Source organism: Rhodococcus sp. LMD (genome assembly GCF_056108245.1).
In genome coordinates this window covers 57,672-173,014 of sequence record NZ_CM148557.1, presented here as the reverse complement: position 1 = coordinate 173,014, position 115,343 = coordinate 57,672, and the positions used below count along the sequence as shown (strand labels likewise).

The following is a 115,343-nucleotide window of genomic DNA, read 5'->3' as shown; positions in this document are numbered from 1 at the left end:
AGCGAGCCCTGCAGATACTCCGCGCTCACTACCCGAGCAGTCGCTCTATGATCAAGCGCCTCGCCCACAACATGCGCGGCGTCGCCCCCGAGGTGATCGTCCTCGATGACGGCAGAGTAGTTTCCGGGACAGATATCAGCGACGAGCAATAGCCCGCCGAAGATCCGAGGTGCAGTTGCACCCTCAAGCGGGATTCCTGGTCCGCTCGGCGAATCAGGGTCGCTCTTGCCGAGCGAGCTGGGGAGCGACGACGAAAGTCCAACCCGAGTCAATGTTCCAGTGCCACCGTCGGTTGAACTTCCCGATGAGCCACAAGTCCGTGAACCCAGAGGGCAGGTTGGGAAGTCTCGTGGGCATCACGTCGTATTCGAGTGGTGTCGCGAACTGCCGGTACTCGATGAACCCCGAATTCGGTACGGACTCTGGAGCGCCATCGAGGTGAAGGCACACGCCATGATAGGGAAGATCCGGACGGGACGTGACTTTCCTACGGATACCGACAGGGCCTTTTCGTTGCTGGACAGGAACGCCTCAACCACTTCGAGCGTGCTGTCGGGATTCGTGACTCCCGTGGTGTGCCACATGAAATCGATGGCTACTCGCGTAGTCCGCTGTCCCGCAGGAATCTGCAGTACTTGGATGAGTCCGGCGATGGCAGCGAGCTCCTGCTCAAGCTCTGCCATGCTGGCGTCAGATCCATTTCGGGCGAGAGTTTTTAGTCCCCGTTCCTCCATCTTGCGGAGCAGCGGAGTCAAGCGCTCCTCCAAGCCACGGAAGACCACACCAAATTCGCACATCACCGCCCAGCTCTCAGAGAGGGAGGAAGTGTCGAATCCTTTGAACCGCTTAGTGTACTGGTGATAGGAACTCCGAAAGTCGGAGTTGGTGATCGACCCAACCTCCAGGACGCCGATGAGCTGATGGGACTCACTGGCGGTCTCGGACCTGCCGAAGACCTGGTAGTCGACCATTCCATTCTCACTACCGTCATCGTGCGGTGCCAGCCTCACGGGCGAGTTGTGCTCGATGATGCTACGAGCGAGCAGCTCAACCCGTGATTCTTTCTTTTGCGCACGCCCTTTGCGAGGCACCACCATGTCCTTTCTGTCGTCGACTGAGAGCCACTGGTAAGCCGACGGCAACGGCGGACGTGCTCCCGGGCTCCTGTTGTTCGGGCGTTGACGTTACCGGGGCTCGACCTGGCATCCCCGTCACGGCGCGGACCCAGCCCGCCGAGAACGCCCGGCCCCATTCTTGTGTCGGATACCGGCGTTACAGTGCGCGCTGTGCAGGTCACCAGCAAGTGGATCACCGACATCGAGATCGAACGGTCCAAACAGCGCACCCGCGGCAATGCCCAGCGCACCCGTCGGCACCACTTCGTGCCCCAGATGTATCTGAAGCGCTGGAGCGACGAACACGAGCTGGTGCGGTTCACCGACACCGTGACGGGCGCCGGCGATATTGGCCTTCCGGAGGCGATTGCCAACAAGGAGTTCTTCTATCGGATCGTCGGCGAGGACATCGATCCCGACGAGCATCCGGACCTGTGGTTCGAAACCCACATGGGTCGTATCGAGGACAAGGCCGCTGGGTGGTTGCGTGCTCTTGATCGGCTCCCCGACGGCCGCGTGAAGGATCCGAACCTGCTGCACAACCTGGCGGTGTTCATCGCGCTGCAGAGTCAGCGCACGCCGCGCAGTCGCGCCTTCGAACTCGGCCTCGATGCTGCCCTTCAACGGTTCGACGCCCGGACTGTGATCGACGACCGGCTGGCGCTTCCCTTGATCTGTCGAACACTCGGGATTCCCTACAGTCCACAACAGCATGCCGAGATCGTCGAACAGATCCTTGCTCGCCCGGACTTCAGTTCCGATCCCACCGCGAAGGCGATCGACAACAGCATCAAAGTCTGGCGCAACCACATAGTCCCGATGTTCGCCTTTCGGCGCCGCTGGTGGCTGGTGAGCTCGCAGATCGCGCTGATCACCTGTGATGAGCCGGTCGTTCCGGTTCAGGTACCCGAGTGGCCCCGTACTCGGGTCGCCCGGTTCGATTCTCCGCTCCTGCTGTATCCGATCGGTCCCCATCGTCTTCTTGTCGGAACTCTGACCGATCAGGTCTTGACCGCACCGTTCGCTCTCACCGCGACCGAAGCCGAGGCCGTCAACGTCGAGATCGCGGCGCACTGCCTACGGTTCGTGTACGAACATCCTGGTGGCGACATTGGCGCTCACCTCTCGCTCCCGCCGATGCCGGAGTTCGGGCCGGCACAGGCTGCCACCTTCTGGGAAGCCATGAGTCCGCCGACGCGGTGGAGCGACGCGGCGAACCCACCATCGTGGCCCCTCCAACGCTGGACTACCTGACCTGCAACGCCGACAGCAGGAATCCGAGTAGCCTTCGCCCATTCGATTCACCCGGCGCCCCGTGCTCACCGAGCTTCGAAGACGGCGTCACCGCGCTCGTTCTGGCGAACGCCGCGAAAGAATCGGCCACCACCGGCAAACGGTCACCATCGGCAAGGCCCGACACGACGATTGTGTCCGAGGGCCCTGAGATTCCCCTTCTTTTGATCAGCGGGGATCTCAGGGCACCGGACACGCGTTCGCAGGCGTCACGCGATAATCATCGTCTGTCGAACTTAGCCAAGTGAGCTACAGCTGCTCGAACCCCTGAAGGGTGAGGGTGTCAACGAGCTGCGCGCCTTCATCGGCCACGTAGTGATAGACCAGCTCAGCACGGCACGTGCCGCTCACCCGCACGTTGTCCGTGTCCCAGTCAGGATCGATCACGCGCCACGGAACGTCATGGGGAACGGTGGGAAGCTCTGCCTTCAGAACGCATGCTTCCCATCTGACGTCGGCGTTGACTTGTGCCTCGCCGATGGTGGTACCGCCTTCGAACTCTTCATGTTCATCGACGAACAGAGTGTCCAAGTCATGGGTGACGGCCACGATATCGATCGGTCCCTGGGTGATCGCAGGGATGTCTACCTCGAATGCGCCTCCACTGCCTGCATCGACGTCGAGTTCTCGGTCGAGCAACTGCTCGTCACCGGCGATACTGCTGCTCACCAACTCTTCGATGCTTGAGAACATCCAATCGGCCGCCTCAGCGGCCTTCGTGGCCTCGTGCTCGGCAGTAACGATCTTCTCAGCCTCGCGGTACGTCAGGTCCGGGTGCGCGGCAAGGTATGCGCGAACAGCCTTCTTGCGAGCAGAATCCTTTGTCATATTGGTCCTCCAACCACTGTTCAACGCGCGCAGCAGCCCGCATCCACTGCACGCGGAAGTGCGTTGGATGATGGATTTCGCAGATCCTGTGGACCTTGCCCTCAGACGTCGTGTGCGATGCGGGCGCACGTGACTCGGGTGAAGCCATGCGAGACGGCTCAAGATCAAAGTTAGCAGACGTCAGCAGTCCTTGCAAACTCGCGCGAGGTGTCCGTAAGGATTCCCGGTGCTTAAGGTAGGCGCGCTCGATCTCTCGACAGAAGGGCGTCGGGCGCCCTGGAATAGGTGCACTACAGTCCGGTTCAGCGGATCGGGGGGCCGCTACTCCTCAAGCCTCGGCTCGGGAGCTCGCTAGGGTTCTCGGCCCGGACCCGGTGACCTGGTGGGTCACCGGGTTCGAGGAGTGGTGGCTCCTCCCCTCAGTGCCGGGTCGACCTCGGCCGGAAGGACGAGGAATTCGGCCATGCGCTGGCTTTCGATGATGCTGCCGATGCCGCTGTCCCCGGCGGTGGCCGGGTAGACAGGATCCGGCGTGGATGTGTTGCGGGCGAGGTCGTGGACGGAGCATGGGTGGCCGGACGTGGCGGCGGCGATGGCGTGGAGATCGACGCCGTGGTCGATGATCGGGCCGATCGGCAGCGGATCGGTGGTGTCGGTGATCGCTTGGTCGAGCACGTCGCGCATCAGGCGGGTGTCGCCGGTCTGCATGTATTCGAAGCGGCCCCAGACGAACTGCTCACGTAGGTCCCCGACCAGGGGATTCGACCGCAGTTCGGCCTCGTCCACGGTTGTGAACCGGTCGGTGTCGAGGGTGTAGCCGGCCTCGGCGGACAGCTGTCGGAAGAAGGCGAACTGGGTTCGGGTGTTGCCTTCGCGGAAGGGGTGCACGTAGTTGATGCGCAGCCACACCGTGGTCAGCTCGTCGAGGAAGGCATCGCGGCCTCGGCCGCGCAGGTTGTCCTTGGCGGCGATGCGGTCGAGGACGGCGGTCGCGGCCTCCGGTACTTCGCGGGCGGTGAAGTAGGCGTGCCGGGTTTCGGTGACGCGGTCTTGGCCGGCGCGGATGGCGGCGACGTCCGGCCCCATCTTGACCATCGGCCAGTCCCGCGGTGCGGTGCGCAACTGCCCGGCCCAGGGGTAGATGTCCTGGAACAGGTGGTGGTGGATGCGCTGGAAGTGCGGCAGATCGAACCGGCCGGGGATGGGATGGTCGGCCAGTTCCTGCATTCGCGAGTAGCTGGCGACGCCTTCGACGCGGTGTACGACCTCGGCGTCCAGGATGCCGTGGGGCCACCGCGGTGATTGCAGGAGCAGGTTCTTCATGACGGCGCGGCTGGTGTCGGGCATCCCGTCGCGGTGCCAGGCGATCGTCTCGGGGATGAAGTAGTCCAGCCACTCTCGGGAGTATCGCGGGGCCATGTCAGTCGATCTCGTAGCCGGCCTCACGAGCGATGATCCTGGTGACGTCATCGACGGTCTTGGTGCCCCGGATCAGGTCGACCAGCAGCTCTTTGTCACCGTCGCTCATCTCGCGGCCTTCGATCGCCATGATCGGTTCCATCGCGGCAAGGGCGGCGCGGGCTTCGGCTTCGGTCTTGCGTGGTGTCACGGATTCCCCTGGTCGGTGGTGGCGGTGGGGCAGAACCGCAGATCGGTCCAGCCCCACCGGTGGTGTCGAGCCTAAAGGCGCGGTCAGACGGCTCGGCCGTCTTCGTATCCGCCGTCATATCCGGCCTCGTACTGCGGCGGCGGGTCGGTGTGCCGCTGTTGCCGCACTGCGGGGCTGTGCGGGTCGGGATGGCGCAGCGGTCGCACATCACCTGCGGCCCGCAACCCTTGGGCGAGGGTCTCGTCGAGTTCGAAGGCGTCCGCGGCGTCGGCGCCGACCGTCTCGGTCGGCTCCACGATCACGTCACCGTCGAGTTCGATCACGGCCTCGGTGGGTTCGACCCCCGCGTCGACCGGCTCCGTCGCTGTGGGGGCGGCGGCGTTGTCGCGGCGTTCGATGCTGGTCTGGTGGATCACCTCGCGGGGGATCTGCCGGTCGGCGGCGAACGTGTCGACCATTCGGCTGCCGATGCTGAAGGCTTCGCCTCGTGTGTTGACCGCGTCGCGGTCGATACCGCCCTCGCCGTCCCAGGCTTCGAGGTGCCATTGCCTCTCGTCCCAGGACACCTGGGCCCCGGGTCGGCCGGTGCCGGTGTCGAAGCCGTACTGCCAGACCGCTTCGGTCTCGTCGACCGCCACCCACGGCTGGGCCTTGCGATTCGCGTCGCGCTGCTCGGCGCCGTCGAGCCATTCCTGCCGGGCGGCGGCCATGCGCGCCGGCACCGAGGCGATGAGGTCGGACTTGCTCATGCCGCGGTGTTCGGCCCACGCATCGGTGGGGTTCAGGTCGAGGGTCCACTGCGGGTACTGCCCGTCGGCGGCCCGGCGCTCGCGTTCTTCGCGGGTTAGGCGTAGTGCGTCGGGGGAGTTCTCGCGGGCGTTCACCTCCAGGCGCAGCTCTTCGGCCCGCAGTTTCGCGGCGTCGAGTTTGTCTGTCTCGGTGAAGGCGAGTTCCGGTTCGGCCTCGGCGTCGGCGAGTCGGCTTCGGTTGTGTTCGATCCTCGCTTCGATGACGGGCACCTGCCGGGTGGCCTTCTCGGCGAGATTGCGGAGGGTGGTCAGCATCCCCTGCGCCCCACTGGCTTTCTCGACCGCGTTGAGGAACCGGTCGCGTTCGTACCAGGCGATCTCCTCGCCGACACAGATGTAGAACTGGCCCAGGACCTGGGTGTAGCCGAGTTCGAGGGGCACACCGTTAATGGCCCCGAACACCACCTCGTCGTTGGTGCGGGTCACCTCGTCCTCGAGCCGGATCAACGTCCCTCGCAGCGCGTCGGCCAGATCGGCGGTCTCCGAGTCGGGGATCGCGGCGTGGGGGAAGTGCCAGATCTTCTTGGCGCGGTCGTCGATGCCCGTCCACGCGGCGAGCTTGTCGACCATCGCCCGGACTTCGGGCAGCCGGTTCTCGTCGGTGGTGATGGACTTGCTCAAGGCACGGATCGCGGCGCTGCGGGCGGCGTTGGCGTTGAGGACGGCGTCGCGGCGGGCTTCGAGGTCGGCGACCTGCTGGTCGGCCTCGACCTGCTCGACGAAGACCGGATCGCCGGTGGCGGCGGCCTTGCTCTGCGCCCACGAGACCGTCAGATCCCCGCCGAGGTCTTCCATCGTGGGGGGCACGTCCGCCTTGCGGATCATGGCGACGAAGTTCGATTTACGCGCCACGTACTGGTACATCATCGCATCAAAGGAGCGGCGGGCGACCATGTTGACCACGCGGACGCTCTCGTGGACGTTGCCCTGGCGGATGATGCGGCCGAGGCGTTGTTCCATGTCGGCGGCGGTCCACGCCGGGTCGAGGTTGATCATCTGCTTGAGCGCCCGCTGGACGTTCAGGCCGGTGCCGCCCTTCTTGGTGGAGGTGAGCAGCACCCGGATCCGCCCGTCCGCACACGCTTCGACCAGCCTCGCTTTGGCCTTGGGGCCCTCGTAGTCGTGCATGAACGCGATTTCGTCGGGTTTCATGCCCCGAGCGACCAGGGCGTCGCGCAGCTCGGTGTAGAGATTGCGTGCCCGGGGGCCGGCTCCGGCCTTGGGGGTGCCGCGGTCGCAGAACACCAGCTGGAACACCCCGGTCATCTCGGGGCCGTACTTATCCGCCGGGATGCGCAGGTCGGCGTGGTCGGTGTGGACCTGCCAGATCAGCTCGGCGGCGTGCTCGATGCGGCTGTGCTCCGGCTCGGGAGGGGCGAGGTTCGCCAGCGAGGGGTGCATCGTGAGGTTGCGCCCGTCGGTGGCGATCTTGAGGCTGTTGTCCAGGTCCATCCGATCGCCGCGGATCGTGCTCATGCGCACATCCAGGTCGGCCATCGCGTCGAGGGCGTCTTGGCCCATGTCGAACTCCACGATCTGCGGCGTGCCGCCGTCGAGGACGGGCAGGCGCACCGGGATCTGATCGGCGGTCACCACGTCCCGGAACTGGTCGAACATCGCCACCAGCTGCGGCACGTTGGCGTATTCGGCCATGCGAGTCTTCATCTGGATGCGGGTGGCGGTGGCGTTCATCTCCGCCACCGACACCGGCTTGGCGAAGGTGCCCGCCCAGTTGTCGATGCGCCCGAGACCGGCCTCGTGCAGCAGGTCCGGGCGCAGATACTTCATCATCACCCAGATCTCCGACAGCGAGTTGGTGATCGGGGTGCCGGTGGCGAACGCGATCGCCTTGGCCGGCGCGTGCGGCATCCCCTGCTCGGCGTTGCGCACGCGGGCCTGCTCCCGCAGATACTTGGCTTTCATCTCCAGGTCGGTGGCGCGCTGGGAGCCGGTCGGCACCGACAGGTCGGCGCTGTTGGACGGGCGGGTGAGGTTCTTGTAGTCGTGCGCCTCGTCGATGAACAAGAAATCGCAGCCCGATTGCTCGAAGGTCAGCCCGTCGTCGGTGGCCTTGGCGTCGATGATCTTCTCGATGCGCCCTTCGGCGGCCTTGATCGCGTTCTCGATCTGCTTGACCGTGAACTCCGCGCCCTGGGTGTTGGCGGCGTCGAGAGCCTGCTGTAGTTCGGCGATTTCGCTGTCGAGGTACTCGATCTGCGCTTCGCGGCGCATGGCGATCTTGCCGAACACCGACTGCGGCACGATCACCAGATCCCAGTCCCCGACGGCGCTCTGCCCGACGAAGCGCTGCCGGTCCTCGCGCCCGTCGAGTTCGGCGGCGACGAGGATGTTCGCGTTCGGGTAGGCATCGCGGGCCTCGACCGCCCACTGCCCGAGCAGGTGGTTCGGCACCACGATCCACGGCTGGCGTACCTGCCCGAGGCGTCTGGCTTCCATGCACGAGGCGGTGATCGTCAAGGTCTTGCCGGCCCCGACCACGTGGTCGAGCAGGATCGTCTCGTCGTGCAGGAACCGCTGCACCGCGGCGGCCTGATAGTCGTAGGGCGTGTACTTCGGGTTCAGGCCGGGGAAGGTCCTGCTGCGTCCGTCGTGGACCGGTTTGACGAACGAGTTGTAGCGCTCGTTGAAGGTGGCGGCCAGGCGCAGATAACGGTCGCCGTCCTCCCACAGCCACTTCTCGAACCGCTCGGCCAGCGCACCAGCGGAGGCGTGGGCCTGTTCGGTGAGCCTGACGTGGAACCGCGGCTTGGGGGAGCGCTCGAGCTCGTCGGCGGTCTTGGTGACCTGGATGGGTTTGTTGTTGGCGAGCAGCTCGAACATCTTCACGCCAGGGAGCCGGCCGGTGCCGTACTTGTCGGGATAGCCGCTGGAGAACTCGTGGCGGCTTTTCTGGTCGGTGGAGATCTCCCAGCTGCCGCTGATCTCGTCGTGTTCGACGGTGAGCCGGTCCGGGCGCAGCCCGAACTCCTGGACCAGGAACGCCCGGTAGTCCTCGATCGGCACCCAGGTCGCGCCGATGCGCACCCCGATGTCGGCGGGGTCCACATCCGCCGGCACCACCGATTCCAGGGCCTGCACCAGCGGGGCGTAGCGGGGATCGGTGGCAGCTTTGACCTGGGCGAGGGTGAGTTTGTCGCGGACCTGCCCGGACAACGCGACGGTGGCCAGCTCCCACTGCCCGTCGGCGTGCAGGGACGGATAGATCCGGCCCTGGGCCTGGTCGAGGGCGTCCTCGACGGACAGGTTCAGCAGCTCGGCGACCCGGTGCGGGGCGATGTGCCCGAGTTCGTCGAAGCAGATCGCCAACGCCTCGTCGAGGTCGGCGGCGCCGGTGGCCTTGTCCTTGAACGGGGTGGTGTCCTCGGTGAAGATCGCCGTCTTGGTCGCCACCGCCTCGCTGCCGTCGAAGCGCGACTGGAAGTTCTCGATCGCCAGCACCATGCCCAGGCGTGGATCACGAGCGATCGCGCCCTGCAGATGCGCGGAATACCGCCGCGGCTGCGGCTGCTCGGCCGCCTTCTCGCGCAGCTCCTCGAGCACCTCGGCGGGAATCGACCCGGTGTACGGTCCGGCCTCCTTCGGATCCAGCCCGTCGGCGATCGCTTCCTCGCGGCCGGTCTTGATCCGCCACTCGGTGATCGCCTTGTCCAGGCGAGCGGCGATCTTCTCGTCCGACAGCGGGGTCGGGTCGGTGAGCTTGAACCGGTTCAGCGGCCCCCACCGGCGCACATAACCGTCGTAGAGCGAGTTCAGCCGGCCCCGGATCACGTCACGGTCGGCGACGGTATGCGTGCGGGAGCGGCTGGCCTCGGACAGCTCCATGACCGTCTCACCGAGAGCGATGAGCACCTTCCACTGCCGCGCCAGGTCCTTGCCGCGGCAGCCGACCTCGGCCCAGCCGCGGCCGAGGGTGAACTGCTCGAAGCGATTCTCGGTCTCGTGGAATCGCATCGCACCGGGCAGCACCTCGTTGGAGTCGAGGTCGGCTCCGGTGCGCAGCCCCGGCGTGGTGAACGCTTCTACCTGCACCGGATCGGGGGCCGGGGCGGTGAACCCGAGACCGCGGGCGACGGCCCGGTCGATGAGCGGATCGAGCTGGGTGCGCAGCTGCTCGGCCAGGGCGGCGCCGGTGTGCGCGGTGACCCGCAGCGAGCCCCCGGCATACATGCCACCCCCGACGGTGAGGGTGCCCAGCACCCGCTCCGGGTACTTCGCGAAGTAGGGGTTGATCCAGGTCCGCGTGGTCTCGCCGGTCTTGGCGTCGATCGCGGCGACCTGCACGGCGGGCTGTGCCCATTCGAGGGTGTCCTCGGTAAGGGTGGCTCCGTCCTCGCGGCGGCGGAAGACCAGCACGTCGGTGACCACGTCGGTGCCGGCCTGCCGGTCGAACGCGCCGGTGGGCAGACGCACCGCACCGATCAGATCACCCTTCGCGGTGATCGCGGCGCGTTGTTCGGGGCGTTTGGCGTCCGAGGTGAACATGCTCGTCACCACGGCGACGTAGCCCCCGGGGGCGGTCAGGGCGAGGGATTTGGCGATGAAGTGGTTGTGGATCGCCAGACCGCCAGGGTTGTGGATCGGATCGACGGGCGCGAACTTGCCGAACGGGACGTTGCCGATCGCCCCGGTGAAGGTGCCGGCGGGGGCGAAGTTGCGTTCGAAGCCGTGGTTGCGGATCTGCTGCGAGGGATACAGGTAGTGCGCGATCTTCGCGCTGATCGGCTCGATCTCGACGCCGACCATGCGCACCGATGCCGGGGCGGTGCCGACGAAATGACCGGCCCCGCAGCCCGGTTCGAGCACCAGGGCGCCGTCGGGCAGTCCGGCCCGCGCCGCCGCCCGCCACAGTTCGGCGACGATCGCCGGGTCGGTGTAGTGGGCGTTCAGGGTGGTCGCACGGGCCTGCGCGAACCCCTTGTCCCCGAGCAGATCGAGCAGTTCGACGTGCTCGTCGCCCCACTGCGCGAGGATCTTCGCGCGGTTGTCGAAGACCTCCGGGACCGCTCCCCAACCGGACCACTGCGCCAGCACCGCCTGCTCGTCGGCGGTGGCCGGTCGCTGCTGCTCGTCGAGCCGACGCACCAGACGCAAAGCGGCGATGTTCGCCCGCACCCGGGCCTTCGCCCCGGACGGGACCAACACGTCGGTGCCGAGAGTGAAGTCCCGCGCCTCGACGGTCGGCGGGGCCGGACGCACCACCGCAGCCGCGGCCGCGGAGTCGGTGTCCGGGTGCGCCTGAACACCACCGATCTGCGGGGCGGGTTCGCCGGTCTCGGCGACAGCCCCCGGCCGCTCGACCGCGGCCGCAGCGGTGGTCTCGCGTTGCGGCTGCTCAACCGTGGTCTGCGACTCGGCGGAAGCATCGGCAGCGGCGTACTGGGCGGCGGTGGCCGGGGAGAGGTAGACGTATCCGCCGGATTCCTTCCGTGCCTTGACCAGACCACCGCCCCGCCACAGAGGGCTGGTCAGCGGCTCGCCGTACTCGGTGTTAGGAACGACCAACTCGTCCGCGGCCGCAACCGGTTCGGTCTGCGCCGCCTCTTCGGCCGGCTCGGCGGCAGCCTCCGGCTCCGGTGCCGTCTCAGGTTCCGGTTCGGGCGCGGGCGTCGGTGTGGCGGTCGGCCCGATGTGGCCGACCGCCAGAGGATCGGTGAGCACCCACGAGGGCGCGGCACCGTCGATGCCGGCCGGGGGAGGGTCCGACGGCTCGGAGGGAGCCGATTCGACCTCTTCGAAGATCACCGCGCCTGTGTCCTCGACCGCAGGCGCTACGACTCGGGGGGACGGCGGCGGGACCTCCTCGATCGTCGCCGGTTGCTCGGCCTCGGCGGTCGGTGTGCTCTGCTCGTCCACCTCGACCGACGTGGTCTCGGCGTCGGCTTCCACCTCCGCGGCGGCTTCGGCGAGCGGTTCCGGCTCGACCTGGCTTTCGGCAGCGAGAACGGCGCGGGCGTCGGCGATCGCGTCCCGCATCGTCAGCGCGGGGCGGGGCTCGCCGTCGACGTAGGTGATGTGGTCGCTGCTGTTCGGTGCCCACCCGGAGCGGATCGTGACGTGCCGGCCGTCGGGATCACCGACGACCACATCTCCGGCCCCGGCGAAGGTCAGGTCGGTGGGGGTGAGGCTGTAGAGGTCCTCGCCTGCGGCCCGAATCTCGCGCAGAACCTTCGGGTCCACATCGTGACCGAGGGTCCACTCCAGATCGACCCCGAGGGATTCGAGCAGCTCGACCTCGGCCGGGACATCACTGCGCAGCTGCTCGATGATCCCGCGGCGCACGTCCTCGAGGAGCGAATGGGCGGCCACGAAGCTGCCGGACTCGTCGTACTTCCACAGCAGATCCGACCGGGCCGCAGCGTGATGGAACTCGTTGTTCCGAGCGTAGGCGATCGCCCTGGTCACCACGGTGGCGCGGGCCTGGGCGTAGGGCCGGTAAATGCGTTCGATCCACTCCGGGATCGGCTTGGCGCGGGCTTCGAGCAGCGCACCGATCGCCACCCGCGGATTGTGGCCGGCGGTGATGGACGAGCTGCCGCCGTCGAGGGTGTATGCCCACCCGTGAATCGAGTAGTGCTGCACCCTCGATTCCACGTAGTCCCGCAAGCGCAGCTGACGGAATTCGCCGGTAGCGACGAACCCGGCGGACACATCCGATGCCTGGGGTTGCGGCAGGTTCGGGATGATGTTTCCGCGCAGCTCGGCAGCCAGACGCTCGGGGGGAATGCCGGCGGTGGCGGCGATCAGATCGGGGCGTTCCTCGGCCATGACCGCGAACGCGGTCTCGATACCGAACTCGATCAGATCAGTGCGGGTCCACATCGGCAGCCCCGCCCACGACCCGACCAACGGGTCCCGGCGCAGCTGCAGGGTCATCCACGCCGTCCACTCCCCGGCTGTGCCCTGGTCCCAGGTCAGCTCGGGTCCGTGGAGGCGGTCCCATTCGGCATACGCCCGCTCGTACAGCTCGGCCGGCAACCGGTGATGCTCGAGCAGCACCTTCGCTGCGGCCTGCCGCAGCGGTGAGCCGTCGCGGGCGGCTTCGGCGATCAAGGACTTGGCGTCGTCGCGGGCGACGGCGGGCAGGTAGTCCGGGCGCCGGCCCTCAACGCGTGCGATGAGCCTCGGATCGACGGCGACCTCGGCGACCAAGGCGCTGCGTTCCTCGGCGGTGGCCTCACGGCGTCCCTGCTCGACACCGACGAACCACTGGCTGCGGATCTCGTCGCGGGCCTTGCGGCCGCGCACCGCCCTGATCGCAGCGGCGACCTCGGGATCGACGTCCGGCTGCGGCAGGGTCAGCGGGTCTTCCCGATCGTAGGCAGCCCGACCCCGCGCCCACCACTGCTCGACCTCGACCGTGGCGGCCCGGTCGATGCCGTCCTGCACCGCTTCGACGTGCTCGCTGCGCTGGGCGGGGGTCTCCAGCTCGGCCGGCTCCTGCGCGTCGAGGACGGCGTGGGTGGTGTCGAGGAAGTCCTCCTCGATCGCGCGGTCCTCGCTGGCGCGGGCGTCGACGATCGTGTCGACGGTTTCGGCGGCGACCGGATGCTGCACCGGCTCACCGGTGCGGGCATGCCAGTACGCCTCGGCGGCACGGTGCCCGAGTTCGCCCCAGCGTTTCGGATCCGCCAGGATCGACCGGCACACCACGAACATCTCGTCCGTGAGCGAGGACCGATCGGCCATCAGATCGGCCAGGGCGACCTGGGCCTTGACCTTGAAATGCCCATCCGCCCACGAGAAGAACTGCGCCGGTGTGTTGACCTCGGGGTTCGCGGCGGCATCGGCCTCGGCGTCCGGCTCGGCCAGGGTCTCGAGCAGGCGTCGTTCGACCTCGGCCACCGGATCGATCACCGGCTGCGGGGTCTCGGCCTGCGGTTTCTCGGTCTGGGGCGGTTCGGGTGCCGGGGGAGTGTCCGGTGCGGCCGGTTCGGTCGGTGTCTCGGCCGGGAGGAACATCGGCCCCGTGGGGCGGTCGGTGAACTGGGCCTGCGGGAGGTTGCCGGCCAGCAGCGAGGCGATCAGGTCGTGGGCCTGACCTTTGGTGATGCCGTCTTCGACGACGAATGGCACGTTCGTCTCGGCAGCGAGACGTTCGAGGGTCCGCAACTGCCTGGCTGTGGCGGGGTGCTCGCGCCAGGCCGGCTGCGCGGCCGCGACGTCGCGGACGGTCTGCTTGGGGACACTTTCCGGGTCGATCCCGAGAGCGTGCAGCTCGCTGCGCAGCTGGTTCTCCCGGCCACGCAGCTCCCGCCACTGCCCACGGAGCCGTTCGAGGTGCTCGATCAGCGCAGCGACTCGCTGACCGTTGATGTCGACGCCACGGCCCAGTCCGCGTTCGTGCGCGGTCGCCAGAGCTTTTTTGGCCTCGGCCAGACGATCGCTGAGCTTTTCGCCCTGCGTTTCCAGCTCGACAAGCTGGTCGCGGACTTGCGCCCACTGCGCCTGGATCAGAACGGCAGATCCGGGTCCTGCGGCGGGTTGCGCCGCATTTCGTCCTCGATCAGTGCCGCCAGCTCGTCCGTCAGTGGATCGCGGGAGGTCATCGGCACCGGCTGGTTGTCCTCGATCCGCTGCGCGATCAGGGACTTCGCCAACGCCCGGAACCATCCCGGCTTGTCCAGCCACACCCGCTCGACGACCCGCACCGCCGTCGGGTTCGGCCGAACGTTCCGCGTCCGCCACCGATCGGGGTCCTGCGCTGTCCGAGCTGCCCCCCAACGTTCCTCGATCCGCTGATCGAGCCCCGCCTCGAACTCCTCCCGCGCTTCCCGAATCTCGGGCGTCACCTGCGGATACAGCTCGCCCTCCAGCACCATCTCCCGCGCTGCCCGCCAGGCTGTTTCCTTGGTCTGCACCGCGGCCCGGTACGTCGCGTCCGGGGTGGTCGGCGTTGCCTGCTCGAACTGCTCGGCCGCGTCCTCGGTCATCTGCTGCAGGCGCAGCGCTTCCCGGTCGATCCGCTCCTGCTCGGTCGCCGGATCGATCCCCAGCCACTCGACCAGAATCCGCCGGGTCTCGGCCGCGATCGTCAGGTCGATCCCCTCGACCTGCGTGGTGAAATCCTCGCTCTGCGGTGCCATTGTGCCCTCCCTGATCCTCTGTACCGAACGTGTCCTGGTTGGCGTTCTCGTCCGCCACGCGACCTCCTCGACTGCGCCCGACCCTGGGCGGAGTTCCCCCGAATCCGGGAACGTTTCAAGATCGACTCTACCCGATCACTGCCCTCAAAATGCGTCCTGAACTGCGATTACCTACCGTTCCACTACCCGGTACGCGATGGCCGCGGGGCGGCCGCAGCGACCGCCACCACGACGATCAGCGGAAGAACAAGAAGCCCTCCGACGCCGGCTGCCACCGCCCGAACCGGGCGGCCGTAACGGCGATACGACCTGTGCGCACAGAAGAGCGCGGCCAGGATTCCGAGCACATTGAAGATGAGCAGCACAACCATGCGATCCCCTACCTCGATAGGCGCGACAGGCACATCCGCCGTCTCGTCGTCCAGCTGTGCCTACACCAGGGGGCCGACAGCGCCGCGGTCCGCACACGTCCGCAGGCCGGCACAACCCGGACCCCGATGCGGGGGCGGCTTTTATCGGCGCCCCTGCCCGTACCGGGGTCCGCGGAGACGGTGACCGGCGGTACGGCGATCTATCAGGAATACGTCGCATGGTGCGCTGAACCGACCCTCCCCGTACATCACTCCAAAGTGATATCATAGTAGTGTGATACGTTGAGGCGCGATGACATGGGACGTGGACCTCGAATACATCGAAGACTGGCTGATCGACTTGGATCAGGACTCTTACGAGCAGGTCGTGGCCGCGATCGAACTGCTCGCAGAGCGAGGTCCGCAGCTCGGCCGGCCCCTGGTCGACACCGTCAAGGCGTCCCGTCACAAGAACCTGAAGGAACTGCGGCCGGGATCCAGTGGCCGCTCGGAGTTGCGCGTGCTGTTCGCGTTCGACCCGCAGCGCAAGGCGATCTTTCTGGTGGCCGGCGACAAGGCCGGGAAATGGGACAAGTGGTACCGGGTGAATATCCCCCGTGCCGACGATCGCTTCGACGATCACCTGAACCGACTCGAAGGGAAGTGAGATCGATGGGTATCAACCTCGAAGACCTGCTCGCCAAGCGCCCGGTGCGACGGAACTCTGTCGAGGCGCACAAGGCACGGATGCTCGACCAGGTCCGCGCCTACCGACTCAAAGAGTTGCGCAAGGCCCAGCACCTGACCCAGAAGCAGGTGGCCGAGCGGCTGGAGGTGGGGCAGAACCGGGTCTCGACCATCGAGCGCGGTGAGCTCGACCGTATCCAGCTCGACACCCTGCGCCGTTACGTCGATGCGGTCGGCGGCACGCTGCGCATCGAAGTCGAACTCGGCGACGACCGATTCCAGATCGCGTAGCACCGGAGAGCCGGGAAAGGTGTTCCTGCCTTCCCCCGGAGGGGGAGCGATCGTTTGGCGTCCTCTCCCCGTCGCAGGCAACGGCGCACAGCGATCCGTATCCGGTCCGGCGCACCCGGAGGGTGCACGCACAAACCCGCGCAGCAGCAGTGGACCGGTGGGTGAGCCGGCCCCGTGGCCGGTGGGGGCGCGTCGGGTGGTGGCGGCGGCGATCACCTCCCATGAGTCGAGTGGCCCGTAGCCGGTCGAGACCGGCAGCCCCCGCCGGTTCGAGACGCTGTTCGACACGACGACCCACCACCAGGTCGCCGATCCGATCGCCGAGCCACTGCGCCAGCGGCTCGACGAGGTGGCCTTCGGCCACGTCACCGACGAGCCGATGGACGTCGACCTGCTCCGCAAGTTCCTCGCCGGATCATGATCGACCCGATGCCTGAATCGTCCCGGGTTTGATGCACACCTTCTTTCTTGGGAAGGTGAACCTTATGCCGAATGTCTATCCAGCCGAGGTACGGGAGAAGGCCGTGCGCCTGGTCCTCGAGCACCGTGGTGACTACGCCTCGGAGTACGAGGCGATCCGCACAATCGCCGAACGGATGTCACTGAAGACGGAGACCGTACGGGTGTGGGTCCGCAAGGCCGAAGCGGCGGGTGACGGCACCCATGCCGCGTCGGCGTCCGAGGCGGAGATCGAACTGCGGGCATTGCGCCGGAAGAACGCCGAGCTCGAAAAGACCATCGAAATACTCAAAGCCGCAACATCTTTCTTCGCGCGGGAGTGCGACCCGCCACGCAAGTGATCTGCCGATTCATCGCCGAACACCGCGATCAGTTCGGGGTCGTACCGATCTGCCGCGTGCTCACCGAGCACGGGTGCACGATCGCCCCGAGAACCTTCTACGCCTGGCTGGCGCGCCCGCTGTCGAAGCGCGCCTTGTGGGACGCCACCATCACCGCGGTGCTGGCCTCGTACTACGTCGAGCGGGACGAGTACGGCAGACGCAAACCGGAGTCGTTGTACGGCTCGCTGAAGATGTGGGCCCACCTGCGGCGTCAGGGCATCGAGGTGGCCCGCTGCACCGTGGAGCGGCTGATGCGCGTGGGCGGGTGGCGCGGCGCCACCCGGGCGAAGAGGGTCCGCACCACGATCGCGGAGCCGTCGGCGCCGCGGCCACCGGACCTGGTCGACCGGAACTTCCGGGTCGACCGGCCCGATGCGCTCTATGTCGCCGACTTCACGTACGTGCGGATGGTGCCCTGCTTCGCGTACACCGCGTTCGTGATCGATGCGTTCGCCGGCACGATCGTCGGTTGGGAGGTGTCGACGTCGAAGGAAACCGCGTTCGTAGAGCGGGCGGTGAATCAGGCCTGCATGCTGCGGTCGATGCAAGGCAATCCGTTGCGCGAGAGGACTATTCACCACTCGGATGCGGGCTCTCAATATACGGCTCTGCGCTTCGGGGAAACCCTGTTCCTGCAAGGACTTCGGCCGTCGATCGGGTCGGTAGGTGACGCCTACGACAACGCCCTCGCGGAGACGACGATCGGGCTCTACAAGGCCGAGTGCGTCGCCGATGATTCCCCGTTCCGCAAGGGGCCGCTGCGCACCATCGGTGACGTCGAGGAGGCCACCTCGGCGTGGGTGCATTGGTATAACACCGGCCGGCTCATGCATCGTCTCGGGCGGATCCCACCGGCCGAGTACGAAGCCAAGTACTACGCTGAACACGGTGCCGATCAACCGGTCGCACACAAATGACAGTGTGTGCATGAGACCCGGGATGGTTCAATCCCCAGATCCCACGCCACCTGCCGTCGTGGAACTCCGTCCGCGACCAGTCGTCGGATCAACGCCCAATCCTCCACTGAGATCACCCCTCCAATCTGTCCGGGTGGCCTCGTTTTCGAGCGTCGTTATGGCCTCATTTTCGAGCGTCGCCGACAGACCGTTTGTCGATCGCGGCGTTTACCGCACGGCTCTCGTGTCGAGAGACGAAGTAGGGCGGTATGACCTGCGCATTGTCGAAAACCCGTCCCGGGGCGGGCGTCCGGTACCAGCGCGGGGCCAGGTCGAAAATCAACTCCAGCTTCAGCTGTGCTACGGCGTTCTTCCCCCTCAGTATCGAGCCGTTCTGGTGGGGGCAAGGACACGATGAGCATCGGTACCAGCGCGATGCGCCGTGCCCCGTCGCGAGCTCACGATGTCGACGGTGCGGGCAGCACCTATAGTCCTTCGCCATGGGTGGACTAGTGGTTGGCGCTGTACCCGAGAGTATTCGGTTCTCCGAAGGAGCCGGAACTCGGCTCGGCGTACTCGGTCCCCGGAGGCCGCCGTACGGGAGCAGCGCGGCCGTTCCGCGCTCAAGGCGCCACCCACACACTTCTCATGTTGGTGAATTCCCGGATTCCGGCTGCACCGAGTTCGCGACCGTACCCGCTACGCTTGATCCCGCCGAACGGAACCCGCGGATCCGAAGACACTAGGCTGTTGACGAACAGGCAGCCTGATTCGATTCGACTACCAACCTCGAGCGCGTGCTCGACGTCGCGGCTCCATACGCTTGCCGCCAGGCCGTACTCGGTATCGTTGGCAACAGCGATGGCCTCCTCGTCGTCGTGGACTCGGAGGAGCGCGGCGACAGGGCCGAAGGTCTCCTCGGCGACGACTGGCATGTCTCGGGAGACGTTCGTAATGACGGTAGGTGCGAAGTAGTGTCCGTCGCCGTCGATCCGTTCGCCGCCGCACAGGACCGTGGCGCCCTGACGGACCGATTCACGTACTTGACGTTCGATCTGGTCGACGATGTCCGCGCGTGCCAGGGGACCGATATCGGTTTCTGGGGCAGTCGGATCTCCCACCCTCATGCATTCGACAGCCTCGACGAACAGCTGCTCGAATCGATCAGCAACGTCACGGTGAACGATGATTCGTTTGGCGGCGATGCAGGTCTGTCCGGCGCATAGCAGACGAGATTTGGCGGCGTGTGCTGCCGCGGTCTCGAGGTCGGCGTCGGCCAACACAACCAACGGGTCGGAGCCTCCGAGTTCGAGGACGCTCTTCTTCAGGGCCCGACCTGCAGCGGCAGCGACGTGTGTGCCTGCGCGTGTCGAGCCGGTCAATGTCACCGCGGCCACCCGTGGATCGCGGATCAGGCGGTCCACAGTGTCGGGCACGTCATCTTCCGCGATCACGAGGGTTCGCAGCAGGCCCGCCGGAAGTCCGGCGTCGGTGAGCACCCGTTCGATTGCCAGCGCCGTGCCTGTGACGTTGGGTGCATGCTTGAGCAGAACGGTGTTGCCCGCCAGGATCGCGGGCACGGCGAATCGGAACACTTGCCACATCGGGAAGTTCCAAGGCATGACGGCAAGGATGACGCCCAGGGGCTCGTAGACGAGTTGGCTCGACTGTGCGGGCGTGGTGAGGGTCTCGGACGCGAGATAGCCCGGGCCGTCCTGCGCGTACTGCCGGCAGTTCCATGCGCACTTGTCGATTTCGGCGCGTGCTTCCGGAAGGGGCTTGCCCATCTCTCGGGTGATCAGTAGCGCCAGTTCGTCTCGGCGAGCGAGCAGAATGTCGGATACCGTTGCGAGCCGGTGAGCGCGTTCTTCGACGGGGACGGTGCGCCATGCCCCGGTGGCTACATTCGTCTCGACAAGAGACTGTTCGATGTCGTCGGCGGTGAATACCGGGTAGTTCTCCAGGACTTGACCGGTCGCCGGGTTGACGGTGGTGAGCATGCGTAGTTCGGTGGAAGCCACGTTGTTCCTTGGATTGTGTCGTCGAGGGAGGGCTGGGTGTTTCGCCGCCGTCATTCGATGAGGTCCGTAGCGCCGTCCGGGCGGTAGCGTGATCCCCGTTCCACGACGCGCATCAGCAGATCCTCCTCGATGTCGTCGGCGATCTGGACGACTCGTGGCTGCTGGCCGGTGTAGCCGAGTAGGTCACGGACCTCGCTGTTGGTGTAGTAGCCGCCCGCGACTATCAGACAGATCGCCTGGTAGACATCCGGGTCCGACCGTCGCAGCTTCTCGACGATCGCCGCTGGGTCGTCGGCGGATGTCGTCGACCATGCTCGGAGCAGGTGGGGCGTCAGGTCGGGCCGCGCATTGAGAACGAGGTCGAGCTGACCATCCGCCACGCCGGCGGTGCTCGCCGCCGGCATCGGACCGGAGGCGGGAATCAGGTGGTCGGCGATGGTACTGAGCCATCGGCGGCAGCTCTCGGGGACGACGGTAGTGCCGGCGTCGGGCTGGTCGGTCACATGCATCAGGACTCCTGGGGCGGCCACCGGGATCACGCGGGGACCTGCTGGTGGCGGCGGTGTGCGATCAGGTGCTCGGTGGAGCGCAACGCCAGCGCCACAATTGTGCTTGTCGGGTTCACACCACCGGAGGTGACGAAGACACTGCCGTCGACGATATAGAGGTTGGGAACATCGTGGCACCGTCCGTACTGATCGACGACCGATGTCCGAGGATCGTTCCCCATCCTGGCCGTGCCCAACAGATGCCATCCCGAGTAGCGCATCAGCGATTCCGTGGCAATGTCGTAAGCGCCAGCGGTCTCGAGCGACTCGGTCGCGCGTGCGATATGGAAGTCGAGCAGTCGCCGTGAGTTGTCGCTGACACGGTAGGTGATCTTGGGTGCCGGGATGCCCGACGAATCCGTCAAGTCTGGATCGATCTCCACAGTGTTGGCCTCGTCGGGGAGGTCTTCGCCGAAGATGCCCCAGCTGATCGTTCTGCCGAGATGGCGCCGGACGTGGTCGTGGTGAGCTTCTCCCCAGACGTCTGTCCCGGCTCGGGTCGGCAAGGCCGCGTTGAGGGGGCCTCCGGTCGGTGCCAGGCTCCACTTCGCGCCTCGGACGAAGTCGCGGTCGGGATCGGTCTCGTAGAATTCGTAGCTGGCGATTTTGGCGCCGACGTGTCCCTGCCAGCTGGTCATGTCGTCGTCGAAGTAGCCCATCACGTTGGCGAATGGGTGGACCATGAGACGTCGGCCGACCAGGCCACTCGAGTTGGCAAGTCCGTCCGGATGTTCCGGCGACGTGGAGTTGAGCAGGATGCGCGGGGTTCCGATTGCGTTCCCGGCGAGGATGACCACGTCGGCGTGAACAACATCCCAGGTGCCGTCGGGCCGTACGAACTCGGCACCGGTCGCCAGCCCCTGAGGAGAGACGAGCACACGAGAGACCCGCGCATCTGTCAGAAGTCGCGCACCTCGCGCGACTGCGGTCGGCCAGTGGGTGAGATCCGTGGATGCCTTTGCACCTTCCGGGCAGCCCTGCATGCACGCGCCGAACTGAACACAGGGTCGGCGACCGCCGTACGGGGCGGACAGAACGGCCTGCGCGGCCGGCCACCAGTGCCAGCCGAGTGTGTCGTGCGCACGGGCCATCCGACGCCCAATGGCGCCGATCGGAAGCGGAGGCAACGGTGGGTCCGCTCCATCCGGGTACGCCGGATCTCCACCCACCCCCGACACGCCGAAGGCTGAGTCGGTGCGTTCATAGAAGGGCTGCAGGTCGGCGTAGCGCAGCGGCCAGTCGTCTGCGACACCATCCAGCGAGCGCACCCGGAAGTCCGACGGCAGAAGCCGAGGCCAGTCACCGGCATACAGGGTCATACTTCCCCCGACGCCAGCGTACATCAGCGGTGCGACAGCAGATTCTGCATCGTTGATGGGGTAGTCCACGCGCTTGTCACGAATATTGGGGCTACCCGACCACTGCTTTCGCGCTTCGAGTTCGTAGGTTGTCCGTTGAGCCGGATACTCGGTTCTGTCCGGCCAGGTTCCCTGCTCGAGGCACAGCACATCGAAGCCTGCTGCCGCGAGCGCACCCGCGGCAACTCCTCCCGATGCCCCAGCACCGACTATCAGGACATCAGCCTGTTCCATCGTGGTCCTCTCTGTCCAAGCACTTTGGCAAGCGCTTTCCGAGAGCGTACAGAGGATTACCTGATTGTGGCAAGCGTCACCGTGGGAGCCGCAACCGGGAGACGAACCGCGTGGGGACTCCCGGGGAAGCTGGCCGAGACGCTGAAGTCGCCGAGGTTCGGCTGTGTATCGGGCTCCGCGGGTCCTGCATACCCCCCGGAGTGGATTGTCGCAGGTGAGAGGCTGGATGTTCAGCATGATCCAGTCACTGGAGTCGCATCGGGTCCACACGAGGCCCTGGAGCGGAATGGTGCATTCACTAAGACTCCGGCCCGTTGACGCACGTCACACCGCGGCGTAGCGTGACGCTTATGGCAAGCGCTTTCCGCGCGCTGCCTCACCCTCCCCCTTCCTTGAATCTGCTGTGCACGTAGTTGCGCACGAAGAGGAGTGACCTGCTGTGAAGCCAGCACCGAAGTATCAGGCCGCGATGACGCTCTATCGACTCGGCGACCGTGGAATCTGGGAGCACCGTCTGTTCGGCGTGCTCCGACAACACTACCGCGACTCCGAATTGTCTGGCCTTCGTGAAGATCTGATCGGTATGAGTACCGTCGGATGGCTCGACACCCTCGAACAGTTGGAGCATCGAGGTCAAATCCTGCGATGCTACCGCCTGGCGGCTTCTGCCCGGCCCTTGATTGAGTACCAGCTGAATCTGGAGACGTACCTTCCGAGCGACCTTTCGTTGGCCGGAACTTCGATCGGGAGCGGGTTGCGATGACACACACCTCTACTGTGCACAGCGCGGACCTCGCCGAACGTTCGAGGCTTGCCGATGGCAAGAAGACACGGATGGGAATGATCTATGCCGTCCTCGCTGCCCCGGCCCTGGGCTTGGCGTTCGGCTTGTTGTCCTCGATCGTTACGGCAGAGCCGTTCAATCTGGAAGAACCAACGGGAGCCTTCGCGCTGGTGGCAGTGCTGCAAGTTCCGTTCGGAGTTCTTGCCATTGCCGTATTCCTAGCCGTGAGCGGCACCTGGAGGGACGCAGTTCGTGTTCTCGGCCATCGGGTCAGCTGGTGGAATCTGTTCGTCGCGGTGGGTGGATTCGTCGGTGACCTGTGCTTCGCCGCGGCTGCGGGCCTGATCGGTGGTGCACTCGCCGGCGCGATCGGCGGCCTTGCAGGCGTGGTGGGTGCCGTCATCGGGGCGGCTTTGTATCGTGAGCGCATTCTGCGGCCAACCACCCTTGTCGGTCTGGCAGCACTGGCGATCGGCATCTGGCTCGCTGTCTCCGGCGGCAGCCTCAACGCCCCGACGCAGGGAATTTACTTCGTGGTCGGACTCCTCATCATCGTCATCGCCGTCTTGACGTGGGGGTTCGAGAGCTTTGCTATCTCCGCCGGTACGGATCTCATGCCAGCCGAGGGGTTCCTCTGGTGGCGGGCGTTCCTGGAACTCCTCATCGCCAACGCTCTGCTCTTCCTACTGTTTCCGACTGGACGGCATGTCGCGTATTTGGTCTGGAGCGATCCTCGGCTCGTGGCAATCGGAGCGGTCATCGGCTTCGGCTGGGCAATATGGATGATCATGGGGTTCTATATCGGGATTTCCTATGCGGGCGCGGTACGCGGCGGCGTCCTCACCAACACTCTCGCCTTCTTCTTCATTGCCTTCTTCTCGCTGACTGTATACGGCGCGCCGTTCAGCCTGATCGTCATCGTCGGATCGATCGCCACGGTGATCGGAGCGCTGCTCATCGTCACCGAACCGAAGTCCTATATCGCGCGACAGCGCAATTGACCCGTTGCCCACCAATGAAACTAGGTGAAATCTCCGTGCATGCCTTCCACGCCACACTCGACGCTACGGACGCGGCTCTGGCAGATGCGTATCTCGCCCGGGCGCGGGTATCGAAGCTTCGGCGATTGTCTGCTCTGATCGTGTTGTGCACCTTGCTCATCGGCATCCTCGTAACGATCTTCATCAACGACTGGTATGCCCAGTCCGGGGGAGGGGGAGCCGGCTGGGTCTTCGTGGGCATAGCCGTGGCGGTGTGTGCAGTCGGCGGCGTCCTGATCGACATCGTTTATCGAAGGGAACTCTGAAAATGGAAACTCAACACGTGGAATCGACATCGACGCTGCCTTTGCTCAATGCCCGGTCCTGGGCACTCGGGTTCTTCGTCGTGGCTATCGTCCTTGCGGTTGTCGCCTCGCAGTTTCTGATCGACTTCATCGCAAGCGCCCACTGATGCGAGCCGCAGAGGAATCTGATCGACACCGAGCAGGGCGACACCGCGATCACCCGAGCCTCAGCGACACCACCGCGCGCCCCACCGTCGGCGTCGTTCGGGAAACGGGCGACGGCGAGCGGCGGGTCGCGCTGGTGCCGATGATCGTGCCGTCGTTGCTCGAGAAGGGGCTCGACGTGGTCGTCGAGGCCGGGGCCGGGCTCGGTGCCCTGATCCCGGACGAGGCCTACGCCGAGGCCGGGGCGCGGATCGGGGACGGGTGGTCGGCGGACGTGGTGCTCAAGGTGGCGCCGCCGTCGGACGCGGAGGTCGCGCGGATGCGGTCGGGGCAGACCCTGATCGGGTTCCTCGCCCCCCGTAACGCCGAGAACCAGATCGGGGCGCTCACCGCGGCCGGGGTGCAGGCGTTCGCCGTCGAGTCGATCCCGCGGATCTCCCGCGCGCAGGTGATGGATGCGCTGTCGTCGCAGGCGAACGTCGCCGGGTACAAGGCGGTGCTGGTCGCCGCGTCGGAGTCCACCCGGTTCTTCCCGATGCTCACCACCGCGGCGGGCACGGTCAAGCCGGCGACGGTGCTGGTGCTCGGTGTCGGGGTGGCCGGGCTGCAGGCGCTGGCCACGGCCAAGCGCCTGGGTGGGCGCACCACCGGGTACGACGTGCGTCCGGAGGTGGCCGACCAGGTCCGCTCGGTCGGGGCGCAGTGGCTCGATCTCGGGATCGACGCGGCCGGGGAGGGCGGGTACGCCCGCGAGCTCACCGAGGACGAACGCGCGCAGCAGCAGGCGGCGCTCGAGGAGGCCATCAAGGGCTTCGACGTGGTGATCACCACCGCGCTGGTGCCGGGCCGGCCCGCGCCGCGGCTGGTGACCGCCGCCGCCGTGGAGGGCATGAAGCCCGGTTCGGTGGTGGTGGATCTGGCCGGGGAGACCGGCGGCAACTGCGAGCTGACCGAGCCGGGGCAGACGGTGGTCAAGCATGCGGTGACGATCTGCTCGCCGCTGAACCTGCCCGCGACCATGCCCGAGCACGCCTCGCAGCTGTATTCGAAGAACGTCGTGGCCCTGCTCGAGCTGATGCTCGACGAGGACGGCGGGCTCGCGCCGGACTTCTCGGACGAGATCCTCGCCGGCGCGTGCGTCACCCGAACCACCGCTCCTACCCACTCATTCACCCCCTCTCTCCCGTCAGGAACGCCACGGTGAACACTCTGATCGACAAACTCTTCACCACCCCGATGTCGTGGCTGCTGGCGGTGCCGATCGTGCTTGCCGACCGGCTGCTGACCCCGGACCTGCCCGAGCTGCCGGACTGGGATCATTTGTGCCGCAACGGATCGGGGTGCTGACCATGTACACGGAATTGTTGGCGAACATCGCGATCCTGGTGCTGGCCGGGTTCGTGGGCTTCGCCGTGATCTCCAAGGTGCCCAACACGCTGCACACCCCGCTGATGTCGGGCACCAACGCCATCCACGGCATCGTGGTGCTCGGTGCGCTGGTGGTCTTCGGGCATCTGCCCGCCGGCGCGCCGTGGAGCATCAAGGTCATCCTGTTCGTGGCGCTGGTGTTCGGCACGCTCAACGTCGTCGGCGGCTTCGTCGTCACCGACCGCATGCTGGGCATGTTCAAACCCAAGAAGCCAGTGACACCGCAGACCGCGCCTGCGGTGGCGGAGAAGGGAGCCGACGCGAAATGAGCTACCTCGTCTCCGTCCTGTACATCGTCGCGTTCGCGATGTTCATCTACGGTCTGATGGGCCTGACCGGCCCGAAGACCGCGGTGCGCGGCAACTACATCGCCGCCGCCGGCATGGCCGTCGCGGTGATCGCGGTGCTGATCGACATCCGCGAGACCGGCAACTGGCTCTGGATCGTCGCCGGCCTGGCCGTCGGTGTGGTGCTCGGTGTGCCGCCGGCGCTGCGCACCAAGATGACCGCGATGCCGCAGCTGGTGGCGCTGTTCAACGGTGTCGGTGGCGGCACCGTCGCGTTGATCGCCTGGGCCGAGTTCCTCGACTCGAACGGGTTCACCACCCTCGCCGAGGAGCCCACGGTGCACGTGGTGGTCGGCTCGCTGTTCGCCGCGATCGTCGGCTCGGTCTCGTTCTGGGGTTCGCTGGTGGCGTTCGCCAAGCTGCAGGAGCTGCTGAACAAGAACCTCGAACGCCGCCTCGTCGGCGCGGCCAAGGCCTTCCAGCTGGCCAACATCGTGCTCGCGCTGGCCTCGATCGCGATCGCCGTGTACATCGGTCTCGCGGCCGACCCCGCGGGCGAGCCCACCTCCGCGGTGTGGATCGTCGGGCTGCTGGTCGTGGCCGGGCTGATGGGCCTGTTCGTGGTGCTGCCGATCGGCGGCGCCGACATGCCGGTGGTGATCTCGCTGCTCAACGCCCTGACCGGTCTGTCCGCGGCGGCCGCGGGTCTGGCGCTGAACAACCAGGCGATGATCGTCGCCGGCATGATCGTCGGCGCGTCGGGTTCGATCCTGACCAACCTGATGGCCAAGGCGATGAACCGGTCGATCCCGGCGATCGTGTTCGGCTCGTTCGGCGGCGACGGCGGCGCCGGCGCCGGCCCGGCCGGGGCGGGCGGCACCGTCAAGGCCACCTCCGCCTCGGACGCGGCGATCCAGATGGCCTACGCCAACCAGGTCATCGTGGTGCCCGGCTACGGCCTGGCCGTGGCGCAGGCGCAGCACGCGGTCAAGGAGATGGCGGCAATGCTCGAGGACAAGGGGGTGGAGGTCAAGTACGCCATCCACCCGGTCGCCGGCCGGATGCCCGGGCACATGAACGTCCTGCTCGCCGAGGCCGAGGTGCCCTACGAGGCGCTCAAGGAGATGGACGACATCAACGGCGAGTTCTCCCGCACCGACGTCACCATCGTCATCGGTGCCAACGACGTCACCAACCCCGCCGCCCGGCAGGACTCGTCCAGCCCGATCTACGGCATGCCCATCCTCAACGTCGACCAGTCCAAGTCGGTGATCGTGCTCAAACGCTCGATGTCCTCCGGCTACGCCGGCATCGACAACCCGCTGTTCACCGCCGACCAGACCTCCATGCTGTTCGGCGACGCGAAGAAGATGGTCTCCGAGGTCACCGAGGAACTCAAAGCGCTGTAGTTACTACAACCCGAAGGTCAGTGGGCGAGGTGCGAGGGAGTGTTTCCTCGCTCACTGATCACCTCCCTGAAATGCGTGGTCGCTGCGCTTCGGGTTGTCGGGGAGCATGCCTGTCGGTGACGCGCGGTGTTCGCTCGGACTCGGTAGCAATTCTCGACCGTAGGCACGCCCTAGACGAGTCGACTGCTGTCCCGAAGAATGACCTGGCCGGCTATCGTTTCCCGGCAGTTCTCCGAGTCAGGCCCTGTCGCCAACGCCAGCTGTACGACTCGCTCACCGATCTCCACCAGCGGTAACGCCACAGTGGACAGGCTGGGCACGTGATCGCGCAACGTCGGGATGTCGTCGAAGCCCGCAATGCAGATATCCCGGGGAACTTCGATCCCGCTCTCGCGCCATGCCGCGATCGCCCCGATCGCCATCACATCGTTGACGGCGAACACACACACCGGAGCGTATGCCTGTCCGGGTTGGATCCCCAGTCCGGCGGCCAGGATCCTGGCGGCCGAGAATCCGCCGTCTCGGGTGAAATCTCCCGCCACCTCGAGCACAGGTGTGATGCCATGTCCACCGAGTGCGTCGACGAATCCGTTCCGCCGATCCGCTGCCGTGCGAACATTTGCCGGCCCACCGATGACGGCGAATCGTCGGTGTCCTTGCTGCACCAATGATTCCGCCAACTGTGCCGAAGCCCGGTAATTCTCGGGCTCCACGGCGCAGCCGAAGGCAAGGGGCTGGCCGATCACGACGATGCGGCCACCGTTGGCGCGGTAGCGTTGGAACTCTGCCTCGAGTTCACGGTCCAGACTTCCACTCTGTCGCGACCCGGCAAGAATGATCGCGTCCGCCCGATGCGCGATGAAGGTGCTCACCGATTCCCGCTCGACGTCGAAGTCGCGGTCGGTACTTGCCAGCAACACCTGTCTGCCGGCGGCGCGAGCTGCGATCTGGACCCCACGCATGATCGAGGAGAAGTAGGGGTCGGCGATGTCGTGCACGATCAGCCCCAGTAAGCCGGTCGAAGCCCGTGCCAGGGCCTGCGCCTGGGCATTCGGGACGTACCCCAACTCGCGCGCGGCGGTCCGAACTCGTTCTGCGACTTCTTCCCCGGGAATCCTGGTGGATCCGTTGAGCACGCGGGAGGCGGTTGCCGGCGAGACCCCGGCTCGAACAGCTACATCCTGCAGTCGCACTGCACCCATCGTCGTACCTCTGTTCCGCGGGCATTGTTGCCCCCACTAACTGTCTTGACTGAAGACTACTGACAGCTTAGCCTGGAAAGCGCATTCCAGATTTCGGGCAATGATCCCCTCGGCGGACCTCCCAGCACTTATCCGCCCAGTCAAGACTCTGAACGCTCCTTCGCAGGCGTTTGCAGCCATCACAGAATAGGCCCATCCCATGACCACACCTTCTCCCCGCACAACTCTGCGTATCGCCATGAACGGCGTCACCGGACGAATGGGTTACCGACAGCATCTCGTGCGGTCGATCCTGCCCCTGCGTGATTCCGGGCTGACTCTCGACGACGGCACACGCGTCGATGTCGAGCCAGTCCTGATCGGCCGCAATGCCGACAAGCTGGCCGAACTGTCCGCGTTGCACGACATCGAACGGTGGACCACCGATTTCGCATCGGTCCTTGCCGATCCCACGATCGATGTCTATTTCGATGCCCAAGTGACCTCCCGACGCTGTGCAGCCCTCACTTCGGCTATGAAGGCGGGCAAGCACATCTACACCGAGAAGCCGACTGCGGAGACGTTGACCGAAGCCGTCGAACTCGCGCGCATTGCCGAGAATGCCGGGGTGAACGCCGGCGTAGTGCACGACAAGCTGTATCTTCCCGGGTTGGTGAAGTTGCGGCGCCTGGTCGACGAAGGATTCTTCGGCCGTATCCTCTCTCTGCGCGGCGAGTTCGGATACTGGGTGTTCGAGGGCGACCTTCAGCCGGGTCAGCGCCCGAGCTGGAACTACCGGTCTGCAGACGGCGGCGGCATCACTGTCGATATGTTCTGTCATTGGAACTATGTACTGGAAGGGATTCTCGGGAGGGTGGAGTCCGTCATGGCGAAGGCCGTGACCCATGTGCCCACCCGCTGGGACGAATCGGGCCAGCCGTACGACGCGACCGCAGACGACGCAGCGTACGCCATCTTCGAGATGGAAGACGGTGTGATCGCCCAGATCAATTCCTCCTGGACGGTGCGGGTATACCGCGACGAGTTGGTCGAGTTCCAGGTCGATGGAACGCACGGATCCGCCGTGGCTGGCTTGAACAAGTGTGTCGCTCAGCAGCGCGCACACACTCCGAAGCCGGTGTGGAACCCGGATCTGCCCGTCACCGAGTCGTTCCGTGACCAGTGGCTGGAGGTACCTGCCAACGCCGACCTCGACAACGGGTTCAAGTTGCAGTGGGAGGAGTACCTCCGTGACGTCGTGGCTGGCCGGCGCCACCGCTTCGGCCTGCTGTCCGCGGCTCGGGGGGTCCAGCTCGCTGAACTCGGTCTGCAGAGCTCCGCGGAGGGCCGTCGGCTCGAGGTTCCGGAGATCACGCTGTGACCGTTTCGACGACGCGGGTGTCGGTCACCCTGCCGCGGTCCGGACGACTCGAGAACTACGAGCTCGGCGAGCCCGGTCTCTGGCGTAAACCGTCGGCGCCCCTGACCTCGCGTGTCGCCTACGCCGCCGCCCATGTCGTTCCTCGTGCGCTTGCCCCCAACGTCCCCGGTGCCCCTGCCGACCTCGACTGGGACACCACCCTGGCCTACCGGCACGAGTTGTGGTCCTACGGTCTAGGCGTAGCAGACGCGATGGACACCGCCCAACGGGGCATGGGGCTGGACTGGGCCGCCACCGCCGAGTTGATCCGGCGCAGTAGCGCAGAAGCAGCCGCAGTGGGCGGCAGTATCGCCTGCGGCGCCGGCACCGACCAACTGGATCCCACGGATCTCGCGCATCTGCCGACCGGCAAACACGGTCTTGCAGTTGTCCTCGACGCCTATCGAGAACAAATCGACGTCGTACGTTCCGCGGGCGCGAAGGTCATCCTCATGGCCTCACGGGCTCTGGCGCAAGTCGCGACCTCGTCCGAGGACTACCTCGCCGTATACCGGACGCTGCTCTCGGAGATCGACCAGCCGGTGATTCTGCACTGGCTCGGCACGATGTTCGACCCGGCACTGCAGGGATATTGGGGCAGCGAGGAGATTCCAGCCGCAACCGAGGTCTTTACCGCTCTCATCGAAAGTCACAGCGAGAAGATCGACGGTGTCAAGGTGTCCCTGCTCGACGCGGCGCACGAAGTTTCACTGCGTCGCGCACTTCCAGCCGGAGTGCGCCTCTACACCGGTGACGACTTCAACTACCCGGAACTGATCCTCGGTGACGGCGAAGGCTATTCCGACGCCCTGCTCGGGGTGTTCGCCGGAATCTATCCGGCAGCCTCGAGTGCCTTGCAGGAACTCGACGCCGGAAACAAGGACCGCGCCCGACAGCTCTTGGACTCGACCCGCGAACTCGGCCGGCATATCTTCACGGCGCCCACCTACTTCTACAAGACCGGCATCGCTTTCCTGTCCTGGCTCAACGGCAAACAGCCCGGATTCGCCATGGTAGGGGGGCTGACAAGCGGCCGCTCGGTAGAGCACCTGACCGAACTCTTCGTCCTCGCCGACAAGGCCGGTCTGCTGAGCGACCCCCCCATCGCCGCGCATCGTATGCGCCTCTATCTCGAACTCAACGGAATCACATCATGACCACCACTGCACTGCGGGACGCCGTAACCGAATCGGCCAACCCCTACGCCAACCTTTCGCTGAACACCATGACGACGAAGTCGTGGACCTTGCGCGAGGCGGTCGACGCAGCAGCCGCTGCCGGACTCGGCGCCGTCGGACTCTGGCGAGATCGTGTCCAAGAAGTCGGCGTCACGACGGCAGCAAGGATTGTGCGCGATGCCGGAATTCGCGTATCCAGCCTGTGTCGAGGCGGGTTTCTGACCGACCTCGGTGATCCCACCGCAGCGCTGGACTCGAACCGGCGAGCGATCGACGAGGCCGCCGAACTCGGTACCCGCGAGCTCGTGATCGTCGCCGGTGGAATCCCCGACCGAGACCTGACCGGTGCTCGGCGACGACTCGAAGATCGTCTTGCCGAGCTCGTGCCCTACGCACGCGAGCGGAGTGTGCGCATGGCACTCGAGCCACTGCACCCGATGTACTGCGCCGATCGGGCGGTGATCTCCACGCTCGGTCAAGCATTGACCCTGGCGGAGCCGCACCCGGCCGAGACCGTCGGCGTCGTCGTCGACACCTTCCACATCTGGTGGGATCCACAGGCAGGCGCAGGCATCGCGCGCGCCGGTGAACAAGACAGAATCAGTTCGTATCAGGTGTGCGATTGGCTCGTACCGATGAGAGCAGATCCGTTGCTCACGCGCGGCATGATGGGAGACGGCGTCATCGACTTCCAGGCCCTGAGCGCCAGTGTCCGCAGCGCCGGCTACCGGGGAGATGTGGAAGTCGAGATCTTCAACGAGAGCATCTGGTCGACCGATGGACACCAGGTCGTCGAGATGATGAAGGCCCGCTATCTCGACCTCGTGCGACCGGCGCTGTTGAGGTGACGAACATGAAGGTCGTCTTCGCCCCGGATTCGTTCAAGGGGTCACTCGGCTCCGTCGAAGTTGCCGCAGCCCTCGCCGCGGGGTGGCGTTCGGTACGCGAAGGCGACGACCTCCACCTGGTCCCGCAAGCAGACGGCGGCGAGGGCACTCTCGAGGTAATCGCCGCGTCGTTGCCGGACCTCCAGTGGAATGTGACGGAGAACGTCACCGGTCCGGACGGTCGAACGGTGTGCGCACGATGGTTGATGAACGCAGACCATCACGCCTTCGTCGAACTCGCACAGTCGTCAGGCATCGCCCACATGGGGCGATTGGATCCATTCGGAGCAACCAGCCGAGGCCTCGGTGAGGTGATCAACGACGCTCTGCGCCGTGGTGCGCACTCACTCACAGTCGCCCTGGGCGGCGCCGCCTCGACCGACGGAGGCAGCGGAGTGCTCCGTGCGCTCGGCCTCGAGATCCGTGATTCCAAGCACCGACCGGTCCGAGAGGGGCTCGCGGGGCTTCTCGACCTTGCGTTCGTCGACCGATCTGCATTACCCCACCTGCCCTCCGGTGGTATCGAGATCCTCACCGACACAAGGGCTGTTCTCTACGGCGCCAACGGTGCCGCGTACGTATTCGGCCCGCAGAAGGGGGCGCGATCGACGGATCTCGAATTGATGGATCAGGGCCTGCGCCGGTGGGCTACCGCACTCGACGAAGCCGGGTTTGCCGACGCAGCACAAGTCCCAGGGACGGGTGCCGCCGGCGGAGTCGGGTTCGGGCTTGCGGCTTGGGGTGCGCGCATCGCACCCGGTGCGGAGCGTATTTCGGAATTGACCGGTCTGCGCAGCACGGTCGCTACCGCCGACCTGGTTGTCACGGGCGAAGGACGGCTCGATCCCACGTCTCTTACTGGAAAACTCGTGGGGCATGTTTTGGAGCTCTGCTCGACGGCTGACGTACCTACGCGACTCGTCGTGGGACAGATCGCCCCAGGGATGAACCACTCGGCGCTGTCCTTATCTACTCTGTCGGGTTCGTCAGCTGCTGCGATGCTCGACGCCGAGCGCTGGTTGTTCGTCGCGGGAGCTGCTCTCGCCGCGGAATTCTGACCTCAACCTCGATCCGACGACCACGGACGGGATCGCCATACCCCGTACTGCTCCGGCGTCCTCGTTGGTGTGCGACCTCATGCGTCTCGTTCGGGTCGGGAACGGATGTGCCGGGGCGAGTGTTCGATCGGACCAGAAGGCGCGGGGGTCTGTGCTGGCACAGAGGGGCGTGGGGGGCTGTCGGGGGGCGATCTTTCCGGGAACGGATGCTCGACTTGATGATATTCAACGCTGGTGCCGATGTTCCAGACGAAAAGTCGGCCAGTCAAACTGTTGTGGAAGAAGAAGGTTGAGTGCTTCACTGCCGTCGCCGGCAGATGTGGTGGCCGACCTCATCTGTTGACGGCTCGCCCAGGAAACACCACCGCGGCCCGGTGTCAAACCAGCGGGCGTGCGTCCGGAGTGGGCGAGGTGTCGTGCCCTCCGTGGGGGGCACGGACAGATCCCGAACCCCTGCCTCGGGCTGTCAGAGCCCTGCTCGTCGATACCCTCGGACGCTGCGACGAGCAGGGCTCTTCACATCGGGGATCGGCAGCCAGGTGAGGGTGTCCTCGTTGTGGGGACCTGCCAGTGCCGTATGAGGCTATCTTTGCCCTGTCGACGATCTCGCGTAAACGCTCGTCCTCGGCAGGTTTGTTGCGCCAGGTGATGTAGCGACGGATCATCGACGCCTGCTCGCGGCAGCTGGGGTAGTCGGTGCCGTCGAGCGCGAAGTACCGCAGCGCGGTGACTGCGCCTCGATCCGGTTCAACCACGAACTGTTGGTCGGGATATAGGCGACCTCTCGGCGATCTTCGGCACAGCCATGCCCTGGGCCGAGAGTAGGACCACGTCGCCCGTCGCCAGGTCACCACCGACCGGTGCCGCAGCGGATGATCCGCACCAGCCAACCGGCTGCCCTCGTCGTCGACCTCTCGCACTCGTACTCGTTCTACCACCCGATCAGCGTGTCACATCATGACGAGGTGAAGGTTCACTGACGCGGCACTAGTGTACTGCGTCAGAAATTGCACTAGTTAGTTTATAGTTTGTTCTTATGTCGCATCGTGGGCCTTCGGCTGTCGAGATCACATTGTCCGCGGCGGAACGTGCCGAGCTGACGCACAGAGCCGAGTCTGCGGACCGGCGGCAGGCCGAGCGGGCGCGCATCGTGTTAGCCTGCGCCGAAGGTGCGTCGAACGCCGGTGCTGCACGCGATCTCGGTGTCGCGGTGGCGACGGTGGCGAAATGGCGGCGGAAGTTCGCCGCCGACCGGCTCGACGGGCTGGCCGATGCCGGGCGCAGCGGGCGCCCGAAGGCAGAACTGGTGTTGAGCGAGGACGAGCGCGCGCAGCTGACCTCGTGGGCACGGAGGGCGAAAACCGCTCAGTACCTTGCGATGCGGGCCAAGATCGTGCTGCGCTGCGCCGAAGGTGGGACGAACAAACAGGCCGCCGCCGATCTCGGTGTCGACGAGTCGACCGTGGATCGGTGGCGGCAGCGGTTCCTCACCGGCCGGCTCGGCGGGCTGGTCGACGAGCCTCGGCCGGGCCGACCGCCGTCGATCCTGCTCGACCAGGTCGAAGACGTGATCATCGCGACCTTGGAGTCGACGCCCGGCAAGGACACCCACTGGTCGCGGGCGTCGATGGCGGAGCGCACCGGACTGTCGAAATCGACCATCGGCCGGATCTGGCGCAAGTTCGACCTCAAACCGCATCTGCAGGACTCGTTCAAACTGTCCACCGACCCGTTGTTCGTGGAGAAGGTCGTCGATGTTGTTGGTTTGTACCACAATCCGCCAGAGAAGGCGGTCGTGCTCTGCGTCGACGAAAAGTCCCAGATCCAGGCCCTCGACCGGTCGCAACCGATCCTTCCGATCATGCCCGGCACTCCGCAGCGCCGCACCCACGACTATCTCCGTCACGGCATCACCAGCCTGTTCGCGGCGTTCGACATCGCCGACGGCACCGTCATCAGTGCACTGCACCGCCGTCACCGCGCCATCGAGTTCCGCAAGTTCCTGATCACCATCGACAAGGCTGTACCCCGCGACCTCGACGTGCACCTGGTGTGCGACAACTATGCCACCCACAACACTCCCGAGATCAAGACCTGGCTGGCCCGGCACCCGCGCTTCCACGTCCACTTCACGCCGACCGGCTTGAGCTGGATGAATCAGGTCGAGCGCTGGTTCGGTCTGCTCACCGACAAACTCATCCGCCGCGGCGTCCACACCTCGGTCGAAGCCCTCGAGAAGGACATCACCGCATGGATCGACGAGTGGAACGACAATCCGCGCCCCTTCCGCTGGACCAAGACCGCCGACGAGATCCTCAAGTCTCTCGCCGACTACCTGGCCACGATCAACCCGACCATCACAACAACAGATCAGTAAATAACCTGTTCAATTTATGACGCAGTACACTAGTCACTTGGCGGTGTTGTGCCTGATCTTCGGCGGCGCGCACCTCAAGAATCTCGCCGCCTGGCCAAGCCCGAACTGGCGCAGGCCGTGGTGCGGCTCGATGACGCCGAGCGTGTACGCCCATACTGGCTTCACTGCGACCGTCTTCACTGCTGTCCGATGCGAGAGCGAGTGCGGCGCGCTTCAGAGCGCTGTGAGAACACGGGGATCTAATGACGAGCGAGCTGTTCCCCGAGGTCAGTGAGACGCGCTCATGCCGTGGTCCGCGGAGCCGCCGACCCGGCCGACTGCGGCGGACAATGGCTACGACTACCCCGTCCACCGCCGGTGACTGCGCGCCCGAGGCATCGTCCCGGATCGCGCGCCGAGGCATCGACACCAGTGAGCGCCTGGGTCGGCGCCCGGTGCAAGATCGAAGGCACTCTGGTGTGGCTGACCGGCTACCACCGACTGACGATCCGCTACGAACGCCACGGCGAGCCCTTCGTCGGCTTCCTACAACTCGCCGCCGCATTGACGTGCCGGAACAAGCTCGCCAAATAGGGGGTGATGTCCTGCAAAGGGCGAAAGCCCTGCTTCGATAATCCCTCGATCATCGAAGCAGGGCTCCGGCAGCCCGAATGCAGGGGGGTGTCGGGATCTGCCCGTGCCCGCACACAGAAGGCACGCCGCCTCGCCCAGGCTGCACGCACACCGCTGGCCCGACATACTGCCTGCGGCGGATGCTTGTGGAACGAGCCATCGACAGGTATGGCCGTCCTCCCCGGCGACCACATCCACTGTCGACATTGAAATAACACTCAATTTTGCTTTATTACACCAGCATTCAATTCAATCTTTGCCCTGCTGGATCACCTACATGGCAACCGGCCGCTGGTCACCGATGTAGACATACGCCCACAGCGACTGTTGCACCCGCACAACCGGAGCGCCCATAGGAATGGCCTGTGCGAAGAGCCTCATGAAGCAGGTGATGCCTGCGGCAGCGCGAATGCTCTCGCCGTGAACACCTCGCGATCGTCGATCGACGCCTACATCATGTACCGCGCCACAACCCACACCCCTACATGAGACACGCTCTCAGTGCTGCAACGACACTCTCGTTGCAGCACTATGGGATAAATATTCAGTGAACGGCAGCTGCCTAGGTTCTGGACCGGGCTGCCAGGCGGCGTAGTTCAGGCAAGTCCGGTGCCAGCATGTGGTCGAGCAGTACGATCGGCACCGCTAGCTGTATGAGGCCATGACGTTGGTGACACCGGTCCGGAGTTTGCTCGCGGGCGGCCGGTTACCGACGGCAGTATGCGGGCGATGATAGTTGTAGTGCACATTCCACACGTGTAGCGCCTGGGCGCGTTGCCGTTCACTGGCCCAGACGCGGGCGTAGAGGAACTCCTCCGAAAGGATCCGGTTGTAGCGCTCGACCTTCCCGTTGTGACGGGGCGTGTACGGGGTGATCCGCTGGTGCCGGCCACCGTGCAGGACTTTCGCGAAGTCCTTCGCCCGGTAGCAGGACCCGTTGTCGGTGACGACCCGGTGGATGTGCACGATTCCGTGGGCGGCGAAGAACACCCGTGCGCGGTGCATGAACCCGATTGCCGTGGCGGCTTTCTCGTCGTTCAGCGCCTCGGTATAGGCAAGGCGGGAGAATCCGTCGACCGCCGAATGCAGATAGACGTAGCCGGCGCGGGCACCGGCGGTTTTGGCGCGCTCGACCTTCTTCGCCTGGTTGCTGCCACGACCGTGGACCCGCCAACCCCCGCCGTCGGGGATACGGCCGACTTTCTTGATGTCGACGTGCACCATATGGCCGGGCCAGCGGGCGATGATTCGGCGTGGTTCCCGGTTGTTCTCGCCGTTCGGGTCGAGGAACTTGCGCCGGTTCAGGCCGAGGTGAGCGAGGTGTCGGCTGACGGTGCGCACCGAGATGGTGATGCCGTCGGCGCCCAGTTCGTGGGCGATGCGGGCTGCGGACCATTTGCGGGTCCGGCGCAGTGTCTCGATCCGCGTTACGGTCTCGGCCGGTGTTGCGGTGGGCTGGTGGTGCGGCACGCTGGGGCGGTCGAGCAGACCGAGTTCGCCGTGTTCGCGGTAGCGGGCCATCCATTTGCTGGCGCAGGCTCGGGAGATCCCCATCTCGGCGGCAACGTGGGAGAGCGGGCGGGTCTGGCAGCGCTCGACGAGACGGCGGCGACCTTCGACGGACAGCGGGGCGTTACGGTGGAGCACGGACGGGTTCTTTCGTTCGGCGGATGAGTTGGTGGTACTTCCCATCCTGCCGTCGGAGGACCCGTCCGCCTTCTTCAACCCCTCGAGCTGGTGTCTACAACGTCATGACCCGCAACAGCCAGCCACGACATCGGGGTAATGAAGAGTTTGTCGATCACGGTGTTCAATGCAAAGCTCCTATCTGGCTGCAAAGACGAGGGTATGTCCGGATGACGCACGCACCGTCGACGGTTCCAATTGGGATGTCCGATATCAACTGCGGGGAGCTGACTATCCGGTGTGAAAGTGTCCGATTCCCGAAAGGCAAACTCTACAACTGCGTGCATTTCCGGAGGCCGTGCGATTGGGCGCCGACCCCTGGGTCGCTCGGGTGGGATGTCGAGACCAGCGAACGCCGGTCTTTTCTCATCTGAAGGGCGGACGCATTCTGGCGTGATTGGCTCTCAACTATCAGCGCCTGTTGATCCCTGCAAGCGCCACGCCAAACGCCTCGACAGCATGACGACTTGACCGCCCTTCTGTCATTCCGAAATGCTCGGTCCGTACGAGACGTCCCCTCTGAGGCCACGTCCACCCGGAGATTCCGGTTTCCCACGGCAATGCACGCACTGCCGTCAGCGGCAGACTGCTCATCGTCGAGCGGCACCGCGCCGGCTGTCCTCAATCCCATATCGCCAAAGCCATGAGCATCTCCCGAAAATGCGTCCGCAAGTGGATCGACCGATACGCCACCGAAGGTGAACCCAGACTGCGTGTTCGGTCGTCTCGACCGCGCACCAGCCCGCAACGAACCAACCGGGACGTCAAGCACCGCATCATCGAGCTGCGCCGCCGACAACGCCGCGGCCCGGACTGGATCGCCGCCGAACTCGGCGTTACTGCTCGCACCGTCTCGAGAATGCTCGCTCGCCACGGGGTTCCCCGCTTGTGCACCCTCGACCCGATCTCCGGTGAGACGATCCGTTCGTCGAAGGCCCCCGCCGTACGGTACGAGCGTGACCGGCCAGCAAGTTGGTGCACATGGATGTCTATAAGATCAGCCGCATACCGGACGGAGGTGATGGCGCGCTCACGGACGCAACGCCGCCTCGATTACGCGTGACCGCTCCACCCTGATCGGGTTCGACTACGTCCACTCCTTGGTCGACGACCATTCGCGACTTGCCTACTCGGGAGATCCTGCCCGACGAAAAGGGCCCCACCTGCGCTGCATTCCTGCAACGAGCCGTAGATTACTTCGCCGCTTACGGCATCGACTGAATCAAACGGTGATGATCGACAACGCCTGAGCCTACCGCTGGTCACTGCGCCAGGTCTGTGTCGAGCACGGCATCCGGCAGAAGTTCATTCGTCCGGATAGCTCCCGGCAGAACGGAAGGGTCGAACTACTGAACCGCACCTTGCAAATCGAATGGGCGTACCGGCAGGTGTTCACCAACAACACCGACGTGCTACCGCACTTGCACCATAGGTCGAGTACTACAACGACTCGACGTCGTCACACCGCACTCGGAGGTCTCCCACCGATCAGTCGGCTGGCACCAACCTGATGGCCGGGTGCATCTAGTGCCGGTCGTCACAGTCCGCCGCGTGCTACGAGCTGGGACGCGATGACGCCCTTCTGGATCTCGTTGGTGCCCTCGCCGACGATCATCAGCGGCGCGTCGCGGAAGTAGCGTTCGACGTCGTACTCGGTGGAGTAGCCGTAGCCGCCGTGGATACGCACCGCATTCAACGCGATCTCCATCGCGACCTCCGAGCAGTACAGCTTCGCCATGCCGGCTTCCATGTCGCAGCGCTCACCGCTGTCGTACTTCTCCGCCGCGTACCGCGTCAGCTGTCGAGCCGCGGTGAGCTTGGTGGCCATCTCCGCCAGGTAGTTGCCGATCGACTGGTGCTTCCAGATTGGCCGGCCGAAGCTCTCCCGCTGCTGCGCGTACCTCAGGGAGTCCTCGAGCGCCGCGGCCGCGACACCGAGCGCTCGCGAGGCGACCTGCAGACGCCCGGTCTCGAGGCCCTTCATCATCTGCGCGAAGCCCTTGCCGGGCTCGCCGCCGAGGATCGCCGTGGCCGGGGTGCGGTAGCCGTCGAAGCTCAGCTCGCAGGACTCGACACCCTTGTAGCCGAGCTTGGGCAGATCCCGCGAGACGGTCAGGCCGGGCCCGTGTTCGACGAGGACCACGGAGATGCCATTGTGGCGCGGCTGCGCGGTGGGATCGGTCTTACACAGCAGGGCTATCAGCCCGGCGCGACGCGCATTGGTGATCCACGTCTTCGCGCCGGTGATCACCAGGTCGTCGCCGTCGCGCTTGGCAGTGGTCGTCATCGCCTGCAGGTCCGAGCCGCCGCCCGGCTCGGTCAGCGCCATCGTCGCCCGCACCTCACCGGTCGCGAGCCTCGGCAACCACTGCCGCTTCTGCTCCTCGGTGCCGAACAGCACCAGCAGCTTGGCGACGACGGTGTGCCCGCCCATCGCCCCGGCCAGCGACATCCAGCCCCGGGCTAGTTCCTCGGTGACCTGCGCGTAGCACGGCATCGACACCGGTATCCCGCCGTACTCCTCCGGCACGGCCAGTCCGTAGATGCCGATCTGCTTCATCTGCTCGATCCACTTCTCGGGGTACTCGCCTGCGTGCTCGACCTCCTGCACCGTCGGCTTGACCTCCCGATCGATGAAGTCGCGGACGGTCTTGACGAGAAACGTCTCTTCGTCGTTCAGGTTGTAGCTCATGGGGACTTCTTCCACGTCCGGGCGCTGGACAGCACCACTTGCTTGTACGACCCAATTGAAGGGATGAGCCCGAATTGTGCCGATGTGGGGTTCGGTGTCGGTCTTCTCTGCCGCCCGGCGACCTCTCCCAGGGCGGGTCGACGAACGGGTGTTGTCCCCTCGATTGGGGAGACATCCATTCCTCATCCCGGAGACAGATCATCCAGCAGTAGGCGGTGAGTGGCTCAGGAGGTCGGCGAATGCACTCAAGCCGACTTCGATGGTGTTGACCGAGAACGGCACGGTAAGTCCCAACGCGGCGACGATCTCCGCGTCGGTCGCTCCGTAACGTCGCGCGTTGTCGATGTGTAGTTTTGCGCCGCTGCTGTACAGATGGGTCGTGGAGAGGTCGGCCACGACCAGGGCGAGCTCCCGCCATTTCGGGGCGAGACCATCCTTTCGCCACAACACGCGGCCCATCGAGCGGTAGGCGGAGAACAAGCGCGGAGTGTGCTCGGCCATCATCCCGTGAACTCCAGGGAAAGGCACCTCGAATGCGTCCCAGTACCCACCGCGAGTGGAGTCCGGCACGCGGTAGTCAGCGGAGTCGAACACGAGGGGCAGTCCGACCGCGAGGCTGTGTGTGGAGATCATTGACAGCAGTTCGAGTACGTCGAGGACCTCGCGCCGGCGCGCACCGAGCTCCAGTGCGCGGCGAATGCGCTGGTGGACGCCGTGGGGTTCGAGAACGGTCATCGATGCGTCGTGCGCCAAGAGTAGCAACTCGCGGATATGGGGTTCGAGGTCTTCGGCCGCGTAGGCCGCCTCGATGTATTCGGCGTAGGCCTCCGCGAACTCGATGTCGATCTCTATCAGCGTTTCCCACTGATCGCTGATCGTTCCGTACACCCGCTGAATCTTGGCGCGGACTTCGTCGGCGCTCACAGTGCTGTGACCGGGAGTGGAAGGCCAGGGTGAACTGCAGGAAGAGAAACGACGCTTCCTCCCTTGGCGATGGTGACGATCAACCTGTCGAGGTCGGCTCCTGCAAAACACACACTGGTCACAAGAACCTCTGTGCCGAAGGTGAGTTCGTACCGAATTATTCCGTCGTCGTCGATCGCGACGACGTTGTCACCCGAGCTGCCGGCGATCCAGAGCCATCCGGCACTGTCGATTGCCATGCCGTCAGGTCTGCCGTTGCCCAGCGTCACCTCCCATCCGTCGGGTGAGCAACCGCTCGACGAGACTTTGTATCGGCGGACTGTGTCCGTTGCGGTTTCGGCGACATACAGTCGCTCACGGCTGCCGTCGAATGCCAGGCCGTTAGGGAACATGAGGCCGCCCAGTTGCGTCTCGCAGTGGCGAGTTGTCGGATCGTAGGCGTGCAGGCGGCCAGGCTTGACGGCTTCGCCGACGGCGTGCTCTGCGGTGTCGGTGAACCACAAGCGCCCGTCCGGTCCGATGACGCAGTCGCTCGGGGCGGTGACAGCGTCCGTCAGTTCAACGGTCAGTGCCCCGTTCTTCCAGCGCTGCAGTGAGGGGGTCGCGTGGAGCGGTGAGCGTGAGGGCATTGCGGTGCCACCGTTTTGGGTGATCCACAACTCGCCGTCCTGTCCAAGGGCGATTCCATTGGGGCCACCTCCGGTCTCACACAACGGGATCGGACCCGATCCATCGAGGGGGACCTCGTAGATCTTCCCCCGATTGATACTGGTGACGGCCACCGATGTATCACTGATCTTTGCCGGGCCCTCGGTGAACCCGATACCCTCGGCGATCAACTCTGCGCCCTCGGGCAGCGACAATGACGATTTTGACTTCTCCTGCGTGGACATCAGGATTCCCTTTCTTGTGCGGTCTGCGCATCGGGCTCGAGTTCGAATCGAACCGTGCTGTGCTCGCCTGCGTCGATGAATACCGCGCGTACCCGCATTCCGATCTCGAGTTCTGAGTTTTCGGTACCAACGACGTTGCTGATGAGCTTGGTGCCTTCGTCGAGTTCGATTACTGCCACGTTGTACGGATCAGGCCCGAAGTTCGGAAAGTACATCTTATGGAAAACGCCGAACGTCCAGATAGTGCCCTTTCCGGCAGATGTCAGCCACTCGAAGGCGTCGAAGGCGCCGCAGAAGGAACACGCTGTCCGAGGCGGAAACTGCCCAACTCCGCAACACGTGCACCGCGTGGTGGTCAGTTCGTGTCGATCCAGCGCATCGAAATAGTGTGTCAGACGGTTATCGGACGGCGTGAAAGGCGGTTTTTTGCTGTGCATTTCAATTCTCCGACCCGTAGATGATTGACGAGACAACTGGAGATGGACACACGTACTGGATAATCGATGTACGGTCCAGTTGTCTGTCGCCACAGGTGCGTCTGATCTGCCGTACGGCTTCGACGGTCAATCCCCACCCCTGCATATAGCTCTCGGAGAGGTGACCACCACTCGTGTTGAGAGGCAGCTCTCCGCCGATACCTATCCGACCGTCCTGAACGAACTCGCCCGCCTGGCCCTGCCCGCAGAATCCGAGTCCTTCGAGTGCGAACAGGATGTTCGGGCTGAAGTTGTCGTACACCATCAGCGCGTCTACGTCCTCGCGCTTTACGTCAGCCATGCGGTACGTGCGCTCACCGACTGCGGCGGTGGCACCGCACCAGAAGTCCTCGGGGGGAAAGTCGGAATTGACCAACTGGCCCTGCTGTGCGAATCCGAGCACGTAGGCGGGTGGATGGGGGTAGTCGCGAGCTTCATCGGCAGCACACATGATCAGCGCGACACCGCCGTCGTTGATCAAGCAGTAGTCCATCACGTGCAAGGGTTCGACGATGTACCGCGAGTTGTGGTAATCCTCGCGGCTGAGTGGCGTTCTCATGACAGCATTTTCGTTCAAGGACGCGTTGTGACGGAACGTCATCGCTATCGTAGCCAGCTGATCGTCGGTCGTGCCGAAAAGGTGCTTGTGACGCTGGTACATCATGGAGTAGAAGGCACCTGGCGATGTGAAGCCGTAAGGAGCCGTGAGGTCCGCGGAAGTGCCGTATGCCTCGCCCACCACGCCGCCGTATGTCGCGCCGGCTGAGCGACCGTTGTTTCCGTAGACCAGTGCGACACGCCTGCACAGTCCGGTCGCGATCGCCATGGCAGCCATCTCGATCGAAGTGCCGCTCATCCGTCCTTCCGACGGCAGTTGGGCCATCCATTGCGGCTGAATGCCGAGGTCGGAAGCAATTGTCTCGTACGAACTCACTCTGTTGACGATGAGTCCATCGATGTCCTTGACCGTGAGCCCAGAGTCTCGAAGTGCTTCGTGTAGAGCCCAACTTCCTAGATCGTCGGCAGAGTATCCAGGCAGTCTGCCAAAGGGGGTGGTGCCGACACCGACGACGGCGGTCGACCCCCTCAGCGCGTCGATGGGAGGCATTGTCTGTCACGTCCTTGTCTCAGGGGAAGTCCGGTGTGTTGCTCAACGGGGGAGGTCCGGCCTCACCACACCGTTGCGTCATCATATTCTATAGAATACGCCGGTGCAACCATGCGTGGGGCTGCGGATCTATGCCCATTTCAGGCTCGGACGCCAGGGAAACCCGGCATTCTTGTATATAATACGGGCAGTGCTCAGTCGTTGAGCGTCAACAGTCCGAGATGTGCAGCAGTGGGTTCTAGGAGGAAGTCTGTGGAGTCCGTCAGCCCGCGGTCCAACACTTTGTCGTCAGGGGGCAAGAAGCAACTGTCCGCTGAAGTCGAAGCGTACGTTCGCGAAGAGATCATGACCGGAAAATTCAAAGCCGGACAGTACATTCGGACGGAGACGCTCGCAGCGCAGATGGGCGTCAGCCAAACTCCCGTCCGTGAGGGGCTTCAAGCCCTGCGGGGTCAAGGGTTCCTCAGGCTCGAGCCGCGGCGAGGATTCAGGGTTCTTGAGCTGCGTCGGTCCGACATTGAGGACCTGTTTGGCGTCCAAGCCTATCTGTCGGCTGAACTTGCGCGCCGCGCCGCGACTCGGCTTAGCTGGGAGCAAGTCAACGAGTTAGCGCGAATTCACGAGGACCTGATCGTCGCCGTCGACGAAGACGACGCTGCCCTGGTCCAGAGCCTCAACAGCGAGTTTCATCGTCTCATTAATCAGAACGCCGACGCGCCGAAGCTGAGGACGTTGCTCGCAGTCGCGCTGTCGTACGTGCCGAATAGATTCTACGAGAAGACGCGAGTGTATCCCGCGCAGGACGAGCGGGCCAAGATCCTCGAGGCGATGAAGACGCGTGATCCTGAGCGAGCGGCGGACGCGATGCGACGACACATCGAGCACTCGGGTGTGGTTCTCCAGAAGTTCCTGGACGACAAAGGCATTCTCGGCAGCTGACCGCACGTGAGGGATTACTCGCCGTCCTTGGGCGCCGCGGGAGGCCTGATCGTGGTCACCTCGATGTGGGACTCCAGTTTCGCGAGGCACTCGGTTCGGTCGAGCGATGGAGAGGTGCACACCATCAGTTCGTTACCGCTCGCCCCTCCCACCGCACACGCAAGGCAGAGTTGTCGGGAGGAAATGCGATCGAGTAGTTCGCCGGTGCAGCTCACACGTTGAGCTGCCCTGCCGAATACATCGGACACCCATATATGGCCCCACGCATCCATGCCGATACCGTCGGGTGCGAAGCCGAGCGGAAGTCTCACGCGGTTGGACAACGCTCCGCTCTCCTCGATGTCGTAACGGCTGAGTCTCGCACCAAACGACTCGGCGACGAACAGTTGTCGGGTATCTTCATTGATGACGATGCCGTTGGCAAACGCGAGTCCGGAAGCGGACTCTCTGTACCGGCCGTCGGGATCTACAACGAACAGTCGACTAAGAGAAGGACATTCGAATTCTCCGCTCGACACCCGATCGATATCGCTCGGGTCGGACAGGTACTCGTGTGGATCGAAGCCGGTTTCTCCGACAAAGCAGCGTCCGGCCGAGTCGACCGCCAAGTCGTTGAGGGTGGTGGGCACCGCCGTGGACAGGTCCGCATGAACCACCCAGTCGTCGTCCTCCCGGCGGAGGATTCGGCGTTCGTCCATCATCACCACCAGCAATCGACCGTCGGGAAGCCAACCGATACCACCCGGTGAACTGGGCACGTCGAGAACTAACGTTTCGCTCGTTCCGAGGTCGGTCGACACAACCTGGTTCAGATGCATGTCGACGAACCAGAGACGGCCGTCATGCCAACGCGGGCACTCGGTGAAGGCGAATCCGTCCAGAACAATTGATGGCGTCGCTGTGACGTTCACTTGTGCATACTCCTTGTGTTCTCTGATGTCTGCGATGCCGATTCGGCACCGTCGGCCGGCGACTGAGGGACCGCGGGGCGGCGTCGGATCAGGAAGGCCGTGAGGACTGCACCCACTAGGCCGAAGGCGGCGAAAACGAAGAAGTTGGTTGACACGCTGCTACCACCGGCGATCAGAAGGCCGATCAACGTGGGCCCGCCCAGCGCACCGATTCTCCCCGCACACGAGATCCAGGACAGGGCCGCGACCCGGGTTGCCTGAGGATAGTCGGTGGCGACGAACCCTGGCAACAGCAGCTGAGCACCGAGCGTTCCGGCGCCCGCCACGAAGACCAGACAGTAGACGGCGAGAATGGGCAGTGGGACGGAAAGCGCCAGAATGCTGACGGATGCCGACAGGAAGACACACAGGATCACGATGCCTGGACCTGAGATGTCGGCTCGCCTGGCGAGGATGGGTGGTACGACGGCAGCTCCGAGGTTGAGAGCGATGAGGAACGTGATGGCGGAACCCAGTTCGTAACCGTTGGACCGCATGAGCTGTGGTAGCCAGGTGTTCAATCCATACGTCAGGATCAGCCCTGAGGCGCTGATGGCTCCGAACAGTACGGTTCGGACTCGCACTCCCCGGCTGAACAAGTCGGCGACGGGTGAGCTCGCGCCGCGTGTCGCGCGCCGGCCCGTCCCGTTCTCCGAACCATCGTGTGCGTCCGCCCTCGGGATCTGCGCGATCATCATCGGCACGATCGTCAGCAGGGGTAGTCCTCCGAGTGCGAACAGAAACCGTGCACCGAGCGACTCCAAGGCAAAGTACCCGATGAGGGCAGCGATGACACCACCGATCGGATAGCCCGACCACGCAATGGCGCTGTAGCGATTGCCTTTACCTTCGGGAGCACACTGCACTGCAAGAGCCGCGACCAACGGAACGAACGCGCCGACCCCGAGTCCGACCATGAAGCGTGTGGCACCCAGGACCTGAGCGCTCGGCGCAGCCGACGACACCAGCATCCATGCAGAAAACCACACGCAGGACGCGATCGTCAGTGCGCGACGGCCGATGATGTCGGCCAGCGTGCCAGAGACGATGGACCCGATCAGCATGCCGACCACGGTCACCGTACCGATCAGGCCGGCCTGCGTCGGACCCATGTTCCAGTCGTCGGACGAGATCAGCTGGGGTAGTACTGTTCCGTATACAACGAGGTCATAGCCCTCGAATGCGAGCCCAAGGAAACACACGGCCAGGATGGCCTTGCGTCGTCGTTGTTCGGTCATCGATTCTTGTCCGTTTCTTGGCATCGCGGCGCGATTGGCTGGTTGGGGAAGAGCACAGTGAACGGGCAGGCCGTCTAGGCGCGCGACGAGTGGGGCGTCTCTCCAGCGTGCACGGGCGTCTCAAGTTCGTCGTCGAGAAGTGAAGGTCGGCGCCCGAGAACCCATGTGCATCCCAGTGCGACCACCGACAGTAGCGCGATATACCACGCAACCGACGTGTTCGATCCTGTGACGCCGAGCAGGTACTGCGCAACGAAGGGAGCCGTTCCGGCGATAGACGCTGCCGGAATAGCCTGCGACAGAGCGGTTCCGGTGTACCTGGACAACGCAGGAAATTGGGCGGCATACAGTGCGAATTGAGGAGCGTTGACAGGAGCCATAGTGAGGCAGAGGTAAGTCGACATCGCGACGAACACGCCCACCGGGCCGGAGTCGAACAGCATGAAGAACGGAAAGGCGAAGACGATCGAGAAGACCAGCCCGCACGAGATGACGATGCGTGCACTGGTTCGGTCCGCCAACCATCCAGCGATAGGGACCGCGATGGTGTAAAGAACGGCGGAGAATATCAGTGCATTCAGAATAGAGTTGCGGTCGTAGCCCAATGAACCCGTTGCGTACCCGACGCTGTACGTGAAGACCGTGTAGTAGACCACGCCGCCGGCCCCCGTGATTCCGGTAGCGAGGAGGATCGGCCTCCAGAAGAGGGCGAAGGTTCGTGCCAGGTTGAGTCGAGGTTGCCGTGCGGCATCACTTTTCGTTGCGACGAACTGAGGGCTGTCGCTGATCGATCGACGCAGCCAATAGGTGAGCCCGAACAGGACGGCACTCAGCAGGAACGGGATGCGCCAACCCCACTCGAGGAATCCGTCTCCGGACACATGCGAGAAGAATGAGGTCGCGACGGATGACAGAATGAGGCCGAGTGCGCCCATGTGGACGATGCTGCCCAGAAGATTGCGGCTGGACTCCTTCGAGTGCTCGATGAGTAGCAAGGCGACGCCGGCCACTTCACCGCCGAGGGCGAACCCCTGGATGAATCGAAGGGCTACCAGAATAACCGGGGCGGTCAAACCGATGCTCTGGTAACTCGGAATCAGCCCGATCCCCACGGTCGCCCCGCCCATGAGTACGAGCGTCAGCATCACTGTCCGTTTGCGGCCGATGCGGTCGCCCAGTCGGCCCAGCACGATGCTTCCGATCGGCCGAGCCACGAAGCCCACGGCAAAGGTAGCGAAGGCTGCGAGCGTTCCTGTGGTCGGACTGTAGGCAGGGAAGAAGACCTGGTTGAACACAAGGGCTGCCATTGTGCCGTACAGCATGAAGTCGTAGAACTCGATCGTGCTTGTCGATAGCCCCGCAACGACCAGCCGACGCTGGTTCGTTCTTTCCATGGGCTGAAGCTGTGGCTGTGATGCCATGAGTGGGTCCCCTTGTACAGGATGGGTCAGAAGAAGTGGCGCTCTCGCGAGGATCCGGCCTGGGCGAGTACCGACGCACTACCGGCGACGAGCCAACATTCTATATTGTGTCGTTAGTCACCCCTGGTGTCAATGCCTGGTCAAGGGCTGGTTATCGTCCTAGATGTGACGAGGGTCGTACAATATGGAGCATGATTGTATAGAATGAGCTCTGGGTGCACACTCCTTCCTGGCTGGGACCCAGGAAAGCGCGCCGCGGACCCCACTCCTCCCACTGTCGACGAGACTTCCAAGGATGGCACCGAATGAAGACGAAAAATGTCTACGACGCACCGACACCGTTCGAGCTTTCGAGTTCGCTGACGTTGCCGGCGGTGCTGGATGCTTATGCCGAGGCGTATCCGGCGCGGACGCTGCTGGTGACGAAGGATCGAACGATGACGGCGGCCGAGTTTGCTGGCTGCGTCCGTTCGTTGGCCGCGTCGTTCGAAGCGCTCGGACTACCGCGGGGATCGGCTGTAGGACTCCTGATGCCCAACGGGTGGAGAATGGCGACGGCGATGCTGGCGCTGAACTACGCGGGCCTCGTCGCCGCGCCACTCAATACGTGGTACAGGACAGCCGAACTGACAACGGCACGCCGCAAAGCGAAACTGCAAGCAATAGTGGCCACTCCGAGCTTCTATGGCACCGACTATCGAGCCATCCTGAACGATGCAAATCTCCTTGCCGCCAACGACGATTCGGGATGGCTGGGCACCTACCTCTGGTCGGAGGGCGAGCTTCCGGACGGCCTCACGTGCCGGGAGAGCCTGACAGCGCACCACGCTGCGCAGGTTGCGCCGGACGATGTGTCGATGCATGTCTTTACCAGCGGGAGCAGCGCTGAACCCAAAGTCGTGGTCGTCAAACACGAGGGCCTGGTTCGAAACCCCTACGAAATGGGACGCCGATGGACGTTGAATTCCTCGGACAAGATTTGGTTCGCAGCCCCGATGTTCTTCGGTTTCGGTTGCGTCAATGCACTACCTGTCGCATTGACACATGGCGTGACGCTATGTCTCGAAGAGCGCTTTGATGCCCTCACGTCCGCGCGGTTCATCGAGGCTAACCGATGCACGGTGTACTACGGGCTCGGACCGATGACCAGGGCCCTCGTTGCAGCTGATGCACACAACAAGTTCGACATCTCATCGTTGCGAACTGGACCGATAGGCTTCAGTGCCGAGGACAAACGCCTCGCCGTCGAGACGCTCGGTGTCACCGGCGCTTCCAGCGTCTACGGCTTGACCGAATCATACGGCAACTGCAATGTGACCGAGCCGGGAGATTCCCTCGACGTTGTCCTCAATACCCAGGGCACCGTCAACTCCACGCACAGAATCCGATGCGTCGATCCTGCATCAGGTGCGGAAATAGCACCGGGCGACCCCGCTCAGCTCGGCGAGATCCAGCTGGCCGGGTGTGTGACGCCAGGCTATCTGGACGACGATGCAGCAAATGCGGCCGCCTTCTCTGCGGATGGTTGGTTCAGGACCGGCGATCTGGGATGGATCGATACGGACGGTCGCCTCCACTTCGCCGGCCGATTGAAGGAAGTTCTCAAGATCAACGGAATCACCATCTCACCTGCCGAAGTGGAAGGTTACGTCGAGAACCATCCGTGGGTTGCCGAGGCATATGCGTTCGGATGGAATCTGGAATCGTCTAGCGAAGAGACGCTGTGCTGCGCGATCGTTCTCGAAGACTCGGTGAGGGTCGACCTGGAGGAGGCTCGGTCGGAGCTGCGGACATGGTTACGTGAACGCGTGTCCTCGTACAAGGTGCCAGGTCTGTTCGTCCTGCTTTCCCCGGGTGAGGTACCACTGACGGCGACCGGCAAGGTCAGCAAGCGGTTGATCGGAGAACGCTATGTCGATAGTCGACCGGCAGTCGATCGGGTTCGATAAGTTTCACGCCCCGGTGAGGGTCCGGTATCTGTCGGAAGAATACCTAGGAGCGCTACAGTGCACGCAGTAGTGATGACCGATAACGGTGCGCCAGAGGTACTTCGGTATCAAACGCTCACCGACCCAACCCCTACGCCCACCCAGGTTGTCGTCCGCGTCCGCGCCTGTGGTGTGTGCGGGCACGACATAGCGGACCGCTCCGGGTTGACCCGGGTACGCGGAGGCGTTGTGCTGGGTCACGAGATCGCGGGTGAGATTGTCGCGACAGGTTCTGCGGTCCGCGGGTTCGGAGTCGGGGATCGCGTAGCAAGCAAACAGCATCACACGTGCCTGGACTGTGCCGCCTGCACATCCGGGGACGAACTGGGATGCGACCAGGCGAGGTTCGTTTACGGGGGATACGCCGAGTACGTCGCTCTCGAACAAGACACGCTGATCGCGATTCCGGACGGGGTGAACATGCAGCAGGCCGCCGTGACGGCCTGTGCGGTCGGTAGCTGCCTTCAGGCGCTCGACGACGTCGCGCGGGTCCGCGAGGGCGAGACCGTCATCGTGACAGGAGCGGGTGGCGGCCTCGGTCTGCATGCCATGCAGATCGCACGGCACCTGGGAGCGCGGGTCGTGGCCGTAACGTCGTCGTCCGCTAAGTCCGACCTGCTACTCACGCACGGCGCTGACGACGTGGTGGTTGCGGCCGCAGGCATTACCGAGCAGGTCCTCGACCTCACGAACGGCGTCGGCGCGGACGTCGTCCTGGACAATGTCGGACTTGCCGGGATGTTCGAGGAGTGCTTCAAAGCCCTGCGAAGGCGCGGCCGCTACGTCCTTACCGGCCAACTGAAGCGTGAGAAGATCGCGTTGTACCCGGCTTTCGTGTTCTTCAACGAAGCCGTCATCACCGGCTCAGCTTCGACGACGACTTCGAGCTTCCGTCGTTCGCTCGACTTGGTGGCCAGTGGTGCCGTAACACCCGTGACTCGCTCGTTTGCGCTCGACGAAGCTGGTGCCGCGCACGGCGCGATCGATCGATCGGAGATCATCGGTCGGGCTGTACTCGTGCCCTCGTAGTCGTATTCCTCGTTCGCGCAGGGTCGATGCGGGTTGCCCCTCCGGGGCAACCCGCATCGCTGTGTCATGCGTACGTGGACCATCGCTTCAGCACAGTGTCCACCGATTCGTCGGGACGCGACTTTCGGATTGAGCTGGGCGTCCGATCGAAACGGGGTGCCGGCGCCGGCTGCAGGACCCCACCGATTTCGACGTAGGTCTCCCGAGCGACGTTGTGCGGATGCGCTGCAGCTTCTTTCATGTCGAATACTCCCGTCGCACACGCCTGATGCCCGTCGAAGGCAGTGACCCATTCATCGAACGTCCGTCTGGCCACGGCTTCGGCGAAGACTTGCTTCATCGCAGGCCACTGTGAACGGTCGAACTGCGGCGCCAACACCTCGGGGTCGATTCCGAGTACACGCACCAATTCCCGGTAGAATTTCGGCTCTACCGATCCGAACGCCACGTATCGTCCATCCTTCGTCGTGTACACCTCGTAGAACGGGGCTCCGGTATCGATGACGTTGGTGCCGGGCGGTTCGATCCAAGAACCGCGGTCCATCCAGCCCAGGATCGACGTCATCAGCAAGGCCGTCCCGTCCAGCATCGCCGCATCCACTGTTTGGCCCATCCCGGAGGAAGTCCGCTCGAGAAGCGCCGAGAGCACACCGACGACCAGCAGCATTCCACCACCGCCGAAATCTGCCAGGAGGTTCAATGGCGGTAACGGACGCTCACCCTCACGCGCGATGTACCGGAGCGCTCCGCTGAGTGCCAGATAGTTGACGTCATGCCCGGCCGCGTCCTTCATCGGCCCGGTCTGCCCCCACCCAGTCATTCGGGCGTAGACGAGGCGTTCGTTCCTGAGTCTGCACTCCTCGGGACCGAGGCCGAGCCTCTCCATCACACCAGGTCGAAAGCCCTCGAGAACCACATCGGCTTCCGAGATCAGAGACAGAGCCCGTTCCCGGTCCTCGCCGTCCTTGAGGTCCAGCTCGATGGCTGACCGACCTCGCCAGATCGGAGTGTTCTTGTCTCCCATCCAGGCGATGTCGGTCGCATCGGCAGTCGGAGCCTGCGACGGAGGATCGATCCTGACGATGTCCGCGCCCATGTCCGCCATCATCATCGCCGCGAACGGGACCGGACCCAGCCCGGCCATTTCGACGATCTTCACACCGTTCATGGTGCCCATCAGATTGTTCCACCCGCTTCCGTCACTGGTTCTTTGCGGCCGATCCTCTCGGCTAGGCACTCGGTCATTCGTCGATCATTGCTGAACTGGCGAAGATCGATTTGTACTCGAGGTAGTTGGACAGAGCTTCCGGTCCGAGCTCGCGTCCGATTCCGCTGTCCTTCATCCCGCCAAACGGGGCACCCAGATCGAGGTTGTAGTAGTTGATTCCGATTGTCCCGGTGCGTACCCGCCGCGCGATGTCCAATCCGCGGTTTTCGTCCGCCGTCCACACCGAGCCGGCGAGACCGTAGTTGCTGTCGTTTGCGATTCTCACGGCGTCGTCGTCACCGTCGTAGGGAATTACCGCGAGGACCGGCCCGAAAACCTCCTCGCGTGCCAGCTCATCGGAGTTCTTGACATCGGCGAATACGGTGGGTTCCACGAACCACCCGCGGTCCACTCCACGTGGGGATCCGCCCCCCGTGACGAGCCGGGCGCCGCTGGCCACTCCGACATCGATGAAGTGCTTGACACGGGCCAGCTGCGATTGGCTGGCCATCGGTCCGCACGTCACCGCGGGATCGAGCGGGTTTCCGACAGTCATTGCCGACGCGTAGCTTGCGACGGCGTCGACCACCTCGTCGTAGCGGGATCGGGGGGCAAGAATTCTGGACTGAGTCGTACACGTTTGGCTGTTGTTCATCAACGAGGCGCTGTCGAGTCCCTGCACAAACGTGTCCAGGTCGGCGTCGTCGAGGACGATCGAGGCAGATTTTCCGCCCAGCTCAAGGGTCACTCTGCGAATCAACCGGCCACACTCCGCGCCGATCGAACGTCCGGCCGCGGTGGAACCGGTGAAGGCGACCTTGTCGACATCAGGGTGCGATACCAGGTAACTGCCGACTTCCCGGTCCGCGAGCACGATGTTCAGCACACCGGCGGGAAGACCCGCTTCGAGGGCCGCATCGGCCAGGATGTAGGAATCCAATGCAGTCTCGGGGGCGGGCTTGAGAACTACGGTGCACCCTGCAGCGAGGGCAGGCGCGATTTTCGTCATGGCGAGGATCTGCGGGTAGTTCCAGGGAGTGATTGCGGCAACAACGCCCACGGGTTCACGACGCACGATCGTCGATCCCAGCGCGCTGGCTCGGGTCTCTTCGAATGGGAAGTGGGTGATCCAACCGGCGTACATGCGCAGTAGCGCCGCCGGTGCCGCACCATTGAACGCATTGGACAGTCCGATGGGCATGCCGTTCTCGCGACTGACGAGCGTGCTGATCTCGGATGCACGAACCTCGAGTGCATCGGCGAATCGTGTCATCGCGGCTGCTCGTTCAACGGCGGTGGTCTTCCCCCAGGGACCGTGGTCGAGGGCGGCCCTGGCCGCCCCGACTGCGGCATCGATATCAGACTCGGTGCCGAGGCGGGCGGAACCCAGCACCTCTCCCGTGGCGGCTTCGATTGCGATATGTGTCCGGGTGGACGAAGGTGTCGCCCACCGGCCGTCGATGAAGAATGCTGAGCGGTCCGCCTCGGCCGCACGATCGGATGCGAGGGACATGATGCCTCCTGGTTGTGTGTCTCGACTGGTGAATTGTATATAAGATGAGCCCCACCGGCGCCGGTCTGTCTCGACTCGAAAGCCTATACTCGCAGGATCGTCGTTCGACGAAATAGCTTTACATATGCCTGTTTTGGTAGACACCCCCGCAATCCGGGTTGGTGATCATGTAGCGGTCCGTCGGCGAAGGCGATGGTTGCGCAGCTCGAATTCTATATGATTGTATCAGTGGTCAGTGACTGAAGACACACCTATCGAGAGATGGTGTCGGGCTCGTCGCAACAGTCAGGGTATGCCGCCCCCGCACACGCCGTCCTCCCGTGGACGCCGCCGATGGAAGGACGAACCAAGAGTGAAGGAACTGCACGGTGACAATCGTCTGTTGGAAGGGCTCGAGATCGTTGAACTCGGCGAAGGGCTGATCAGCTCGTTGTGCGGCAGTATGCTGGCCGACCTTGGAGCCACGGTGGTGAAAATCGAGCCTCCCCAGGGCGACTGGCTACGCCGGTTCGAGCCGCAGGTAGCGGACCAATCTCTCGCATATCGTCAGTGCTCAGCGGGCAAGACAGTCGTCGTGCCTGGCACAGACGCGGAGTACCAAGCCATGGTGCGGGCTGCGGTGACGCGAGCTGATGCAGTCGTCGACCATCCGAATTCTCACCGTGATCGCGCCGCACTGGAGTGGTTGCACAGCATGGACGACACCGTCCGGTGCAACATCCACGACAACGTCCCGGGCAATGACACCCGTCTGGGAGAAACCGGAATCCAAGCAACCACCGGCCTATGCGGATACCTGGGCTCGCTCCACGAAGCGCCACGTACAGTCCGCGCAGATGTCGCCGCTGTCGCGGCTGCGACGTTCACCGCGCAGGCAGTCCTGGCGGCGTTGTTCGCCAGAGAACGAACTGGAATATGCCCTGACATCGCCGTCTCTGCAACCCGCTCGGTCGCAGCCATCAAGTCTCTGACCTGGGCTGCCCAACATGATCCTGACGCATGGGTCGGATTCCACTGCAAGGCCGAAACAGGACCGGTCCAGGTGCCTTACCAGGCAGCAGACGGACCGGTCTCGTTCGATCTGGGTGCGGTCACCATGGCGGACTACAAGAGCCTCGCCGCGGACCTCGCCCTGGACATCGACATGTCCGGTCTCACCCCCTCCGACATCGCGGGATTCGGTGACGACGCAATTCGATTTCGGGACGCAATCAATCGGGCGATCGAGAGCAGAAGCGCTCATGAGGTCGGCGTTGCAGTCCAGCGCGCGCGGGGGATCTCGGTGCCGTACACGCAGTTGGTGCGGGTGCCCGATGACCCTCAAGTGGTATGTCTGCAGTCCTTCCGAACGTCCGCCGACTCAGTGGTACCCCTCGTCAGACTGCCTATTCGCAGCGAAACTCCGACACATCCTTCCCTCGGCGACTCGGTGCATCCCCGCGGGTCGAACATGTCGGCAAGTACGCCGGTCAACCGTGCCGGTGCTGAAGGGCCGCTCGGGGGAGTGAAGGTCCTCGACCTCGGGATCGCCGGGGTCGGGCCGTGGGGCGCTACGCTCTTGGCGTACTTGGGAGCCGACGTGGTCAAAGTTGAGTCACCGGCCGGCGACATGATCCAGCAGGTCGAACCCAATCAGAACGGCCGCCGAACCACCTACGCTGCCTTGAATCTCGGTAAACGTGTTCGAGTTCTCGACCTCAAGACCGAAGACGGAATCGAAGCCCTGAAGCGAGCGATCTCGGAATCCGACGTCATCACCGAAAATTTCCGTCCCGGAGTAATGCAGCGGCTAGGACTCGATCCGGCCGAGATTCTACGACTGAATCCGCGGATCGTGACGTTCAGTTCAACCGGTTACGGCGTAGAGGGCCCGCTCGCCGAGCGCCGAGCAACCGACGGCCACATCCAGGCTCTGAGCGGGTTTGCCGCGGCGAACGGGCGTGGTGGAACTCCTGAGGTACTGCGATACAACGGTTTCCTGGACCTACTCACCTCGACGATGAACACGCTGGGAATGCTTGCAGGCCTGTTGCATACCCAACGGACCGGGCAGGGGTCCCGAATCACCAACACAATGCTCGGTACCGCAATCTTTGCCGAGCAAGTGGCGCTGGCGTCGGCGCATCTCGGCGTCGACGAACCCGATGACCTCAGCGAACGAGCAGAGTATGCGCCAGCAGGTGCCTTTCGGACCAAAGATGGTTGGGTTGCCGTCGAGGCGCGGAACGACCACGAGTGGGAGGCGTTCGAATCCGTAGTCGCGCGGTACCAAACCGCGTCGCTGACCGTCGACGTCGGTACCAATTCGGCCCGCTGTGCCAACCGCGGAGCGTTGCGGCAGTGGATCGAAGCATCTACCTGCCAACTGCCAACGCGTGCATGGGTGCTGGCCTTCCAGAAGGCGGGTGTGCCAGTTGCGCCGTTCACCCGCGACGCAGAGAATCTCGGTCGGGCGCAGGTTGGAGACAACAGCTTGATCACCTCGACAGGCGATGCGGAGTACGGAACCTTGTTCGTGGGAGCTCCGCCGTGGGAGTTTTCGCATTACGCATGTTCGGTTCCTCCGCCACCAGCGTCGATTGCCGACGGTGACGTCCGAACCGTGCCAGCAGGGGTTGTCCGGTGAGCGCAAAAACTGTATCTGAACTGGCAGTTCTGGACGCGCTGTCCGCTGTGCTGCCGTCGGACCGCATCATCGTCGATGACGATGTTATGCGCTCCTATTCGCACGACGAGGCACAGTGGGCTCCGTTCGTCACTCCGCTGGCGGTGGTGCGGCCACGCACCGAAGCCGAGGTCCAGCAGACGGTGAAGGTCTGTGTGGAGTGCCGGGTGCCTATCGTGCCTCGTGGTGGTGGCACGGGTTTGTCCGGCGGCGCCAACGCGACGCCGGGGTGCATTGTGCTGGTGCTGGACCGGCTCGACGATATCAAAGAGATCAATGTCGCCGAACGATTAGCGGTGGTTGGTCCTGGCGTCGTCAACAACGACCTGCGAGAGGCGTGCCGCAAGCACGGCTTGTGGTACCCACCCGACCCGTCGAGTGCGGCGTGGTCGAACATCGGAGGCAACGTCGCCACGAACGCAGGTGGAATCTGTTGCGTCAAATATGGGGTGACCAAGGACTACGTTCTCGCGCTCAGGGTGGTGACGGGCACAGGGGAATTGGTGGAACTCGGCCGTCGAACCAGTAAGGGTGTCGCAGGGTACGACCTGGTCGGATTGCTGGTGGGGTCCGAGGGAACGCTCGGCATCATCACCGAGGTGACGGTGCGATTGCTGCCTACCCCGGCTCCCTCGCGAACGGTCGCTGGCTACTTCGACTCGCTCGTCGCTGCCGGCCGTGCCGTCAGTGCTGTAGCTGCTGCGGGCTTGACTCCGTCTGCTTTGGAACTGATCGACCGACAGTGCTTGGTGGCGGTCGATGATTGGAAGAAGATGGGCGTTTCCGCGGAGGCAAACACAGTTCTGTTGAGCCGGACCGATACTCCAGGTTCGATAGGCGACGACGACGCGGCGGCGATACAAGCGTGCTTCGAACGGGCGGGTGCGTCTTGGGCTGCTGTGTCGACCGATCCGGAGGAGGCGGAGTCGCTGTTCGAAGCACGCCGTCTCGCCTATCCTGCGATGGAGCGTTTGGGGCACGTCATGACCGAGGACGTGTGTGTACCTAAAATGGCTCTTCCGGATATGCTGTCCCGGATCGAGGCTATCGCGCACCGGCACGAGACCGTGATCGCGAACGTTGCGCATGCGGGTGACGGTAATCTGCATCCGATGTTGTTGGTGCGGCACGGCGACGATGAAGGCCGCGTGCGCGCTGAAGCTGCCTTCGCCGATATAATGGCCGAGGCGTTGGAACTGGGGGGCACGATCACCGGGGAACATGGAGTCGGAGTGCTGAAGAAGGCAGGCCTGACGCAGGAACTCTCTGGACACGTGATGGAACTACATCGTGCCGTGAAGGGGGCCTTGGATCCACTGGGAATTCTCAATCCGGGAAAGATCCTCGGGCCGTAGCGGCGCACGTATCGATCGGGCGCAGTCATCGGGGGAGGATGTCAGCGCCACTGCCACGACTCGTGCGGGGACGGGTTGCGTTTCTGGTCGTGGGGTCCAGCTATGGCCGCCTCGATGCCTCGCGACCGTAACAGGAGCCGATCGGGGTTCGATAAGTATGCCTTGCCGCTGAGCTCGGCATCGGGCCGGGTTCGCCAGCGGCGGCGGCCGACCGTGGGGAAGGACAACGTGTCCATCGCGATCGCGAACCTGGGCAGCGCCCTCGCTGGCGTAGTGTTTCCAGACCCTCTACCAGGAGCCGAATTCGATGGTGAGTTATGCCACGGCACACCTGCTCGGTAGCGGTACACGATGCGCTCGACACCGTTGCGGTTGTTCCGGAAAGGACGGCCCTTACGTCCGTCGGAGGTGGGTAGCATCGCTCGATCAACGGCCTCGTTTGCGAGAAGCGCTCGGGTCGGAACCTGGACGGCTGTGAACTGCTCTTCATAGGGGAACGTTCACAGCTCCTGCGACGCCCATGCGCAACCAGGCGGGTCGCGAGGCGGGATCCCCCCCTCGTCTAGTACTACACCCGGAAGTTGATCTTGTGTGCGTGACTGTGCAGATCAGAGCGGCCACCGCGCGATCATTTCTTGTTTGAGTGGAATAGATTAAGACGCCGCGGTGGCCGCAGCGCACAGCATCGAGATCGACAGTTGGTGCCAGCTACTCCACTGCGCGCTCGAGCGTTGCGCGGGCCGATTCGTGTGCCGCAGAACATACCTGCGAGCCGGGTAGATGGTGCCCGGGTTGATCGCCGGTCTCGACGACAGGACCTTCTGGAACCTGTCCGAGTATCTCGGTGCTCGGTCCCCGGACGGGCTGCAGTACTCCTGTCGCGGGCGAAATGGATCACGTCGATGCGCGGCGATATGCGCGCATTCGTCGCCGACATCTCGGTGTCCTCGACGGCGTACTCGTCGGCGAGGTGACCGGTCACCGGTCACCGGTCACCGGTCACCGGTCACCGGTCACCGAAAGTAGGGTCGCCATCTGCCTGACCAGCGGCAACGTATCCGACCGAACGAAAGGACCTCACGCATCCGGAGCCGTGGACCCCGATGTACCCGGCCGTGTCGGGCAACAGACCTATGCCGCACACCGAATCCGCGGTCTCCACACCCAATCCGAAGACGCTCAGGCCGGCTCATCGACCTCAAGAAAGATCGAGGCTAGATACAACACTCGAAATAACCCTGATGGTGTGATTTTCGCGAATGCGCGAGGACGACTCGAATCGAATCAGAGGTCGGTTTATCAGCGTTGCGAGTTGCTGACAGCACTCGACCTTTTTGTGGAACGCGCCCTTCTCGGTGGGTTCGGTCAGGTGATCGTACGCGGGCCGAACATCGCGAGCACGTCGGAAACGGTCCGCTCGGTCGAACTTCCCGCTCGGCTCGACCTCTCGTTCAAGATTCCGAAGATCGGGTCCCAGGCCTGACAGGTCATGTTCGATACCTGTCCGTGTACGAGGTACGGGTCGGATTCGAGGATTCGGTGCAGGGAGCCCTCGTCTTCACACTGGAAAAGTAGTGCAGCGCTCCGTTTTTCGGTCTCGCTTGCCGTGGTGGGCCCTGACGCAAGCAAGGTTCCGACCTCCACCTGCTGTGCAATCCACTCGAGATGGGGCCCCAAGTAGCGCTCCCAACCGACGGGGTCGGGGTGGACATACGTGACCATGTACAGAGTCAACTTTCCTCCTAGCTTCGAGGGCACCTGTCAACGGGGTCGATCCCCGTTAGGCGCGCCTGCTGGAATTCAATCATTAGACTGCTCTTGAACAAGAGATTATGTCTGCATGACAATACTATACAAAACTTTTGAAGGGTTCTAGCGTGGGTGTGGAACCAGGCGAACGCAAACAATGCGAATGTCATTCTTTGAGGCGAAAGACGTCATGGCGACGCACCCGTAAGATGCGCATGTCAGGTGGCTTATTCGGGATGGCGCCATCCCGAATAAGCCACCTAGAGCGGTCATAGCCAGGGCTGATGTCGTGCAACGACATTCGCGCCATCGTTGCTGAGCGTTGCTCCGCGCAGGTCACCCAACCTCGGTCCCGAGCGGGGCCAGCAAGAGGTCCTTCGCGAGGTTAACCTTCCGGTGGTACTCGGCGATACTGTCCAACTTGATGTGTTCATAGCCCCGGATTTCCTGAGGCATCACCAGAATCGCCGCGACTTGGTCGGCAGATTCCGGTGAGACAAGAGACAGCAGTTCATCAGTCAGCTCAGCGAACTCATCGATCAGTGCGCGTTCGATCTTGCGTACGAGGGCGTAGCCGAACGGATCAAGCCGCGTCCCACGCAGCCTGCGGCTACGACGCAGAACGTGGAGCATGGGCTTGAACCACGACCCCAGTGAGAGCTTCTTCTTCAGCCCCATCGCTCGGAGCACGGGGGGGTGAAGCTTGTACCTGTATGTTGCATCGTCACCGAACTGCTCGCGCACCGCTCGATCGAACTCAGGATCCAGGTAGTGCCGCGCCGTTTCATATTCGTCCTTGTAGGCCATGAGTTTGAACATCGACTCCGCTGCGGCCGCCGTCAGCGTGCCCGCGAATCCGAGTGCTCTCGCCTCCCGGTCAGCCGTGTCCCTGACGAAGCTGATGAAAGAGAGCGCGTATTTCACGTCCTGGTAGTCCGCGAGGTCTCTTGCGAGAAACCCGACACGGTCCTTGAGCGCTTCGTCGATACCGACGAGACTGGTCACCGCGTTACGCAACTCGGCGGACTCACCGCCCGCGCCAGGCATGCTTGCCCGCAGAGGCGCAGCCGTGTCGGCGCTCGGCTCGATCACGTGCATGCGTCCGACTCTGACGGCTCGCAGGTTGGCGGATACCGCGACTCCGTTGAGGGCGATTGCCTTCTCGATCGAATCCAGAGGTATCGGGAGTGCACCGGCCTGAACCGCCATCCCCACCAGGACCATGTTGGCCAGCTGATCGGACCCAAACTCGCGGTGTGCGATCTCTCGGGCGTCTGCGTACACCGACTCACTCCCGCGGCTGGTGGCGTCGAGCAATTCGCGGATCGACGCGACCGAGGGGAAGGCCGTGCCCGGATGGAGGATCATCGAACCTGTAGGCACCAGGGCCGTCGAGATCACGGAGACTGTCCGTTGGGTGGAGGCGACTTTCAGATTCGACTTGTCTGCAGCGACCAGCAGGTCGCAGCCGAGGTAGAGATCGCAGTCGCCTTCGGCGAGTTTGTTCGTTCCGGAGATCGGGCTGGTCGAGAACTTCAGGTCGGAGACGACTGCACCGCCCTTCTGCGCCATTCCCAGCTGATCGAGACTACGAACATGCAGTCCAGCGAGCGCGCCGGCCGTGGAGAGGATCTGCGCCACCGTGACTACCCCGGTGCCGCCGACCCCAGTGATCCGTACGTTGAATGCGTCGGGGCTGACCTTCAGGACAGGATCCGGCAGCGTGAGCAGGCTCTGATCGCCGCTCGCCTTTCGAGATGGTGCACCCGGCTCGACAGCGACGAACGAGGGGCAATCGCCATCGAGGCAGGAGTAGTCCTTGTTGCATGATGCCTGATCGATTCTGGTTTTCCGCCCGAACGCGGTCTCCACGGGTTGCACCGACATGCAGTTCGACTTCTGCCCGCAATCCCCACAGCCTTCACACAGACGTTCGTTGATGAACGCCCGAGTCGACGGATCTGCGACGAGTCCTCGCTTTCGCTTGCGGCGCAACTCGGTTGCGCACTCCTGATCGTGGATGAGCACGGTAACTCCGGGTGTTGCAGACAGCTCTTCCTGGATCGGGATCAGCTCCGCTCTGTCGAGCACTTTCACTGATCGAGGCAGTTTGACCTTGCGGTACTTCTTCACATCATCGGTGGTGATCACGACGCGAGTGACGCCCTCGGCCAACAGCTCTTGGACGATCTGAGGTACGGACATCTTTCCGATGGCACTCTGGCCACCGGTCATTGCCACGGCGTCGTTGTAGAGCAGCTTGTATGTGATGTTCACTCCCGCGGCAACCGCGGCCCGGATAGCGAGGCTGCCGGAATGGTGGAAGGTGCCGTCGCCGAGGTTCTGGAACATGTGGTTGTTGCTGACGAATGGCGCCATACCAACCCAACTTGCACCTTCGCCTCCCATCTGGCTGAGAGCAGCAATCTCGCCCACGCGGTCCCCAGGCATCATCTTGGCGAGCGCGTGGCATCCGATCCCGGCACCGACCAGCGAGCCTTCGGGCACGACAGTGGATCGGTTGTGGGGGCAGCCCGAGCAGAAGTAGGGCGTGCGGGTGAGGAGGGGCAGCGTCAGTCGCGTCGGACGTCGGGCACCGTCCTTCAATCCGAGTTCGGTCACCTTCTCCGGGAGCACGGCGCGGATGCGTTGATCAAGCTTTTCTGCCAGGAGTTCGGGCGGCAAATCCGAGTCGGCACGGAGCAGAGGGCGAGCCTTTTCGTCTCGTTTCCCGACCACACGAGGTGCTCCGGGAACGCCGTAGAGCGCGTCCTTGACGGCCAGTTCGACGAATGCCCGCTTCTCCTCGATCACCACGACCTCGTCGAGACCGTCGCAGAATTCGCGCACCGTGTCCTGATCGAGCGGGTTGATCGCGCCGAGCTTGAGGATGCGAACACCGGACCGTCCAAGGTCGGACTCGGAGATTCCGATGCGCTCGAGTGCTTGAAGGGTGTCGCGGAAGGGCGCACCGGCCGTGATCACGCCGAGCTTGGCCTGGTCGTCGCCGATGCTCCGGTTGATCTCGTTCGTCTGAACGTACCGGGTGGCAAGTTCGATCCGCTCGTACATCAAGCTCTTCTCCAGTCTTGCCAGATTCGGCTGGAGAAAGTCCGATGAGACCTGGTGCGTGTACTCGGTGCCGTCGACTACCCGGCTGGGCAAAGTCACCGAGACTCGGGTCTCGTCGACACGCACCGTCGCCGCACCGTCGACGACATTGGTTGCGAGCTTCAGTCCGACCCATAAGCCGCTGAATCGCGACATGGCGATCGCGTGCAGTCCGAAGTCGAGGACCTCCTGGGGATCCGAAGGCACGAGAATCGGGAGGCCGAGTTCTGCCATCGCTGTCTCGGAGCTACTCGGCACGGTCGAGGACTTCGCAATCGAATCGTCTCCGACGAGAACCAGTGCACCTCCGTTCGGTGCAGCCCCTCCGAGATTGGCGTGACGCAGAGCGTCGCTTGCACGGTCCAGTCCCGGTGCCTTGCCGTACCAAACACCGACGACGCCGTCGTACTCGCAATTCGGCGAAACGGAAGCCAGTTGAGAACCCTGGACGGCATTGACGGCCAACTCTTCGTTGACACCCGGCCGGAATACGATGGTCTGCTCGTCCAGGAGTTCACGCTGCCGGTTGAGCTCGAGATCGTATCCGGCAAGCGGTGAGCCTTCGTAGCCACTGATCAGGATCGCCGACCGCATCCCCGTCCTGGCATCTCTGCGGCTCTGCTCCAGCGGAACACGCACAAGAGCCTGAAGGCCCGTCAGGAACAACTCTCCATCCGTCATGTTGTATCGGTCGCTCAAGGTGAAATCTCGCGTGTGCAACTCAGTCACAACCGCCTCCTGCTTTACCTGACCCAACGGCTGGGTGTCTGAATACCTTGTGACATTCTCCCGTGTCTCAGGGTTGCGAACCACCGAGTACTCAGCTAAAAAAGCCGAAGCGGAGCAGCTACGCTTGTGACATTCTCACAAAGGGGACCTTCTTGAGCCAAGATTCCTGGGGGCCGGTCGTCGACGCCGTCAACTCGGCACTCGAACGACTCGACGCGATCACCGATGACGCTGTCGCGCGGATTCGCACCGAACTCGCCGACTTCGCCCTGGTCCCTTACGCCGAGCATCGTGCAGCTGTCCACGAACAACTCAGGCGCAGACTTGTTGCGTTCCGCGAAAGACGAGCCTGGGACCACGACGATCTCGACGAGGCTCGAGCTTTGGCTCGACGCCGTGCTCGTCAAGGCATCGCGCTCGATGTCGTCATCAGGGCGTATCACGTCGGAGACCGCGAGCTGTGGAGAAGCTTGAGTGGAGCGCCGGGGGAGGCGCAGGCCCTGCTGCCGGAGCTGGCCTCACTCATGCTGGAGTCGCTGCAAGCTGTGACATCCACCCTTGCGTTGGCACATGGCTCCGAGACCCTGGCCCGTGACCGCGTGCAGATGGCAGTGTCTCAGCGATTGATCGATCTGCTCAATGCGCGCGCACTCGACGCCGAGGCGTATCGATTGGCGGAGTATCTCGGATTCGATGTAGATCAATCGTTCGTGGGGTTGGCCTACACCACGGCCCGGCGCGAGTCGCAGAACACCGCCGAACCCGATCCCCACTTCCTGAACGGCACGATCATCGCTCGCGGTGGAATTGGTTCTGTACGCGTCCTTTTGGCGCAGACCGACGATCAGAATGTCGGCCGGATCGTGGACGCGCTCACGACGGCAGCATTCAGGGTCGGCGTCGGATCCAATCACAATGGGGTTCTCGGGGCGTCACGGTCATTGCGGCAAGCGCAGCTTGCCTTGTCTGCGACATCTCATCACAGTCCAGTCAGCAGATTCAGCGAAGATTGGGTTACCAACTGTGTAATGAGTCGAGCCGACCTCCTTGACAAGGATGTCCTTCACATCGCCGAAATTGCCAGCGCACATCCATCTCTACGTGACACGGTCCTTGCATTCTCTGAGTCGGACATGTCGGTTACGGGATGTGCGCGTACCCATCATCTGCACGCCAACACAGTGGTCTATCGACTCAACCGCTGGCGCGAACTTACCGATTGGGACCCGAGAACATTCTCGGGCCTCATGCAATCGGTCGTCGCGTGCGCGCTCGCAGACGCATTGGCGAATTCCACTGGTGTCGAGGGAATTACAATCGATTCCAGGCGGCCTTAGCGCGACTGATACCTCGCCATCACGTGTGAGGCGGGCAAGCTAACGTCCATCGACGGGAGGGCCGTGGCATCCACCCGAGGTGGAGCAGACATCAGCGATATCTGTGGCCGCTCGTGATCGCAGCCGCCTTATTCAAGAACCAGATCAACCGTTATCCCGACAGTCCCGCAGGCCAACGTGCTCTGCGCAGACCCGAAGCTGCGGTGTCGAGCGAAGGTCCGGTCCGCTGCGGTACGAAATGCGCATGCATGGCGTGCATGCAATGCACGCATGTTCCCGCCGGTGCGTGTCGATCGATCGGAGTGCGGGGTGCGCCACGGCGGCGTCGGTGCGATGCCGGTCTGCTCGGAGCAGGGTGCGGTACTCGGAACGGCCGGGGGTGTTCAGCAGCGGGCGGGATGGCCGGCGTCGTCCCAGTCGGGCAGCGGCGGCACCCGGGTGGCCAGAACGGTATCGGCAACGATCAGCGCGACGGCAAGGGTGCGGGCCACCGGGCGGAGGACCAGGGTGGAGATCATCGAAACGTGCCTTCTTCCTTCTGCGAGTGGCCGCCTGGCGACGCGGAGGGGACCCGGACACCCCGCCCCAGGGGAAGGCGGGGCGTCCGGGAGGGGCGACTCGTCGGCCCGAGGTGCGCGCGCACCGCCGGCAGGGGGTGGCGGGTCGCGGCAGCGGGCCTGGCCGAGTCGACGGCGACAGTCGTGCAACCTTCAACCACATTTACGGCACTCGGTGCCGAAAATCAATCCGGGGCGTCCCGGGATGCCGGCGCGAAGGCCCGAGCAGCGCGCTCGGCCGCTGCACCCCGGACCGGTGACAGTCGGCAGGCCCGAGGACGGTCGACCTCCTGCGCCGTGTCGGCAGTGGACTAATCGAAAGTACGCAGGTGGACAGATGTGGGCCCTCGAGGTGCGCACCTTCCTCCGGTGCGCATCGAAGGGGATCCGGAAGAGGAGGTGGCGTCGCTCTAGGCTGACCTCTCGTGCAGGCTTTCGTCGATGAGAACACCGTCCGCGGCAGCCTGGTGGTGGCCGCAGTGGCGGATCCGTCGGCGCTCGATCAGGCGCGCAGAACGTTGACCGCGCTGAGAATGAAGGGTCAGGAACGGATCCACTTCAAGTCCGAGCGCGATGCCCGCCGACGCACGATCTGCTCGGCCCTGGTGACATTGGACGTGCAGGTGCACGTCTACGACGCGACCGGGCTGACACCCAAGGCCGGGCGCCCCCGATGCCTCGAGGCGCTGGCCGGCGACCTTGCCGAGCTGTCGGTCTCGCGTCTGGTGCTCGAACAAGACGACTCCACCGCCAAGTCCGACCGCCGCACGTTGTTCGACGCCACCGGCAAACACGGGATCCGCGATCAGCTGACGTATCACCATCTGCGCGCCAAGCAGGAACCGATGCTGTGGATTCCCGGCGCGGTCGCCTGGTGCCCGGCCAAGGGCGACGAATAGCCCGCCCGGGTCCGGCCGTTGAGCACCAAGACCGTGGCGGTGCGGTAGAAACGCGAAACCCGGCTCACCAACCGTCCGGAAGGCTGCCGGGTCCACTTCACCGGAGCTAGTGCCCCGTGCACTCATCACAGTGCCAGACAGACAGGCGTCGTGCAAACACCAGGTCAGGAGGGTACAGACGAGGGCCGCTGGGCAGCGAGTACGCCCCCTCGAGGATGCGGCAACAGACCAGTGCGGATTCGGGGCGCACCAGCCGGGCACCGAAGCCGCAGTTCGGCATGCTTGTGAGCGATCGACATGGACGGGTCCTCGCGTCCACAGATGGTGGGCGTCACGGGTTCGCATGTTCTGCAACTCGTGACTGTCCTTGATGGATAAGCACGATTATCCATCAATTAGGTTGCGGTACAGGAAGGTTGAATGCAACAGCAGGTCGAGCGAGATGCCGTGGCGGCGATACCGACCGTCGCGCTGGAACACGAATTCAGGCTCGTTCTGGGCCGGACCGTCCCAGTCGATCAATCCGGCGGCGTCGGCGGCAGCAAACAGCGCCTGGGCTGCGCCGGCACTGCCGACCGGACCGTGCATGCGCGCTCGCCCCGCACCTCGATCCCACGAGAGACCGCGCCGATTTCACATGAAAACCACTGTGGCGCAATCGGTCACGGAACGCCGATAACCGAGATTATGTCAAGTAGCGTGCCGGAAGCCTCCCCGCGGGCCGGTGGGCCTCGGGTGCCGAACCGGTCGATGCGCCGTGCCGGGCAAGCAGTATCGGCACCGGCCGACGCGGCCGGCGGCTCCACGCGCGCCTCCCGCCGACGGCGGTGGCGTCCGGCCGGGTCGCCGACGTCGCCGTGTCCATCGATCGGATCTTCGCACCGCACGGGCGGTCTTCGCGGCGCGGACCCGGGCGTGACCGTCGGTGCCGCACGAGCCGTCGACGCTCGTGCGGCATGCGCCGCAGCGCCGGACGACGCCCTCTCCCCACCGAACGCCCCCGCGGACCACGCACCTATTGCCGATAACAATAGTGATGGATAATCAGGGGGCCCTTGAGAATCCGGCGCCATCCCGGTCGACTCGGGGCTGCGCTCGTCCTGATACGGCTGCATTTCGGTGCGCACCGCACGCGTCAACGCCCAGATGGCATGGTCGATCTCCCACGCGGTGCCCTGTCGGTCGAGCACGCTGCTGACCTCGGTGGCGAGCTCGCTAATCAGGATGCGGGCGGTGGCGGCGTCGCGCCGCACACCCGTTCTCCTCCCCCTGCCGCTGCCCCGGCACACTAAGCACGTGACCTCCGAACCACCCCAAGTCTTCATGTCTTACTCACACGACGACGACGAGCACCGAGATTGGGTTCTGCGACTGTCTCGCCGACTGCGCAGCAACGGTGTCGACGTCTGCTTGGACCGCTGGGACGTCAGCCTCGGCGGTAACCTGGCCCACTACATGGAGCGCGCCGCGGACCATAAGTACCGCGTGATCGCGGTCGCCTCCGAGAACTACAGCCGCAAGTGCAACGATCGCGAAGGTGGTGCTGGCGTAGAGAGCCAGATGCTGTCGGCGCGGCTATATGCAGACTTGGATTCGAACGCCGTGATCCCACTCATCCGGAACAACCCGAACAACCCGCCCGTGTTGCCGGCGTTCCTCGCCGGGCGGATGTACGAGGACTTTCGCGACGACGCGTCGCAGGAGAACTCCTACGAACGTCTTCTGCGCGAGATCCATGGAGTCCCGGTTGACGCCGCGCCACCATTGGGACCGAACCCCTTGGAAGGCCGCACAGCCGTCGAAGCCAGTCTGGCGATCAGGAACTCGCCGGAGCGGTGGCGCAATCCGGCGAACCGCGGGGACGTGGAGTTCGTCTACTCCCAGAACAGTGGCCGCTTCCGCCTTGGAAGCGGCGCCTCGCAGTTCACGCTGGATGTGGGAAAGCGGGGACTCGGCACGGTCTACGTGCTTAACGATCCGTCCGACATCGCCAACGTCGCAGTGATCAATCAGGCGCGGGAACGCGCGGAGCTCCTCGCCGACGTGTCACAGTTCGATACGAGCAGCCGGATAGTGGATGCCCGTGCCGGCGACGCCGTCGCACTGCACAACCGGAACGGCTTCTGGGCTCTGGCGTACATCACCAAAATCCACGCACGCGAGGCACTGAACCGTGAGCTCGTGATCAACTTCCGATTCGAGATACAGCTGGACCGGACGCCGAACTTCAGCGGTTTCGAGTTCCCCGGCGCGGACGCAGCGAGTTAGAGGAAACCCACAGATGGTCGCTCACCCCGAGCAGGACGAACAGGTTCAGCACCGCCTCAACGAACTCGCAGAGCTCGCTGAAGCGTGCCGCGACGCATTCCTCAGCACAGCTGAGACATCACATTGGCAACCCGCCAACCGCTCCGCCGCTGCGAAGCTCGCAGTGGACCTCGAGCAGCTCGACCCCGCCGGCTTCACCCTCGTCTCCGAGGTGGTGGTCGCCTATCTGGAGATCGCCGCTGGCCACCTCGGAGGAATCGCGGCGCTGTACCGCAGCGGTCAAGCGATGTTTCCGCCCCTGCCGCTCGCCCGGTCCGTCCTCGAGCTAACCGCACACGTGATGTGGATGCTCGGCAAGCCGCCTCTCACGGCCGGGGACATCCTCGCCAGGGCGTATTTGGAGGAGTTCACCAGCCGCGAGACGGCGAAGCAGGCGGCCGGCCGAATAGGCCCGAAGACATCCAAGTCCCACCAGAGGGCTAGGCGGGAGCGGGCCAAGTTTCGCGACCGGATCATCGCCGTGTTCCCACAGACCGACGCGAACGAACTCGGTGGGAGCCCGGCGGGTCGGACCATCGCCGGCCAGGTGTTCCCCCGTCCCGAAGACTGCGTCGAGGCGATGTTCGATCACCTGCACGCGACGGTCGGGGGCATCACCAAGCGTCAGGCTTCCGGGGTGTACAGCTTCCTATGTGCCGGCACCCACCCGTCGCTGTACCAGGCCAAGCAGTGGCGGCAGTACGTCGGTCACGGAGACCACGTCGGCACGGTCCTCAGCGTTGGCGTCCGGGACCTTGAACGACTCCTTTTCGTTCCGGTCGCCGCATACTACAACGCGCTCTCGTACACGATCAGCTTCTACGGGTTGGATCGCACCGCCCACGACAAACTCACGCGCATGATCGACGAGATCATGCCGGGAACACTGAGCAACTGACCCGGATTCATCTCCACGCCATCAGGCTGCCCATGAGCCTGTTTTGCTTCACTTTCGTCCGACATTTGCAGACTGGACGTTTGCGGATTCAGCGCCGACTAAAGCCAAGAAATCCGAAGCCGCCCTGACCTCGTACCGTTCTGCGACGAAGCCGGCTGGTGTGAGATTCCGTGTGACGAAGAGGGTGCGCAAAATGTGCGGTCTGGAATCGGAAGCCTGTCCGATTCCGAGCGCATCCGCTACGGCTTCGACATACGGCTTTAATTCCGCCTCCTTGCGTGCGAGTTGCGTTGCATAACACGGTTTCAGTCGTCCTTTACTCTCTGAGTCCCGGAAGAAGGCTCGCATCTGACGTGCCGTTTCCGCGAAGCCATGAACCGCGGCAGGATCTTTCGCTTCGATCAGCCAAATGTCAGGTTCTCCCGGGCGGCCGCATACGAGATCGATTTCAGTCGTCACGGCTGGCACCCCTAGTCGGGAATGATCTCCCGGCTTGATGCGCGCAATGGTGTGGAAGCCACGCTGTTCGAGCTCGTGCTGAAGAGTCCGCTCGAAGTCCAGGTTTCTTCCTTTCCTGCGGTCAGCAAGCGCTTTTTCCAACCGATTAGGCACGTCGCCGGTCCAGGGAAGAATACCTTGCGCCAAATAAGTAGCGTAGACGCTCAAGGTGGTTAGCAAGTATTGCGGCGAAATCAGTAGTCCGGCGTCTCGATACCGTACCAATGGTTGCACGAGCAAACGATGCCGACGCGTCCGGGTCTGCCAGGGCGCCCAGTCGCCGGAGCTCAGCTGCTCAGGAGTGCTTGTGAGCATCTGGATCGCCTGGTAGAGACGTTCTCGTCGTTTCGTGTATGTGTCTCCGGCCGCTTGGCCTACCCACTTGCGTACTTCCTCATCAGGAACGAACGCAACACTCCGCTCTTCTTCGAAGGAGTCCCACTGAATGAGTGCCGTGAGGACCAGGAACAGATCTAACGATGTGGCGCCGTAGGCTTCGAGAAGTGCGTCGTCGACATCGTCAGGTGGACTTGCGAGTCCGGGTGAAGTGCTGTCGTTGCTGCGTCCGAGGCGAATATCAGCCGCGGCGAGGTTGAGGGCGTCACCGTTGAGAACCCAAGCGTCGGTGTCCGGCGCCTCGTCGTTGACGAAGGTCAGCTCATATGCCGTGCTGATGTCGATAACGGCGGGTGCGACCCGATGGTGCAGGCGCTCGCTCAGAGTTGTCACGGTGCGGTACGCGTCGGCGGCTGCTAAGAGGGCGCTCCAGTGCTGGATGGTGATGGGCTGCCTCGAACCCGAGCCCTGCGCACCGCGCAAGGCTGCCTCGACGATGATCTCGTTGCATTGACGGAGCCGCAATGTCTCAGCGGCAAGTTCGGCCATGCGTTCTACGGGATCCCATTCGGTGAGGAGGTGGGTTGCGACGCGAGACAAGTCCTCCTGTTGACGCATTATGTCGTCGGAGACACGGTTGAGTTGTTCCATCCCGGTGAAGATCACCGCTTGTGGATCATGGGCACTTATCCGTTCAACTAGTTCTTTTAGAGCCGCGGGGGCCAGATGTTCCTTGACCAGATCATTTGCATGACGTCCGCGGTACTCTCCCGGTTGGACGTTTGCTGCATGTAACCGACGAGCAAATGATGCAGTTGCTGCCGATTCGTCTGATGGGTCGAGACGCCAGGGTGACGGTAGGTGATGCAGGCTGGTAAGAGATCGCTTTGTTTCGAAAATGAGAAAGGGTCGATCTGTCGACCATTCCTCGGCGATTTCCTCGGCCATACTGCCCTCTACCCCACCGGCTTCCAAGAGTTTTCTCAACGGTATTGCCGTGAGCTCGTTAGGCGCGAGCGCGTTCCGATCTGCAATTTGGACGAATCGTTCGATACGAAAGTTCCAGCTGATCACGCACGGAGCGCTCGCGACCGGCGTACTGGAAGGTGGGACGGACACAACGGGACTTGTTTGCTCGTCATCGACGTCCTCAACGATGGCGAGGTTCAGTCTGTACCCGGGCACATCGAGGCACTGGTGAGCGCGTTCCCACGATTCCTTGATGGAGCCGAATCCGAAGACGAGTCCACCAGCTACGTCGAACAGGAATCGATGTTCCTCTTCGGTTTCCCAGTCCGGGTCCGAACGAACAATTGCTATAGGTGGGGTGGTGAGTGCGAGTGACCAACCGACACAGGCTGGCGCATGGTGCACACCCGTCCGCGGGTTGTATTCACCCTGCTCTCTGAGTACGGCGACTGATGCGCTATAATCTTCGGTCATCTCGGCACGTTGCGTATGGCGCAGGGCAGGGAGCCCAACGCCGTGTAGTGCGACTTCGAGGTCGGAAAGATTGACTGCTCGATCCCACTCCGCTTGGCCGGCGTGGGGTTCGAAGAAGATGGAAGCAGGCACGATGCCTCCCTTGAAAAAGGACTTACCGTTGGTGCGCCACGGTTCCCAATAGTTGATCGCTTCCCAGCCGAAGGTGTGTGGAAAATCGGGTGCACTCAGATCACGTGCGAACCGGAAGAGATCGTCGTCTTCGGTGGCGGTCTCTGCAATCCACGTGAGATCTTCGAGCGCAAGGGTCGCCTGACCTGACGTTTGTAGCACCGAGCAGTGACCCGTGCCGGCGATCACGACCAGCGGGACTATTTCAGCATCGGGTCGCAACCTTACCTGTCCGCCCCCGGCCATCCTCGCGACCACAGGCGCATTCTGGTTTCGGATCTGTTCTGCTAGCTGGACGCACGCGATCGAACTCGGACCGCTGCGCGGCATGTCCGTTGTAAGGATCATCGACACTGCGAGGAACGTCGATTGGTTCACCGGTACAAGCCATTGGATCCGGTTGCCTGTCAAGGGCTCGACGTCGGGCGATGCGGGTGGTGATTCTATGAGTGCATCGGAGAACCGCCAGAGTGCACGCCGAGCTTCCTCGAGGCAGGAGTCCCGAAGTGCTTTGCGTGCGTGCTTGTCGCGTTCAAGGCTTTCGACCAGCTCGGTGATGGCGTGGGCGAGAATTTCCGGAACGAACGTCGGTGGCAGCCACCGATCGGGCTGTTCCGAGGATGATCCTCTGTACCGGAGGGCGCGCCCAAAGGGACTGGTCGGACTATCCCGGTCGAACTTTGCCGAGCTAGCCGGCGACGTCATCCACTCCAGTGCACGTAGATCGGCGTCGTCGAGTTCGAGAGCTTCGACTGGGTCAATGGCAATAAATGCCCGAGCCGCAGCCAATTCGGCCTTGGGCAGTTCGATAGCATCGCCCAGCTGAACATCTGGGGCCGGTTGCCAGGAGGACGACAAGGCCTGTACGCAGAAGTCCACATATCGCAGCGTGACTCGGACCAGATTGAAGATGCCGAACTGACGCCGACGGACAAGTCGATCGTCGAGTGCCTCGGCGAGACGTAGCGCACGAGAGAGGTCCGCAATGGGTCTCTCCGTAAGCCCAGGGAGGAATCGCAGCAGTTCGTCCCCGACACGGACGACCGCGATTTGCGTGGGATCTGCCGCGACGTAATCTTCCTGTAGAATACCGACGCCCACAGCTTTGGCGGCGTGATCGACAAGGTCCTGGACCGGTGGGAGCAGCTCGGGAACTTTCGGTTCCGGGCCCGGCGCCGCACGGAGCGCCGCTGCAAGCGCGAGCCCTACGGATGTCGCGCGATGACGCGCAGACGGTGATGCAGCAGCCGCGAACAGGGTGGCCCACAAGAGGTCTGGATCGAAAGAGTCGTACCAGTGCGCAAGCACACCCAGTTGGGAGACTCCTTTATCGTTCCGTCGCTCTTGTTTCGGTTTCCTCGCCTTGCATTGGCCCATAGCAGCATTCAACCGCACGACTACGACACCGTGACCTTCTTAGTGTCTATTGTGGACCGGTCTCCTTTGCGGAGTGGGGCACCGTCGTTTCTATGAGGCTCTCAAACACTCAGACCGTCCGAGTCCGAAACTTGGCAAACTCGGTGCTGGTCAGTGCGTTGGCATCCCCTCCATTACTTTCATCAGCTCTGTGAGGAGTATGTCGGTTCGTTGTTCGATCTCGTCGAAGACGTCGGTGAGGTCCTCGAGTGCCTTGTGATCACGGCGGCGGGCGTTGGCGCCGCGGTCGTAGTAGTCGGGGTCGAGGACGATGTCGGGCTCGACCCAGGCGTCGACATCATCCTGTGGGGGAACGGGCAGCGCCCGACGCACCGGGGCTTGGCCGGACAGGTGTGCCCGCACGAGCACCGACACCGACTGCGGGGTCATCGATTGGGCGTACGGGAGGTGTCCCCACCGGTCGATCGGACACAGCAACGGTTGCCGGCCCTGTTCCGCATCGAGCGGATCCGCGACGATCTCGACGGGATCGGTGAGGTGATGGCGCAACAGATGGGTGCCCGGGTGTTGATCGAGAAACGTCTGGATCTCCGCCCAGCGCTGGTAGATCGTGGCGGCCGGGTTGTCCCCGGTCTCGGGATGCGGTGGGAGACGGAAGCGTTCGCCAGCCCGGGTGGTGACCACGAGGATGTCTCCGTCGTGGCGGATGTCGCGGCGGCGCAGCCGGGTGATATCGGTGAAGCTCATGCCGGCGGCGGCCAGGACCAACAGGAGGGCGTCGCGGCGGCCGAACAGTCCGCTCGGCCACCCCAGGACGGGTAGCTCGACCGCCCGCTGCATCAGAAGGCGCCCGAGCCCATCGAGGCGCTGATCGCGGGCGGTGTCGAGGCGCCGGCGCACAATCTCGGTCCGCCCTGGGGCCGGGTAGCCGTGCCAGGTGTGGACGGCGTTGATCGCCGAGAGCCGGCGTCGCTGGGTCGCGACCGCGGCCGGGTGCTCGTGCAGGAACAGCGCCAGAGTCGCTGGGGCCGCCGGGATGGGGCGGTGTTCGGCGGCGGTACACCAGTCGACGAACAGCCTCCAGTCATGCCGGTAGCGGGCCGGGATCCGCAAGCCCAGGTCGGCATCGTGAATCTCGTGGCGGGAGAAAGATTCGCGACCGGTGTGGGTCATCCCTACAAACCCAGGTTGGTGACCGCGTTGCCGAGCAGCGGGGCGTGTTCGCGGGCGTAGACCTCGAGCATGGCCGGGGTGGTGTGCCCGGTCTGGCGCATGATCGCGTGCGCGGAGGCGCCGTTGCGGAAGGCCTGGGTGACGAACCCGGCCCGCAGCGAATGCCCACCGAGCTGCTGGACGATCTCGGGGTCGTAGCCGGCGTGTGCGGCGCGGCGGCGGATGGCCTGGTGCACCGCCGCTCCGGACAGCGCGGTGGTGGAGAGGTTGCCGTTGCGGCGGATCGCGCGCAGCAGCGGCGCCCCGCCCCCGGCGCGGGGGCGGGTGCCGCGGCACACGTGCGCCGCGAACGGCTCCGCACCCCGGAGCAGCCGGATCACCGCGGGCCGGCCGCCGGCGTCGTGGGCGGCGACGATCTGTGCCCACCGCATCCACGCGCACGGCGGGCAGCTGGTGTGGCTGTGGGTGAAGGGCAGGGCGCGGACGGTGCCGCAGCCCTCCTGATCCGTCTTCGAGCGACGGAGCTTGATGTGCAGGCCGTCGAGCCGGTGCAGCGCCACGTCCCCGCAGGTCAGGGCCACGAGTTCGCTGCGCCGGAACGCCCCCGCGAAGCCGAGCAGCAGGAGTGCGGTGTCGCGGCGTTCGGCGACTTCGTCCGCCCACCCCTGACAGTTGGCGCGGGCCTTGTCGACGATCGCCACGATGTCGGCGGTGAGCAGCGGCGCCCGCGGGCTGCGGGGCCGCTGGCCGGCGGTGGCGTAGTCCCGCCGGATCCCGGACATGGTGGCGCGGACCAGATCGTCGCCGGTCGGACTCGGGTGTCCGGTCCGGCGGTGGTGGTGGGCGATCGCGGCGAGGCGGTGCGCGAGGGTGGCCGGGGCGTAGGCCCGCTCCCCCGCCTCGGTGACGGTGTCGGCGCACGCCACGAGGTAGGCGGCGACGGTGACCGGGTGCGCCGGCACCGCCGTGTGGCCCTCGGCGGCGCACCAGGTGGTGAAGGCCCGCCACGCGGAGGCGTAGGTGCGGCGGGTGCCGGCGGCCCGCGCCGACGCCACCGACTCCGCGATCCGCGCCGCCGTACCGGGCGCCAAGTCCGGCAGCGCGGGCCCCGCCGGGGTCCCGGGTGTCAGGTCCCGTCTGGTGTGGCGAGGCTGGCCCTCGGTGAACTGCGGCTCGCCCTGCGGGGTCCGTGCTGCATGTGTCATTGGTTCCCATCTGAAGTGGCGGATTTCTGGTCGGGGCGGTCAGTTCGTGCGCCTGGCGGAATCTTTCAAGGCGGTTGAGTCCATCGGGTGTTAAACGGCGACTTCCTCGGTGTCCGGAATTACCCCCAAGCACTCGCATCGTCTCGGAGTTCAGAAGCAGTCAGCGCCGGAACATCTTCGCCACTTCAGGTGGGAACCCGCCACCGACCCGCCACTTCTCATGGGAATCCGCCACTTCGATCGGGAACCGACACCGGGTACCGGGAGCTGGGCGTCGTCGGCCGGTTCCGTCTCGTTGGTCACGGGCGGGAACGCTACCGGACGGCGCCGACACCGTTCCGGCGACCGAAAGTGTGCTCACCACGGGGTTCGCGGGGATTACTGCGTAAATGGGAATTTTCGTCACCATCTGTAAGCCGTAAACCTAGACCGAATGCAGAAGTGTCTTCATCGTCCCCCGCAGGCGGACGGTGCCCCCAGGCCACGACCCCGGCGAGACAGCCGCGAGGTTCGTCGCGCAGTGGGTGCGGCTCACCGACGCGATCACGGACCGACGCCGATCGCGCGCCGGTCCCTCGACCTGTCCGTGCTCGACCGGACCGGGCGCCGCACCGCCCGGCGCGCACCGCGGGTGCTGCGGGCGGCCGCGGCTCTCGCCCACGCCCGACAGCACCGGCAGGCGCGGTAAGCGTGGGCCGGAAGCCGGAGTGAACAGCCCAAACCCTCCCCGCGGTGCGTGCGGCCTTTCTAGACTCGGGGTATGACAGCGCTGCGAATCTCCGACGAGCCGGTCGACCACTCGAAGATCGAGAAGCGGGCCCCGTCGGTGGCTCAGCTCTTCCTCGACCGAATTGCGGCCAGCCCGGGCACGGAGGCGTTCCGGTTCCCGAAGGACGACGGGTGGGAGAGCGTGACCTGGCAGCAGGTCGGTGACCGCGTCCGTCTGCTGGCGGCCGGGTTGATCGCGCTCGGCATCGAGCCCGAGGACCGGATCGCGCTGGCGTCGTCGACCCGGTACGAGTGGGTGATCGTCGACCTCGCGGTGATGTGCGCGGGCGCTGCGACCACGACGGTCTACCCCACCACCAAGGCTCCCGACGTCGGGTTCATCGTCTCCAACTCGGGCAGCCGCGTGGTCGTCGCCGAGGACAGGACACAGGTCGACAAGCTCGTCGAGCAGCGCGCACAGCTACCGGACGTGCAGCAGGTGGTCGTGATCGACGGCCCCGGGGACGGGAACTGGGTGATCACCCTGGCCGACCTCGAGGAGCGCGGCCGGCAGCTGATCGCGGAGTCGCCGAACGCCGTCGAGGACCGGGTCCGGGAGATCCGGCCGGATCACCTCGCCACCCTCATCTACACGTCCGGCACCACCGGCAAGCCGAAGGGCGTGCGGCTGCCGCACTCGGCGTGGACGTACACCGCCGCCGCCGTCGATGCCCTCGGCATTCTCGGTCCGGACGACCTGCAGTACCTGTGGTTGCCCCTGTCGCACGTGTTCGGCAAGGTGCTGCTGAGCCTGCCGCTGCAGGTGGGCATGCCCACCGCCATCGACGGCCGGGTCGAGAAGATCGTGGAGAACCTCGCCGTGGTGCAGCCGACCTTCATGGGCGCGGCGCCGCGCGTGTTCGAGAAGGCCCACGCGCGCATCGAGGCGATGATGGCGGAGGAGGGCGGCGCCAAGAAGAAGATCTTCGACTGGGCCGTGGGGGTCGGAACACGGGTCTCGAAGGCCAAGCAGGAGGACCGCAACCCGTCGCCGCTGGACCGGCTGCAGTACAAGCTCGCCGACAAGCTCGTCTTCACCAAGATCCGGGAGCGGTTCGGCGGCCGGCTGCGGTTCTTCGTCTCCGGGTCCGCTCCGCTGGACCGCGACGTCGCACAGTGGTTCGATGCCGTCGGCATCATCGTCCTCGAAGGCTACGGACTGTCGGAGACCTCCGCCGCGTCGTTCCTCAACCGGCCGCTCGCGTACCGTTTCGGCACGGTCGGCTGGCCCTTCCCGGAGACCGAGGTCAAGATCGCGGAGGACGGGGAGATCCTCATCAAGGGTCCCGGTGTGATGAGCGGTTACCACGATCGTCCCGACGCGGACGCCGAGGCGTTCGAGGACGACGGCTGGTTCCACACCGGGGACATCGGCGAGGTCGACTCCGACGGGTTCCTGCGGATCACCGACCGCAAGAAGGACATGTTCAAGACGTCACAGGGCAAGTACGTCGCGCCGTCCGCCATCGCCGCGACCTTCAAGGGTCTGTGCCCCTATGCGAGCGAGATCATCGTCCACGGCGAGGGCCAGCCGTACTGCGTGGCCCTGGTGGGCCTCGAGCCCGAGGCGATCCACGAGTGGGCCGAGAAGAACGGCCTGGGCGGCAAGTCGTTCGAGGAGATCGCGCACGACGAGAAGACCCGCGACCTGATCGGCGGCTATATCGATCAGCTCAACGATCAGCTCAACCGGTGGGAGCAGGTCAAGAAGTTCACCATCATCGACCGCGAGCTGTCGGTGGAGGCCGGGGACCTCACGCCGAGCATGAAGCTGCGTCGCAAGATCGTCATCGACAACTTCTCCGACCGGCTCAGCGGGTTGTACGGATGAGCGGCCTATCCTCGGTGGCATGACGAGTAGTGCGCGACCGAGTTTCCCCCAGTACGTCGGATACCTGTTCGGCCGCACGCTCCCCGACTCCCTTCGGGACTGGGTCCGCAACGACCTCGTCGGCCCCGGCGCGACGGTGCGGTACCTCGTGCGGTTCACCCTGCCGATCGTGCCGTTCCTCGCGCTGTTCCTGCTCATCCCCGGGCCGGTGTGGGTGCCGCTGGCGATGATGGCGCTGCTGTTCATCCCCCTGGTGTACTTCGCGATCGCCCTGATGCAGATCTGGCGGCGGCACCGTCTGGAGCAGCACGGCCTGGACCCGAACCTGCTCGGCGAGAAGGCGCGCGTGCGGGCCGATCGCGAACGCGACGAGTACGAGCGGCGATTCGGGCGCTGATCCGGCACAGATCGAGCCGAGCGGGAGGTTCCGCCGCCGAACGGGTGGTTTCCGTCGATCTCACTCGCACGTCGGCGCGACAACCGCCCGCTCGCCGCGAGTTCCCCCGCTTCGGCGGCTCGGCTAGGACAGGACCTCGACGAGGGTGGTCGCCGAATCACCCGTCATGTACTGCTCGACGCTGTCGAGGTGCCTGCGCCAGAATGCTTGTGCCGCTTCGGAATCGCCTTCGCGCAGCAGTGTGACGAGCTTGCGGTTGGCGCGCAACGCCACCGCCGCCTCGGGACGATCCGCCGCATCGGCGCGCGTGGAGAGATACAGCGCGTTGTGGGCGTCCATGATGTCGAGCAGCATCCCCGCGAGGGCCGCCATCGTCTGGTTGCCGGCCAGTTCCATCACTGCCCGGTGCACCTCGGTGTCGTACCTGGCGAAGGCCGCGGGGTCGCCGAGGAGGTCCTCGCCCCGCTCGACCAGTTCGGCGAGCGTGTCGATCCGCCCGGCCGGGGCGGCGGCGAGCAGGCCGACGCCGTCCACCTCGAGTTCGGTGCGGGCGCGGTACACGTCGGCGAGCGGGACTCCCCGGTACTGCAGCAGCAGGCCGGTGTAGCGGGCGGCGGTCGAGCCGTCCGGTGCCTGCACGCGGGCGCCGCCGTGGGCGCCGCGCAGGACGGTGATGATGCCTTCCGACTCCAGGATGCGGAAGGCCTCCCGCAGCGTGGGACGGGAAACGCCGAAGCGTTCCATGAGCGCGGCCTCGTTCGGCAACGGCTCGCCGGCGTGCAGTTCCCCGGTGATGATCTGCCGGCGCAGGCTCGCGGCGATCAGCTCACCTGCCTTGGGCACGCGAACAACCGTCGAGCTTCCGTCGAGTGGCATTTGACCGTCCTGTGTGCGAAATCCATCCCAGCCCCGATGGCTCTTAGGATACAAGAATCTACCCGTTTGGAACTCAAACAGGCAGATGATCTGCCGGTATCCGCCCCGCGCCGACCGGACGGCGTTCTCCTACTACTCTCGGCGACATGAGCGAACCCTCCACCCACGACGTTCCGGCCACCGCCGACCTCGCCGACGAGATCGGCCCCGACATCCGCAGCTGCGACACGCAGTTCATCCAGTTCGGCGGCCACGAGGTCTTCGCCGGCCGGATCACCACCATCCGCTGCTTCCAGGACAACCTGCTCGTCAAGCAGACCCTGAGCGAGCCCGGCAACGGCGGTGTCCTCGTCGTCGACGGCGACGCCAGCGTGCACACCGCTCTCGTCGGCGACATCATCGCCGGCCGCGGCGTCGACAACGGCTGGGCCGGTGTCGTCGTCAACGGCGCGGTCCGGGACTCGGCGATCCTGCGCACCCTGGGGATCGGCATCAAGGCACTCGGCACCAACCCGCGCAAGAGCACCCAGACGGGGTCCGGCGAGAAGAACGTGCCGGTGGAGTTCGGCGGCGTCACCTTCAACCCCGGCGAGATGCTCTACAGCGACCACGACGGCATCGTCGTCCGCGCCGAGAACTGACCGGGGGCCGGCATGCTCATGGCGCTGCGTACGGCGCGGACATTTCTTCGCGCCCGCAAGGCGGATCCGGTCCGGCCGCACGAGACGGTGCACACTCCGTTCCGCGTGGCCGTCGCCGACCTCGACGCGGCGATGCACATGAACAACGGCCGGTACCTCACCATTCTCGACCTCGGCCGGTTCGAGTTGTTCGTCCGCACCGGACTCTGGCAGGCCCTCCGCCGGCACCGGTGGCAGACGGTCGTCGTCGTCCAGACGGCGACCTACCACCGGTCGCTGCGGCATCGGCAGCAGTTCGACGTGGCGACCCGCCTCCTCGGTACCGACGCCAGGAACCTGTACGTCGAACAGCACGTGACGGTGGACGGGGCGAGCAGTGCCCGGGCCGTGATCGGACTCCGCGTGCTCGATCGCGACGGCCGCTCCGTCCCGCCGGACACCGTCGCGCAGGCGTTCCCCGCCCTCACCGACCTGCCCGACCTGCCCGCCTGGGTGCACGACTGGTCGCAGAACGTCCGCGCGGCGCACGCCTCCTGAGGTCGCGCCACACCGGGATGGTGGCGCGGTCCGGCGACAGTGCCCACACTGGAGGAATCACGGCCGCACGCGCGGCCCGCGACCTCAGGAGGCCCTCATGGGCGAGAACAACCCGTTCGGATTCGACCCGGAGGACCTCGACCGTGTCTTCCGCGACGCCGGGGAGGGGCTGCGCGATCTGGCCGCCAAGATCGGCCGGCTCGTCGAGCAACCGGACGCCGGAATCCCGTGGGCGAGCATCTTCCCCGACCTCGCGGGCGCACCCCGCACCCGCCCGGCACCGCCCACCGCCGGCGAGACCGGCGACGGTGTGTGGGTGATCTACACGCTCGACGACGACGGGACCGCCCGCGTCGAGCAGGTCTTCCCCACCGAACTCGAGGCGCTGCGCGCGCACAAGAACAACACCGACCCGCGCCGATCGGTGCGCTTCCTGCCGTACGGCGTCACCGCCGGGATCCTGGACCGGCGCGAGGAGAAGGACCACGGGGACAAGGACACGGACGAGACCGGCTGACAACACATCCGGAACGGCGTCCGTCTCCCGCACCCGGGCATCGGCTGCCGGCCGGTCCGGTGCGGCGAGGTCGACCGAAAACGGGTGCGCCCCGGCCCGTATGCGCGCACACTGATAACCAGGAGGTCGTCATGCGAGCGCTGAAGGGCCTGCTCAATGCGGTGCTGGGGATCCTCACGGCCGTGCTCGGCGCGGTGGTGGGACTCCTCGCGGCGGTGGTGTGGCTCGTCGGCGGGGTGCTGTGCGTGACGATCATCCTGATTCCGCTGGGCATTCCCGTCATGAGGCTCGCGCACCGCCTGTTCGCCCTCGGCAAGCAGGTGCGGCAGCTCCCCTGAAAATCGCAGGGGTTCGAGGATTCCGGAGACGGCAGCTGTAGTCGTACCGCCGTCACCTCGGGGCTCACGCCCCCGACGTCACGCGCGCGGCGGCGGTCCCGATCTCCACGACGTCCCCGACGTGCAGCTGCCGCCCGCGCCGCACCTCCACCTCGCCGTTGACGCTGACGAGCCCCTCGGCGATCACTTCCTTCGCCTCGGCGCCGGACTCGATCAGGCTCGCCAGCTTGAGGAATTGACCGAGCCGGATGGACTCGTCGCGGATGGGCACCTCGAACACGTCGGACATGGGGGCCAGTCTCTCACCCGGGACGACCGCTCCCCGCCCGCCCGGCCCCGTTCTCCCGCACACTGGACGGGTGAGCCGCCCCGGTATCGTCTGGTTCCGCCGCGACCTGCGGCTGCGGGACCTGCCCACCCTGCTGTCCGTCGCCGACTCCACCGACCGTGCCCTCGCCCTGTTCGTGCTCGACGAGTCGCTGCTGCGTCCCTCCGGTTCCCCGCGCCGCACCTTCCTGATGCGGTGCCTGCGCGCCCTCGACGAGGATCTCGGCGGCCGTCTGCTCGTCACCCACGGCGACCCCGCCACGGTCGTTCCGGCGCTGGCCCGGGAACTCGACGCCGACGCGGTGCACGTCAGTGCCGACCGCGGACCGTACGGCACCCGCCGCGACGACGCCGTCGAGCGGGCGCTCGGCGACGTCCCGCTGCTGCGCACCGGCTCGCCCTACGCCGTCGCCCCCGGCCGCATCCGCAAGAGCGACGACACCCCCTACAAGGTGTTCACCCCCTTCCAACGGGCGTGGCACGAGCACGGCTGGCGCGCACCCGCCGTCACCGACGCCGGCACCGTCGACTGGATCGACCCCGGCGGTCTCGACGCGCGCGTACCGATCCCCGCCGACGACGACCTCGACGGCGCCACGCTGCCGCCCGCCGGTGAGGCGGCCGCGCTGCACCGCTGGCACGAGTTCCGCGACGACGACCTGCCGCACTACGACACCGACCGGGACCGGCCCGATCTCGATCGCACCAGCCGTCTCTCGCCGTACCTGAAATTCGGGTGCATCCATCCGCGCACCCTCCTGCACGACGTGCGCTCCGAGCGCAGCGCGGGCGCGAACCGTCTGCGCAGCGAACTGGCCTGGCGCGACTTCTACGCGGACGTGCTGTACCACCGGCCCGACACGGCCCGCCGCAACTACAACCGCCGCTTCGACGACATCGCCTACGACCGCGGCCCCGACGCCGAACGCAACTTCGCCGCATGGAAGCAGGGCCGCACCGGCTTCCCCATCGTCGACGCGGGCATGCGGCAGCTGCTCGCCGAGGGCTGGATGCACAACCGGCTCCGGATGATCGTCGCGTCCTTCCTCGCCAAGGATCTGCATCTGCCCTGGTGGTGGGGTGCCCGGCACTTCATGGACCGGCTCGTCGACGGCGACCTGGCCTCGAATCAGCACGGGTGGCAGTGGACCGCGGGCAGCGGTACCGACGCCGCGCCCTACTTCCGGGTGTTCAACCCGCTCACGCAGGGGGAGAAGTTCGATCCGACGGGTGAATACGTGCGCCGCTGGGTACCCGAACTGCGAGGTGTGGACGGCAAACGCGTGCACCGGCTCCCGGACGGCCCGCCGGACGGGTACCCCGAGCCGATCGTCGACCACGCCCACGAAAGACAGGTGGCGCTCGACCGCTACGGGCGGATCGGCGGAAAAGGCTGACCCATCCGGGCCGCGCACCACTCCGAATACCGAGGGGACGGAACGCCCGTCCCGGACGGACAACCGAGAGGAACACCACCGTGCGAGAACTCGTCGAGACAGCGTTCATGGCAATCCACACTCCTCTGGTGAACGCCTACACCATCCTGATCAACATGATTCCCAGCTGATTCCGCGGCGGCGCCGGGACGATCCCGGCGCCGCTTCCGCGAACCCGGACCAGGCGGAGGAAGGCACGATGGGCATCACGTATTCGAGCGTCGTCGACGCGCCGCGCGGCGACGTCTTCGACTGGCACAGCCGGCCGGGCGCGATCATGCGTCTGCTCCCCCCGTGGCAGCCGCTGCGGGTGATCTCCGAGAGCGAGTCCCTGAAGTCGGGCCGGGCCGTGCTCGGCCTGCCCGGCGGACTGCGGTGGGTCGCCGAACACCAGGCCGACGCCTACGACCCGCCCGCGCGATTCGTCGACAGCGTCGGCCGCGACGGGCTCACCTCGCTGCCCGCCGGACTGGTGATGCCGTGGCGGCACGAGCACACCTTCGAGGCGCTCGGCTCCCGTCGCACCCGGGTCGTCGACCGAGTCGACACGCCCGTCCCGGAGTTGCTGCTGAAGCAGACCTTCTACTACCGGCACCGCCAGCTCGCCGACGACCTCGCCGCCCATCAGTGGTCGCACGAGCAGGGAGTGCGACCCGCGACGGTCGCCGTCACCGGATCGTCGGGTCTCGTCGGCACCGCGCTGTGCGCCTACCTGAGCACCGGCGGCTACCGGGTCGTCCGGCTCGTGCGCGGCGAACCGCGCGACGACGACGAACGTCGCTGGGATCCGGACGCGCCCGCACCCGACCTGCTCGAGGGCATCGACGCCGTCGTCCACCTCGCCGGCGCCTCGATCTCCGGTCGCTTCAACGCCGCCCACAAGGCCGCGATCAGGGACAGCCGGATCCGGCCCACCCGGCTGCTGGCCGAACTCGCGGCACGCACCCCCAACGGGCCGGCGACGTTCGTCTCCGCGTCGGCGATCGGGCTCTACGGCTACGACCGGGGCGACGAACCGCTCGCCGAGGACGCGCAGCAGGGGTCCGGGTTCCTCGCCGACGTCGTCGCCGACTGGGAGGCCGCCACCGCTCCCGCCTCGTCCGGTGGACTGCGCGTGGTGCTGGTGCGGACCGGCATCGTGCAGACCCCGCGCGGCGGGCCGCTGCAGCTGCTGCGCCCGCTGTTCGAGGCCGGGCTCGGCGGCCGGCTCGGCAGCGGCCGGCAGTGGCTGTCGTGGATCGACCTCGACGACCTGCTCGACGTCTACCACCGGGCCCTCGCCGATCCGAGGATCAGGGGACCGATCAATGCCGTTGCCCCCGAACCGGTTCGCAACGACGAATACACCCGCACGCTCGCGCGGGTGCTGCACCGGCCGGCGCTGCTGCCGGTGCCGGGATTCGGGCCCCGGCTGCTGCTCGGCGACGAGGGCGCGCGGGAGGTGGCCACCGCCGATCAGTGCGTGGTCCCGCAGTGCCTGGTCGACCACGGCCACCGGTTCCGCCGGCCGAAGCTCGAAGCCTGCCTGCGCCATCAGCTCGGTCACATCGTGGAGAACGAATGAACACCCCTGCGCTGCGCATCCTCGTCACCGGCGCCACCGGCTACATCGGGGGCCGGCTCGCGCCGCTGCTGATCGACGCCGGCCACCGGGTGCGGGTCCTGGCCCGCACCCCGGACAAGTTGCGGGACGTGCCGTGGGCCGGCGACGTCGAGATCGTGCGCGGTGACCTGACCGATCCGCAGTCCCTGGCCGTCGCCTGCCGGGACGTCGACGTCCTGTACTACCTGGTGCATTCGATGGGTGGGCGCGGAGAGTTCATCGACACCGAACGCGCGGAGGCCGAGAACGTGGCCGCCGCGGCCCGGGCGGCCGGGGTGCGGCGCATCGTGTATCTCGGTGGGCTGCATCCGGACACGGCCGACCTCTCCACCCATCTGCGGTCCCGGGAGCAGGTCGGCCGGATCCTCGTCGAATCCGGGGTGCCCACCCTGGCGCTGCAGGCCGGGGTGGTGATCGGTTCGGGCTCCGCGTCGTTCGAGATGATCCGGCACCTGAGCAACCGTCTGCCCCTGATGACCACCCCGAAGTGGGTGAACAACAGGATCCAGCCCATCGCGGTGCGCGACGTGCTGCACTACCTGGTGGGCGCCGCCACCGCTCCGCTCCCCCGCAGCCGCACCTACGACATCGGCGGCCCGGACGTGCTGCGCTACGGCGAGATGATGCAGGTGTATGCCGAGGTCGCTGGGCTGCGCCGGCGGCGCATCCTGGTGCTGCCCGTCCTCACCCCGAAGCTCGCCGGGCTGTGGATCGGGCTGGTCACCCCTATCCCGCCGTCGCTGGGCCGGGCCCTGATCGAATCGCTGAGCAACGACGCGGTGGTCTCCGAACACGACATCGACGACGTGATCCCCCCGCCGCCCGGCGGACTGACCGGCTACCGGGAGGCGGTCGGGTTGGCGCTGCACAAGATCGAGCGCGGCGACGTCGAAACCACCTGGGCGAGTGCGTCACCCGTCGGTGCGCCGGCCGAACCGCTGCCGTCCGATCCGCACTGGGCGGGCGAGGTGGTCTTCGTGGACGAGCGCCGCATCGACTGCGACACCGACGCGGGCACGGTGTGGGAGGTCGTCGAGAGCATCGGCGGCGAGAACGGCTGGTACTCCTTCCCCCTCGCCTGGACGATCCGCGGGTGGCTCGACCGCTTCGCCGGCGGCGTCGGCCTGTCCCGGGGCCGCCGGAATCCGCGCACCCTGCACACCGGGGACGCGCTCGACTTCTGGCGCGTCGAGCGCCTCGAGCGGCCCACCCTGCTGCGGCTGCGGGCCGAGATGCGGGCACCGGGCGGGGCCTGGCTCGAGTGGCGTATCGAACCGCTCGATCCGGGCCGGGCCCGGCTGCACCAGCGGGCGATCTTCTTCCCGAAGGGACTTGCGGGACGGGTCTACTGGTACGCGCTCGTGCCGTTCCACGGCATCATCTTCAAGGGCATGCTCGAGAACATCGCGGGCGCCGCGCACCGAGCCGCTCGCGATCCGGCACGCACCCCGCCCGCCGGCGACCCGATGTCACATCCGGTCGATTCGATCGACGCAATGTGACATTGGGTCGCGGCGGGCGGGCGCGGCGGACTGACGGTCGCGGCGGGCGTCAGTCGCGGGTGGTCGCGCGTCGCTCGTCGGCTTCCCGTTGCGCGACGCCCTCGGCGGACTCGGCGAACTCCGGGGTGTCGAACACCTCGCCGCCGAGGGGGTCCTGCGGGCGGGCACCGTGGTCGATTTCGACCCGTCCGGTGTCGGCGTCGACGCTGACCGAACGGGCCGGCAGCTCGTGCACGGCGACGACGAGCGGTGCGCGGGCCCCCGGCGCTGCGGCGCCGTTTCCGTTGGTGTCGAGGCCGGCGAGCGTCGCGGAGATGCCCCGCCGGTGGGGGGCGCCGTGGCCGCCCGGGGCGGGCGTCGCCGCGCTCACCGCAATCTGGAGGTACCGGGGCGCGGTCGCCACCTCGTAGCGGAACGCCTTGAGCATCGACACGCAGGCCAGCACCATGACGATCGAGAACGGCACCGCCGTTGCGATGGATGCGGTCTGCAGCGCGGTCAGCGATCCGCTGCCGCCGACGAGCAGCAGCACCGCCGCCGCGATCCCTTCGAGCACCGCCCAGTAGACGCGCGTGATCCTCGGGGTCTCGAGGTTGCCGCCGGTGGCGAGGATGTCGATCACGAGCGAACCCGAGTCCGAGGATGTCACGAAGAAGAACACGACCACGAGGATCGCGAGCAGGCTCGTCACCACGGCCAGCGGAAGGCCGTCGAGGAGGACGAACAGCGAGGTGTCGGTGTCCACGGTGCCGTCCGCGGCGAGCATGGTGCCCTCGTCGCGCTGCCGCAGGATTCCGGAGTCGCCGAAGATCGTGAACCACAGCGACGCGACGAACGTGGGGGCGAGCAGAACACCGAAGACGAACTCCCGGATCGTGCGGCCGCGGGAGATGCGGGCGATGAACATGCCGACGAACGGCGCCCAGCTCATCCACCAGCCCCAGTAGAAGATCGTCCACGCGCCCGACCAGCCGTCCTCGGCGAACGGTGCGGTGCGCAGCATCAGCTCCGGCAGGGCCTGCGCGTAGCCGCCGAGGTTCTGCACCCACGACTGCAGCAGGAACAGCGTCGGCCCCAGCAGCAGGACGAACACCGCAAGCGAGGCCGCCAGCACCATGTTGATGTTGGACAGCCATTTCAGGCCGCGCGAGACGCCGGAGACCACCGAGAAGGTCGCCAGGCCCGTCACCCCGACGATCAGCCCGACGGTGAGCCAGTTGTTCGTCTCGACCCAGCCCAGGTAGTCGAGGCCCGCCGAGATCTGCTGGACGCCGAAGCCGAGAGAGGTGGCGACGCCGAAGAGGGTGCCGACGATCGCGATCGTGTCGATCGCGTGCCCGATCGGTCCCTCGACGCGGGCGCGTCCGAGGAGCGGTTCGAGCAGCCAGCGCACCGACAGCGGCCGGCCCTTGCGGTACGTCATGTAGGCCAGACCGAGGCCGACGACGACGTAGATCGCCCACGCGTGCAGACCCCAGTGGAACATGGTCAGTTCCATCGCCTGATTGGCGGCGGCGTCCGTCGAACCGGGGATCCGGCCTGCCTGCGGGGGATCGACGTAGTGCGAGAGTGGTTCGGCGACACCGTAGAACACCAGGCCGATGCCCATGCCGGCGCTGAAGAGCATCGCGAACCAGGACAGCATTCCGAACTCGGGTTGTTCGTCGTCGCGGCCGAGTTTGATGTTGCCGACGCGGCTGAGGCCGCAGTACAGGGCGAAGATCACGAATCCGGTGGCGATCAGGATGTACCACCAGCCGACGCCGTCGGTGATGGCACGGTTGAGCGCGTCGACCGCCCCCTCGGCCGATCCCGCGTAGACGACCGCGAACACGATCATCCCGAGGATCACGAGCGAGGCGGGAACGAAGACGGGCTTGAGCAAACCCCGCCATGCGTCGCGGATCATCTTCACCAGCTCCTCGTGTCGCGACGAGCCGGGTCCGACGATCGGAAGGCTCGTCCACGTCGCGAATCGAACCTAACAGAGCCGGGGCGTGCCCGGGGGAAACGCATCCGGGCTCCGGCGCCGCCCGCGCGCGACCGAATGTCACATGCGATCGATGGAACCGACGCAATGTGACATTCGGCCGGGCAGGCGGGGCCGGGGTGAGTCCGCTACGCGCAGAACACCGTTCACACGGTGCAGAGCGGTTTGATCTCCTGCAGGCCCTCCGTGGTGGGCGAGGTGAGCATGAGGCAGCTGTTGTAGCCCTGCTGCTCGACCACGGACCGGATCTGCTGCCACGCGGCGGCGTCGACCACCGGTGACCGGGACAGGACGAACCCGGAGACCCGGGTCGGATCCCCCACGAGCGCCCACGAGTAGTCGTCCGCGAGATAGCCGACGATGTAGTTGCTCGGCCCGTCCAGGGAATCCTGGGTCGGCACCCCGGGGAAGCTCACGTGCAGCGAGGCGGTGTCGTTGACCCGCGCGTTGCCGACGATCCCCCGCCGCTCCCCCGTGACGGTGGTGCACGAATTCTCCACTCGCACGTTGCGCTCGTCGATCAGCGAGTAGTTCGCGGTGGTGTCGAGCACGCAGTCGAGGTTGAAGGGCGCGGGGTTGGCGGCCAGTTGATACCAGGTGCCCATGTACCGGTTCACGTCGAGCTCCGCCACGGGGGTGAGCGGGGCTGCCTGTGCCGGTGCCGCCATGAGGGCGGCGCCCGCGGCGGCCAGAGCGGCCGCCGCGACGCCTCGGATCGTTCGTCTCACGTCACTCCTCCGGTGCTACCGGGTCACTGCTGCGGCGCCGGCGGCAGCAGGACGGAGTCGACCAGGTAGACGGTCGCGTTGGCCGTCTCGATACCGCCGCAGATGACGTTGGCGTCGTTGACCTTCCATTCCTCGCCGCTACCGGTCACCTCGACCGTACCGCCCTGGACGGTGGTCTGGGTGCCTTCGATGTCCGACGGCGGGATCTGGCCGGGCACCACGTGGTAGGTGAGGATGCTCGTGAGGGTGGCCGTGTCGGTCTTCAGGGTCTCGACGGTGGCCGGATCGACCTTGGCGAAGGCGTCGTCGACCGGCGCGAACACGGTGAACTCGCCGCCGTTGAGCGTGTCGACGAGGTTGACCTCCGGGTTGAGCTGCCCGCTGATCGCCGCATTCAACTGCGTCAGAATCGGAATCTCGGCGACAGCAGTCCCGACGGGTTGCTGTGCGATGGACTCCAGCGAGCCCGGCCCGCTGGGAACCTGCTCGGCGTACGCGGCGCAACCCGGACCCACCGGACCGGACGCCATGGCCTCCTCGGACGTGGTGGGAGACATCGCCGACGTGGCGCTCTCCATCGCCGACGTAGCCGACGTCTCCGTCGACGAGCCCGAGTCGTCGGACGAGCACGCCGCGACGCCCATCAATGCCATCGCGCCGATTCCGACTGCCGCCAAGCTCTTTCGCGTGTTGATAACCATGGCCCTCTTCCCTTCGGTGTCGTGATCCGTGCGACCACGTCGGTCAGGTGTGTCATCTGCCATTCGGCACGGTCGGGAGGGCGGATGGGTGGATGCCGAGAAATTCTTTCGACCCATCCGATTCCGGCCAGGCTCCGAACAACGGGCATGGAGATCGTATCGAACCGGCCCCGCGCTCATGTGCTGGTTCTGCCAGGTGGCAAGCCGGTCAGCACGTCCGCCGCCCGGCCGTGGCACCTGTCCGCGCTGCGGATGACCTTGTTGACCGAGTCCCTGCGGTCCCGGCTGAGCATGTACGACATCACCGTCGGCCAGGTGCGCTACACCTACCGCGGCTGGAACGGGGACCGGATGAGTCCCGTCCACGATGCCCTGCGGGCCCTCGACGAGGTGCGCCGGCGGCGCGGGGACGTCCGGATCGGGCTCGTCGGTCACTCCATGGGCGGACGGGTCGCGGCCCACCTCGCGGCCCAACCGGGCGTCGGGGCCGTCGTCGCGCTGGCACCGTGGTGGCCCGAGGACGACGGCGCGCTCGTCCCGCCCGAGCGACGACTCCTGGTCGTGCACGGCACCGCCGACACGTGGTGCGATCCGCGCGTGAGCGCGGTGCAGACGGCCCGGGCCCGCGGCCGCGGCGTCGACGCCCAGTTCCGGCCGCTGGCGGGCGGCGGGCATTTCCTGCTCACCAAGCCGGGCTGGTGGCATGCCGTCACCGCCGAGTTCCTGCGCGAATCCCTGGCCCCGGCCGGCCGGGGCGCCGGAGGCGACCATGCCTGACGCCGCACACCGTTCCGCAGCTCCCCGGCTTTTCCGGAGGTGACCGCCGTGCTCGATTCGACCCTTGCCTCACCCCCCGGCCCCGGCCGCCCGGGCGGTCCGCCGGAGGATCGCTTGAGCCGCCCGAATCGCCCGACTAGGCTTTCGCTCGATGAGCGGACAGAGCCGATGACCGGCGTCGGCGGACGTACCGACACACTCGACGCGCTGCTCGCGCGCGTGGCGGCGCGGGATGCGGCTGCGTTCGCCGAGTTCTACGACCTGACCCGCGCCCGGGTGTACGGGATGATCCTGCGGATCCTGCGCGATCCCGGGTACAGCGAGGAGACCGCGCAGGAGGTCTATCTGCAGGTCTGGCGGTCGGCCTCCGGGTTCGACGCCGCGCAGGGTTCGGCGCTGTCCTGGCTGATCACCCTCGCGCACCGCCGCGCCGTCGACCGGGTGCGGTCCGAGCAATCCGGGGCCGACCGCGAGGCCCGATACGGCGCGAGCAACGTCGACGCGGCGTTCGACGTCGTCAGCGAGGAGGCGGCCCGGCGCGAGGATCGGCAGCAGGTCACCCACTGCCTGGGCACACTGACCGATCTGCAGCGGCGGTCCGTCGAACTGGCCTACTACGGCGGCCTGACCTACCGCGAAGTGTCCGAACAACTTTCGGTCACGCTACCGACCGTGAAATCGAGAATCCGCGACGGACTGCTCCGTCTACGCAAGTGTCTGGGGGTGCAGGGCGATGAGGAGTGAGGCCCGGCCCGGTTTCGGCGATTCCGACCGCGAACTGATCGACCTCGCGGTCGTGTATGCGCTCGATGCGGTATCCGATGCCGAGCGCCGCGACATCGAGTCCCGGGTCGCCGGCGCCGATCCCGAAGTGGCGGCGGCGTTCGACCGGGAGACGGCGGCCGTCCGGGAGACGATGGCGGTGGTGTCCGCGTCGACGGCCACCGAACCGCCGGCACGTCTGCGTGAGCGCCTGCTCGACGCGGTCGCGGCCGAGTCCGCTCCACCCGCCGCCCCCGTCTCGCTGGACGAACGGCGCAACCGGCGCCGCAACTTCCTGCTCAGCGCGGCGGCCGCGATCCTCGTCGCCGTCGGTGGATTCGCCGTCGTGACCCAGTTGCAAGAGGAGACCGCGACCACCTCGGAGCAGGTGTTCGCGGCGGAGGACGTGCGCACCACGTCGGGTGAGATCGAGGGCGGCGGAGTTGCCACGGTGGTGTACTCGAAGGAAGCCGACGCCGGGGTTCTGGTGATGAACAACGTGGCGCCGCCCGCGGAGGGCAGTGTCTACCAGATGTGGCTGATGACCCCCGAGGGCCCGGAGTCCGCGGGCATCATGGACGCCGAGGCGGTGGCGCCGTCCACGACGGCCGTCCTCGAGGGCGTCGGGCACTCGACCGCGCTGGCCTTCAGCGTCGAACCGCCGGGCGGGTCGACGCAGCCGACGCAGATCTTCGCGCAGTTGCCGCTGGGCTGACCCCGGCGGACGGACCTGCCCGCCTCGTCGCGGCGGTTCAACGCTGCGCGGATCGGACCAGTTCGATCAGAAGGGAGCGCAGGGTGCCGGGGTCGGACACCACCGCCGTCGGCTGCGCATCGGTGCGTTCGAGTTCGATCATCGCCCGATACAGCTCGTTCCCCGACTCGGTGATCTGTACGCGCATGCGCCGCTCGTCGGCGGGGTCGACGGCGCGCGTGACGAGGCCGGACCGCTCGAGGTGCTCGACGGTCCGGCTCATCGTCTGGTCGGTCACCCGGCAGGCCCGGGCCATCTCCCGCTGGGAGCGGGGTCCGTCCGCGATCGTGTGCAGGGCGACCAGGCCGGCGTGGGTGAGGCCGTGCGCGCGCAGAGTCGATTCCCAGGCCTGTTCCACGAGCCGGGCGGCCGTGGACAGCAGCCGGCCGGTCGGCCAGCTCTCGAGATCGTCGCTCATGAGATACCTTTTCACTATTGTTCAGCTAGCTGAGTAATTTGGGCTCGGCGTAGTCGCATTCTCCTGGAGGAAGATTGAACACCGTCACCGCGCCGGCTCGTTCACCTCGCCGCATCCGCTGGCTGCTGCCCGCGCTGCTGCTCATCGCGTGGCTCGCGATCGCGGGCGCCGGCGGCCCCTTCGCCGGCAAGCTCAGCGAGGTCCAGCAGAACGACAACAGCTCCTTCCTCCCGGCGTCCGCGGAATCCACCCGGGCGGGCGAACTCTATGCGGACTTCACCGACACCCGGTTCGTGCCCGCGATCGTCGTCGCCGAACGCCCGTCCGGCATCACCCCCGACGACCTCGCCTACCTCGCGGGAGCGTCCGCCGGCCCGCCGCCGGTTCCGTCGCAGGACGGTCAGGCCGCACGGCTGATCGTGCCCGTCGACAGCACCGGAGAGGTCGGCGAGGCCGTCGACGAGTTGCGCGCGGAGCTCGCGAACCCACCCGAGGGGCTGACGGTCCTCGTCACCGGACCCGCCGGGCAGATCGCGGACCTGACGACGGCATTCGAGGGCATCGACGGCCTGCTGCTGCTGGTCGCCGGCGGCGTGGTCCTGCTGATCCTCGTCGTCGTCTACCGCAGTCCGCTGCTGCCGTTCGTGGTGATCCTCTCGGCGGTGTTCGCCCTCGCACTGGCGAGCCTGCTGGTGTACCTGCTGGCCGACGCCGGCATCATCGCCCTCAACGGACAGAGCCAGGGCATCCTGTTCATCCTCGTCTTCGGTGCCGCGACCGACTACGCGCTGCTCCTGGTGTCCCGATACCGCGAGGAACTGCGCCTCGAGCAGGACCGGTTCGCCGCGATGCGCACCGCGTGGCGGGCGACGCTGGAGCCCATCGCGGCGTCGGCGGGCACCGTCATCGCCGGCGTGCTGTGCCTGCTGCTGTCCGACCTGAACTCCAACCGCGGCCTCGGCCCCGTCGCCGCGATCGGCATCGTCGCCTCGTTCGTCGCCTCCATGACCTTCCTGCCGTCCGCGCTCGTGCTGCTCGGCCGCGCCGCGTTCTGGCCCAAGCGGCCCACCGTCGACCCCGACGCCGATCGCGACGACCTCGCCTCGGCGCACCGGTTCTGGAGCGCCCTCGCCCGGAAGGTCGGCGCCCACCCGCGCCGGATCTGGGTCGTGTCGAGCATCGTGCTCGTCGGCTTCGCGATGCTGCTGCCCCAGTTCGAGGCCGACGGCGTCGCGCAGTCCGAGATCTTCCTGCTCGAGACCGAGTCCGTGACCGGCCAGGAGGTGCTCGGCAGGCACTTCGATGCGGGCACCGGATCGCCCGCGGTGATCATCACCCGTGAGTCCGCGGCGGGCGACGTCGCCGCCGCCGCCCGCATCGAGGGCGTCACCGAGGTGGTACCGGTGACCGGGCCGGACGGCGCGACGACCGTCGTCGACGGCCGCGTCGCGCTGCAGGCGACCCTGTCGGACCCGGCCGACTCGCTGGCCGCCGAGGACACCGTCGAACGCATCCGCGACGCGGTGGCCGGGATCCCGAACGCCGAGGCGCTGGTCGGCGGCAACTCGGCGGTGGACCTGGACACCAAGAACACCGCCACCCGCGACCGCACGGTCATCATTCCCGTCGTCGTCGCCGTGGTGCTGCTGATCCTCGTCCTGCTCCTGCGCGCGATCGTCGCCCCGGTGCTGCTGATGCTGACGGTCGTCGTGTCCTTCGCCGCCACCCTCGGGGTGTCGTCGCTGGTCTTCGACCACCTGCTCGGGTTCCCCGGCGCCGACCCGGTGGTGCCGCTGTTCGGCTTCGTCTTCCTCGTCGCGCTGGGTATCGACTACAACATCTTCCTGATGACGCGGGTGCGGGAGGAGAGCGCGCGCGTGGGCACCCGGCGTGGCACGCTGCGGGCCCTGACCGTGACCGGTGGTGTGATCACCTCGGCGGGCATCGTCCTGGCCGCGACGTTCTCGGCACTGGCGGTGATCCCGCTGCTGTTCCTCGCCCAGATCGCGTTCATCGTCGCGTTCGGCGTGCTGCTCGACGCCCTGCTGGTCCGGTCGCTGCTCGTTCCCGCCCTGACCATCGACATCGGCAAGCGGGTGTGGTGGCCGAGCGCGCTCTCCCGCCGCGAACCCGAGAACCCCGGCTAGACGGACCCGGCTAGACGGACCCGGGTTGCCGCCCGTCGTCGTGCTCGGGTGGAATCGGAGCGGGCGCGGTGCGGAACCCGGGGGATCCCCTCCGGCCGTATCGCCGGACCGAGAAGGAGACAGATCGATGCAGATCCAGCTCAACAAGGACAGCCACATCCAGATCGACGACGACATCGCCGACCGCCTCGAGAGCGAGCTCGCGTCCGCGGTCGAGCGGTTCGCCGACCGGATCACCCGGCTCGAGATCCACCTCAGCGACGAGAACGCCGGGAAGTTCGGCACCACGGACAAGCGGTGCCTCCTCGAGGCCCGCATCGCGGGTCAGCAACCGATCGTCGTCACCCACAACGCCGGCTCGGTGAAGGAAGCGTTCGACGGTGCCGTCCACCGCCTGCGCAGCCTGCTCGATTCCAAGCTCGGCCGCTCGAGCGACCACAAGGGCGGTCCCTCCATCCGCCACATGGGCGTCGAGGAGTAACCGGCCGCGACCCGGAATCCGCTCGGGAACCACCGGGCGGATTCCGTCGCGCGAGTCACGCGCGACGGCTCAGTCCACCTCGTGCTCGGCCGGGTCGACCGGAGACTCGGCCACGGCCCGGAACCGGGCGAGGTCCTCGGGGTGGTGCCCCGGCTCGGCGGCCACGGACTCGACGAGCAACCGCAGTTGCCGCTCGAGCTCCGGTACGTGCTCGTCCCGGTCGGCGGCCCGCACATGGTCGGTCAGCATGCGCAGCACCCGCGCGACCGCGGTGGCCACGTGCAGTTGCCGCGGACACGCCTGCCGGATCTGCTCGAAGGCGTGCTCGACGTACTCCGGCGGGGACAGCATCCACGGGCGCAGCAGCACCCGGCCGTCGGCGCCGGCGACCGACAGCGGCGGCACCTCGGCGGTCAGGAGCGTCCGCAGCAGACTGCCGATGCGCAGGACCACCTCGGTCGCGGTGGTGGGGTCGTTGATCGCCGAACTGAGAGCGCGCAGGCCGATGTCGACCAGCTGGCGCAGCGCGAAATCCACGTCCTGCTGCATGGTGCGGGTGTCGGAGATCTCCACGGCGGCCTCGAGCCGGCGACGGACCCTGTCGGCACGGTCCGGGACCGGCCACACGCGCAACAGCACTTCGCCGCGATGGATGTAGGCGCCGGGACGCGTTTCCAGGCGCACCACCGTCGACGGGGGTACCGACGCGAGAAGATGCTCGGTCGGCGCCTGGGTCACCCAGCCGTCCCGGACCGCCGGAACCGTCATGATCGCGTCGGAAGCCGGCCGGGACACCGCCGCGGCCGGGCGTTCCGTGCGGCTCTCCCGAACCGCTGCGTCGAGCACCCCGTCCGCCTCGGTGGCGATCGTGCGCACCACCTCACCGACCTGCAGTCCGTGCGCGAGCCTGTCGAGATAGGCGACGATCAGGACGACGGTGGCCACCGTCAGCACCAGGGCCACGGTCATCGACACCCCCGGCGCCGGTTCGGCAGCCTCGGCTCCCACGTGCCGCAGCGTCAGCACGCAGTAGACGAACGTCGCCACGAGCATGCCGATCACCGTCTGGCTCACGCGGTCCCGGATGAACGAGCGCATCACCCGGGGCGAGAACTGGCTGCTGGCCAACTGCAGGCTGACCACGGTCAGTGAGAACACCACCCCCGCCGTGGTGATCGTCGCGCCCGCCACGGTACTGAGCAGCCACGTCGCGCCGTTGCTGTTCATCTGCACGGCCCACCCCGCGACGTCGGTGGGGAGGGTGCGGTCGAGGTACGCGGTCACCTCGGCGAGGATCACCCCGGCAGCGACGATCAACGTCGGCAGCGCGAACAGGCTCTCGCGAAATCGGTACGCGGCAGCCGCCATACGCAGCTGCGGCAGCGGTCTCGGACGGGCACTCATACCCGTCGACGCTATCCGCTGACCAGCGTCCGGTCTCGGAACCCGCGGGCACTGCGCCGCCGGGACCCTCACCGGCGTGTAAAGAACTCGTCAGGACATCGACCGCGGGCATCAAGATTCCGTATGGATCGCCGTCGAGGGAAGCGCACGGTGCAACAGTGTGGTGCGGGGCGCCGATCGGCGCCTGATTCGTGTCTACGACAAGGGAAGACGACATGGCCGACGCCGCGTACGTGGTGCTGATCCTGGCTGGGTTCCTGGTGTGCGCTCTGGTCCTGCGTGCCCTGCACGCGCGAGGGGCGAACCGATGACCTGGGCGGGCGCGGCGAGTGTCGCGCTCGTCGTGATCGCGGTGGCACTCGTGGCGTACCTGCTGATCGCGCTGCTCGATCCGGAGAGGTTCTGACGATCCGATGACTCCAGCTGTTGCCGCGGGACTGCAGATCGCCCTGGTCGTCGCAGTCCTGGCATTGGCATACGTTCCGCTCGGTGACTACATGGCGAGGGTCTACACGACCGACACCGACCTCCGGTGGAAGGACCTGCGGATCGAGTCGCTGATGTACCGGGTGTGCCGGATCGATCCCCGCGCCGAGCAGACCTGGTACGGATACGCCGCAAGTGTGCTCGGCTTCTCCCTGGCGAGCGTGCTCTTCTTGTACCTCCTGCAGCGCGTTCAAGGCATCCTGCCGCTGAGCAACGGGCTGGCGGGGGTGAGCCCGGCCGTAGCGTTCAACACGGCCGTCTCGTTCGTCACCAACACCAACTGGCAGTCCTACGTGCCCGAGACGACGATGAGCCCACTCACCCAGTCCGCCGGGCTCGCGGTGCAGAACTTCGTCTCGGCGGCGGTGGGGATGGCGGTCGTGACCGCCCTGATCCGTGGTCTGGTGCGCGTCGGACGCGGCGGCGAGATCGGCAACTTCTGGGTGGACCTGGTCCGCGGGACCCTGCGGATCCTGCTACCGCTGGCATTCGTGATCGCCCTGATCCTGCTGAGCCAGGGCGTGATCCAGTCGTATCGCAGCGGCTTCACCGCGACCGGACTGGACGGCGACACGGTCACGAACGCGCTCGCGCCGGTTGCCTCGCAGGAGGCGATCAAGGAACTCGGCACCAACGGCGGCGGCGTCCTCGCCGCGAACTCGGCGCACCCGTTCGAGAATCCCACCCCCGTCACCAACATCGTCGAGATCCTCGCGATCCTGCTGATCCCGGTGGCGCTGACGCGCACGTTCGGCACGATGATCGGCAACCGACGGCAGGGCCTGACCGTCCTCGGCGTGATGGCGGTGCTCTACGGCACCGTCCTGGCGGTGGCGCTGGCCGCCGAATCCGGTACGCGGGGTGTGGCGGCGAACGCCGCCGGCGCGATGATGGAGGGCAAGGAAGTCCGGTTCGGGATTCCCGGTTCGGTGCTGTTCGCGGTGTCGACCACCGGCACGAGCACCGGTGCGGTGAACTCGGCGCACGACAGCATGTCCCCGCTGGGCGGCGGGGCCGTTCTGCTGAACATCCTGCTCGGCGAGATCGCGCCCGGCGGCGTCGGCACCGGCCTGTACGGCATGCTGGTGCTCGCGGTGCTCGCCGTGTTCGTCGGGGGCCTGCTCGTGGGGCGCACCCCCGAGTTCCTCGGTAAGAAGCTGCGCAGGCGCGAGATCACCCTTGCCGCGCTGACGGTCCTGGTCATGCCGGCCCTGGTACTCGTCGGCACCGGAATCACGGTGATCCTCTCGCCCACCACCGGGTATCTCGGCAACTCCGGGGACCCGGGCACGCCGGGCGCGATCCACGGCTTCACCGAGGTGCTCTATGCCTATGCCTCGGCGTCGAACAACAACGGCAGCGCGTTCGGCGGACTGACCGTCACGAGCGATTGGTTCCAGTCCTCGCTGGGGATGTGCATGCTGCTCGGGCGGTTCCTGCCGATCGTGTTCGTCCTGGCTCTGGCCGGCTCGCTCGCCTCCCAGCGGCGCACCCCGGCCGGGGCGGGCACGCTGCCCACCACCGGTGTGGCATTCGCCGGGCTGCTCACCGGAACCGTCGTACTGGTTGCGGCTCTCACCTTCTTCCCGGCCCTGGCCCTGGGCCCCGTCGCGGAGGCACTGCATTGACCGTCGATGTTCATTCCCACCGGGAGACGATCGCCTCCCGCCCGCATCGTGTCGGCGGGGGCGTGTTCAGCCCCCGTCAGCTGGCAGACGCCCTGCCGGGAGCGATCCGCAAGCTCGATCCCCGGCATGTGGCGCGGAATCCGGTGATGTTCGTCGTGCTGGTCGGGTCGGCGGTCGCCACCGTCGCGGCGATCGTCGAACCCACCCTGTTCGCCTGGTCGATCGCGGCGTGGCTGTGGTTCACCGTGCTCTTCGCCAACCTCGCCGAGTCGGTCGCCGAGGGGCGAGGCAAGGCGCAGGCGGCGAGCCTGCGAAAGGTCAAGCAGGACACGGCAGCCCGTCGCCTCACCGGTCCGGCCGCCGAGGAATCCGTATCGGCCACCGAGCTGCGCGTGGGCGATCTCGTCGTGGTGGAGACCGGTGGGACGATTCCCGGGGACGGCGACGTGATCGAGGGCATCGCCACGGTCGACGAGTCGGCGATCACCGGAGAATCCGCCCCGGTGATCCGCGAGTCGGGCGGCGACCGGTGCGCCGTCACCGGCGGCACCACCGTGCTCTCCGACCGCATCGTCGTGCGGATCACCGCCCCACCCGGGCAGACCTTCGTGGACCGGATGATCGCTCTCGTCGAAGGCGCCGCCCGGCAGAAGACCCCGAACGAGATCGCCCTGAACATCCTTCTCGCGGCGTTGACGATCGTGTTCCTGCTCGCGGTGGTCGCGATCGCTCCGATGAGCGCGTATGCCGGTGTCGAGCAGGGACCGGTCGAACTGATCGCGCTGCTGGTGTGCCTGATACCCACCACGATCGGAGCCCTGCTGTCCGCGATCGGCATCGCCGGCATGGATCGGCTGGTGCAGCGCAACGTGCTGGCCATGTCCGGCCGTGCCGTGGAGGCCGCCGGGGACATCGACACCCTGCTGCTGGACAAGACCGGAACCATCACCTACGGCAACCGCCGCGCCACCGCACTGCACCCGGCTCCCGGCATCACGGATGACGAAATAGCTTCCGCGGCAAGGATGTCGAGCCTGTCCGACGGTACCCCCGAGGGACGCAGCATCGTCGAACTCTGCGCCGAGCGGTACCACCTCGATCCGGGGCCGTCGGACGCCGAGCGCTCCGCCGAGTTCGTCGCCTTCACCGCGCACACCCGGATGAGCGGCCTCGACACCGTCGCCGACGCGGACACCCCGGTCCGAATCCGCAAGGGGGCCGCCGATGCGGTGAGCCGCTGGGTGGCCGAGGAGGGCGGACGGACGCCCGACGCGGTGAGCGCCGTCGTCGACGACATCGCCCGCGTCGGCGGAACGCCTCTGGTGGTGGCCCGGTGCGACGCCCGGGGCGCGTCGGTGGTCGGCGTCGTCGAACTGTCCGACGTCGTCAAACCGGGCATGGCACGGCGGTTCGCACAACTGCGCGCGATGGGCATCCGCACGGTGATGATCACCGGGGACAACCCGCTCACCGCGCGGGCGATCGCGGCCGAGGCGGGGGTCGACGACTACCTGGCCGAGGCGACTCCCGAGGACAAGCTGGCGCTGATCCGCTCGGAACAGCAGGGCGGACGGCTGGTCGCGATGACCGGCGACGGAACCAACGACGCGCCCGCCCTGGCACAGGCCGACGTCGGGGTGGCGATGAACACCGGCACCTCCGCGGCCAAGGAGGCGGGGAACATGGTCGACCTCGACTCCGATCCGACGAAGCTGATCGAAGTGGTCGAGATCGGCAAGCAGCTGCTCATCACGCGCGGGGCACTGACCACCTTCTCCCTGGCCAACGACCTGGCGAAGTACTTCGCGATCCTGCCCGCCCTCTTCAGCGGGATCTATCCGCAGCTGGCGGGGTTGAACATCATGGGACTGGCCACCCCGCAGTCCGCGATCCTGTCGGCGGTGATCTTCAATGCCCTGGTGATCGTGGCGCTGATACCGCTGGCCCTGAAGGGTGTGCGGTACCGGCCGGCGAACGCGTCGTCGCTGCTGGGGCGGAATCTGCTCGTCTACGGCCTCGGTGGGGTGATCACCCCGTTCGTCGGGATCTGGCTGATCGACCTCGTGGTGCGTCTGGGAATCGGGTGACACGGATGGGATTCGGGAACTTCTTCGCAGGATTGATCCGGCAGGTGCGGGCCGGCCTGCTGATGCTGGTCGCACTGACCGTGATCGTCGGAGCGGCCTATCCGGCGACGGTATGGGTGGTGGGACGACTCGGTGCGGCGAGCGCCGAGGGTTCGGCGCTGACCGACGCGAACGGGTGCGTGGTCGGCAGCCGGCTGATCGGCGTCGATCCGCAGGTCGCCGTCGGTGAGCCCGACCCGTTCTTCCACACGCGCGTCGTCGGCTCGGTCGCCGGCGGGGACGCATTCACCCCGGGCGACCCGGCCGCCGCCCTGCCGTCCAACCAAGGCCCCGGCAGCGAGGTGCTGGCCGCCTTCGTCGACGAGCGGCGTGCGGCGATCGCCGCACGCGAGCAGGTGCCGCCGCAGGCCGTTCCCGTCGATGCGGTCACCGGATCCGGCTCCGGCGTCGACCCCCACATCTCCCCTGCCTACGCCGCGGTGCAGGTGCCGCGGGTCGCGCGGGTCACCGGCATCCCCGAGCAATGGGTCCGCGAGCTGGTCGCCGCGCACACCGAGGGCCGGCAACTCGGGTTCCTCGGCGCCGAACGAGTGAACGTGCCCGAGCTGAACGTGGCCCTGGGACTGACTGCACCCGACTGCGACGAGGTCCCCTCGGGTGGATGATGGCGTCGTGACCGGTACCGCACGCACCGCCGTCCCCGAGGCGTCGCGCCGGGGACGGCTGCGGATCTACCTCGGTGCCGCCCCCGGCGCGGGAAAGACGTTCGCCATGCTGGGGGAGGCCCATCGGCGAATCGGCCGAGGCACCGACGTGGTGGTGGCGATCGTGAACACGCACGGGCGGGCGCGCACCACCGAGCAGCTGGCCGGCCTCGAGATCGTCCCGCCACGGCGGATGACGTACCGCGACACCGTGTTCGACGAACTCGACCTCGACGCCGTGCTGGCCCGCCGGCCGGCGGTCGCCCTGGTCGACGAGCTCGCCCACACCAACGTGCCGGGCAGCCGGCACACCAAACGCTGGCAGGACGTCGAGGAACTGCTCGACGCGGGCATCGACGTCCTGTCCACGGTCAACATCCAGCACCTCGAGTCCCTCAACGACGTCGTCGAGCAGATCACCGGCGTGGTGCAACGCGAGACCGTGCCCGACGACGTCGTACGGCGCGCCGACCAGGTCGAGCTCGTCGACATCACCCCGCAGGCGCTGCAGCGGCGTCTCGCGCACGGCAACGTCTACGCGCCGGAGAACGTCGATGCCGCGCTGCGCAACTACTTCCGCGAAGGGAACCTGACCGCCCTGCGCGAGATCGCCCTGCTGTGGCTCGCCGATCAGGTCGACCTTGCGCTCGCGAAGTACCGCGGCGAACACGCCATCACCGACACCTGGGAGGCCCGCGAGCGCGTCGTCGTCGCCGTCACCGGCGGGCCCGAATCGGAGACCCTGGTGCGCCGGGCCAGCCGCATCGCCGCCAAGGCGAGCGCGGAGCTGATGGTCGTGCACGTCGTCCGGGGCGACGGCCTCACCGGTGTCTCGGCGCCGCAGATGGGAAAGGTCCGGACCCTCGCCGCGAGTCTGGGCGCCAGCCTGCACAGCGTCGTCGGCGACGACGTGCCCACCACGCTGCTCGACTTCGCGCGGGAGGTGAACGCGACCCAGCTCGTGCTCGGCACGTCGCGGCGCCCGCGATGGGCCCGCATCCTCGACGAGGGCATCGGGGCGGCGGTCGTCCGCGACTCCGGCAGGATCGACGTGCACATGGTGACCCACGAGCACACGGCCCGAGGCCCGAAGATGGCGTTGCTGGGCCGCCACGAGCGGCGACTGCAGTCCTGGATCGCGGCAGCCGTCATCCCCCTCGTCGCGACCGCCCTGATGGCCGTGATCGACCGCCTCACCGGGGTGGCCGGCCAGAACGCGTTGTTCTTCGTCGTCGTGCTCGCCGTCGCCCTGTTCGGCGGAATCGGCCCCGCCGTCGTCGCGGCCCTGCTGTCCGGCCTGCTGCTCAACTTCTTCTTCACCGAACCGCGCTACAGCTTCACCATTGCCGAACCGGACAACTTCGTCACCACCGTGGTGCTGCTCGTCGTCGCCGTGGCGGTCGCCGCGCTGGTCGACGCCGCCGCGGCCCGGGCCCGCGAGGCGCGGCTCGCCGCGCAGGAGGCCGAACTGCTCGCCCTGTTCGCCGGCGCTGTGCTGCGCGGCGCGAACGTCCACAGCTTGCTCGACAAGGTCCGCGAGACCTACGGGCAGTCCGGTGTCGCGATCCTGCGTTCCGAGAACGGCCGCCGCCACGTCGTCGACCGCACCGGAACCACTCCGCCCGCCTCGGTCGACGAGGCCGATACCGTGTGCGAGATCGACGACGGCCGTCTTGCGCTACTGCTGTCCGGCCCAGGATTGCGACCCCGCGACCGCCGGATCCTCACCGCGGTCACCGGGCAGATCGCCGGGTTGATCCGCCAGGACGAACTCACCGCCGAAGCGGCGAAAGCCTCGGCCCTGGCCGAAACCGACCGTCTACGGCGGCTGTTGCTGTCGGCGGTGAGCCACGACCTGCGCACCCCGCTCGCCGCCGTCAAGGCCGCCGTGTCCAGTCTGCGCAGTACCGACGTCGAATTCTCCGCCGAGGACACCGCGGAGCTGCTCGCGACGATCGAGGAGTCCACCGACCAGCTCACCGCCCTCGTGTCGAACCTGCTCGACTCCTCTCGGCTCGCGGCCGGGGTGGTCACGCCCGTCCTGCAGCCGCTCTACCTCGACGAGGTGCTGCACCGGGCCGTGGTCACGCTCTCGAGCGGCGGCCCGGACGCCGCCCGCCGGGTGCGCGAACGACTCGAGGTCGACGTCGGCGACACGATGGTCGAGGCGGACAGCGGCCTGCTCGAACGAATCCTGGCCAACCTTCTCGACAATGCCCTGCGCTACGCGCCGACCGGCCCGATCCGGGTCGGTGCCGTCACTTCCGGTGACCGCACCACCGTCACCATCGCGGACTGCGGTCCCGGCCTCGGATCCGGCGACGCCGGCAACGTCTTCCCACGAATCGGCGACCACCGCAGCGGCGGGGCGGGGCTCGGATCGACCGTCGCGCGAGGATTCGCCGAAGCGATGAGCGGAACCGTCACCACCACCGAGACACCCGGCGGCGGGACGACCATGGTCGTCGAACTCGCGTCCGCGCAGCCGAGGGTGCCGCGATGACCCGCATACTCGTCGTCGACGACGAACCACAGATCCTGCGCGCGTTGCGCATCAACCTCACCGCACGCGGGTACGAGGTGATCACCGCCGGTGACGGACGCTCCGCCCTGCGGGCCGCCGCCCAGCAGCGTCCCGACGTGATCGTCCTCGACCTCGGACTACCCGACCTCGACGGGATCGAGGTGCTCGCCGGGCTGCACGGCTGGTGCACCGCCCCGGTCATCGTCCTCTCGGCACGTACCGATGCCCTCGACAAGGTGGCCGCTCTCGATGCCGGAGCCGACGACTACGTCACGAAGCCGTTCGGGATGGAGGAGTTCCTCGCCCGCATCCGCGCCGCGGTCCGCCGAGCCGGCACCATCTCGGGCACGACCGAACCGGCGATCGACACCGACGACTTCACCGTCGACCTCGCCGCGAAGAAGGTCACGCGCGACGGCGCACCGGTTCACCTGACTCCCACCGAGTGGGGGATGCTCGAGGTGCTGGTGCGCAACCGCGGAAAGCTCGTCGGGCAGCGCGAACTGCTGGAAGAGGTGTGGGGACCGTCCTACACGACCCAGACCCATTACCTGCGGGTGTATCTCACGCAGCTGCGGCGCAAACTCGAGCCCGATCCCGCCCATCCCCGGCACCTGCTCACCGAGCCGGGGATGGGATACCGCTTCGAACCTTGAGGCAGACCGCCCGAGTCGAAGTCGACGGTCCGAGCGGCACAGGACGGACGGCACAGGGCGGACGGCACGGGGCGGACGGCACGACGGATTCGCACCGAATTGTCGGTTCCGACCGGTACGAGGTCCTGCGCGGCGCTACCGTCGACGCATGTCAGCGGACGTTGCTGCGGCACCTGCGGCGCACCCCCACCTGTCTGCCCGGCCCCGCGGCCGCCTGAACTCGGTCCCGCACGTGGCGGGCCTGACCCTCGGGATCTTCGCCCTCGCGGTGGCGCTGTGGTCGCTCTCCCCCACCCTGCGCTACTTCGTCCACACCCCACGCGAATACGTCGACACCTACCTGTTCGACGCCCCCGACACCAGCCTGTCGTATGCACTGGTGCTCGGTCTGCTCGCGGCGGCCCTGGCCAGTCGCAAGCGGATCGCATGGTGGATTCTCACCGTGTACCTGGCCGGATTCGCGATCTACAACGGGTACGTGGCGGTGTCGGAGCGCGATATCGGCGCGGCGATCGGTCTCGTGGTGCAGGTCGCGGTGGTGGGGATCCTGCTCGCGGCGTACCCGGAGTTCTACACGCGGGTCCGTCGCGGCGCGGTGTGGAAATCGCTGGGTGTCCTCGTCGCCGGCCTGGCCGTCGGGACACTGATCGGGTGGGGCCTGGTGGAGCTGTTCCCCGGCACCCTGCCGTCCGACGAGCGGTTGCTGTGGGCGGTCAACCGGGTCACCGCCCTGTCCCTGCTCGACAACGATCAGTTCAGCGGGCGCCCACACGGATTCGTCAACACCCTGCTCGGCCTGCTGGGGGCGCTGGCGCTGATCGCGGCGGTGATCGTGCTGTTCCGGTCGCAACGGGCGACCAACGCACTGACCGGGAACGACGAATCCGCCATCCGGGGCCTGCTCGAGCGGAACGGCGACGATTCGCTGGGCTACTTCGCGACCCGGCGCGACAAGGCGGTGGTCTTCGCGCCCAGCGGTAAGGCCGCGGTGACCTACCGCGTGGAGGTCGGGGTGTGTCTCGCCAGTGGGGATCCCATCGGAAATCCGGAGGCGTGGCCGCACGCGATCGACGAGTGGCTCGCGCTCGCCCGGGGGTACGGCTGGGCGCCGGCGGTGATGGGGGCGAGCGAGGCCGGCGCCGGCGCCTATCGCCGGGCCGGTCTGTCGGTCCTGCAACTCGGCGACGAGGCCGTTCTCCACACCACGGGGTTCTCGCTGTCCGGCCGGGAGATGCGGCCCGTACGCCAAGCCGTGACGCGTGCGCACAAGCAGGGCGTGACGGTGCGTATCCGCCGGCACCGGGACGTTCCCGAGGCCGAAATGGCGCAGGCGATCCGCCTTTCCGACGACTGGCGCGACACCGAGACCGAACGCGGATTCTCGATGGCGCTCGGCCGGCTCGGGGATCCGCTCGACGGCCGGTGCGTGCTCGTGGAGGCGACGGTTTACGGCGAGGTGGTGGCGTTGCTGTCCCTCGTCCCGTGGGGCGCCGACGGGGTCTCGCTCGATCTGATGCGGCGGAATCCGCAGGCCCCCAACGGTGTCGTGGAGATGATGGTGTCGGAACTCGCTGCTCACGGCGGCGAGTTCGGGATCACCCGGATCTCGTTGAACTTCGCGGTGTTCCGCTCGGTGTTCGAGGAGGGCGCACGGATCGGCGCCGGTCCGGTGCTGCGGCTGTGGCGTTCGGTGCTGGTGTTCTTCTCCCGCTGGTGGCAGCTCGAGGCGCTGTACCGGTCCAACGTGAAGTACCAGCCCGAGTGGGTGCCCCGGTTCCTGTGCTTCGCCGACAACCGGGTGCTGCCCCGGGTCGGGATCGCGTCGGCGATCGCCGAGGGCTTCCTCACGCTGCCCAGCTTCGGCCGGGAGCGGAGCGCCCGCCGCCACACCGGAACCCAGACGTCCGCTCCTCCGGCGCTCGTCGAGACCGGCGCCCTGCGTGACGACGGCGGCGCCCCCGCCACCCTGCCGGCGCCGGAGTCGCGCACCGGACCCCGCCGTCCGGAGCAGGTGCGGGTGCGGATGGCGAAGCTCGAACGGCTCGAGGAGGCGGGCGTCGACCCGTATCCGGTGGCGAACCCGCCGTCGCACACCTGCGCGGCGACGGTGACCGCACCCGAGGGCACCGCGGTGCGGATCGCCGGTCGTATCCTGCGACTCCGCGACTTCGGCGGCGTGCTGTTCGCGGTGCTGCGGGACTGGTCGGGGGACGTGCAGATCCTGGTCGACCGCAGCCGCGTCGGCGGCCGCCGGTTCGTGTTCGACCTCGGCGACCTCGTCGAGGTGAGCGGGGTGACGGGCCGCAGTCGCAGCGGCGAGCTCTCGGTGCTCGCGGAGGACTGGCGGCTCGACGGCAAGTGCCTGCACCCGCTGCCCGACAAGTGGCGCGGCCTGACCGATCCGGAGGCTCGGGTGCGGCAGCGGTACGTCGACCTCGCGATCAACCGCACCGCGCGCCGGTTGCTCGCGGCGCGTAGCGCGGTGGTGCGGTCGCTGCGCGAGCAGCTGCAGGCGCGGGGCTACCTCGAGGTGGAGACCCCGATCCTGCAGCCCGTGCACGGCGGCGCCAACGCCGCCCCCTTCACCACCCACATCAACGCCTACGACCTCGACCTGTACCTGCGGATCGCACCCGAGCTGTACCTCAAACGCCTGTGCGTGGCGGGCATGGAACGGGTCTTCGAGATCGGCCGGGTGTTCCGCAACGAGGGGGCGGACTTCAAGCACAATCCGGAGTTCACGATTCTCGAGGCCTACGAGGCGCACGCGAACTACGAGGTCATGCGGGTGCTGGCCCGCGAGCTGATCCAGGCCGCGGCCGTCGCGGCCCACGGGCGTGCGGTGATCGTCCGGCCCGGCCCCGACGGGACGCCCGTCGAGATCGACATCTCCGGCGAGTGGCCGGTGAAGACGTTCCACGGGGCGGTCTCGGACGCCCTCGGCACCGAGATCGACGCGCAGACCCCGGTCGAGGAGTTGCGCCGGCTGTGCGACGAGCACGAGATCCCGTACAGCCCCGAGTGGGACGCCGGTGCCACGGCGCAGGAGATGTACGAGCACCTCGTCGAATCCCGCACCGAATTCCCCACCTTCTACACCGACTTCCCCACCTCGGTGTCGCCGTTGACGCGCCCGCACCCGACGAAACCGCTCGTCGCGGCGAAGTGGGACCTCGTCGCCTGGGGGATCGAACTCGGCACGGCCTACAGCGAGCTGACCGACCCGATCGACCAGCGGGCCCGGCTCACCGAGCAGTCGCTGCTCGCCGCGGGGGGCGACGAGGAGGCGATGGAACTCGACGAGGACTTCCTGCAGGCGCTCGAACACGCCATGCCGCCCACCGGGGGTCTCGGCATGGGGGTCGACCGGATCGTCATGCTGATCACGGGCGGCAGCATCCGCGAGTCCCTCGCCTTCCCCCTCGCCAAGCCCCGCGCACGCCGGTGAGCACCCCGGTTTCACGTGAAACACCGGGTCGACCGAGCGCGCGATCGGTCGTCGTGCGATCGTGGTGACGTGCAGCTTCTCCTGATTCGACACGCCCTACCCGAGATCTCCCGGGTCAGCGAGGGACGCGCCGACCCGTCGCTGACCGAGGAGGGCCGCGCCCAGGCCGCGCGGCTGCCGACCGCGCTCGAGCCCTACCGGATCGCGCGGGTGTTCAGCAGCCCGCAACGCCGCGCCCTGGAGACGGCGGCGCCGCTCGCCGAGACCCGCGGGCTTCCCGTCACCCGGCTCGAGGGCCTGGCGGAGTACGACTACCACCTCGACCACTACATTCCGTTCCACCTCGCGCAGGAGCTTGCCCCGGACGCCGTGGCACGCATCCGCGCAGGTCACCTTCCCGACTTCGTAGATGCGGACGAATTCCGCACCCGCGTTCTCGCCGCCACCCAGCACATCGTCGACACCTGCGCGCACGACGACACCGTCGCCGTGTTCGCCCACGGCGGCGTCGTCAACGTCCTGCTCCAGGACCTGCTCGGGCTCGACCGGCCGCTGATGTTCCCCATCGAGTACACATCGGTGACCCGCATCCTCGTCTCCCGCAACGGTGCCCGGCGGGCAGCCTCGGTCAACGAGACCGGGCACGTGCGCGACATGCTGCGCGTCTGATCCGTTCGCCGCAACCGGTGTGAACCGGCTCGGATCCGGGTATCGGTACGACGTGGGCGGAATCGCGACGAGGCGGCCGCCGCGAGGGCGTGGCAGCCGGGCGGAAGGTAGCCGTCGGGCCACGACCGCCGGCCGGTGTCGACGACGCCGGGCCCCCGAGATTCGACGAGCAGGAGATTGCCATGATGAGAGCTCTGACCTTCGCCGCCGGTGCCGCCGTGGGCTTCGTGCTGGGCACCAGGGCCGGGCGTGAGACCTACGAGAAGATGCGCGATCAGTCCGTTCAGCTGTGGAACAAGCCCGAGGTACAGCAGAAGGTCACCGAAGCGAAGGAGACCGTGCAGGAGAAGGCGCCCCAGGTGCAGGAGAAGGCCGGCGACCTGGCGAAGAAGGCCGCCGAGAAGGCGAACATCTCGGGAGGCGGCAACATGGCACCCGACGCCGCCGGCGGCGGGCCGGCCGTGACTCCCCCGGCCGCGGGCGCACCGATCGTCCCGCCTCCGAACGAGGGCAAGCACTCCCTCTAGCGGCCGGACGCAGACCGGCCCGGTGCCGCATCGGGTGAATTCCGGTGCGGCACCGCCGGGTGTAGTCGCGTTCCGAACGGGTACTCCGACCGCGTACAACGGAACGGCTCACCCCGACACGATCCCCCGATCGACACAGGAGGCGACATGACGCGACCCGACGGCGACGGCGACCCCGCCACCGCGGACACCGACAGCGGGTCCCGAGGTGCCGACGACGACGTCCTGTCCGATCCGGCCGAATGGGCCGGGGAAGGCGGCGCCACCGACGAGGGCCCGTCCACCGACGTCGAGAACGGCTGAGATCAGGCGCGCGCCGTCCGGGTTCGCAGCCGCTCGGCCCACTGCTCGGCGTCGTCCATACCGATCACCAGGGCGTCGCGCGCGTGTCCCGACAGTTCGACGCGCAGGGCGGGCTGTCCGCGCCGCACGGCGACGAGTTCGTTGCGTCCCCGCGCGCGCCAGGTGCCGATCTTGCGGGCACCCGGCAGCCCGAGGCCGGGAGCGCGCATTCCTCGCGTCGCGGCGAGACCGTCGGCGTGGACCTCGACGTCCCGGATGGCATCCAGGGGGACGTCGACGTCGCGGATCAGTCCCGCGATCTTCTCGAAGCGCGTGAAGCGCAGCGTCAGGACTCCGTGGTCGATGCTCAGCGTCGTCATGGCTCCCATTGTTCTCATTGCTGAGAACAATGTCAATCGTGAGAACATTGACGGGTGAGAGGAGACATGACCACCGCGGAACTGCTGTTGCATCCGGTGCGCCTGCGGATCGTCCAGGCGCTGCTCGGCGACCGCACCGCCACCACCGCGCAGCTACGTGCCCTCATCGACGACGTTCCCGCCGCCACCCTCTACCGGCAGATCGCGACGCTCACCGGCGCCGGAGTCCTCGACGTCGTCGCGCAGCGCCGCGTCCGCGGCGCGGTCGAACGCACCTACCGTCTCGTCGCCGAACGCGCGCACATAGACGGGCAGGAGGCGGTGACGATGAGCGCCGAGGACCATCGGCGTGCCTTCCTCGCCTTCACCGCGCAGCTGCTCGCCGACTTCGACGCGTACCTCGACGATCCCGAGCGACGGGATCCGGCCGAGGACGTCGTCGGATACCGGCAGGCAGCCCTCGATCTGACCGACGAGGAGGCCCTCGCCCTGGTCACCGAGATGCGGCAGCTGCTGACGCGCTACCTCGAGCTGGGCCCCGGCCCGGGCCGGCGCCGGCGGCTGCTGAGCACCGTCGTCGTACCGGCCCGCGACGTGTCGGGTCAGGAATCCGGGGAGCGATGACCGGCCGGCTCGGTCGTACCGGCTACGCGACGGCCGTGAGCGGATGGATCACCGGCGCCGCCGCGAGGTGCTCCCCCACCGTCGCCAGGGCGGACGTGACGTGCCGGGAGGTCATGTGCGCGTCGAGCGCCTCCTGACCCGACCAGACCTCGACCGTCACGAATGTGCCTGGCGCCGAGCCGGATTCGAAAAGTTCGTACGAGACGCAGCCGTCCTCGTCGCGACTCGCCGCGGCCAGCGCCACCAGCGCGCCCCGCACCGCGTCCTCCGAACCGGGCTTCGCCGGAATGGTCGCCACCACACGCAGTTCCGTCATTTCTCGACGGTACCGCGCGCGGCAGCCGTGCACGAGCGGCTCGGACGAGGAAGATGGTGCCCATGAGATCGCGGATCGCGGAGATGCGTCGATGGCGCGCAGGGACAGTGGTCCATCAGCGCCTGCACGACCTGACCGGGACGCTCGTCGTGGTCACCGGGGCGGGCAGCGGTATCGGCCGCGCGACGGCACGGGCGTTCGCCGACGTGGGGGCGATCGTCGTGGTCGCCGACCGCAACGTCGACACCGCCCGCGCCACCGCGGAGCTGCTCAACGCGCCCCTCCCCGGCGCCGGCGGCTCGCGAGCGGTCTTCGGTGGCGGGGCGCACGCCTACGAACTCGACGTCGCCGACGAGGAGCAGGTGCGGCGGTTCGCCGCGACGGTCCGTTCCCAGCACGGCGTGCCGGACGTGGTCGTCAACAACGCCGGAATCGGCGTGATCGGCACGTTCACCGCCACCCCGCAGGAGACGTTCGAGCACGTCATGGACGTCAACTTCTGGGGCGTGGTGTACGGGTGCCGGGCGTTCGGGGACCAGATGCTCGAGCGCGGCACCGGCGGGCACATCGTCAACGTCGCCTCGGCGGCCGCGTTCACCCCGCAGAAGAGCCTCGTCGCCTACTCGACGAGCAAGGCCGCGGTCCTGATGTTCACCGAGTGCCTGCGGGCGGAACTGATGGTCCACGGGATCGGGGTGAGCGCGATCTGTCCGGGGCTCGTGGGCACGAACCTGGTTCCCGGTGCCGAGATGGTGGGCCTCGGCGCACCGGAGCAGCGCACGCTCCGCGAGCGGGTCACGGCGCTGTACCGCACGCGCAGCTATCCGCCGTACAAGGTCGGCGAGGCGATCGTCGCCGCGGTGCGGCACAACCGGGCACTGGTGACCGTGACGCCGGAAGCGAAGACCCGGCGGTGGGTGAGCCGCCTCGCCCCGGAGGCGATGCGATTCGGTGCCCGCTTCGAGCCGGACCGCTGAGCGCCGCGCGTCCCCGCCCGTGCGCGGCGAACTCGATCGTTGTCGGCGGCGGCCACGCACCGCTCAGGAGATGACCGTGGACGGGTACCGCCGTGCCCGGAACCGTGGTCACCGGGGAGAGCCGGACCGGGCGGTGGGGCCTCTCCGGGCGGAGTCCCGGCTCGGGCCTGCCGGTAACCTGACCCTGTGCCGGATCGTCCGATTCTCGTCAGTGCCTGCCTGGCCGGCGTGCCGTGCCGGTACAACGCGGAGGCCCGGCCGGACGAGGACGTGGTCGCCGACGTGGCCGCCGGACGCGCGATCGCCGTGTGTGCGGAGGTGCTGGGCGGACTCCCCACGCCGCGCCCACCCGCCGAGATCGTCGGCGGCGACGGTCGAGACGTCCTTGCCGGCCGAGCACGCGTCGTCACCGACACCGGAGCGGACATGACCGATCCGTTCGTCCGTGGGGCCGAGATCGTCGCCGGGATCGCCGCCGAGCACGACGTGCGCGAGGCGGTCCTGCAGGCACGCAGTCCCTCCTGTGGCTGCGGAGCGATCTACGACGGAACGCATTCGGGGACTGTGACCGACGGCGACGGCGTGCTCGCCGCTCTGCTCGCCGCGCGCGGCATCACCGTGCGCGCGCGACGCGGCTCGCGGACCTGACGGCCCGTCAGACCTTGGAAGCCAGCCAGTTCCGCAGCCACGTCGTGGCCGAGGTGCCGTTCGGTTCGACCGCGTAATTGGTGTAGTCCTGGTGGATCTGCGACTCGTAGAACTTCCGGATCTTGATCTCGCGCTCGTCGTTGGCCTGCTCGGTGAGCTGGGACTGCAGGATGGGGAGCCCGCCCGCGCTCATCAGATCCAGGTAGATCGCGTCGGCCTCGGCACGGTACCGGTCGACGGCGGACGGGTCGCCCCCGGAGGCCATCGCGAGGAAACCCGCAGCGCGGGTGACGAAATCGTCCTTGGGCGTCGAGCAGTACAGGTCGCCGACGGCGCAGAAGGTGCGGACGTCGCCGCTGACGAACCCGAACCCGCCGATGCGGGGCCCGCCGGCGCCGTTGCCCGCGACGGGCGGTCCGATCAGGATGTCCGCCTCGGAACGACGGGGGTCGGAGAGCAGGCCGACCGCGGCGAGCCGATGCGGCGGGACCACTCCGAAGCCGGTGCCGATCTCGGCGGCGAGATCGCCGGCCGCGTCGGCGCCCTGGCTGTAGCCGACGAGCGCGAACCGCGCCTCGGGGCACGCGGCCGCCGTCGCGGCGACGATGCCGCGGGCATTGTCGACGGCCTGCTGCCGCGACACACCGTAGACCTCGCCCTCCCACGGGAACGCCGTCGCGGCGTACCGGACGTAGTCGACCCGGGCCCCGGGGGGAAGATTGGAGGTGACCGCCGCGAGCATGCCGTTGCCTCGCTGCGGTGCAGGCGTGTTCGACGTTTCCCACGTGCCCGGCACGGCGACGACCTGGAGCTTCGGGCACCCGGCCGGATCGGCCTGGACCGCGGGAGCCGTCACCGCCGACCCCACTACGGTGGCCGCGGCGACCGCTACCAGCGTCAACACACTTCTCAGCCCCACCGCAGCCCCCTGAGGTCTCCTGCCGATCTCGACGTCGTCACGAAATGATGCACATGCAATATGACACAGAGATGAACGAGACGGGAGACCCCCTTTACTCCCGCAGGACGGTCACCGCTCCCCCGCCGATGTTGGTGACGAACACGTTCCCCGCCCCGTAGTCGACGGCCGTCCCCACGGTGCCGCGGTCGACGACTCGTTGCAGCTGCCCCGGACGGTCCACGACGGTCACCGCCGAGGCGCCGATGTTGGTGACGAAGACGTTGCCGGTCAAAGGATCCGTGACCACGACACCGGGAGGCAGCACCTCCGGCGGCAGCGGACCGGCCGCCGCATCGTGGTCCGCGACCGTCACGTGGCCGGCGCCGATGTTCGTCACGTAGACACCGTCCGTACCGGCGTCGAGCGTGAGTTCCGGGGTGAGATGCGCGAGCGGCGAGGCCGCCGGGCTCGGCGCGGACGGCGGGGGACCCGCCAGGACCCGATCGCGGTCGACGGTGACCGTACCGACGCCGAGATTGGTGACCGCGACGTTGCCGTTACCGCCGTCCACACGCATCTCCACCGGCGCGCCGGACGGCGCCGCAGCGGCGGCCGGGTGCGGTGGAACGGACACGGACACGGCACCCGGCCCCAGGTTGGTGATGCACGAATTACCCGCTCCCCCATCGACTCCGAGAAGTCGCAGGCCGTCGTACCCGGCCACCGGCGGCGCCTGCGGAACGCCGTCGACGGTCACGGCACCGCCGACGTTGCGCACACATTCGCCGGGGACCTGCGCCCCCGCTGGGGCGGCACTCAGGGCCGCCACGGTCCCGGCGCCGAGGATGCCCGCCGCAAGTGATCGTCTCGTGATGCGGTGACCCCTGCGCATCGTGATGCGGTGACCCATGCGCACGACCATAACGCGCGAACCGTCCCGAACGGACGAAACGGGAAGGGCGCGCCCACCGGATTTCCGGCGGGCGCGCCCCGCGCGCTCAGCGCTGTCGCAATCCAGCGCTCAGCGCTGTCGCAATCCAGCGCTCAGCGCTGTCACATTCGAGCGCTCAGCGCTGCGGCATCGTGGTGGTGGTGATCGGCGAAGGGAGCACCGTCGCACCCTCGAGGTATTGATCGACCGCCGCGGCGCAGGAACGACCCTCCGCGATGGCCCACACGATGAGCGACTGGCCGCGGCCCATGTCACCGGCGACGAAGACGCCGTCGACGTTGGTGGCCCATTCCTTGGAGCGGGCGACGTTGCCGCGCTCGTTGAGGTCCACGCCCAGGTCGGTGAGCAGGCCCGGCTTCTCGGGGCCGACGAAGCCCATGGCCAGGAGCACCAGGTCGGCTTCGAGCTCGAAGTCGGTCCCCTCGACCTTCTCGAAGCGGCCGTTCACCATCTTCACCTCGTGCGCCTTCAGGGCGGCGACCTTGCCGTCCTTGCCGACGAACTGCTCGGTGTTGACGGAGAACACGCGCTCGCCGCCCTCCTCGTGCGCGGAGGACACCCGGTACATCAGCGGGTAGGTCGGCCACGGCGTCGATTCGGCGCGCTCCTCCGGGGGGCGCGGCATGATCTCGAACTGGTGCACGCTGGCCGCGCCCTGACGGTGCGAGG

Annotated in this window: 95 protein-coding genes, 2 pseudogenes and 1 other annotated feature (1 of these 98 only partly in view); of the genes and pseudogenes, 57 read left to right on the top strand and 40 right to left on the bottom strand. The window is 66.3% G+C overall.

The annotated features are described in order from the left end of the window. Positions 1 to 356: 356 nt before the first annotated feature. Complete coding sequence (locus ACWPQI_RS00735) at positions 357 to 1,097, bottom strand: hypothetical protein (protein ID WP_474738595.1); 741 nt, start codon at positions 1,095 to 1,097, stop codon at positions 357 to 359. Positions 1,098 to 1,286: 189 nt separating this feature from the next. On the opposite strand from ACWPQI_RS00735, the gene ACWPQI_RS00730 reads away from it, so the two are divergent. Continuing rightward, the gene (locus ACWPQI_RS00730; RefSeq protein ID WP_474738594.1) at positions 1,287 to 2,369 is read left to right on the top strand and encodes a DUF4238 domain-containing protein; all 1,083 of its coding nucleotides are present in this window, start codon (positions 1,287 to 1,289) and stop codon (positions 2,367 to 2,369) included. Positions 2,370 to 2,657: 288 nt separating this feature from the next. Here the strand turns inward: ACWPQI_RS00730 and ACWPQI_RS00725 are convergent, their stop codons facing one another. From ACWPQI_RS00725 to ACWPQI_RS00700, 6 genes are all read right to left on the bottom strand, one after another. Further along, a complete protein-coding gene (locus ACWPQI_RS00725) occupies positions 2,658 to 3,236 on the bottom strand; it encodes a hypothetical protein (RefSeq protein ID WP_474738593.1) in 579 nt (192 codons plus the stop codon). A gap of 387 nt (positions 3,237 to 3,623) precedes the next feature. Beyond that, complete coding sequence (locus ACWPQI_RS00720; RefSeq protein ID WP_474738592.1) at positions 3,624 to 4,655, bottom strand: Fic/DOC family protein; 1,032 nt, start codon at positions 4,653 to 4,655, stop codon at positions 3,624 to 3,626. 1 nt (position 4,656) lies between these two features. Beyond that, complete coding sequence (locus ACWPQI_RS00715) at positions 4,657 to 4,845, bottom strand: hypothetical protein (protein WP_304434385.1); 189 nt, start codon at positions 4,843 to 4,845, stop codon at positions 4,657 to 4,659. A gap of 83 nt (positions 4,846 to 4,928) precedes the next feature. Further along, positions 4,929 to 13,748, bottom strand: coding sequence for a helicase-related protein (locus tag ACWPQI_RS00710; RefSeq protein ID WP_474738591.1), 8,820 nt, complete (start codon positions 13,746 to 13,748; stop codon positions 4,929 to 4,931). A 377-nt stretch (positions 13,749 to 14,125) separates the two neighbouring features. Continuing rightward, on the bottom strand, positions 14,126 to 14,758 hold the full coding sequence (locus ACWPQI_RS00705) for a hypothetical protein (RefSeq protein ID WP_474738590.1): 633 nt from the start codon (positions 14,756 to 14,758) through the stop codon (positions 14,126 to 14,128). A gap of 182 nt (positions 14,759 to 14,940) precedes the next feature. Continuing rightward, positions 14,941 to 15,129 (bottom strand): hypothetical protein, encoded by a 189-nt coding sequence (locus tag ACWPQI_RS00700; RefSeq protein WP_474738589.1) that lies wholly within the window; start codon positions 15,127 to 15,129, stop codon positions 14,941 to 14,943. A 292-nt stretch (positions 15,130 to 15,421) separates the two neighbouring features. Here ACWPQI_RS00700 and ACWPQI_RS00695 point away from each other — a divergent pair, with 292 nt between their 5' ends. From ACWPQI_RS00695 to ACWPQI_RS00685, 3 genes are all read left to right on the top strand, one after another. Further along, on the top strand, positions 15,422 to 15,775 hold the full coding sequence (locus tag ACWPQI_RS00695; protein ID WP_474738588.1) for a type II toxin-antitoxin system RelE/ParE family toxin: 354 nt from the start codon (positions 15,422 to 15,424) through the stop codon (positions 15,773 to 15,775). Positions 15,776 to 15,780: 5 nt separating this feature from the next. Continuing rightward, on the top strand, positions 15,781 to 16,086 hold the full coding sequence (locus tag ACWPQI_RS00690) for an XRE family transcriptional regulator (RefSeq protein ID WP_474738587.1): 306 nt from the start codon (positions 15,781 to 15,783) through the stop codon (positions 16,084 to 16,086). 485 nt (positions 16,087 to 16,571) lie between these two features. Next, a protein-coding gene (locus ACWPQI_RS00685) for an IS3 family transposase (RefSeq protein WP_119699219.1) occupies positions 16,572 to 17,845 on the top strand; the annotation gives its coding sequence in 2 pieces (ribosomal slippage) (positions 16,572 to 16,848 and positions 16,848 to 17,845; 1,275 coding nt in all). Beyond that, positions 16,844 to 16,975, top strand: a sequence feature (AL1L pseudoknot). (Overlaps the previous gene by 132 nt.) 602 nt (positions 17,846 to 18,447) lie before the next feature. Here the strand turns inward: ACWPQI_RS00685 and ACWPQI_RS00680 are convergent. From ACWPQI_RS00680 to ACWPQI_RS00670, 3 genes are read right to left on the bottom strand one after another with little or no spacing between them, the layout of a single operon-like run. Continuing rightward, entirely contained in the window at positions 18,448 to 19,845 is a 1,398-nt protein-coding gene (locus ACWPQI_RS00680; protein ID WP_474738586.1) for an NAD-dependent succinate-semialdehyde dehydrogenase, read from the bottom strand. Between the two features lie 50 nt (positions 19,846 to 19,895). Then, on the bottom strand, positions 19,896 to 20,354 hold the full coding sequence (locus ACWPQI_RS00675; protein ID WP_474738585.1) for a hypothetical protein: 459 nt from the start codon (positions 20,352 to 20,354) through the stop codon (positions 19,896 to 19,898). A gap of 26 nt (positions 20,355 to 20,380) precedes the next feature. After that, complete coding sequence (locus ACWPQI_RS00670) at positions 20,381 to 21,985, bottom strand: GMC family oxidoreductase (protein WP_474738584.1); 1,605 nt, start codon at positions 21,983 to 21,985, stop codon at positions 20,381 to 20,383. A gap of 439 nt (positions 21,986 to 22,424) precedes the next feature. Between ACWPQI_RS00670 and ACWPQI_RS00665 the strand changes: the two genes are divergently transcribed. Genes ACWPQI_RS00665 through ACWPQI_RS00630 form a run of 8 tightly spaced genes read left to right on the top strand, consistent with a single transcriptional unit; the run spans position 22,425 to position 27,343 of the window. Next, a complete protein-coding gene (locus tag ACWPQI_RS00665; protein WP_474738583.1) occupies positions 22,425 to 22,748 on the top strand; it encodes a hypothetical protein in 324 nt (107 codons plus the stop codon). Positions 22,749 to 22,762: 14 nt separating this feature from the next. Further along, positions 22,763 to 23,770, top strand: a complete 1,008-nt coding sequence (locus ACWPQI_RS00660; protein WP_474738582.1) for a hypothetical protein — start codon at positions 22,763 to 22,765, stop codon at positions 23,768 to 23,770. 35 nt (positions 23,771 to 23,805) lie between these two features. Continuing rightward, a complete protein-coding gene (locus ACWPQI_RS00655; RefSeq protein WP_474738581.1) occupies positions 23,806 to 24,075 on the top strand; it encodes a hypothetical protein in 270 nt (89 codons plus the stop codon). A 17-nt stretch (positions 24,076 to 24,092) separates the two neighbouring features. Then, positions 24,093 to 24,221, top strand: a complete 129-nt coding sequence (locus ACWPQI_RS00650; protein WP_474738580.1) for a hypothetical protein — start codon at positions 24,093 to 24,095, stop codon at positions 24,219 to 24,221. Continuing rightward, entirely contained in the window at positions 24,221 to 25,423 is a 1,203-nt protein-coding gene (locus ACWPQI_RS00645) for a Re/Si-specific NAD(P)(+) transhydrogenase subunit alpha (protein ID WP_474738579.1), read from the top strand. The genes ACWPQI_RS00650 and ACWPQI_RS00645 overlap by 1 nt, the downstream gene beginning before the upstream one ends. Next, positions 25,420 to 25,566, top strand: coding sequence for a hypothetical protein (locus tag ACWPQI_RS00640; RefSeq protein WP_474738578.1), 147 nt, complete (start codon positions 25,420 to 25,422; stop codon positions 25,564 to 25,566). The genes ACWPQI_RS00645 and ACWPQI_RS00640 overlap by 4 nt, the downstream gene beginning before the upstream one ends. 2 nt (positions 25,567 to 25,568) lie before the next feature. Continuing rightward, complete coding sequence (locus ACWPQI_RS00635; protein ID WP_010595831.1) at positions 25,569 to 25,916, top strand: NAD(P) transhydrogenase subunit alpha part 2; 348 nt, start codon at positions 25,569 to 25,571, stop codon at positions 25,914 to 25,916. Beyond that, positions 25,913 to 27,343, top strand: coding sequence for an NAD(P)(+) transhydrogenase (Re/Si-specific) subunit beta (locus tag ACWPQI_RS00630; protein ID WP_474738577.1), 1,431 nt, complete (start codon positions 25,913 to 25,915; stop codon positions 27,341 to 27,343). The genes ACWPQI_RS00635 and ACWPQI_RS00630 overlap by 4 nt, the downstream gene beginning before the upstream one ends. A gap of 170 nt (positions 27,344 to 27,513) precedes the next feature. Here the strand turns inward: ACWPQI_RS00630 and ACWPQI_RS00625 are convergent, their stop codons facing one another. Further along, entirely contained in the window at positions 27,514 to 28,545 is a 1,032-nt protein-coding gene (locus ACWPQI_RS00625; RefSeq protein WP_474738576.1) for a LacI family DNA-binding transcriptional regulator, read from the bottom strand. A 199-nt stretch (positions 28,546 to 28,744) separates the two neighbouring features. Between ACWPQI_RS00625 and ACWPQI_RS00620 the strand changes: the two genes are divergently transcribed. The 7 genes and pseudogenes from ACWPQI_RS00620 (at position 28,745) to ACWPQI_RS00590 (ending at position 36,017) form a co-directional block, all read left to right on the top strand. Beyond that, positions 28,745 to 29,905, top strand: coding sequence for a Gfo/Idh/MocA family protein (locus tag ACWPQI_RS00620; RefSeq protein WP_474738575.1), 1,161 nt, complete (start codon positions 28,745 to 28,747; stop codon positions 29,903 to 29,905). Beyond that, on the top strand, positions 29,902 to 31,101 hold the full coding sequence (locus ACWPQI_RS00615; protein WP_474738574.1) for a dihydrodipicolinate synthase family protein: 1,200 nt from the start codon (positions 29,902 to 29,904) through the stop codon (positions 31,099 to 31,101). Before ACWPQI_RS00620 ends, ACWPQI_RS00615 begins: the two co-directional genes overlap by 4 nt. Beyond that, a complete protein-coding gene (locus ACWPQI_RS00610) occupies positions 31,098 to 31,970 on the top strand; it encodes a sugar phosphate isomerase/epimerase family protein (protein WP_474738573.1) in 873 nt (290 codons plus the stop codon). Before ACWPQI_RS00615 ends, ACWPQI_RS00610 begins: the two co-directional genes overlap by 4 nt. 5 nt (positions 31,971 to 31,975) lie before the next feature. Beyond that, complete coding sequence (locus ACWPQI_RS00605; protein WP_474738572.1) at positions 31,976 to 33,067, top strand: glycerate kinase; 1,092 nt, start codon at positions 31,976 to 31,978, stop codon at positions 33,065 to 33,067. A 1,036-nt stretch (positions 33,068 to 34,103) separates the two neighbouring features. Beyond that, positions 34,104 to 35,444, top strand: a complete 1,341-nt coding sequence (locus ACWPQI_RS00600; RefSeq protein WP_082335498.1) for an IS630 family transposase — start codon at positions 34,104 to 34,106, stop codon at positions 35,442 to 35,444. Between the two features lie 275 nt (positions 35,445 to 35,719). After that, positions 35,720 to 35,872: pseudogene (locus ACWPQI_RS00595) on the top strand (IS5/IS1182 family transposase); the annotation flags it as partial. Further along, positions 35,856 to 36,017, top strand: coding sequence for a hypothetical protein (locus ACWPQI_RS00590; RefSeq protein WP_474738867.1), 162 nt, complete (start codon positions 35,856 to 35,858; stop codon positions 36,015 to 36,017). The pseudogene ACWPQI_RS00595 and the gene ACWPQI_RS00590, both read left to right, overlap by 17 nt. Positions 36,018 to 36,701: 684 nt before the next feature. Here ACWPQI_RS00590 and ACWPQI_RS00585 read toward each other — a convergent pair. Further along, complete coding sequence (locus ACWPQI_RS00585; RefSeq protein WP_040269858.1) at positions 36,702 to 37,703, bottom strand: IS481 family transposase; 1,002 nt, start codon at positions 37,701 to 37,703, stop codon at positions 36,702 to 36,704. Positions 37,704 to 38,283: 580 nt separating this feature from the next. Here ACWPQI_RS00585 and ACWPQI_RS00580 point away from each other — a divergent pair. Then, positions 38,284 to 39,253: pseudogene (locus ACWPQI_RS00580) on the top strand (IS481 family transposase). 26 nt (positions 39,254 to 39,279) lie between these two features. On the opposite strand, the gene ACWPQI_RS00575 reads toward ACWPQI_RS00580, so the two are convergent. The 5 genes from ACWPQI_RS00575 to ACWPQI_RS00555 all read right to left on the bottom strand — a co-directional run bounded on the left by ACWPQI_RS00575 (position 39,280) and on the right by ACWPQI_RS00555 (position 43,661). After that, complete coding sequence (locus ACWPQI_RS00575; protein WP_059174317.1) at positions 39,280 to 40,434, bottom strand: acyl-CoA dehydrogenase family protein; 1,155 nt, start codon at positions 40,432 to 40,434, stop codon at positions 39,280 to 39,282. Between the two features lie 198 nt (positions 40,435 to 40,632). After that, a complete protein-coding gene (locus ACWPQI_RS00570) occupies positions 40,633 to 41,358 on the bottom strand; it encodes a carboxymuconolactone decarboxylase family protein (protein WP_059174308.1) in 726 nt (241 codons plus the stop codon). Next, on the bottom strand, positions 41,355 to 42,251 hold the full coding sequence (locus ACWPQI_RS00565; RefSeq protein ID WP_059174309.1) for an SMP-30/gluconolactonase/LRE family protein: 897 nt from the start codon (positions 42,249 to 42,251) through the stop codon (positions 41,355 to 41,357). Before ACWPQI_RS00565 ends, ACWPQI_RS00570 begins: the two co-directional genes overlap by 4 nt. Next, positions 42,251 to 42,688 carry a Zn-ribbon domain-containing OB-fold protein gene (locus tag ACWPQI_RS00560; RefSeq protein WP_082335464.1) on the bottom strand — a complete coding sequence of 146 codons (438 nt, stop codon included), beginning with the start codon at positions 42,686 to 42,688 and terminating at the stop codon, positions 42,251 to 42,253. Before ACWPQI_RS00560 ends, ACWPQI_RS00565 begins: the two co-directional genes overlap by 1 nt. Before the next feature lies 1 nt (position 42,689). Next, the gene (locus ACWPQI_RS00555; protein WP_304563127.1) at positions 42,690 to 43,661 is read right to left on the bottom strand and encodes a thiolase C-terminal domain-containing protein; all 972 of its coding nucleotides are present in this window, start codon (positions 43,659 to 43,661) and stop codon (positions 42,690 to 42,692) included. A 426-nt stretch (positions 43,662 to 44,087) separates the two neighbouring features. On the opposite strand from ACWPQI_RS00555, the gene ACWPQI_RS00550 reads away from it, so the two are divergent. Next, positions 44,088 to 44,774 carry an FCD domain-containing protein gene (locus ACWPQI_RS00550; protein WP_304563128.1) on the top strand — a complete coding sequence of 229 codons (687 nt, stop codon included), beginning with the start codon at positions 44,088 to 44,090 and terminating at the stop codon, positions 44,772 to 44,774. A gap of 14 nt (positions 44,775 to 44,788) precedes the next feature. Here ACWPQI_RS00550 and ACWPQI_RS00545 read toward each other — a convergent pair whose 3' ends face one another. The 3 genes from ACWPQI_RS00545 to ACWPQI_RS00535 form a co-directional block, all read right to left on the bottom strand. Beyond that, on the bottom strand, positions 44,789 to 45,685 hold the full coding sequence (locus ACWPQI_RS00545; RefSeq protein WP_304563129.1) for an SMP-30/gluconolactonase/LRE family protein: 897 nt from the start codon (positions 45,683 to 45,685) through the stop codon (positions 44,789 to 44,791). Beyond that, positions 45,682 to 46,962, bottom strand: a complete 1,281-nt coding sequence (locus ACWPQI_RS00540; RefSeq protein ID WP_474738571.1) for an MFS transporter — start codon at positions 46,960 to 46,962, stop codon at positions 45,682 to 45,684. Before ACWPQI_RS00540 ends, ACWPQI_RS00545 begins: the two co-directional genes overlap by 4 nt. Before the next feature lie 74 nt (positions 46,963 to 47,036). Beyond that, positions 47,037 to 48,356, bottom strand: a complete 1,320-nt coding sequence (locus ACWPQI_RS00535) for an MFS transporter (protein WP_474738570.1) — start codon at positions 48,354 to 48,356, stop codon at positions 47,037 to 47,039. A gap of 332 nt (positions 48,357 to 48,688) precedes the next feature. Between ACWPQI_RS00535 and ACWPQI_RS00530 the strand changes: the two genes are divergently transcribed. Beyond that, the gene (locus ACWPQI_RS00530; protein ID WP_155621842.1) at positions 48,689 to 50,332 is read left to right on the top strand and encodes a class I adenylate-forming enzyme family protein; all 1,644 of its coding nucleotides are present in this window, start codon (positions 48,689 to 48,691) and stop codon (positions 50,330 to 50,332) included. A gap of 72 nt (positions 50,333 to 50,404) precedes the next feature. Continuing rightward, the gene (locus ACWPQI_RS00525; protein WP_155621843.1) at positions 50,405 to 51,400 is read left to right on the top strand and encodes a zinc-binding dehydrogenase; all 996 of its coding nucleotides are present in this window, start codon (positions 50,405 to 50,407) and stop codon (positions 51,398 to 51,400) included. A 64-nt stretch (positions 51,401 to 51,464) separates the two neighbouring features. Here ACWPQI_RS00525 and ACWPQI_RS00520 read toward each other — a convergent pair whose 3' ends face one another. Next, on the bottom strand, positions 51,465 to 52,577 hold the full coding sequence (locus ACWPQI_RS00520; RefSeq protein ID WP_059174315.1) for a CaiB/BaiF CoA transferase family protein: 1,113 nt from the start codon (positions 52,575 to 52,577) through the stop codon (positions 51,465 to 51,467). A gap of 64 nt (positions 52,578 to 52,641) precedes the next feature. Further along, complete coding sequence (locus ACWPQI_RS00515; protein ID WP_059174316.1) at positions 52,642 to 54,120, bottom strand: aldehyde dehydrogenase; 1,479 nt, start codon at positions 54,118 to 54,120, stop codon at positions 52,642 to 52,644. Between the two features lie 352 nt (positions 54,121 to 54,472). Here ACWPQI_RS00515 and ACWPQI_RS00510 point away from each other — a divergent pair, with 352 nt between their 5' ends. The 3 genes from ACWPQI_RS00510 to ACWPQI_RS00500 all read left to right on the top strand — a co-directional run bounded on the left by ACWPQI_RS00510 (position 54,473) and on the right by ACWPQI_RS00500 (position 59,623). Next, a complete protein-coding gene (locus ACWPQI_RS00510; RefSeq protein WP_474738569.1) occupies positions 54,473 to 56,746 on the top strand; it encodes a CoA transferase in 2,274 nt (757 codons plus the stop codon). Continuing rightward, complete coding sequence (locus tag ACWPQI_RS00505) at positions 56,743 to 58,140, top strand: FAD-linked oxidase C-terminal domain-containing protein (protein ID WP_304563132.1); 1,398 nt, start codon at positions 56,743 to 56,745, stop codon at positions 58,138 to 58,140. Before ACWPQI_RS00510 ends, ACWPQI_RS00505 begins: the two co-directional genes overlap by 4 nt. A gap of 889 nt (positions 58,141 to 59,029) precedes the next feature. After that, positions 59,030 to 59,623: a hypothetical protein gene (locus tag ACWPQI_RS00500; protein ID WP_155621844.1), complete on the top strand. Its 594-nt coding sequence runs from the start codon at positions 59,030 to 59,032 to the stop codon at positions 59,621 to 59,623. 602 nt (positions 59,624 to 60,225) lie between these two features. Here ACWPQI_RS00500 and ACWPQI_RS00495 read toward each other — a convergent pair. After that, a complete protein-coding gene (locus ACWPQI_RS00495; protein WP_474738568.1) occupies positions 60,226 to 63,729 on the bottom strand; it encodes an indolepyruvate ferredoxin oxidoreductase family protein in 3,504 nt (1,167 codons plus the stop codon). 152 nt (positions 63,730 to 63,881) lie between these two features. Here ACWPQI_RS00495 and ACWPQI_RS00490 point away from each other — a divergent pair, with 152 nt between their 5' ends. Beyond that, complete coding sequence (locus tag ACWPQI_RS00490) at positions 63,882 to 65,066, top strand: helix-turn-helix domain-containing protein (RefSeq protein ID WP_155621906.1); 1,185 nt, start codon at positions 63,882 to 63,884, stop codon at positions 65,064 to 65,066. A 383-nt stretch (positions 65,067 to 65,449) separates the two neighbouring features. Here the strand turns inward: ACWPQI_RS00490 and ACWPQI_RS00485 are convergent, their stop codons facing one another. Beyond that, positions 65,450 to 65,584 (bottom strand): hypothetical protein, encoded by a 135-nt coding sequence (locus tag ACWPQI_RS00485; RefSeq protein ID WP_304563554.1) that lies wholly within the window; start codon positions 65,582 to 65,584, stop codon positions 65,450 to 65,452. Positions 65,585 to 66,048: 464 nt separating this feature from the next. On the opposite strand from ACWPQI_RS00485, the gene ACWPQI_RS00480 reads away from it, so the two are divergent. Next, positions 66,049 to 66,522: a hypothetical protein gene (locus tag ACWPQI_RS00480; protein WP_059175089.1), complete on the top strand. Its 474-nt coding sequence runs from the start codon at positions 66,049 to 66,051 to the stop codon at positions 66,520 to 66,522. A 384-nt stretch (positions 66,523 to 66,906) separates the two neighbouring features. Here the strand turns inward: ACWPQI_RS00480 and ACWPQI_RS00475 are convergent, their stop codons facing one another. Continuing rightward, entirely contained in the window at positions 66,907 to 67,110 is a 204-nt protein-coding gene (locus ACWPQI_RS00475; RefSeq protein WP_474738567.1) for a hypothetical protein, read from the bottom strand. A 708-nt stretch (positions 67,111 to 67,818) separates the two neighbouring features. Between ACWPQI_RS00475 and ACWPQI_RS00470 the strand changes: the two genes are divergently transcribed. Together ACWPQI_RS00470 and ACWPQI_RS00465 are read left to right on the top strand one after the other, a co-directional pair. Further along, complete coding sequence (locus ACWPQI_RS00470; protein ID WP_474738566.1) at positions 67,819 to 68,790, top strand: toll/interleukin-1 receptor domain-containing protein; 972 nt, start codon at positions 67,819 to 67,821, stop codon at positions 68,788 to 68,790. Between the two features lie 13 nt (positions 68,791 to 68,803). Continuing rightward, positions 68,804 to 69,727, top strand: coding sequence for a hypothetical protein (locus tag ACWPQI_RS00465; protein ID WP_474738565.1), 924 nt, complete (start codon positions 68,804 to 68,806; stop codon positions 69,725 to 69,727). Positions 69,728 to 69,775: 48 nt separating this feature from the next. On the opposite strand, the gene ACWPQI_RS00460 is transcribed toward ACWPQI_RS00465, so the two are convergent. The 3 genes from ACWPQI_RS00460 to ACWPQI_RS00450 form a co-directional block, all read right to left on the bottom strand. Next, positions 69,776 to 73,483, bottom strand: a complete 3,708-nt coding sequence (locus ACWPQI_RS00460) for a hypothetical protein (RefSeq protein WP_474738564.1) — start codon at positions 73,481 to 73,483, stop codon at positions 69,776 to 69,778. Positions 73,484 to 73,702: 219 nt separating this feature from the next. After that, the gene (locus ACWPQI_RS00455) at positions 73,703 to 74,725 is read right to left on the bottom strand and encodes a hypothetical protein (protein ID WP_059175149.1); all 1,023 of its coding nucleotides are present in this window, start codon (positions 74,723 to 74,725) and stop codon (positions 73,703 to 73,705) included. Positions 74,726 to 74,727: 2 nt separating this feature from the next. After that, positions 74,728 to 75,930 (bottom strand): integrase, encoded by a 1,203-nt coding sequence (locus ACWPQI_RS00450; protein WP_474738563.1) that lies wholly within the window; start codon positions 75,928 to 75,930, stop codon positions 74,728 to 74,730. A 760-nt stretch (positions 75,931 to 76,690) separates the two neighbouring features. Here ACWPQI_RS00450 and ACWPQI_RS00445 point away from each other — a divergent pair. After that, the gene (locus ACWPQI_RS00445) at positions 76,691 to 78,529 is read left to right on the top strand and encodes an AMP-dependent synthetase/ligase (protein WP_474738562.1); all 1,839 of its coding nucleotides are present in this window, start codon (positions 76,691 to 76,693) and stop codon (positions 78,527 to 78,529) included. Between the two features lie 19 nt (positions 78,530 to 78,548). Continuing rightward, positions 78,549 to 78,926 carry a DUF5313 family protein gene (locus ACWPQI_RS00440; RefSeq protein ID WP_064066384.1) on the top strand — a complete coding sequence of 126 codons (378 nt, stop codon included), beginning with the start codon at positions 78,549 to 78,551 and terminating at the stop codon, positions 78,924 to 78,926. A 123-nt stretch (positions 78,927 to 79,049) separates the two neighbouring features. Here ACWPQI_RS00440 and ACWPQI_RS00435 read toward each other — a convergent pair whose 3' ends face one another. Next, a complete protein-coding gene (locus ACWPQI_RS00435; RefSeq protein ID WP_064066385.1) occupies positions 79,050 to 79,802 on the bottom strand; it encodes a FadR/GntR family transcriptional regulator in 753 nt (250 codons plus the stop codon). Between the two features lie 146 nt (positions 79,803 to 79,948). On the opposite strand from ACWPQI_RS00435, the gene rraA reads away from it, so the two are divergent. The 4 genes from rraA to ACWPQI_RS00415 all read left to right on the top strand — a co-directional run bounded on the left by rraA (position 79,949) and on the right by ACWPQI_RS00415 (position 81,835). After that, positions 79,949 to 80,443 carry a ribonuclease E activity regulator RraA gene (gene rraA, locus ACWPQI_RS00430; protein ID WP_010595520.1) on the top strand — a complete coding sequence of 165 codons (495 nt, stop codon included), beginning with the start codon at positions 79,949 to 79,951 and terminating at the stop codon, positions 80,441 to 80,443. 18 nt (positions 80,444 to 80,461) lie between these two features. Beyond that, positions 80,462 to 80,980 (top strand): acyl-CoA thioesterase, encoded by a 519-nt coding sequence (locus ACWPQI_RS00425; protein ID WP_234420143.1) that lies wholly within the window; start codon positions 80,462 to 80,464, stop codon positions 80,978 to 80,980. Between the two features lie 97 nt (positions 80,981 to 81,077). Then, complete coding sequence (locus ACWPQI_RS00420) at positions 81,078 to 81,497, top strand: hypothetical protein (RefSeq protein WP_010595518.1); 420 nt, start codon at positions 81,078 to 81,080, stop codon at positions 81,495 to 81,497. Between the two features lie 131 nt (positions 81,498 to 81,628). After that, on the top strand, positions 81,629 to 81,835 hold the full coding sequence (locus tag ACWPQI_RS00415) for a hypothetical protein (RefSeq protein WP_010595517.1): 207 nt from the start codon (positions 81,629 to 81,631) through the stop codon (positions 81,833 to 81,835). A gap of 64 nt (positions 81,836 to 81,899) precedes the next feature. On the opposite strand, the gene ACWPQI_RS00410 is transcribed toward ACWPQI_RS00415, so the two are convergent. Further along, entirely contained in the window at positions 81,900 to 82,124 is a 225-nt protein-coding gene (locus tag ACWPQI_RS00410; protein WP_010595516.1) for an RNA-binding S4 domain-containing protein, read from the bottom strand. Positions 82,125 to 82,194: 70 nt separating this feature from the next. On the opposite strand from ACWPQI_RS00410, the gene ACWPQI_RS00405 reads away from it, so the two are divergent. The 3 genes from ACWPQI_RS00405 to ACWPQI_RS00395 all read left to right on the top strand — a co-directional run bounded on the left by ACWPQI_RS00405 (position 82,195) and on the right by ACWPQI_RS00395 (position 86,703). Continuing rightward, entirely contained in the window at positions 82,195 to 83,559 is a 1,365-nt protein-coding gene (locus tag ACWPQI_RS00405; RefSeq protein WP_010595515.1) for a cryptochrome/photolyase family protein, read from the top strand. A gap of 238 nt (positions 83,560 to 83,797) precedes the next feature. After that, complete coding sequence (locus ACWPQI_RS00400; protein ID WP_040273158.1) at positions 83,798 to 85,162, top strand: TIGR01777 family oxidoreductase; 1,365 nt, start codon at positions 83,798 to 83,800, stop codon at positions 85,160 to 85,162. Then, complete coding sequence (locus ACWPQI_RS00395) at positions 85,159 to 86,703, top strand: SDR family oxidoreductase (protein ID WP_474738561.1); 1,545 nt, start codon at positions 85,159 to 85,161, stop codon at positions 86,701 to 86,703. The genes ACWPQI_RS00400 and ACWPQI_RS00395 overlap by 4 nt, the downstream gene beginning before the upstream one ends. Positions 86,704 to 86,752: 49 nt before the next feature. Here the strand turns inward: ACWPQI_RS00395 and ACWPQI_RS00390 are convergent, their stop codons facing one another. The 3 genes from ACWPQI_RS00390 to ACWPQI_RS00380 form a co-directional block, all read right to left on the bottom strand. Further along, positions 86,753 to 88,612 carry a BCCT family transporter gene (locus ACWPQI_RS00390; protein ID WP_048771624.1) on the bottom strand — a complete coding sequence of 620 codons (1,860 nt, stop codon included), beginning with the start codon at positions 88,610 to 88,612 and terminating at the stop codon, positions 86,753 to 86,755. Between the two features lie 227 nt (positions 88,613 to 88,839). Beyond that, entirely contained in the window at positions 88,840 to 89,421 is a 582-nt protein-coding gene (locus tag ACWPQI_RS00385; RefSeq protein WP_124258804.1) for a lipocalin family protein, read from the bottom strand. Positions 89,422 to 89,444: 23 nt separating this feature from the next. Then, on the bottom strand, positions 89,445 to 90,065 hold the full coding sequence (locus ACWPQI_RS00380) for a fasciclin domain-containing protein (protein WP_342660237.1): 621 nt from the start codon (positions 90,063 to 90,065) through the stop codon (positions 89,445 to 89,447). 204 nt (positions 90,066 to 90,269) lie between these two features. Between ACWPQI_RS00380 and ACWPQI_RS00375 the strand changes: the two genes are divergently transcribed. From ACWPQI_RS00375 to ACWPQI_RS00365, 3 genes are all read left to right on the top strand, one after another. Then, the gene (locus ACWPQI_RS00375) at positions 90,270 to 90,899 is read left to right on the top strand and encodes an alpha/beta fold hydrolase (RefSeq protein WP_064066390.1); all 630 of its coding nucleotides are present in this window, start codon (positions 90,270 to 90,272) and stop codon (positions 90,897 to 90,899) included. 168 nt (positions 90,900 to 91,067) lie between these two features. Continuing rightward, entirely contained in the window at positions 91,068 to 91,643 is a 576-nt protein-coding gene (gene sigK / locus ACWPQI_RS00370; protein WP_102031802.1) for an ECF RNA polymerase sigma factor SigK, read from the top strand. Next, positions 91,633 to 92,376 (top strand): anti-sigma factor, encoded by a 744-nt coding sequence (locus tag ACWPQI_RS00365; RefSeq protein WP_140188140.1) that lies wholly within the window; start codon positions 91,633 to 91,635, stop codon positions 92,374 to 92,376. Before sigK ends, ACWPQI_RS00365 begins: the two co-directional genes overlap by 11 nt. A 37-nt stretch (positions 92,377 to 92,413) precedes the next feature. Here the strand turns inward: ACWPQI_RS00365 and ACWPQI_RS00360 are convergent, their stop codons facing one another. Then, positions 92,414 to 92,833 (bottom strand): MarR family winged helix-turn-helix transcriptional regulator, encoded by a 420-nt coding sequence (locus tag ACWPQI_RS00360; RefSeq protein WP_010595505.1) that lies wholly within the window; start codon positions 92,831 to 92,833, stop codon positions 92,414 to 92,416. A gap of 74 nt (positions 92,834 to 92,907) precedes the next feature. Between ACWPQI_RS00360 and ACWPQI_RS00355 the strand changes: the two genes are divergently transcribed. Then, entirely contained in the window at positions 92,908 to 94,980 is a 2,073-nt protein-coding gene (locus tag ACWPQI_RS00355) for an MMPL family transporter (RefSeq protein WP_017681115.1), read from the top strand. Positions 94,981 to 95,107: 127 nt separating this feature from the next. Next, on the top strand, positions 95,108 to 95,461 hold the full coding sequence (locus ACWPQI_RS00350) for an HPF/RaiA family ribosome-associated protein (RefSeq protein ID WP_010595503.1): 354 nt from the start codon (positions 95,108 to 95,110) through the stop codon (positions 95,459 to 95,461). A gap of 69 nt (positions 95,462 to 95,530) precedes the next feature. Here ACWPQI_RS00350 and ACWPQI_RS00345 read toward each other — a convergent pair whose 3' ends face one another. Next, positions 95,531 to 96,829: a DUF2254 domain-containing protein gene (locus tag ACWPQI_RS00345; protein WP_010595502.1), complete on the bottom strand. Its 1,299-nt coding sequence runs from the start codon at positions 96,827 to 96,829 to the stop codon at positions 95,531 to 95,533. 343 nt (positions 96,830 to 97,172) lie between these two features. On the opposite strand from ACWPQI_RS00345, the gene kdpF reads away from it, so the two are divergent. The 10 genes from kdpF (at position 97,173) to ACWPQI_RS00295 (ending at position 109,897) form a co-directional block, all read left to right on the top strand. Next, positions 97,173 to 97,271, top strand: coding sequence for a K(+)-transporting ATPase subunit F (kdpF, locus tag ACWPQI_RS00340; protein WP_017681113.1), 99 nt, complete (start codon positions 97,173 to 97,175; stop codon positions 97,269 to 97,271). Positions 97,272 to 97,278: 7 nt separating this feature from the next. Next, positions 97,279 to 98,979 carry a potassium-transporting ATPase subunit KdpA gene (gene kdpA, locus ACWPQI_RS00335; RefSeq protein ID WP_017681112.1) on the top strand — a complete coding sequence of 567 codons (1,701 nt, stop codon included), beginning with the start codon at positions 97,279 to 97,281 and terminating at the stop codon, positions 98,977 to 98,979. Then, on the top strand, positions 98,976 to 101,066 hold the full coding sequence (kdpB, locus tag ACWPQI_RS00330; protein ID WP_040273148.1) for a potassium-transporting ATPase subunit KdpB: 2,091 nt from the start codon (positions 98,976 to 98,978) through the stop codon (positions 101,064 to 101,066). The genes kdpA and kdpB overlap by 4 nt, the downstream gene beginning before the upstream one ends. A 5-nt stretch (positions 101,067 to 101,071) precedes the next feature. Further along, on the top strand, positions 101,072 to 101,731 hold the full coding sequence (locus tag ACWPQI_RS00325; RefSeq protein WP_010595499.1) for a potassium-transporting ATPase subunit C: 660 nt from the start codon (positions 101,072 to 101,074) through the stop codon (positions 101,729 to 101,731). Positions 101,732 to 101,738: 7 nt separating this feature from the next. After that, the gene (locus ACWPQI_RS00320) at positions 101,739 to 104,273 is read left to right on the top strand and encodes a sensor histidine kinase (protein WP_010595498.1); all 2,535 of its coding nucleotides are present in this window, start codon (positions 101,739 to 101,741) and stop codon (positions 104,271 to 104,273) included. Next, entirely contained in the window at positions 104,270 to 104,950 is a 681-nt protein-coding gene (locus ACWPQI_RS00315; protein WP_010595497.1) for a response regulator, read from the top strand. Before ACWPQI_RS00320 ends, ACWPQI_RS00315 begins: the two co-directional genes overlap by 4 nt. 148 nt (positions 104,951 to 105,098) lie before the next feature. Beyond that, complete coding sequence (lysX, locus tag ACWPQI_RS00310) at positions 105,099 to 108,398, top strand: bifunctional lysylphosphatidylglycerol synthetase/lysine--tRNA ligase LysX (RefSeq protein WP_099528101.1); 3,300 nt, start codon at positions 105,099 to 105,101, stop codon at positions 108,396 to 108,398. 69 nt (positions 108,399 to 108,467) lie between these two features. Then, positions 108,468 to 109,067 carry a histidine phosphatase family protein gene (locus tag ACWPQI_RS00305; RefSeq protein WP_064066394.1) on the top strand — a complete coding sequence of 200 codons (600 nt, stop codon included), beginning with the start codon at positions 108,468 to 108,470 and terminating at the stop codon, positions 109,065 to 109,067. Positions 109,068 to 109,249: 182 nt separating this feature from the next. Further along, complete coding sequence (locus ACWPQI_RS00300; protein ID WP_010595494.1) at positions 109,250 to 109,594, top strand: YtxH domain-containing protein; 345 nt, start codon at positions 109,250 to 109,252, stop codon at positions 109,592 to 109,594. Between the two features lie 147 nt (positions 109,595 to 109,741). Further along, positions 109,742 to 109,897: a hypothetical protein gene (locus ACWPQI_RS00295; protein ID WP_003936594.1), complete on the top strand. Its 156-nt coding sequence runs from the start codon at positions 109,742 to 109,744 to the stop codon at positions 109,895 to 109,897. Positions 109,898 to 109,899: 2 nt separating this feature from the next. Here ACWPQI_RS00295 and ACWPQI_RS00290 read toward each other — a convergent pair whose 3' ends face one another. Then, positions 109,900 to 110,256: a hypothetical protein gene (locus tag ACWPQI_RS00290; RefSeq protein WP_010595493.1), complete on the bottom strand. Its 357-nt coding sequence runs from the start codon at positions 110,254 to 110,256 to the stop codon at positions 109,900 to 109,902. Between the two features lie 66 nt (positions 110,257 to 110,322). Between ACWPQI_RS00290 and ACWPQI_RS00285 the strand changes: the two genes are divergently transcribed. Further along, positions 110,323 to 110,880: a helix-turn-helix domain-containing protein gene (locus tag ACWPQI_RS00285; protein ID WP_064066395.1), complete on the top strand. Its 558-nt coding sequence runs from the start codon at positions 110,323 to 110,325 to the stop codon at positions 110,878 to 110,880. 22 nt (positions 110,881 to 110,902) lie between these two features. Here ACWPQI_RS00285 and ACWPQI_RS00280 read toward each other — a convergent pair whose 3' ends face one another. Further along, positions 110,903 to 111,196: a putative quinol monooxygenase gene (locus ACWPQI_RS00280; protein ID WP_010595491.1), complete on the bottom strand. Its 294-nt coding sequence runs from the start codon at positions 111,194 to 111,196 to the stop codon at positions 110,903 to 110,905. 62 nt (positions 111,197 to 111,258) lie between these two features. On the opposite strand from ACWPQI_RS00280, the gene ACWPQI_RS00275 reads away from it, so the two are divergent. Both ACWPQI_RS00275 and ACWPQI_RS00270 read left to right on the top strand, forming a co-directional pair. Further along, on the top strand, positions 111,259 to 112,173 hold the full coding sequence (locus ACWPQI_RS00275; RefSeq protein WP_040273141.1) for an SDR family NAD(P)-dependent oxidoreductase: 915 nt from the start codon (positions 111,259 to 111,261) through the stop codon (positions 112,171 to 112,173). A gap of 186 nt (positions 112,174 to 112,359) precedes the next feature. Further along, positions 112,360 to 112,821: a 2-thiouracil desulfurase family protein gene (locus tag ACWPQI_RS00270; protein ID WP_010595489.1), complete on the top strand. Its 462-nt coding sequence runs from the start codon at positions 112,360 to 112,362 to the stop codon at positions 112,819 to 112,821. A 7-nt stretch (positions 112,822 to 112,828) separates the two neighbouring features. Here the strand turns inward: ACWPQI_RS00270 and ACWPQI_RS00265 are convergent, their stop codons facing one another. From ACWPQI_RS00265 to ACWPQI_RS00255, 3 genes are all read right to left on the bottom strand, one after another. Continuing rightward, positions 112,829 to 113,722 (bottom strand): cutinase family protein, encoded by an 894-nt coding sequence (locus ACWPQI_RS00265; protein ID WP_230831591.1) that lies wholly within the window; start codon positions 113,720 to 113,722, stop codon positions 112,829 to 112,831. 112 nt (positions 113,723 to 113,834) lie between these two features. Further along, positions 113,835 to 114,632 (bottom strand): YncE family protein, encoded by a 798-nt coding sequence (locus ACWPQI_RS00260; protein WP_225223008.1) that lies wholly within the window; start codon positions 114,630 to 114,632, stop codon positions 113,835 to 113,837. A 157-nt stretch (positions 114,633 to 114,789) separates the two neighbouring features. Further along, a protein-coding gene (locus tag ACWPQI_RS00255; protein WP_010595485.1) for a glutamate synthase subunit beta crosses the window boundary here: on the bottom strand, positions 114,790 to 115,343 show its 3' end. 898 nt of this gene lie beyond the right edge of the window; only the last 554 of its 1,452 coding nucleotides appear in the window; the start codon falls outside the window, past its right edge; it ends in the stop codon at positions 114,790 to 114,792.

What these genes read in the sequence shown, in the direction of transcription:
- ACWPQI_RS00535 (WP_474738570.1), bottom strand. Translation starts at nt 48,356, where the DNA reads ATGGAAAGAACGAACCAGCGTCGGCTGGTCGTTGCGGGGCTATCGACA.
- ACWPQI_RS00620 (WP_474738575.1), top strand. Translation starts at nt 28,745, where the DNA reads ATGACCACACCTTCTCCCCGCACAACTCTGCGTATCGCCATGAACGGC.
- ACWPQI_RS00560 (WP_082335464.1), bottom strand. Translation starts at nt 42,688, where the DNA reads ATGCACAGCAAAAAACCGCCTTTCACGCCGTCCGATAACCGTCTGACA.
- ACWPQI_RS00630 (WP_474738577.1), top strand. Translation starts at nt 25,913, where the DNA reads ATGAGCTACCTCGTCTCCGTCCTGTACATCGTCGCGTTCGCGATGTTC.
- ACWPQI_RS00300 (WP_010595494.1), top strand. Translation starts at nt 109,250, where the DNA reads ATGATGAGAGCTCTGACCTTCGCCGCCGGTGCCGCCGTGGGCTTCGTG.
- ACWPQI_RS00705 (WP_474738590.1), bottom strand. Translation starts at nt 14,758, where the DNA reads ATGGCACCGCAGAGCGAGGATTTCACCACGCAGGTCGAGGGGATCGAC.
- ACWPQI_RS00530 (WP_155621842.1), top strand. Translation starts at nt 48,689, where the DNA reads ATGAAGACGAAAAATGTCTACGACGCACCGACACCGTTCGAGCTTTCG.
- ACWPQI_RS00290 (WP_010595493.1), bottom strand. Translation starts at nt 110,256, where the DNA reads ATGACGACGCTGAGCATCGACCACGGAGTCCTGACGCTGCGCTTCACG.
- ACWPQI_RS00485 (WP_304563554.1), bottom strand. Translation starts at nt 65,584, where the DNA reads ATGATCTCCACCCTGGTCCTCCGCCCGGTGGCCCGCACCCTTGCCGTC.
- ACWPQI_RS00365 (WP_140188140.1), top strand. Translation starts at nt 91,633, where the DNA reads ATGAGGAGTGAGGCCCGGCCCGGTTTCGGCGATTCCGACCGCGAACTG.
- ACWPQI_RS00445 (WP_474738562.1), top strand. Translation starts at nt 76,691, where the DNA reads ATGACAGCGCTGCGAATCTCCGACGAGCCGGTCGACCACTCGAAGATC.
- ACWPQI_RS00500 (WP_155621844.1), top strand. Translation starts at nt 59,030, where the DNA reads ATGGATCACGTCGATGCGCGGCGATATGCGCGCATTCGTCGCCGACAT.
- ACWPQI_RS00260 (WP_225223008.1), bottom strand. Translation starts at nt 114,632, where the DNA reads ATGGGTCACCGCATCACGATGCGCAGGGGTCACCGCATCACGAGACGA.
- ACWPQI_RS00720 (WP_474738592.1), bottom strand. Translation starts at nt 4,655, where the DNA reads ATGGCCCCGCGATACTCCCGAGAGTGGCTGGACTACTTCATCCCCGAG.
- ACWPQI_RS00350 (WP_010595503.1), top strand. Translation starts at nt 95,108, where the DNA reads ATGCAGATCCAGCTCAACAAGGACAGCCACATCCAGATCGACGACGAC.
- ACWPQI_RS00455 (WP_059175149.1), bottom strand. Translation starts at nt 74,725, where the DNA reads ATGACCCACACCGGTCGCGAATCTTTCTCCCGCCACGAGATTCACGAT.
- ACWPQI_RS00395 (WP_474738561.1), top strand. Translation starts at nt 85,159, where the DNA reads ATGAACACCCCTGCGCTGCGCATCCTCGTCACCGGCGCCACCGGCTAC.
- ACWPQI_RS00425 (WP_234420143.1), top strand. Translation starts at nt 80,462, where the DNA reads ATGGCGCTGCGTACGGCGCGGACATTTCTTCGCGCCCGCAAGGCGGAT.
- ACWPQI_RS00410 (WP_010595516.1), bottom strand. Translation starts at nt 82,124, where the DNA reads ATGTCCGACGTGTTCGAGGTGCCCATCCGCGACGAGTCCATCCGGCTC.
- ACWPQI_RS00325 (WP_010595499.1), top strand. Translation starts at nt 101,072, where the DNA reads ATGGGATTCGGGAACTTCTTCGCAGGATTGATCCGGCAGGTGCGGGCC.
- ACWPQI_RS00610 (WP_474738573.1), top strand. Translation starts at nt 31,098, where the DNA reads ATGACCACCACTGCACTGCGGGACGCCGTAACCGAATCGGCCAACCCC.
- ACWPQI_RS00625 (WP_474738576.1), bottom strand. Translation starts at nt 28,545, where the DNA reads ATGGGTGCAGTGCGACTGCAGGATGTAGCTGTTCGAGCCGGGGTCTCG.
- ACWPQI_RS00420 (WP_010595518.1), top strand. Translation starts at nt 81,078, where the DNA reads ATGGGCGAGAACAACCCGTTCGGATTCGACCCGGAGGACCTCGACCGT.
- ACWPQI_RS00415 (WP_010595517.1), top strand. Translation starts at nt 81,629, where the DNA reads ATGCGAGCGCTGAAGGGCCTGCTCAATGCGGTGCTGGGGATCCTCACG.
- ACWPQI_RS00375 (WP_064066390.1), top strand. Translation starts at nt 90,270, where the DNA reads ATGGAGATCGTATCGAACCGGCCCCGCGCTCATGTGCTGGTTCTGCCA.
- ACWPQI_RS00390 (WP_048771624.1), bottom strand. Translation starts at nt 88,612, where the DNA reads ATGATCCGCGACGCATGGCGGGGTTTGCTCAAGCCCGTCTTCGTTCCC.
- ACWPQI_RS00280 (WP_010595491.1), bottom strand. Translation starts at nt 111,196, where the DNA reads ATGACGGAACTGCGTGTGGTGGCGACCATTCCGGCGAAGCCCGGTTCG.
- ACWPQI_RS00700 (WP_474738589.1), bottom strand. Translation starts at nt 15,129, where the DNA reads ATGGTTGTGCTGCTCATCTTCAATGTGCTCGGAATCCTGGCCGCGCTC.
- ACWPQI_RS00540 (WP_474738571.1), bottom strand. Translation starts at nt 46,962, where the DNA reads ATGACCGAACAACGACGACGCAAGGCCATCCTGGCCGTGTGTTTCCTT.
- ACWPQI_RS00275 (WP_040273141.1), top strand. Translation starts at nt 111,259, where the DNA reads ATGAGATCGCGGATCGCGGAGATGCGTCGATGGCGCGCAGGGACAGTG.
- lysX (WP_099528101.1), top strand. Translation starts at nt 105,099, where the DNA reads ATGTCAGCGGACGTTGCTGCGGCACCTGCGGCGCACCCCCACCTGTCT.
- ACWPQI_RS00565 (WP_059174309.1), bottom strand. Translation starts at nt 42,251, where the DNA reads ATGTCCACGCAGGAGAAGTCAAAATCGTCATTGTCGCTGCCCGAGGGC.
- ACWPQI_RS00635 (WP_010595831.1), top strand. Translation starts at nt 25,569, where the DNA reads ATGTACACGGAATTGTTGGCGAACATCGCGATCCTGGTGCTGGCCGGG.
- ACWPQI_RS00400 (WP_040273158.1), top strand. Translation starts at nt 83,798, where the DNA reads ATGGGCATCACGTATTCGAGCGTCGTCGACGCGCCGCGCGGCGACGTC.
- sigK (WP_102031802.1), top strand. Translation starts at nt 91,068, where the DNA reads ATGACCGGCGTCGGCGGACGTACCGACACACTCGACGCGCTGCTCGCG.
- ACWPQI_RS00465 (WP_474738565.1), top strand. Translation starts at nt 68,804, where the DNA reads ATGGTCGCTCACCCCGAGCAGGACGAACAGGTTCAGCACCGCCTCAAC.
- kdpF (WP_017681113.1), top strand. Translation starts at nt 97,173, where the DNA reads ATGACCTGGGCGGGCGCGGCGAGTGTCGCGCTCGTCGTGATCGCGGTG.
- ACWPQI_RS00525 (WP_155621843.1), top strand. Translation starts at nt 50,405, where the DNA reads ATGACCGATAACGGTGCGCCAGAGGTACTTCGGTATCAAACGCTCACC.
- ACWPQI_RS00295 (WP_003936594.1), top strand. Translation starts at nt 109,742, where the DNA reads ATGACGCGACCCGACGGCGACGGCGACCCCGCCACCGCGGACACCGAC.
- ACWPQI_RS00675 (WP_474738585.1), bottom strand. Translation starts at nt 20,354, where the DNA reads ATGCATGTGACCGACCAGCCCGACGCCGGCACTACCGTCGTCCCCGAG.
- ACWPQI_RS00645 (WP_474738579.1), top strand. Translation starts at nt 24,221, where the DNA reads ATGCGAGCCGCAGAGGAATCTGATCGACACCGAGCAGGGCGACACCGC.
- kdpA (WP_017681112.1), top strand. Translation starts at nt 97,279, where the DNA reads ATGACTCCAGCTGTTGCCGCGGGACTGCAGATCGCCCTGGTCGTCGCA.
- ACWPQI_RS00315 (WP_010595497.1), top strand. Translation starts at nt 104,270, where the DNA reads ATGACCCGCATACTCGTCGTCGACGACGAACCACAGATCCTGCGCGCG.
- ACWPQI_RS00670 (WP_474738584.1), bottom strand. Translation starts at nt 21,985, where the DNA reads ATGGAACAGGCTGATGTCCTGATAGTCGGTGCTGGGGCATCGGGAGGA.
- ACWPQI_RS00600 (WP_082335498.1), top strand. Translation starts at nt 34,104, where the DNA reads ATGTCGCATCGTGGGCCTTCGGCTGTCGAGATCACATTGTCCGCGGCG.
- ACWPQI_RS00695 (WP_474738588.1), top strand. Translation starts at nt 15,422, where the DNA reads ATGACATGGGACGTGGACCTCGAATACATCGAAGACTGGCTGATCGAC.
- ACWPQI_RS00475 (WP_474738567.1), bottom strand. Translation starts at nt 67,110, where the DNA reads ATGCACGGTCCGGTCGGCAGTGCCGGCGCAGCCCAGGCGCTGTTTGCT.
- ACWPQI_RS00690 (WP_474738587.1), top strand. Translation starts at nt 15,781, where the DNA reads ATGGGTATCAACCTCGAAGACCTGCTCGCCAAGCGCCCGGTGCGACGG.
- ACWPQI_RS00380 (WP_342660237.1), bottom strand. Translation starts at nt 90,065, where the DNA reads ATGGGCGTCGCGGCGTGCTCGTCCGACGACTCGGGCTCGTCGACGGAG.
- ACWPQI_RS00345 (WP_010595502.1), bottom strand. Translation starts at nt 96,829, where the DNA reads ATGGCGGCTGCCGCGTACCGATTTCGCGAGAGCCTGTTCGCGCTGCCG.
- ACWPQI_RS00520 (WP_059174315.1), bottom strand. Translation starts at nt 52,577, where the DNA reads ATGGGCACCATGAACGGTGTGAAGATCGTCGAAATGGCCGGGCTGGGT.
- ACWPQI_RS00285 (WP_064066395.1), top strand. Translation starts at nt 110,323, where the DNA reads ATGACCACCGCGGAACTGCTGTTGCATCCGGTGCGCCTGCGGATCGTC.
- ACWPQI_RS00435 (WP_064066385.1), bottom strand. Translation starts at nt 79,802, where the DNA reads ATGCCACTCGACGGAAGCTCGACGGTTGTTCGCGTGCCCAAGGCAGGT.
- ACWPQI_RS00735 (WP_474738595.1), bottom strand. Translation starts at nt 1,097, where the DNA reads ATGGTGGTGCCTCGCAAAGGGCGTGCGCAAAAGAAAGAATCACGGGTT.
- ACWPQI_RS00450 (WP_474738563.1), bottom strand. Translation starts at nt 75,930, where the DNA reads ATGACACATGCAGCACGGACCCCGCAGGGCGAGCCGCAGTTCACCGAG.
- ACWPQI_RS00725 (WP_474738593.1), bottom strand. Translation starts at nt 3,236, where the DNA reads ATGACAAAGGATTCTGCTCGCAAGAAGGCTGTTCGCGCATACCTTGCC.
- ACWPQI_RS00515 (WP_059174316.1), bottom strand. Translation starts at nt 54,120, where the DNA reads ATGTCCCTCGCATCCGATCGTGCGGCCGAGGCGGACCGCTCAGCATTC.
- ACWPQI_RS00440 (WP_064066384.1), top strand. Translation starts at nt 78,549, where the DNA reads ATGACGAGTAGTGCGCGACCGAGTTTCCCCCAGTACGTCGGATACCTG.
- ACWPQI_RS00360 (WP_010595505.1), bottom strand. Translation starts at nt 92,833, where the DNA reads ATGAGCGACGATCTCGAGAGCTGGCCGACCGGCCGGCTGCTGTCCACG.
- rraA (WP_010595520.1), top strand. Translation starts at nt 79,949, where the DNA reads ATGAGCGAACCCTCCACCCACGACGTTCCGGCCACCGCCGACCTCGCC.
- ACWPQI_RS00575 (WP_059174317.1), bottom strand. Translation starts at nt 40,434, where the DNA reads ATGAGCTACAACCTGAACGACGAAGAGACGTTTCTCGTCAAGACCGTC.
- ACWPQI_RS00605 (WP_474738572.1), top strand. Translation starts at nt 31,976, where the DNA reads ATGAAGGTCGTCTTCGCCCCGGATTCGTTCAAGGGGTCACTCGGCTCC.